This window comes from Brevundimonas sp. S1H14, from assembly GCF_047716865.1.
Classification (GTDB): Bacteria; Pseudomonadota; Alphaproteobacteria; order Caulobacterales; family Caulobacteraceae; genus Brevundimonas; species Brevundimonas naejangsanensis.
Map to the genome: position 1 here is coordinate 2,339,628 of NZ_CP136679.1, position 85,373 is coordinate 2,425,000.

At 63.9% G+C, this 85,373-nt stretch carries 61 protein-coding genes, 1 tRNA gene, 2 rRNA genes, 1 pseudogene and 1 riboswitch (1 of these 66 only partly in view); of the genes and pseudogenes, 35 read left to right on the top strand and 30 right to left on the bottom strand.

The window, feature by feature from the left end; all coding sequences use genetic code 11:
• The 4 genes from RSD66_RS11470 to RSD66_RS11485 form a co-directional block, all read left to right on the top strand.
• A protein-coding gene (locus RSD66_RS11470) for an aromatic/alkene/methane monooxygenase hydroxylase/oxygenase subunit alpha (protein WP_415287859.1) crosses the window boundary here: on the top strand, window positions 1-984 show its 3' portion. The gene continues 543 nt to the left of window position 1, outside the view; the window shows 984 of its 1,527 coding nt (coding positions 544-1,527); its start codon lies beyond the left edge, outside the window; the stop codon is at window positions 982-984.
• Window positions 985-995: 11 nt separating this feature from the next.
• Window positions 996-1,343, top strand: coding sequence for a phenol hydroxylase subunit P4 (locus RSD66_RS11475; protein ID WP_024353880.1), 348 nt, complete (start codon window positions 996-998; stop codon window positions 1,341-1,343).
• A 10-nt stretch (window positions 1,344-1,353) separates the two neighbouring features.
• Entirely contained in the window at window positions 1,354-2,412 is a 1,059-nt protein-coding gene (locus tag RSD66_RS11480; RefSeq protein ID WP_415287861.1) for an NADH:ubiquinone reductase (Na(+)-transporting) subunit F, read from the top strand.
• 102 nt (window positions 2,413-2,514) lie between these two features.
• Window positions 2,515-3,402: a transporter gene (locus RSD66_RS11485; protein WP_415287863.1), complete on the top strand. Its 888-nt coding sequence runs from the start codon at window positions 2,515-2,517 to the stop codon at window positions 3,400-3,402.
• A gap of 55 nt (window positions 3,403-3,457) precedes the next feature.
• Here RSD66_RS11485 and RSD66_RS11490 read toward each other — a convergent pair whose 3' ends face one another.
• Entirely contained in the window at window positions 3,458-4,210 is a 753-nt protein-coding gene (locus tag RSD66_RS11490) for a class I SAM-dependent methyltransferase (RefSeq protein WP_415287865.1), read from the bottom strand.
• The gene (locus tag RSD66_RS11495; protein ID WP_415287867.1) at window positions 4,207-4,488 is read right to left on the bottom strand and encodes a helix-turn-helix domain-containing protein; all 282 of its coding nucleotides are present in this window, start codon (window positions 4,486-4,488) and stop codon (window positions 4,207-4,209) included. Before RSD66_RS11495 ends, RSD66_RS11490 begins: the two co-directional genes overlap by 4 nt.
• A gap of 192 nt (window positions 4,489-4,680) precedes the next feature.
• On the opposite strand from RSD66_RS11495, the gene RSD66_RS11500 reads away from it, so the two are divergent.
• Window positions 4,681-6,621, top strand: a complete 1,941-nt coding sequence (locus RSD66_RS11500; RefSeq protein ID WP_415287869.1) for a TonB-dependent receptor domain-containing protein — start codon at window positions 4,681-4,683, stop codon at window positions 6,619-6,621.
• Between the two features lie 74 nt (window positions 6,622-6,695).
• Window positions 6,696-7,073 (top strand): MerC domain-containing protein, encoded by a 378-nt coding sequence (locus RSD66_RS11505; protein WP_415287870.1) that lies wholly within the window; start codon window positions 6,696-6,698, stop codon window positions 7,071-7,073.
• Between the two features lie 50 nt (window positions 7,074-7,123).
• Here RSD66_RS11505 and RSD66_RS11510 read toward each other — a convergent pair whose 3' ends face one another.
• The 5 genes from RSD66_RS11510 to acnD all read right to left on the bottom strand — a co-directional run bounded on the left by RSD66_RS11510 (window position 7,124) and on the right by acnD (window position 14,910).
• Window positions 7,124-8,152: a methionine synthase gene (locus RSD66_RS11510; protein WP_415287872.1), complete on the bottom strand. Its 1,029-nt coding sequence runs from the start codon at window positions 8,150-8,152 to the stop codon at window positions 7,124-7,126.
• 29 nt (window positions 8,153-8,181) lie between these two features.
• Window positions 8,182-9,168, bottom strand: coding sequence for a DUF1852 domain-containing protein (locus RSD66_RS11515; RefSeq protein ID WP_415287873.1), 987 nt, complete (start codon window positions 9,166-9,168; stop codon window positions 8,182-8,184).
• A 105-nt stretch (window positions 9,169-9,273) separates the two neighbouring features.
• Window positions 9,274-9,478, bottom strand: a riboswitch (cobalamin riboswitch).
• Window positions 9,479-9,553: 75 nt separating this feature from the next.
• A complete protein-coding gene (locus RSD66_RS11520; protein ID WP_024353871.1) occupies window positions 9,554-10,966 on the bottom strand; it encodes a short-chain fatty acyl-CoA regulator family protein in 1,413 nt (470 codons plus the stop codon).
• 116 nt (window positions 10,967-11,082) lie between these two features.
• Window positions 11,083-12,285, bottom strand: coding sequence for a 2-methylaconitate cis-trans isomerase PrpF (gene prpF, locus RSD66_RS11525; protein WP_415287875.1), 1,203 nt, complete (start codon window positions 12,283-12,285; stop codon window positions 11,083-11,085).
• A complete protein-coding gene (acnD, locus tag RSD66_RS11530) occupies window positions 12,286-14,910 on the bottom strand; it encodes a Fe/S-dependent 2-methylisocitrate dehydratase AcnD (RefSeq protein ID WP_415287877.1) in 2,625 nt (874 codons plus the stop codon).
• Window positions 14,911-15,271: 361 nt separating this feature from the next.
• Here acnD and RSD66_RS11535 point away from each other — a divergent pair, with 361 nt between their 5' ends.
• The 3 genes from RSD66_RS11535 to prpB are packed head-to-tail and all read left to right on the top strand — an operon-like array spanning window position 15,272 to window position 17,794.
• The gene (locus RSD66_RS11535; RefSeq protein ID WP_024353868.1) at window positions 15,272-15,676 is read left to right on the top strand and encodes an acyl-CoA thioesterase; all 405 of its coding nucleotides are present in this window, start codon (window positions 15,272-15,274) and stop codon (window positions 15,674-15,676) included.
• Window positions 15,677-15,687: 11 nt separating this feature from the next.
• Window positions 15,688-16,845 carry a 2-methylcitrate synthase gene (prpC, locus tag RSD66_RS11540; RefSeq protein ID WP_415287878.1) on the top strand — a complete coding sequence of 386 codons (1,158 nt, stop codon included), beginning with the start codon at window positions 15,688-15,690 and terminating at the stop codon, window positions 16,843-16,845.
• Window positions 16,846-16,870: 25 nt separating this feature from the next.
• Window positions 16,871-17,794 (top strand): methylisocitrate lyase, encoded by a 924-nt coding sequence (gene prpB, locus RSD66_RS11545; RefSeq protein ID WP_415287879.1) that lies wholly within the window; start codon window positions 16,871-16,873, stop codon window positions 17,792-17,794.
• Window positions 17,795-17,825: 31 nt separating this feature from the next.
• Here the strand turns inward: prpB and RSD66_RS11550 are convergent, their stop codons facing one another.
• From RSD66_RS11550 to RSD66_RS11565, 4 genes are read right to left on the bottom strand one after another with little or no spacing between them, the layout of a single operon-like run.
• The gene (locus RSD66_RS11550) at window positions 17,826-19,049 is read right to left on the bottom strand and encodes an ABC transporter permease (RefSeq protein WP_415287880.1); all 1,224 of its coding nucleotides are present in this window, start codon (window positions 19,047-19,049) and stop codon (window positions 17,826-17,828) included.
• Window positions 19,046-19,735, bottom strand: a complete 690-nt coding sequence (locus RSD66_RS11555) for an ABC transporter ATP-binding protein (protein ID WP_119412459.1) — start codon at window positions 19,733-19,735, stop codon at window positions 19,046-19,048. The genes RSD66_RS11550 and RSD66_RS11555 overlap by 4 nt, the downstream gene beginning before the upstream one ends.
• On the bottom strand, window positions 19,732-20,946 hold the full coding sequence (locus tag RSD66_RS11560) for an efflux RND transporter periplasmic adaptor subunit (protein WP_415287881.1): 1,215 nt from the start codon (window positions 20,944-20,946) through the stop codon (window positions 19,732-19,734). Before RSD66_RS11560 ends, RSD66_RS11555 begins: the two co-directional genes overlap by 4 nt.
• Window positions 20,947-20,950: 4 nt before the next feature.
• A complete protein-coding gene (locus RSD66_RS11565) occupies window positions 20,951-21,679 on the bottom strand; it encodes a hypothetical protein (RefSeq protein WP_415287883.1) in 729 nt (242 codons plus the stop codon).
• A gap of 942 nt (window positions 21,680-22,621) precedes the next feature.
• Between RSD66_RS11565 and RSD66_RS11570 the strand changes: the two genes are divergently transcribed.
• Window positions 22,622-23,260: a hypothetical protein gene (locus RSD66_RS11570; protein WP_415287885.1), complete on the top strand. Its 639-nt coding sequence runs from the start codon at window positions 22,622-22,624 to the stop codon at window positions 23,258-23,260.
• Between the two features lie 28 nt (window positions 23,261-23,288).
• Here RSD66_RS11570 and RSD66_RS11575 read toward each other — a convergent pair whose 3' ends face one another.
• Window positions 23,289-24,728, bottom strand: coding sequence for a peptide MFS transporter (locus RSD66_RS11575; protein WP_415287887.1), 1,440 nt, complete (start codon window positions 24,726-24,728; stop codon window positions 23,289-23,291).
• Between the two features lie 191 nt (window positions 24,729-24,919).
• Here RSD66_RS11575 and RSD66_RS11580 point away from each other — a divergent pair, with 191 nt between their 5' ends.
• Entirely contained in the window at window positions 24,920-25,957 is a 1,038-nt protein-coding gene (locus RSD66_RS11580) for a proline racemase family protein (RefSeq protein WP_415287889.1), read from the top strand.
• A 29-nt stretch (window positions 25,958-25,986) separates the two neighbouring features.
• Window positions 25,987-27,786, top strand: coding sequence for an aminopeptidase P family protein (locus RSD66_RS11585; protein ID WP_415287890.1), 1,800 nt, complete (start codon window positions 25,987-25,989; stop codon window positions 27,784-27,786).
• 536 nt (window positions 27,787-28,322) lie between these two features.
• Here the strand turns inward: RSD66_RS11585 and RSD66_RS11590 are convergent.
• Window positions 28,323-29,267: a GntR family transcriptional regulator gene (locus tag RSD66_RS11590; RefSeq protein ID WP_415287891.1), complete on the bottom strand. Its 945-nt coding sequence runs from the start codon at window positions 29,265-29,267 to the stop codon at window positions 28,323-28,325.
• 101 nt (window positions 29,268-29,368) lie between these two features.
• Here RSD66_RS11590 and RSD66_RS11595 point away from each other — a divergent pair, with 101 nt between their 5' ends.
• Entirely contained in the window at window positions 29,369-31,690 is a 2,322-nt protein-coding gene (locus tag RSD66_RS11595; protein ID WP_415287892.1) for a prolyl oligopeptidase family serine peptidase, read from the top strand.
• 126 nt (window positions 31,691-31,816) lie between these two features.
• On the opposite strand, the gene RSD66_RS11600 is transcribed toward RSD66_RS11595, so the two are convergent.
• Window positions 31,817-34,711 carry a TonB-dependent receptor plug domain-containing protein gene (locus RSD66_RS11600; protein ID WP_415287893.1) on the bottom strand — a complete coding sequence of 965 codons (2,895 nt, stop codon included), beginning with the start codon at window positions 34,709-34,711 and terminating at the stop codon, window positions 31,817-31,819.
• 469 nt (window positions 34,712-35,180) lie between these two features.
• Between RSD66_RS11600 and RSD66_RS11605 the strand changes: the two genes are divergently transcribed.
• On the top strand, window positions 35,181-35,972 hold the full coding sequence (locus tag RSD66_RS11605) for a recombinase zinc beta ribbon domain-containing protein (protein WP_415287894.1): 792 nt from the start codon (window positions 35,181-35,183) through the stop codon (window positions 35,970-35,972).
• A gap of 92 nt (window positions 35,973-36,064) precedes the next feature.
• Here RSD66_RS11605 and RSD66_RS11610 read toward each other — a convergent pair whose 3' ends face one another.
• From RSD66_RS11610 to RSD66_RS11635, 6 genes are all read right to left on the bottom strand, one after another.
• Window positions 36,065-36,817: an energy transducer TonB family protein gene (locus RSD66_RS11610; protein ID WP_415287896.1), complete on the bottom strand. Its 753-nt coding sequence runs from the start codon at window positions 36,815-36,817 to the stop codon at window positions 36,065-36,067.
• Window positions 36,807-37,229 carry a YbaN family protein gene (locus tag RSD66_RS11615; RefSeq protein WP_415287898.1) on the bottom strand — a complete coding sequence of 141 codons (423 nt, stop codon included), beginning with the start codon at window positions 37,227-37,229 and terminating at the stop codon, window positions 36,807-36,809. The genes RSD66_RS11610 and RSD66_RS11615 overlap by 11 nt, the downstream gene beginning before the upstream one ends.
• Window positions 37,213-37,803: a biliverdin-producing heme oxygenase gene (locus RSD66_RS11620; protein ID WP_415287899.1), complete on the bottom strand. Its 591-nt coding sequence runs from the start codon at window positions 37,801-37,803 to the stop codon at window positions 37,213-37,215. Before RSD66_RS11620 ends, RSD66_RS11615 begins: the two co-directional genes overlap by 17 nt.
• Window positions 37,804-37,829: 26 nt before the next feature.
• Window positions 37,830-41,384: a TonB-dependent receptor domain-containing protein gene (locus RSD66_RS11625; protein ID WP_415287901.1), complete on the bottom strand. Its 3,555-nt coding sequence runs from the start codon at window positions 41,382-41,384 to the stop codon at window positions 37,830-37,832.
• 198 nt (window positions 41,385-41,582) lie between these two features.
• Window positions 41,583-42,338 carry a FecR family protein gene (locus tag RSD66_RS11630; RefSeq protein WP_415287902.1) on the bottom strand — a complete coding sequence of 252 codons (756 nt, stop codon included), beginning with the start codon at window positions 42,336-42,338 and terminating at the stop codon, window positions 41,583-41,585.
• Window positions 42,339-42,755: 417 nt separating this feature from the next.
• Complete coding sequence (locus tag RSD66_RS11635; RefSeq protein WP_199683695.1) at window positions 42,756-43,352, bottom strand: sigma-70 family RNA polymerase sigma factor; 597 nt, start codon at window positions 43,350-43,352, stop codon at window positions 42,756-42,758.
• Between the two features lie 825 nt (window positions 43,353-44,177).
• On the opposite strand from RSD66_RS11635, the gene RSD66_RS11640 reads away from it, so the two are divergent.
• Complete coding sequence (locus tag RSD66_RS11640; RefSeq protein WP_415287904.1) at window positions 44,178-46,688, top strand: TonB-dependent receptor; 2,511 nt, start codon at window positions 44,178-44,180, stop codon at window positions 46,686-46,688.
• Between the two features lie 27 nt (window positions 46,689-46,715).
• The gene (locus tag RSD66_RS11645) at window positions 46,716-49,325 is read left to right on the top strand and encodes a M14 family zinc carboxypeptidase (RefSeq protein WP_415287905.1); all 2,610 of its coding nucleotides are present in this window, start codon (window positions 46,716-46,718) and stop codon (window positions 49,323-49,325) included.
• 127 nt (window positions 49,326-49,452) lie between these two features.
• Here RSD66_RS11645 and RSD66_RS11650 read toward each other — a convergent pair whose 3' ends face one another.
• Window positions 49,453-49,878: a hypothetical protein gene (locus RSD66_RS11650; RefSeq protein WP_415287906.1), complete on the bottom strand. Its 426-nt coding sequence runs from the start codon at window positions 49,876-49,878 to the stop codon at window positions 49,453-49,455.
• An 885-nt stretch (window positions 49,879-50,763) separates the two neighbouring features.
• Here RSD66_RS11650 and RSD66_RS11655 point away from each other — a divergent pair.
• A complete protein-coding gene (locus tag RSD66_RS11655; RefSeq protein WP_415287908.1) occupies window positions 50,764-51,927 on the top strand; it encodes a tyrosine-type recombinase/integrase in 1,164 nt (387 codons plus the stop codon).
• Window positions 51,928-52,127: 200 nt separating this feature from the next.
• Here RSD66_RS11655 and RSD66_RS11660 read toward each other — a convergent pair whose 3' ends face one another.
• Together RSD66_RS11660 and RSD66_RS11665 are read right to left on the bottom strand one after the other, a co-directional pair.
• On the bottom strand, window positions 52,128-53,564 hold the full coding sequence (locus RSD66_RS11660; protein ID WP_415287909.1) for an RES domain-containing protein: 1,437 nt from the start codon (window positions 53,562-53,564) through the stop codon (window positions 52,128-52,130).
• Complete coding sequence (locus RSD66_RS11665; protein WP_415287911.1) at window positions 53,565-54,689, bottom strand: hypothetical protein; 1,125 nt, start codon at window positions 54,687-54,689, stop codon at window positions 53,565-53,567. It lies immediately after the preceding gene.
• 145 nt (window positions 54,690-54,834) lie between these two features.
• Here RSD66_RS11665 and RSD66_RS11670 point away from each other — a divergent pair, with 145 nt between their 5' ends.
• The 16 genes and pseudogenes from RSD66_RS11670 (at window position 54,835) to RSD66_RS11745 (ending at window position 76,014) form a co-directional block, all read left to right on the top strand.
• Window positions 54,835-59,151 (top strand): hypothetical protein, encoded by a 4,317-nt coding sequence (locus RSD66_RS11670; protein ID WP_415287913.1) that lies wholly within the window; start codon window positions 54,835-54,837, stop codon window positions 59,149-59,151.
• A gap of 141 nt (window positions 59,152-59,292) precedes the next feature.
• A complete protein-coding gene (locus RSD66_RS11675; RefSeq protein WP_415287915.1) occupies window positions 59,293-59,829 on the top strand; it encodes a UvrB domain 3-containing protein in 537 nt (178 codons plus the stop codon).
• Between the two features lie 142 nt (window positions 59,830-59,971).
• Window positions 59,972-60,880, top strand: a complete 909-nt coding sequence (locus tag RSD66_RS11680) for a DUF3883 domain-containing protein (protein WP_415287917.1) — start codon at window positions 59,972-59,974, stop codon at window positions 60,878-60,880.
• Between the two features lie 49 nt (window positions 60,881-60,929).
• Window positions 60,930-62,312 (top strand): AAA family ATPase, encoded by a 1,383-nt coding sequence (locus RSD66_RS11685; RefSeq protein ID WP_415287919.1) that lies wholly within the window; start codon window positions 60,930-60,932, stop codon window positions 62,310-62,312.
• On the top strand, window positions 62,309-62,953 hold the full coding sequence (locus RSD66_RS11690; protein ID WP_415287921.1) for a retron system putative HNH endonuclease: 645 nt from the start codon (window positions 62,309-62,311) through the stop codon (window positions 62,951-62,953). The genes RSD66_RS11685 and RSD66_RS11690 overlap by 4 nt, the downstream gene beginning before the upstream one ends.
• 192 nt (window positions 62,954-63,145) lie before the next feature.
• Complete coding sequence (locus RSD66_RS11695) at window positions 63,146-63,481, top strand: ArsR/SmtB family transcription factor (protein WP_003163806.1); 336 nt, start codon at window positions 63,146-63,148, stop codon at window positions 63,479-63,481.
• Between the two features lie 7 nt (window positions 63,482-63,488).
• Window positions 63,489-63,911 carry an arsenate reductase (glutaredoxin) gene (arsC, locus tag RSD66_RS11700; protein WP_003163807.1) on the top strand — a complete coding sequence of 141 codons (423 nt, stop codon included), beginning with the start codon at window positions 63,489-63,491 and terminating at the stop codon, window positions 63,909-63,911.
• The gene (gene arsB, locus RSD66_RS11705) at window positions 63,911-64,996 is read left to right on the top strand and encodes an ACR3 family arsenite efflux transporter (protein ID WP_003163808.1); all 1,086 of its coding nucleotides are present in this window, start codon (window positions 63,911-63,913) and stop codon (window positions 64,994-64,996) included. The genes arsC and arsB overlap by 1 nt, the downstream gene beginning before the upstream one ends.
• Window positions 64,996-65,436 (top strand): arsenic resistance N-acetyltransferase ArsN2, encoded by a 441-nt coding sequence (arsN2, locus tag RSD66_RS11710; protein ID WP_003163809.1) that lies wholly within the window; start codon window positions 64,996-64,998, stop codon window positions 65,434-65,436. The genes arsB and arsN2 overlap by 1 nt, the downstream gene beginning before the upstream one ends.
• Window positions 65,433-66,179, top strand: coding sequence for an arsenical resistance protein ArsH (arsH, locus tag RSD66_RS11715; protein ID WP_003163810.1), 747 nt, complete (start codon window positions 65,433-65,435; stop codon window positions 66,177-66,179). The genes arsN2 and arsH overlap by 4 nt, the downstream gene beginning before the upstream one ends.
• A 22-nt stretch (window positions 66,180-66,201) precedes the next feature.
• Window positions 66,202-67,443 carry a chromate efflux transporter gene (chrA, locus tag RSD66_RS11720; protein ID WP_003163811.1) on the top strand — a complete coding sequence of 414 codons (1,242 nt, stop codon included), beginning with the start codon at window positions 66,202-66,204 and terminating at the stop codon, window positions 67,441-67,443.
• Between the two features lie 605 nt (window positions 67,444-68,048).
• Complete coding sequence (locus RSD66_RS11725) at window positions 68,049-71,465, top strand: P-loop NTPase fold protein (protein WP_415287925.1); 3,417 nt, start codon at window positions 68,049-68,051, stop codon at window positions 71,463-71,465.
• A 211-nt stretch (window positions 71,466-71,676) separates the two neighbouring features.
• Complete coding sequence (locus RSD66_RS11730; RefSeq protein WP_415287927.1) at window positions 71,677-72,042, top strand: hypothetical protein; 366 nt, start codon at window positions 71,677-71,679, stop codon at window positions 72,040-72,042.
• Between the two features lie 224 nt (window positions 72,043-72,266).
• Window positions 72,267-72,533 (top strand): IS3 family transposase, encoded by a 267-nt coding sequence (locus RSD66_RS11735; RefSeq protein WP_003170335.1) that lies wholly within the window; start codon window positions 72,267-72,269, stop codon window positions 72,531-72,533.
• Window positions 72,518-73,453 (top strand): annotated as a pseudogene (locus RSD66_RS11740) (IS3 family transposase); the annotation flags it as partial. The gene RSD66_RS11735 and the pseudogene RSD66_RS11740, both read left to right, overlap by 16 nt.
• Window positions 73,454-73,608: 155 nt before the next feature.
• Entirely contained in the window at window positions 73,609-76,014 is a 2,406-nt protein-coding gene (locus RSD66_RS11745) for a DUF4062 domain-containing protein (RefSeq protein WP_415287930.1), read from the top strand.
• Window positions 76,015-76,335: 321 nt separating this feature from the next.
• Here RSD66_RS11745 and RSD66_RS11750 read toward each other — a convergent pair whose 3' ends face one another.
• Genes RSD66_RS11750 through RSD66_RS11760 form a run of 3 tightly spaced genes read right to left on the bottom strand, consistent with a single transcriptional unit; the run spans window position 76,336 to window position 77,401 of the window.
• On the bottom strand, window positions 76,336-76,587 hold the full coding sequence (locus RSD66_RS11750; protein ID WP_415287932.1) for a sigma factor-like helix-turn-helix DNA-binding protein: 252 nt from the start codon (window positions 76,585-76,587) through the stop codon (window positions 76,336-76,338).
• Entirely contained in the window at window positions 76,584-76,991 is a 408-nt protein-coding gene (locus RSD66_RS11755; RefSeq protein ID WP_415287934.1) for a hypothetical protein, read from the bottom strand. Before RSD66_RS11755 ends, RSD66_RS11750 begins: the two co-directional genes overlap by 4 nt.
• Window positions 76,992-77,020: 29 nt before the next feature.
• Entirely contained in the window at window positions 77,021-77,401 is a 381-nt protein-coding gene (locus tag RSD66_RS11760) for a hypothetical protein (RefSeq protein ID WP_415287936.1), read from the bottom strand.
• 131 nt (window positions 77,402-77,532) lie between these two features.
• Between RSD66_RS11760 and RSD66_RS11765 the strand changes: the two genes are divergently transcribed.
• Window positions 77,533-77,769, top strand: coding sequence for a helix-turn-helix domain-containing protein (locus tag RSD66_RS11765; protein ID WP_415287937.1), 237 nt, complete (start codon window positions 77,533-77,535; stop codon window positions 77,767-77,769).
• A gap of 616 nt (window positions 77,770-78,385) precedes the next feature.
• On the opposite strand, the gene RSD66_RS11770 is transcribed toward RSD66_RS11765, so the two are convergent.
• Entirely contained in the window at window positions 78,386-79,414 is a 1,029-nt protein-coding gene (locus RSD66_RS11770; protein WP_415287939.1) for an IS110 family transposase, read from the bottom strand.
• Window positions 79,415-79,729: 315 nt separating this feature from the next.
• Here RSD66_RS11770 and RSD66_RS11775 point away from each other — a divergent pair, with 315 nt between their 5' ends.
• Window positions 79,730-81,922: a P-loop NTPase fold protein gene (locus RSD66_RS11775; RefSeq protein WP_415287940.1), complete on the top strand. Its 2,193-nt coding sequence runs from the start codon at window positions 79,730-79,732 to the stop codon at window positions 81,920-81,922.
• Window positions 81,923-82,186: 264 nt separating this feature from the next.
• Here RSD66_RS11775 and RSD66_RS11780 read toward each other — a convergent pair.
• The 3 genes from RSD66_RS11780 to RSD66_RS11790 form a co-directional block, all read right to left on the bottom strand.
• Window positions 82,187-82,263, bottom strand: a tRNA-Met gene (locus RSD66_RS11780).
• A 57-nt stretch (window positions 82,264-82,320) separates the two neighbouring features.
• Window positions 82,321-82,435 (bottom strand): 5S ribosomal RNA (rrf, locus tag RSD66_RS11785).
• 76 nt (window positions 82,436-82,511) lie between these two features.
• A 23S ribosomal RNA gene (locus tag RSD66_RS11790) occupies window positions 82,512-85,292 on the bottom strand.
• Window positions 85,293-85,373: the final 81 nt, after the last annotated feature.

Below are 85,373 nucleotides of genomic sequence, written 5' to 3' on the forward strand. Positions count from 1 at the left end.
AGCGCCGGGCCGTTCGAGTTCCTGACCTCGATCAGCTTCGCCTTCGAATATGTCCTGACCAATCTGCTGTTCGTGCCCTTCATGTCGGGCGCGGCCTACAACGGCGACATGGCGACGGTGACGTTCGGCTTCTCGGCCCAGTCGGACGAGAGCCGCCACATGACGCTGGGCCTCGAGGCCGTCCGCTTCCTGCTGGAGCAGGACGAGGCCAATGTGCCGATCGTCCAGGGCTGGATCGACAAGTGGTTCTGGCGCGGATACCGCCTGCTGTCGCTGGTCGGCATGATGATGGACTACATGCTGCCCAAGAAGGTCATGTCCTGGGGCGAGGCGTGGGAGACCTATTATGAGCAGGCGGGCGGCGCCCTGTTCGCCGACCTGGCCCGCTATGGCATCCGCGAACCGAAATACGCCGACGTCGCCAAGGCCGAGAAGGGCCACATGACGCACCAGGCGTGGGGCATCTTCTACAACTACACCCACGCCGCCGCCATGCACACCTGGGACATCGACGAGGCCCACATGGCCTGGCTGCGCGAGAAATATCCCGACACCTTCGCCCAGCACTATGAGCCGCGCTATCGCAAGTGGCGTGAACAGGCCGAGGAAGGAAAACGCTTCTACAACAACGGCCTGCCGCAGCTCTGTCAGGTCTGCCAAATCCCGATGGCCTTCACCGAGGTCGGCGATCCGAACACCATCAGCTTCCGCGTCTCCGAACACGGCGGCGACCGGTTCCACACCTGCTCGGACGGCTGCAAGGACATCTTCGACCACGAGCCGGAGAAGTACGCCCAGGCCTGGCTGCCGGTGCACCAGATCTTCCAGGGCAACTGCGGTGGCGCGACCCTGCCAGAGGTGTTGGACTGGTATCACATCCACCAGGGGGCCGATAACATGGACTACGCCGGGTCCCCCGAAGAAGAGCAGTGGAACCGCTGGATGGAGGGGCGTCGCCCTGTCGTCCCGGTCGCCGCGGAATAGGAGGACAGACCATGGCCACCGCAAGCCTGCACCCCGGCTATACCGGCCCCGTCCGCGACCGGGTCGAGAATTTCAACGGCGCCCAGCTGGTCTATGTCCACTGGGAGGAGCATCTGAACTTCTGCTCGGCAATCACCCTGCCGCTGCCGCCGCAGACGCCCTTCGCCGCCCTGACCGGCGAGATCCTGCCGTCCCTCTATGCGGTGGATCCGGAATGGGCCGAGGTCGACCTGTCCAAGGCCCGCTGGATGCTGGACGGCGCCGACTGGACGCCCGATCCGGCCCGGTCGCTGGCCGATCAGGGCGTCGGCCACAAGTCGCTGATCCGCTTCTGGACCGGCCCGTCCGCCACGGCCTGAGGATAAGCCGATGCCGACCCTGACCATCGAACCGATCGGCGAGACCATCGAGGTCGCGCCCGGTCAGACCCTGCTGGACGCCTGCCTTCGGGCTGGCGTCTGGCTGCCCCACGCCTGCGGCCACGGCCTGTGCGGCACCTGTAAGGTCGAGGTGCTGGAAGGCGAAGTCGATCACGGCGGCGCCTCCCCCTTCGCCCTGATGGATTTCGAACGCGACGACGGCAAGATCCTGGCCTGCAGCGCCATGCTGCTGAGCGACACGGTCATCGAGGCCGACGTCGATGAGGACGAAGACGCCCGCCGCATCGCCGTCGACGATTATGTCGGCCGGGTCGAGCGCCGCGAAATGATCACGCCGGACATCCTGGGCCTGTGGCTGCGGCTGGACGGCGCGGGGCTGGATTTTCAGGCTGGCCAGTACGTCAACCTGCGCCTGCCCGGCATCGAAGGCACCCGCGCCTTCTCCATCGCCAGCAGTCCGACCGAACCGAACCTGATCGAGTTGCACGTCCGTCGCGTTCCCGGCGGCGTCGGCACCGCCTGGCTGCATGACGAGTTGAAGGAGGGCGACAGCCTCGACTTCACCGGCCCGCTGGGTCGCTTCTACGTCCGGCGTTCGGCCGAAAAGCCGCTGATCTTCCTGGCGGGCGGCTCGGGCCTGTCCAGTCCCAAGGGCATGATCCTGGACCTGCTGGAACAGGGCTATTCCGAGCCGATCACCCTGCTGCACGGCGGGCGTCGCCCCTGCGACCTGCACTTCGGCGACCTGTTCCGCCAACTGGAGGCCGAGCACGACAACTTCCGCTACGTCCCCGCCGTCTCCCAACCCGAGGCCGACGACGTCTGGGACGGCGAAACCGGCTATGTTCACGAAGCGGCCGAACGCCTGTTCGAGGGGCGGTTCAGCGGTTGTCAGGCCTATCTGTGCGGGCCGCCGCCGATGATCGAGGCGGGCGTCGTCGCCCTGATGAAGGGCCGCCTGTTCGAGCGGGACATCTTCATGGAGCGGTTCCTGACAGCCGGCGACGCCGAGGCCACCGCCCGCTCGCCCCTATTCCGCAAGATCTGACCGGTCGCCCCGAACCGGGGCTCAACAACAACGAGTGAGGCTTGCCGTCGGCGCTTTCGCGCCGGACGGCGGCCTGCGCCCGAAACTCAGGGAGAGACGACCATGAAAAGACTGCTGATCGCCACGGCTGCGCTGGCTGCCGGTATGGCGGGCGCAGCCCATGCAGGGGAAACGCGCGGCACGGCCTATGCCGACGGCGCGGAATCCATCGGCGTGGCGCAACTGCCGCCGCCGGGAACCTATCTGCTGACCTACACCAACTACTACGCTGCCGACCGCCTGAACGACGGCAACGGCGACAGTCTGGTCCCCGACTTCTCGCTCAACGCCTTCGCCAACATCGCCCGCGTGGTTCACGTCAGCGACAAGACCTTTCTGGGCGCCACGGTCGCCGCCCACGCCCTGATCCCGATCGTCAATCTGGACGTGAAGGCGGGCGGTCAGAGCCAGAGCAGCTTCGGCCTGGGCGACATCATCGTCAGCCCCCTGGTGCTGGGCTGGAAGAAAGGCGACTGGAACCTGGTGGCCACCGTCGACACCTTCATCCCGACCGGGGACTACAAGGCGGGCGACCTGGCCAACATCGGCCGCAACTACTGGACCTTCGAGCCGGTCTTCGCCGCCACCTACGTCCAGCCAGGCGGCGGATGGGAAGCGTCCGCCAAGATGATGTACGACTTCAACACCACCAACGACGACACCGATTACAAGTCGGGTCAAAGCCTGCACACCGACGCGGCCGTGGCCTACACCACCGGCAAGCTGACGCTGGGCCTGACCGGCTACTATTACCGCCAGACCACCGACGACAAGATCGCCGGCGCCCGCGTCGGCCCCGACGGCGTGCGCGGAGAGGCCTTCGCCATTGGTCCCCTTGTCCGCTACGTCGTCGGTCAGGTGCCGATCACCGCCCAGTGGCAGCATGAGTTCCACGCCGAGAACCGCCCGCAAGGCGACAAGCTCTGGGTCAAGGCCGCCTTCCGCTTCTGATGGGCTTACAAACGGAGCATTGGCCTGGCACGAACTCCGAAAATGCTGTGGCAGGCTAGGTCACCGGCTCGCAGGCGATGACATAATCTGCTCCATGCCTCAGCCCGCGTCGCGCTTCGCAAAGCTCCAGCGCCTGCTTGCGGATGACTTCTGCCGTCTCTCGAAAATTCTGCGCCAGGGTTTGATCGGCCAGATGGGGTAAACGCCGCAACGTCATGTCCAACTGTCCATTCACCCATTTCGCCTTGTAGCGATTGGGAAATCTACGTGCCGAGAGAATTTTGAAGCCACCGCCGGCCAGCGCATTCAGCGCCCATTCCGCCGGATATTCACGGTAAGGCGTTTCGTCCGCCAGCATCAGCACGGCGTCGCGAAATCTGCCGATCCGTCTGACCATCCGCGCTTCATCAGTCTCAGCAGGCCCTACCACGTACGGATCCAGGCCGATGACATAGAGGCGGCGTCCCGTCATGGGGCGCAGGCGGCGTAGCAGCGACTGCTGGAAATAGGGTGCAAAGCCTTCCACGGCGCCGATCAGATAATCGGCCACGACTGTATCGTGAACCTCGCCCTGCAGAAGGTTCGGGTCCGTCCAGTTGCCGAGGACCAGACGATCCTGCGGCCGAAAACGCGAGCCCACAACCTTTCGCACCTGATCCGCATGCCCCGGAGCGGCCGTCACCCCCGTCCAGGATTCGGTGGTCAGGCCGGTGCTCCAGAGACTTGAGTTCACGCCTGTGCCGGCGTCCAGGAATCGTCCCCACGGCCTATCGCGCTGCAGCATTTCCACATGATCGAACAGGCTCATTGCACAATCGCCGGCTCAACGACCCCGGTCGCACGGCGCACCAGTCGCACATCGACATCATAGTCCATTGCATCCGCCAGACGCACCGCAGCCTTCAGCGTCATCCGTTCCCGATCACGCAGCCACAGACAGACCTGGCCTCGGGGAACGCCCAGCCTCCTCGCCAGCCGGGATTGGTTGAGACCGTCCTTCCGGCGCTTCTCGTAAACCTGACCGATCAAACGCCATAGTTGGCGCTGCACCCGCTCCGCTTTTTCAGCCGCTCCCACGCCCCTCATTTCCATCTCCGCTCAGGTCCGCTTGATGAATGTTATGATATAACATAATAGCGACTTTCTTCATGAACGGGGAACGCCATGCACTCAAGATCAATCCTTCTCGCCGCCGCGAGTTTTTCAGCAATTTCGACGGCTGCCTGGGCTGACGCCCTGCCCCAGTCCGGCCCAGCGACCACGCGCGTCGATGACGTAGTGGTCACTGCTGACGCCTTGGGGCGCTCGGGCAGCGAGGTCGTCTCGAGTGTGGCGGTTCTGCGCGGCGACGAGTTGATCCAGCGTCGGCAATCAACGCTGGGCGAGACGTTGACGGGCTTGCCGGGCGTCAACTCGGACACCTTCGGCGGCGGGGCCAGCCGTCCTGTCATCAGAGGTCAGACCGCGCCGCGCGTGAAGGTGCTGACCGACGGCTCGGCCCTGATGGACGCTTCCGAAGTCTCGCCCGACCACGCCGTGTCCGGCGAGCCTCTGCTGCTGGAAGGCGTCGAGATCCTGCGCGGGCCGTCCGCCCTGCTCTACGGCGGAGGCGCCATCGGCGGAGCGGTCAATCTGATCGACAAGAAGATTCCGACGCGCATCCCTGAGAACGGCGGCGAAGGCGTCGCCGAGTTCCGGCTGGGCACTGCGGACAATGAACAGGCGGGCGTGGTCGGCCTGACCGCCGGCGCAGGGGCCTTCGCCATCCGGGTCGAGGCCGCCGGGCGCCGCACCGACGACTACGAAGTCCCCGATTTCGATGAAGCCACGCTGGACGGATCGTTCAACCGCAGTTCGACCGCAACCCTGGGCCTGTCCTGGATCGGTTCGCGCGGCTATCTGGGCGCCGCCTATACGGAGCAACGCAGCGAATACGGACTGCCAGGGCATACGCATGAGTATGAATCCTGCCACCCGCACGGATCCAGTCTGCATTGCGGCGGTCATGACCACGGCGATGACGACCATGACCACGATCATGATCACGACCACGATCATGACCATGTCCCGATCGTCGACCTGATCAGCAAGCGGGTGGACGTGCGCGGCGAGATCGAGAATCCGTTCGCCGGGATCGAACGCATCCGCTTCCGCGGCGGCTACACCGACTATCGCCATGACGAGATCGACGACGGCGAGATCGCCACCACCTTCACCAATGAAGGCTATGACGCCCGCGTCGAGGTGCAGCACGCCGCCATCGGCGGGGTGCGCGGCGTGGTCGGCGCCCAGACCTCGCGCAGCGATTTCGCCGCCGTCGGCGCCGAATCCTTCATTCCCGAAAGCCGCACCGAGAACCACGCCCTGTTCCTGGTCGAGGAATACGTCGCGGGCGACTGGCGCTTCGAAGGCGCCCTGCGGCAGGAGTGGCAGGAGGCCCGCGCACAGGGACGCCCCGACGTCGACCACAAGCCCTTCTCTATCTCCGGCGCCGCCAGTTGGACCTTCACGCCCGGCTATATGATCAGCCTGACCCTGGCCCGATCGCAACGCGCGCCGACCGCGCAGGAACTGTATGCCCGCGGCGTTCACCTGGCCACCAACACCTATGAGATCGGCGACGCCGACCTGGACGTCGAGACGGCCGTGTCGGTCGAGCTGGGCCTGAAGAAGACGGAGGGCGCCACCATCTTCGCCGCCAGCCTGTATCACTACGACTACGACGGCTATGTCTATGCGCGGACGCTGGATCAGTTCGAGGACTTCCGCCTGATCCGTTACAGTCAAAACGATGCCCGTTTCACCGGCATCGAGGGGCAGATCACCCACGATTTCCGTCCCGGCCTTTCGGCCACGGTGTTCGGCGACTATGTCCGCGCAGAATTGAAAGGCGGAGGCGGCGACCTGCCGCGCATTCCCGCCGGTCGTCTGGGCGCGCGCGGCGACTTCTATCAGGGCGCCTGGTCCGGCAACATGGAATATGTCCACGTCTTCGAGCAGGATCGTATCGCAGCCTTCGAGCGCAAGACGCCCGGCTACGACATGATCAACGCCACCTTGGCCTATGACGTCCCGACGATCGCCGACATCAACGGCCAGATCTTCGTGCGCGGGACCAATCTTTTCGACGAGAAGGCGCTGAATCACGCCTCCTTCATCAGCCATCTGGCTCCGCTGCGCGGCCGCAATTTCGTGCTCGGCTTCCGCGCCCGCTTCTGATCCTTCCCCTCCTCCCCCCGCCTGACCGCGGCGTCCCATGACGTCGCGGCCGACTTTTCCCTGAAAGGATCGCCATGAACGCTCGTGTCCAGACCTGGGGCGACGCCGCCGCCGTCGGCCTGTCCTGCCTGTGCATGATCCACTGCTTCGCCCTGCCGCTCGCTGCAGGAATGCTGCCGATGCTGGGTTTGTTCGTCGAGGCGCCCTGGGTGCATTGGGCCTTCGCCGCGACGGCGGCTCCCATCGCAGCCTGGAGCCTGACGCGACCGGACGCCAGCGGACGCCGCGCCTGGCCGCTGATCAGCCTGGGAGCCCTCGGCGTCGCCATGCTGTTCCTAGCGGCCGCCGAGTGGCCATCCCACGAAATGGAGACGCCGATCACAGTCATCGGCGGCCTGATGCTCAGCGCAGCTCATGTGATGAACTGGCGACGCAGACCGCATGTCCGCTAAGCCTGCCGGCGCCCGCCTTCAGGCGACGGGCGCGTCGAGCATTCACGGCGCTAGGCCGACAGTTCTTTCCGGATGATCTCGGCCCCGGCGCTCAGGGCTTCCAGTTTGCCTTGGGCCACACGGCGAGACAGGGGCGCCATGCCGCAATTGGTGGCGGGATAGAGTTTGTCGGCGTCCACGAACTGAAGCGCCTTGCGCAGGGTGTCGGCGACCTCCTCCGGCGTCTCGATCGCGTCGGTCGCCACATCGATGGCCCCGACCATCACCTTCTTGCCCCGGATCAGTTCGATCAGATCCATCGGCACGCGCGCGTTCTGGGCCTCAAGCGAAATGATATCGATGCTGGACGTCCGCAGCTTGGGGAAGGCCTCCTCATACTGCCGCCATTCGGAACCAAGCGTCTTCTTCCACTCGGTATTGGCTTTGATGCCGTAGCCGTAGCAGATGTGGACGGCGGTCTCGCAACGAAGCCCCTCGGCCGCCTTCTCCAGCGTCGCCACGCCCCAGTCGTTGACCTCGTCGAAGAAGACGTTGAAGGCCGGCTCGTCGAACTGCACGATGTGGACGCCCGCCGCCTCCAGCTCTCTGGCCTCCTCATTGAGGATTTTTGCGAATTCCCAGGCCAGTTTTTCACGGCTGCCGTAGTGGTCGTCATAGAGGGTGTCGATCATCGTCATCGGCCCCGGCAGGGCCCATTTGATCGGCTGGTCGGTTAACCCGCGAAGGTATCTGGCATCCTCGACGAAGACCGACTTCGGTCGGCTGACGGCGCCCACGACCACCGGCACGCTGGCGTCATAACGATTGCGGATACGCATGGTCTTGCGGTTCGCGAAGTCTACGCCGTCCAGGTGTTCGATGAAGGTGGTGACGAAATGCTGGCGGGTCTGTTCGCCGTCGCTGACGATGTCGATGCCGGCGCGGCGCTGATCATCCAGCGACAGCCGCAGCGCGTCCCGCTTGGCTTCGATCAGGTCCTCCCCTTCCAGTTTCCAGGGCGACCAGAGGGTTTCAGGTTCGGCCAGCCAGACAGGTTTGGGCAGACTGCCGGCGGTCGAGGTGGGCAACAGGGTTTTCATGATGGATGACTTTGGAATGCTGGGCTGGATCAAACGGCGAAGCTGGCGGACCATTGGTCGAGGACGTCGCGGTACGGCTTGATGAAGCGTTCTTCCACGAACCTGCCCTGTTCGACGGCCAGCCGGCTGCGCTCGTCACGGTCGTAGACGATGCGGGTCAGGGAATAGTCCTGATATTTCAGGCTGGGCTGATAGTGTTCGGTCGCCGGCGAGTTGGCGTTGTAGATCTCGGGACGGTAGATCTTCTGGAAGGTCTCCATGGTGCTGATCGTGCTGACCAGCTCCAGGTCGGTGTAGTCCGCCGTCAGGTCGCCCACGTGATAGAAGGCGAACGGCGCCACGCTGCCCTTGGGCATGAAGTAACGGACCTTCATCCCCATCTTCGCAAAATACTGGTCGGTCGGCGAGAACTCGTCATTCTCATATTCGAAGCCGAGCACGGGATGCTCATTCCCGTTCCGATGATAGGTCTTGTTGCTCGACACGCTCAGGCAGATGACCGGCGGCTTTCGGAAATTTTCCCTATAGGCGCTTGACGTCAGGAAGTGCCTGAACAGCTTTCCATGCAGATCGCCGAACCCTTCCGGAACCCCGGCGCCAGGGTGGCTCTTCATATGCTCCGGCAGAACCACGCTGAAGTCGTAGTCGCGGACGTAGGAGGAGAAGTTGTTCCCCACGATCCCGTCGATCCGCTCGCCGGTCTGCTGATCGACAATCGTCGTCTGAAGAATTTCGATCAGCGGGAAACTGTCCGCCCCCTCACCCGGGGCGACGCTCATCTCGACGGAGACGATCTGGAGTTCAACCGCGTAGCGATCGCCCTTCGGATTGTCCGTGTGCGCCAGCGAGTTGAACCGGTTGTCGATCATCCTCAGCGTGTTGCGCAGATTCTCCTGACGGCTCTCCCCTCGCGCCAGATTCGCGAAGTTGGTGGTGATGCGCGTGTTTTCGGCAGGAACATAGTCCTCGTCGAGCGGGGTCCGCTTGATGCTGAAAGTGAATTCGCTGCTGAGCATGGTCTCTGCCGTTATGCTGTGACGGGACAGCGGACAGGGACGCGCGACCGCCCGCGCGGAATCGCCCCGTCGCGGCGCTCATGCGGCCTGACCGACACCCCGTCGGAGGACGTTATCTGTCGCGGCAGGTCTCCTGGCTCACGGGTCATCGCCTCCGGTCCGGCCTTCCCGAAGGCGAACCTCCAGTGACGCGAAATGGACCTTCGACTCGCCGCTCACAGTTGCGGGGGCAGCGCCGGCATCGACCGCAGTCTCACCGGCTTCCCTCTTAGCTCCGCACAATCCGAAGACCGCGCGCAGAACCACGACGACGCGAAAATGCCACGGCCGTCGCCAAAGTCAATAACGATATAAGGATATCTTTATATCGTTATTGTTGCCTGTTTCAGGTCGCCGCCGCCGTCGGATAGGGCGTAGAGACGCTGCGATCCATGTCGATCTGCAGAGCGCGACCGATGAAGGGGAAGGCGCGCTGCGGGCATGTCGGGCGCTCGCAGATCTTGCACCCGGCGCCGATGGGGGTGGCGGCGGCCTGATCGGACAGGTTCAACCCCTGCGAATAGACCAGCCGCTCTGCGTGACGGATGTCGCAGCCCAGTCCAATCGCGAACGTCTTGCCCGGCGCGCCGTACACTGGCCCCGGACTGCCGACTGTGCGGGCGATCCACAGGTAGGTGCGGCCGTCCGGCATCTGAGCCATCTGGGTCAGCACCCGCCCCGGCTGGACGAAGGCCTCATAGACGTTCCACAGCGGGCACGAGCCGCCGACGCGCGAGAAGTGAAAGTCCGTGGCCGACTGGCGCTTGGAGATGTTCCCGGCGCGGTCCACGCGGATGAAGAAGAAGGGCACGCCAAGGGCGCCGGGTCTCTGCAGGGTCGACAGGCGGTGGCAGACCGTCTCGAACCCGACGCCGAAATGCCGCCCCAGCCGGTCGATGTCATAACCGTAAACCTCGGCCTGCCGCAGGAAGTCGCCATAGGGCAGGAGCAGCGCCCCGGCGAAGTACTGGGCCAGGCCGATGCGCAACAGGTCGCGGGTTTCGCGCTCTTCCAGCACAGCGGCGTCGATCAGGCTTTCGATCAGGTCGCCCGCCTCCAGAAAGGCCAGTTGCAGCGCCATCTGAAAGGCCTGCTGACCCTGCTTGATAAAGGCCGAGACATACAGCGTCCGGCTCGGCCCGTCGTAGCGGCGCTGGGCCTCGTCCGTCTCGTCGAAGACGACGCGGACGCCGTGCTTCTCGGCCAGCCATGCGATCAGTCCGGGCCGCACCTGGCGCGGCGACAGCCCCGCCGCCGCATAAAGACGCTCGGCCGCCTCATCCAATTCAGCGACATGATTGCGGCGCGAATAGAAGAAGTCGCGCACCTGCTCGAACGGCATCCGCGCGGGGGCCTCTCCCGCCACGTCTTCACCCAGCCTCAAAGCCATGGCCTCGGCGCGTTCAGCGCTCTGACGCGTCTTGCGGTGCAGGGCGACGAGGGCGCGCCCCACGGCGGGCATGTTGAGCGCCAGTTCTCTTAGCTCGACGGTCGAGATCGGCTCATCGCCGCCGTCCGCCAGCGCGTCGCGCACATCCGAGATCAGCCGCCCCTCTTCATCCTCCGAAAAGAACTGCACGTCGACGCCGAAGACGGCGTTCAGCTTCAGCAGCAGAGGCACCGTCAGGGGGCGCTGGTTCTGCTCGATCTGGCTCAGATAGGAGTTGGAGATATCCAACGCCCGCGCGACCGCCGTCTGGGTCAGGCCGCGCTCCTCGCGCAGCCGACGCAGCCGTACCCCCATGAAGGTCTTGCTCATGTATTTTGCAACTTTTACAGATCGAGCTGGCGATATTGACAATATTTGCGCGATAAATCGCGAACAATCAGCACTTTATGTGAATATTGCAAATATCCTGGCCGCGCAAGAACGGCTCAGTTCCCCGCGTCGAACGACCCGGCCGGGACCAGAATGCGCCCCTCCATCAGGCGACGTGCGCTGCGGCTCATGATCGCCCTTTCCACAGTCCAGACGCCCTCGGTCTGACGCGCCTCGGCCCCGACCGTCAGTGCGCCCGACGGATGGCCGAAGCGAACCGAGCGACGCTCGCCGCCCCCGGCCGCCAGATTGACCAGAGTGCCCGGCACGGCCGCCGCCGCGCCGATGGCCACCGCCGCCGTCCCCATCATGGCGTGATGAAGCCTGCCCATCGACAGGGCGCGGACCAGCAGGTCGATCTGGTCCGCTGCAATCACCTTGCCGCTGGACGTCACATGATCCGCCGGCGGAGCGACAAAGGCGATCTTGGGCGTGTGCTGGCGCCGCGCCGCCTCACCGACGGAACCGATCAACCCCATGCGCACGGCGCCGATGGCGCGCAGGTCCTCAAGCCGCTTCAAAGCCGCCGGATCGTCGTTGATCGCCCCCTGCAACTCCGCCCCCGAATAGCCGAGGTCCGCCGCATTGATGAAGATCGTCGGAATGCCGGCGTTGATCAGGGTGACCTTCAGCTTGCCGCCGGCGACCAGCGCCTCCGGCACGTCCAGTTCGTCGATCAGATTGCCGGTCGGGAACATGGCGCCGCCATCCTCGCCCTCATCAGCGGGGTCGGGGAACTCCAGCACGATCTCGGCCGCGGGGAAGGTCACGCCGTCCAGTTCAAAGTCGCCCGTCTCCTGCACCCGGCCGTCCGCGACCGGCACATGGGCGATGATGGTCTTGCCGATATTGGCCTGCCAGATGCGCACGGCGCGCACCCCGTCCGGCCCGACCGGGACATAGCCCGCGTGGATGGCGAAGGCTCCCGCCGCCGTCGACAGGTTGCCGCAGTTGCCTGACCAGTCGACGAAGTCCGTGTCGATCGACACCTGCCCATACAGATAGTCGACGTCGTGATCGGGCCGCGCGCTGGGCGAGATGATCACGCATTTGCTGGTGCTGGACGTGGCCCCGCCCATGCCGTCGGTGTGCTTGCCATAGGGATCGGGGCTGCCGATCACGCGCTGGAACAGGCGGTCGCGGTCGCGGCCCGGAACGCGACACGCCTCAGGCAGGTCTTCCAGCCGGAAGAAGACCCCCTTGGACGTGCCGCCGCGCATATAGGTGGCGGGGATGGCGATCTGGGCCAGGCGCGACATTCAGGCGGCCTCCGACTTTGCGGCGAGGAAGTCCTGCGCGAACCGCTGCAGCACGCCGCCCGCCTCATAGATCAGTACCTCTTCGGCCGTGTCCAGACGACAGGTGACGGGCAGTTCGACCGTCTCGCCGGTCGCGCGATGGATCCTCAGCATCAGGTCGGCGCCGGGGCGGCGCTCGCCCGTGACATCGAAGGCCTCCGTCCCGTCCAGCCCCAGCGTCAGGCGCGTCACGCCCGATTTGAACTCCAGCGGCAGCACGCCCATGCCGATCAGATTGGTGCGGTGGATGCGCTCGAACCCCTCCGCGACAATGACCTCAACCCCGGCCAGACGTACGCCCTTGGCCGCCCAGTCGCGCGACGAACCCTGCCCATAATCGGCGCCCGCGACGATGATCAACGGCTGGCGGCGGTCCAGATAGGTCTCGATCGCCTCCCACATCCGCATGACCTTTCCGTCCGGTTCGACGCGTGTCAGGGAGCCCTTCTTCACCGCCCCGTCCACAACGGCCATCTCATTGACCAGTTGCGGATTGGCGAAGGTGGCGCGCATGGCGGTCAGGTGGTCGCCCCGGTGGGTGGCGTAGGAGTTGTAGTCCTCCTCCGGCACGCCCATCCGCGTCAGGTATTCCCCCGCCGCCGACGCAGGCAGGATGGCGTTGGACGGCGACAGGTGGTCGGTAGTGATGTTGTCCGGCAGGATCGCCAGCGGCCGCATCCCCGTCAGTGTGCGCGGATTGGCGGCCAGGGCGCCGACCCCTTCGGTGTCCCAATAGGGCGGGCGGCGGATATAGGTCGACTGGGGGCGCCAGTCATACAGGGGGCTGGCGCTGACCCCGCCGCCGCGGCGCGCCCCGAACATCGGCTCATAGACCGCGCGGAACTGCTCCGGCTTGACCGAAGCGGCGACCACGGCGTCGATTTCCTCGTCCGAGGGCCACAGGTCCTTCAGGCGGATTTCGCGGCCGCCGACCACGCCCAGCACGTCCTGCTCGATATCGAAGCGCACCGTCCCGGCCAGCGCATAGGCCACCACCAGCGGCGGCGAGGCGAGGAAGGCCTGTTTGGCATAGGGGTGGATGCGGCCGTCGAAATTGCGGTTCCCCGACAGGACGGCGGTGGAATAGAGGTCGCGGTCGATGATCTCCTGCTGGATGACCGGATCAAGAGCGCCGGACATGCCGTTGCAGGTGGTGCAGGCGAAGGCGACGATGCCGAATCCCAGCGCCTCCAGCTCCGACAACAGGCCAGCCTCTTCCAGATACAGCCGCGCCACCTTCGACCCCGGCGCGAAGGATGACTTGACCCACGGCTTGCGCGTCAGGCCCAGCGCGTTGGCCTTCTGGGCCAGCAGGCCCGCCGCCACGACGTTGCGCGGATTGGAGGTGTTGGTGCAACTGGTGATGGCGGCGATGATGACAGCGCCGTCGGGCAGCAGGCCATCGCGCTCTTCGGCCTGCGCCTCGGCCAGGCCCACGGCGACGCCGCGCTCTTTCAGGGCGGATGTGGGCAGGCGCCGGTGCGGGTTGGATGGCCCGGCCAGATTGCGCTCGACGCTGGACAGGTCGAACGTCAGCACCCGCTCATATTCGGCGGTTTTCAGCGCCTCGCCCCACAGGCCGGTGGTGCGGGCGTAAGTCTCGACCAGCGCCACCTGATCCGGCTCGCGCCCCGTCAGCTTCAGATAATCGAGCGTCTGCTGGTCGATGTAGAACATCGCCGCCGTGGCCCCGTATTCCGGGCACATGTTGGAGATGGTCGCCCGGTCGCCGATCGACAGGCTGTCGGCGCCCTCGCCGAAGAACTCCAGCCATGCGCCGACCACCTTCTGCCCGCGCAGGAACTCGGTCAGGGCCAGGACGATGTCGGTCGCCGTAATCCCCGGCGCGCGCCGCCCGGTCAGCTTGACGCCAACGATGTCCGGCAGCCGCATCATCGAAGCGCGGCCCAGCATGACCGTCTCGGCCTCCAGCCCGCCGACGCCGACGGCGATGACGCCCAGGGCGTCGACGTGCGGCGTGTGGCTGTCGGTGCCCACGCAGGTGTCAGGAAAGGCCACGCCGTCGCGCACCTGAACCACCGGCGACATCTTCTCCAGATTGATCTGGTGCATGATGCCGTTGCCCGCCGGGATAACGTCGACGTTCTCGAAGGCGCGCTTGCTCCATTCGATGAAGTGGAAGCGGTCCTCGTTGCGGCGATCCTCGACCGCGCGGTTCTTTTCAAAGGCGTCAGGGTCGAAGCCGCCATGTTCGACCGCCAGCGAGTGGTCGACGATCAACTGGGTCGGCACCACCGGATTTACCTTGGCCGGATCGCCGCCCTGCGCCGCGATGGCGTCGCGCAGACCCGCCAGATCGACCAGCGCCGTCTGGCCCAGAATGTCGTGACAGACCACGCGCGCCGGATACCAGGGAAAGTCCAGATCCCGACGCCCTTCAACGATCTGGGTCAGGGCGTCGGTCAGTTGCTCGGGATCGCAGCGGCGCACCAGCTGCTCGGCCAGCACCCGCGACACATAGGGCAGTCGGTCATAGGCGCCCGGCTGGATGGCGTGGACGGCGGCGCGCGTGTCGAAATAGTCGAAGGGCGTGCCCAGCAGCCGCCTGCGGTAATCGGTATTCATCAGCGCGGATGTCCCTGCTTGCATGAGGCCGCGCCGGGCGGCGTTCGGCGCCGGATCAAACCGGCAGCCGCATCCCATGCGCAGACGTGCGTCCCTTATCCGACCCTGCCGCCTTCAGGTGAACGGCTGAAAAGGCGGAGACTTGTGAATGCCGCCATGTAAATCTGCAAATGCTGCAAAACTACCGGCCAGCAGATCAAGGCTGCCTGTCACTTGTTGCTCACGACACCCGACCGCGTTTTGCAGCTTTTACAGGTTTGCATCTTCCGCTTGGCTGTTTTCCGCTTTTTCAGTCCTTAAGCATCGAGCGAAAGCGTGAATATTTCAGGGCGACGCGGATCCACCGCCGCCCTGAGGCCCCATGTCGCCGCCGACTCTGCTGCCCAATGAAGAGACCCGCTTTGCGGAGATGGTCTTCCCGGACCAGGCCAACCACTACGGCGCCCTGTTCGCAGGCGCAGGGCTGGCCCTGCTGTCCAAGGCCGCCTTCGTCGCCGCCAGCCGCAGGGCGCGCGGCGACGTCGTCATGGCCCGCTCCGAGGCGACCGACTTCCACACCCCGGTCCGCGTCGGCGAACTGCTGGACCTGTCGGCGCGCGTCGTCCGGGTCGGCCGCTCGTCCCTAACCGTGCTGGTCGAGGGGGTCGCCGAGACGCTGTCCACCGGCGTCCGGCGCCCGGCCCTCAGCGGCCGCTTTGAAATGGTCGCCGTCGACGCCGACGGCCGTCCTGTCCCCATCGCATCCCGTTCCGATCTTCACTGCTGAAGAGGCATCCCATGACCGAACCCGTTCTCGCACAAGGCGTGAAGCCGAAGAAGTCCGTCGCCCTGTCCGGCGTGCTGGCGGGCAACACCAGCCTGTGCACCGTCGGTCGCTCGGGCAACGACCTGCACTATCGCGGCTATGACATCATGGACTTCGCCGAGACCAGCGAGTTCGAGGAAATCGCCCACCTGCTGATCCACGGATCTCTGCCGAACGCGGCCCAGTTGAAGGCCTACAAGGCCAAGCTGAAGGCCCTGCGCGGCCTGCCTGCGGCGGTGAAGTCGGCGCTGGAGACGGTGCCCGCCGCCGCCCACCCGATGGACGTCATGCGCACCGGCGTCTCGGCGCTGGGCTGCGCCCTGCCCGAGGCCCACGACCACAACCACCCGGCCGCGCGCGACATCGCCGATCGCCTGCTGGCCTCGCTGGGCTCCATGCTGCTGTACTGGCACCACTTCAGCCAGAACGGCCGCCGCATCGAGGTCGAGACGGACGACGATTCCATCGGCGGCCACTTCCTGCACCTGCTGCACGGAACGCCGCCATCCGACGGCTGGGTGCAGGCCATGCACACTTCGCTAATCCTCTATGCCGAGCATGAGTTCAACGCCTCGACCTTCACCGCGCGCGTCATCGCCGGGACCGGGTCGGACATGTTCTCCTGCATCGCCGGGGCCATCGGCGCCCTGCGCGGACCCAAGCACGGCGGCGCCAATGAGGTCGCCTTCGAGATCCAGAAGCGCTACGCCGACGCCGACGCGGCCGAGGCCGACATCCGTCGCCGCATGGAGGCCAAGGAGGTCATCATCGGCTTCGGCCACCCGGTCTATACGATCTCGGACCCGCGCAACGTGGTCATCAAGCGCGTGGCGAAACAGCTGTCGGAAGAAGCCGGTTCGATGAAGATGTACGACATCGCCGAACGCATCGAGACCGTCATGATGGACGCCAAGAAGATGTTCCCGAACCTCGATTGGTTCTCGGCCGTCTCCTATCACATGATGGGCGTGCCCACGGCCATGTTCACCCCCCTGTTCGTGATCTCGCGCACCACCGGCTGGTCCGCCCACGTGATCGAACAGCGCATCGACAACAAAATCATCCGCCCTTCGGCCAACTATGACGGCCCCGAGAACCTGAAGTTCGCGCCCCTGGCCGAACGCGCCTGAATCCCGAATTCTGAAGAGAGTCCCCATGCCCTATCTCGTCGCCGACGACCTGCCGACCGAATCCGCCGGGAAGCGCTTCCGCGCGGCGCTGGCTCGCCCCGGCATCTGGCAACTGCCGGGCGCCCACAACGGTCAGGCGGCGAAGCAGGCCAAGCTGGCGGGCTTTGACGGCCTGTATCTGTCGGGCGCGGCGATGACCGCCTCCATGGGCCTGCCCGATCTCGGTATCATCACTGTGGACGAGGTCGCCTTCTTCATCCGCCAGATCGCGCGCTCCAGCGGCCTGCCCCTGCTGGTGGACGGCGACACGGGCTATGGCGAGGTGCTGAACGTCATGCACATGGTCCGCACCTTCGAGGACGCGGGTGCGGGCGCGGTCCATCTGGAAGACCAGATCCTGCCCAAGAAGTGCGGGCATCTAAACGGCAAGAACCTGGTCCCGGCGCTGGACATGGCCGCCAAGGTCGCCGCCGCGAAAAAGGCCAGCCGCGACATCGTCATCATGGCGCGCACCGACGCCGCCGGGGTCGAGGGCTTCGACGCCGCCGTCGACCGGGCCAAGATGTATGTAGACGCCGGGGCCGACGCCATCTTCCCCGAAGCCCTGAACACCCGCGAGATGTTCGAGAAGTTCGCCAGGGTCCTGCCGAATGTGCCGCTGCTGGCCAACATGACCGAGTTCGGCAAGACGCCCTTCTACACCGCGAAGGAATTCGAGGAGATGGGCTACAAGATGGTGATCTGGCCGGTGTCTTCGCTGCGCGCCGCCAACAAGGCGCAGGCCGAACTCTACGCCTCGATCGCCGACAACGGCGGCACGCACAAATACGTCGACCGGATGCAGACCCGTCAGGAACTCTACGACGTCATCGGCCTGCACGACTTCGAGGAACTAGACGCCAGCATCATCAAGACCGTCGTCCCTCAGGGCATGCCGCAGGTCGGTTGAAAGGGCTTGCGGGGCGGCGTCGCATTGGCGCCTAGCCTTTGGCCGCGATAGAGGGCGGCGTGTTGGCTGCGCGCCATGCTGCGAGCACCCCAATCGCGATCCCAAGGCCCCACCCCGTACTCACAGCCAACAAGCCTACCGACAGGTCAAGCCTGACCGGCCAGTCCCAGAGCCGGGACGCAAGCGACGCAGCGCCGAGGCCGACGGAGAATCCGACGGCCGAGGCGACGGCCCCAACCAAGACATGCTCGACGGTGATCTGGGCCAGGATACCGCGCATATCCGCCCCCATCGCAAGCCGCAGCGCAATCTCCCGACGCCGCTGAACCGTCGCCGCCAGGGCGATCCCGCCATATCCGATCAGGCTGGCCACCAACGCCGCACCGGTGATCGTCCACAGCAGACGAGAAAGGGCGCGCCGCTGCCTGACCTGTTCCAGAATATCAGCGTCCGGGTCGTCATAGCTGTAGGGGCTCGCCCGCGACATCGGCACGCCGGCCATGCGTCGCATCAGCCGATCCGCCTGGAACCGGACATCCTGCATATCCACCTCCGGCGCCATGAAGAAACTGAGCCAACTCGCCTCTCGCGGACCGGCCGTTTGGGTTTCAGACTCAGGACGCGCATCGAAGAAGCGGCGGGCTGAGAGAAACGGGGCGACGATGGCGTCGTTGAAACGTCCTGCAGGTCGCGTGTTGGCATAATTCAGAACACCGACCACTTCACACCGAGGCCCCCCTAGCGAGAGTTCCTTGCCTATAAGGCCTGCGCCTCGTCCCTCCTCCTCATCGAGAAAGTCGGCCAAAGTCGCGCCGACCAGACACACCCGCGTCAACCCTCCCAGTTCTTCCTGCGTCAGCCAGCGACCAGCGGCCAGATCAGCGTCCAACTCCCGTCTGTAGTCGCCATAGGCGCCGAAGATACGAACAGCGCGGGTTTCGCTTCGTCCCTGCAACGGCGCTGATGTTTCGACCCAGGCGGCCGAGTTCTCGACATTCTCCAGTTCCTGTAAAAGGCGCGCCTGATCGTCGAGTGACGGTGGACCACGACGCGAAGGGACCAGACCGTTGGCGCGGATCACCAGGGTCGTGGCGTAGCCTCCAAAGGCCAAACGCTCCAATCGTTCAGAAAAACCGCCCAATACCGAAGCCGAAAACACAACACAAGCCACAGCTGAAGCCAGGGACAGGATCAGCGCGAGAGTACGCAACGGGTAAGCGGTCGCGCCCCACAAGGCGAAGCGCAGCATGCTCATGGCGGCCCATCCGCGATGGTCTTTAGTCGTCCGTGAGACAGCTCTATTCGCCTTTGCGCCAGCTCAATGACAATCGGATCATGGCTGGCGCAGACCACCAGCGCGCCTTCCTCAGCGAGTTGCATCAACCTGGCGGCGACAAGACGGCTATTGGCTTCGTCAAGGGAAGCAGTCGGCTCATCACAGATGATCAGGCGCGGGCGTTGCGCCAGGATCCGCGCCAACCCGACTCTCTGGCGTTCCCCCCCGGACAAGGTGTCCGTCAACGCCCTCAACCGATGAGACAAACCAAGCTCACGAAGAGCGGCCTCCGCCGTGGCGCGCCTCTGGCCGCGTGGTACGCCGCGATAAGCCAGCGGCGCCTCCACATTATCAATGGCCCGCATCCTTTCGATCAGGCCCGCATCCTGAAACAGATAACCAATTTCGGCGCGACGCAATCTGGCGCGCCCGCCTTCGCTCAGTTCTTGAACAGGCACGCCGGCGATATTCAGCCGGCCGACCGATGGTCTATCCAGCAGCCCCAACAGGTTGAGCAAGGTAGACTTGCCGCACCCCGACGGCCCCTGAACCACCACGAACTGCCCCCATGTCAGGCTCAGGCTTACATCGACCAAGGCCACTACATCTTCTTCGCGAGAAGAAAAATTTCGGCCCACCCCCCAGGCCTGGACGCCGTCCTTCATACGGCGCCCCGTGCGTCTGCACGGTTCTTGAGAATGACCTGTTCGCCTTCCTTCAGGCCTTCGATGATCTCTATAAAATCATCCGTCTCGCCGCCGATAAGCACCTCGCGACGTTCGGGCGTCCCATTGGCCAGTACGAAAACCACGCGCTTGCCGGTGCGCAGCAGTCGACCGATTTCCAGTCCATCGGCGGCCGCTCGAGCCATACCCATGTCACCTCTGTGCTGGGCCAGCAATTCCTCAAACTTGCCTGGGGGGAGAGGGGGAACGTAACCGTCTGGCGTATAAAAGGTTGCCCGCGCCGGTATCCGCAAGACGTTTCTAGCGTTAGCGCGAATAAGCTGTACTGATGCGGAAAGACCGGGGCGCAGAACACCGAACGAATTGTCATATTCTGCAAGCGCCCGATAGGACACGAAACGCCCCTCACGAATCGGAGAGCGACCAATATTAACAAGGCGCGCCTGCTCCAATACACTCGGCGAAGAATCAACGGTAAAAAGAACCTGACTTTCTAGACTAACTCGGTTCAAATCTGCTTCTGATACCATGATTTCCAGCATCATGGCCCCTTCATCACGCACAGATTGAAACAGAGGGCGTGCATCTTCCGGCGTGACCCGCTGCCCGACACGGACATCGACCAAGGTCACAATTCCGTCCAGAGGCGCTAGGATATCTGAATCCGAGCCCTCAGCCTGCACCAGCCTGACCCGCGCAAGCGCCGCCGTCCGTTCAGCAGTCAGGCGGTCCACTGTAGCGCTTGCGCGATCCACCTGGGCTTGAGCCTGAGCCGTAGCCGCCGCACTTACAAATCCCCGCTCCTGCAAGGTACGGCTGCGCGACAATTGCTCCTGCGCCTGTCGAACGGCGATTTGGGCTTCGCGAATAGCCGCGTCTGATGCCGCGGCCCCCGCACCAGCCACGTCTCTAGACGGCGCACGCATGGGCGCCGCCAGCGTAGCCAGAACCTGACCCGCGCGCACCCTGTCGCCTTCCTTGACATTCACTGCACTCACCACGCCCGCTCGCGGCGCCCTGATCTCAGCCATGCCTGCGGCGAGAAGCGTTCCGGTCGCCGGCACGATGTCGCGAACATCGCCTATTTCGGCAGTCGCTGTCTGATAAGCGCTTTCCTTGGCCGGCCCTGAACAGGAAGCCGCCAGCAATGCCCCTAACCCTATTAGAAAGCGCAAGCCTTCCGAAAGCATGGCGTTAGCTCGTTACGGATGTCAGCACCATCGTGCCGCTCGGTAAGCTTTCCACGGCCGGCCAGCCGTAGCGTTGAGACAGTAAGATCTCTAGGCGAGTGACCTCGGTCATTTGCCCAGGAGTCTGGGCCGTGGAATGCGGCATCGTCAGGCGATACACTCGCACAGCCTCGTCGGGTGCGCCGGTGACAGTCGGCTGCGTTACGCCGCAACCCACAAACTCTACAACAGCCTCGCCTTTGGCGGGCATCTTATCAGATGGTGAAAGCGTCTCGGTCATCGGAATTCTAGCCGTCTGGCCTGGTTGCAACGCCTTGATGGCGGCCTCAGCGCCTTCATAATGGACAGACCGACCCGTAGAGGCTGTCAGAAGCAGGCCGAAACGCGCCTGGCGCGCTTCGGGCGGCGATGACATCTCGCCCATACCCAGCACCTCGTCATAACTCACTAGGTCCCCAGAAACGCTGCGGACAGTCTGGATCCGCGTCATGAGAGGCTGGTTGCTGTCTTTATCGGCCATAGCATACTTAAAAACGCGCCCTATTATAGGAGGACTGCTGGCGACAACTTCATCGCATGGCTCAGCGCGGTAGAATGCCGACGCGGAAGCGGGCTGCTCACTCTTCGTGATAGCAGCCAACTCCGCATCGGCCTTTTCAGGCTCCGATTGGTGACACCCGGCCACAAATAAAGTCACCACAAGAGCGGCCGGACGTAAGAAGACATTACCCATCGGAACCTCCCTATTTTAGCAGCCGCAGCAGGCGGACACGCACTGGAAACGTTTCCCAAAGTCGCTGGGGTGCTTTTCTGCACAAGGTAGCCAGCATTCTGCAGGACTACATTCAACCTACTCCTGCTGCTGCGCTGCAACACCAGAACCAATTAACACTAAAACAGAGAATGCAGCACCGACACTGGCCTTACGCATTACAACCTCCTATTTTCCTGCAGCTAAATCTGCGCCCCAAAAAACAAACGCCGCTCGTCGAGTCAAGTTATCTAAAGAGCATTCTTTACCGGGATTTCGACGCGTCCGAAGCCTCCCGCAAGCGTCGTTCAACGTCAGACTCGACGGAGCGCGCGGCCCTCCGTCGCCGGCGACCGCGTGAGGCGGGAGCAAACCGCAGCGTCCGCTACTAGCGGCGATCTCGCCACTAATTCGAAATATGCAGCTCACTTGCCTTGAACTTTCGACGCGATGATTGAAGCCCGCTCAAACGCCGCAGGGTTCGATCTGGAGCGAGTGCGGGCTGCGGCGCGACGCGCGCTCGTTCCCCTGCAGCCGACAAACGCCCAGACAACGGCGCCGAGAAATTTCTTCTTCAGCGCCAAACGCCTTGCTTCGTCGGACGCGCTGCCGCCGTACTACCTCGTGCGCTTTTTTGCTGATCGACCTGCTGGGCTTTCGGGACAGTGGCCGGTTCGACAAGGTCGCTTGGTCGGTGCCGATTGATCTCGACGGCCGGGCCTTCCTAATCGAGCACCGCAAGTTCGGACTCGGAGTCTTCGGCGGCAGCACGCCGGAAGACCTTGAGGGGGCGAAGGCGGTGGCGCGCCTGCTCCATCGAGGGGTCAAGGCCTCAAAGGCCTACTTCACCTGGTTGGCCGAAGAGGCCGGCAAGGCCTCAGCACTGAATGCGTCAATCGGGCGCCATCACTGTTCGGGGGGTTCATGTTCTTCGCGGACCTGTACGACGCCAGGTCATCGGAGGCCGAGGCGCGCAAGAAGGAGAGCATCCGTACTGACACGGGTCCGAATTCGTGGACCGTCCATCGGCCGGCACGCGAGTTGCGAGAGGAGGCAGGGCACTATGCCCTGTCCGCGATCGAAAGCTTTTTCAGCTGGACGGAACACGTCTTCATCCTGATCGCGATCCTGCGGGGTGCCTACACAACGGGAGAGGCGGTCCGGGATCTGGCGCGGGCAGACTGGAAAACGAAATTCAAGGCCGCGCTCGACATCAATGTTCCTGCGGACAAAGCGTATTTCGACAAGCTGCTTGAGGTACGGCGGCAAGTCCGCAACTTCGTCGCCCACGGCTCCTTCGGGAAGGACGGTGAGGCCTTCAGTTTCCACTCCACGGCAGGTGCGGTTCCCCTGCGAATTCTGGATCAGAAAGGCGGGGGCCCGCTTCGGTCTCGGAGCTGGCGCATCCTATCGCGATCAACAAACCCTCCAGCTTCTGCGGGATTTCGTCGCCCACCTCTGGTCGGGCGTGCGTTAGCCGGTTCAGCTCTACATCATACTGACGTACGCCCAAGACGGCCGGTACGCGCAGGCCATGACAAGGGGGCAGCCTCCCTCGGATAACGAACCGGCATCTTGTTCAATTGCTGTTCTACGAGGACTTGCGCGGAGGCTGCCTGGCAGATTCTTCCAATACACGTTTGATTGGGCCCCGTAGCGCGAGCAGAATCAGGGCGCTGAAGCCCACGACGAGAGCGTGCAGCAGCCAGAAGCGCTCCGCGCTCATGGTCTCCAGTCGCGTGCCGATCCAACCCACCAAATTGTTCGCCACAAACAGGTGGAGATAGAAGATGCCGACGATGGTCGCTCCGATGGCTTGTGGCGCTATACGGACATAGAGGGCCAGCGCGACCGGGACGAGGTGCGCGAAGCCGATGCTGTTGATCAGGTGGAAGGCAACCGCCCACCATAGGCTGACCTTGCCTGCGCCGGCCGATTGCGCCGCCGCCGCCAGCAGCATGAAGGCGAACCCGGTCACCACGGCGCCGATGACCAACTTAGTGATCTCCACCGGCTCAGCGAAACGGCGCGACCATAGCCTCCAGAACAAAACCGACAGGGCCAGCATGATCACCGAGGCTGCGGCGTCGAAGGTGATCAGCCAGCTGGTCGGCATGGTCCGGCCGAACAGGGTGAAGTCGTAACTAGCCTGAGCCCAGACCATATAAGCATTGAAAATCTGCTGGTTGCCCAGCAAGGCTAGGGCCAGCACCGGCAGCAGCACCAGCAATAGCGCCATTACCCGCCGGTCTGCCGCCGACAAGCGCTTACGTTGTTCCTTCTTGAGCACGGCGATCTTCGGCTCGGCCGGAAGATGACGCCCACCCGCCAGGTAAATGGCGAGACCCACAGTCATGCCGACCCCCGCCGCCGCGAACCCGTAATGCCAGCCGAAGACCTCCCCTAAGGTGCCGCAAATAAGAGGCGAGACGATCACGCCTGCGCTGATGCCGAGGTAGAAGATCTGAAAGGCGTCGGCGCGGGCGTTATCTTCAGGCGCGTAGAGGGCGCCGACCTGAACCGCGATGTTGCCCTTGAAACAGCCGGTGCCGATCGCCAGGCACAGCAACGCCCCCAAGAAGGACACGTCGAAAGCCATCAGGAAATGGCCGACGGTCATCAGCGTCCCGCCCAATAGGATCGTTTTGGTTCGGCCCAGCCGGCGATCGGCGATCAGTCCACCCAACACCGGAGTCAGATAGACAAGCCCCGTGTAGATGCCGAAGACCGCCGAAGCGAGAGCCTGGATAGACAGGGGGCCGTACACGGCCTCCAACGCAGCACGGAATCCGGCGAAACCGGCGACATGCTCGATATGGCCCGGCTGGAGCAGCTGGTCGACCATATAGAGAACCAGCAGCGTCTGCATGCCGTAATAGGAAAAGCGCTCCCACGCCTCAGTGAAAGCCAAATACCAAAGTCCCGCCGGATGGCCGAACAAGCGCCGCCCGGATCCTCCGACGATCGCAGGCGATGAAACCGGCGCCGCCGCCGACTCGGCCGCAAGACGCATGTCGACGTCGTCGGTCATGATGCGACCGCGGGCGCAACTCCGGCGTGGACATTCTGATGCTTCATTATCCCCTCCAGAATAACTCAGACTGACGGGCTCCAAGCCGCCTCCCGTCGACGCGACAGCCCCGTGAAAACACTTTGCGCGAGCATATAGTATACGATATTACGACCTACAACGCCGTGTGTGAGGGAGTTGCATTGGTGAGGATGAGAGATTTGGGACTGAAGGGTGATCGCCTCGCCGTCATCGACATGCATACAGCAGGCGAACCGGTGCGCATTTTCGACGCGACGGAACTTGGCGTCGCCGGCGAGACCATCCTGCAGAAGCGCCGCGCGATGAGCGATCGGTTTGATCACCTGCGCCGCGCCATGATGCTGGAACCGCGTGGCCACGCCGACATGTATGGGGCGATCCTGGTACCACCCAGCGATCCGAGCTGTGATGCGGCTGTTCTGTTCACCCACAACTCCGGCTATTCGACGATGTGCGGCCACGCCACTGTCGCCGTAGGCCGTTTCCTCTATGACTGCGCGCGCCGGCAGGGCGGAACGCAGACCCGCTTCAGCCTGGAATGCCCCTGCGGCCCGGTCGTCATCGAGGTATCGCCGGACCGCGATCACAACGCAGCGCCCGTAGTACAGTTCGAGAATGTTGAGTCTTTCGCCCTCGAGTTGGACGACAGCATCGAGTTGAACGGCTTCGGCCGGGTCTCGTTCGACATCGGCTATGGCGGCGCCTTCTACGCGATCCTGCCCAGCAGCCGCCTGGGTCTCGACTTCTACCAGACGCCGCTGGACCAGTTGATCGGAGCGGCCGGCGAGTTGGTCGCCCAATTGCGCGCCACGCGCAGCTTCCGCCACCCCGAGGAGCCGGATCTGTCCTTCCTCTACGGGGCCATCCTGACCAGCGGCGAGCGTCTAATTCCGGGCAAACTCACGCACAATCTCTGCTGGTTCGGCGAGGCGCAGATCGATCGCAGCCCCACCGGAAGCGGCGTCTCGGCGCGCCTGGCCATCGCCCACGCTAGGGGCGAGGTCTTCCCGGGGAGCGCCTTGCCCTTCGCCGGACCGTCAGGGCAGATCTTCGACGGCGGCGTCGCCCGACCCACCGCTCGCGGTATCATCGCGGCCGTCTCGGGCCGCGCCTATTACACGGCGCGTTCAGAGCTGATTCTGGAGGATCAGGACCCCTTCGCACACGGCTTTGCCCTGCCCAATCGATTCGGCGACTTGCTGCCGTGATCTCCCATTCCAATCCCGATAATGCCCTGATGGACAGACTGCAGATCGCCGCGCGCTGGACGCCGGCACGGCTTGCTAGCCTTCGCGCTGAAATGGCGCGTAGCGGACTGGACGGCTTCATCATTCCGCGCTGGGACGCCCATCAGTCGGAATACGTCTTGGTCGCCGACGAACGACTGGCCTGGGCCACAGGTTTTTCCGGCACTTGGGGCTTGGCGATCGTCACACGGGATCGCGCCGCCATTCTCGTCGACGGCCGCTACACGGTGCAGGCCCGAACCGAGGTCTCGGGCGCACATTTCGAACAGCGCCACCTCTATGAAGAGCCGTTGGACCGCTGGCTCGCCGAACACGCTGAAAAAGGCGAGGTGTACGGCTACGACCCACTGATCCTCAACCCGGCCCTTTACGCCCAGATTGAGCCGACGGTCATCCAGCAGGGGGCGTCGCTGCGCGCCGTTTCGCCAAACCCGATCGATCGGGCTTGGAGCGATCGCCCTGTGAATCCGATCAAGCCGGCTTTCCCCTTCCCCGTTGCGTGCTCGGGAGAAACCTCCGCGTCGAAGCGGCGCCGACTGGCCGAACGGCTGCGCGGCGCGGGCGCTGACCTGCTAGTCGAGACCCAGACCGATAATATCGCCTGGCTGCTCAACTGGCGCGGGGACGACGTTCCCGACAACCCCGTCGTCCAGGCCTTCATGCTAGTCGACGCGACAGGGGGCGTCGACCTGTTTGTCGACCCGCGCAAACTGGGCGACGCCGTTGCGGACTTCGAGTTGGACGGCGTGACCCTGCACCCGCCTTCGGCCTTCCTCGAGCGACTGAGCCAACGTCTCCAAGGCGGCGAGAGGGTCTCTATGGACCCCAGGTTTTCGCCGGTCGGGGCGGCGATGGCGGCGCGCGACGCAAGGGCGACTGTCCAGATCGAAGCCAACCCCCTGACGGCGCTGAAGGCGGTCAAGAATCCGGTCGAACTGGCCGGGCTGCGCGCGGCGTCACGGCGCGACAGCGTGGCCTGGGTCCGATTCCTCGCCTGGCTTGAAGCCGAGGTGGCCGTTCGGCAAGTGTCGGAAATGGAGACCGAGGCACAGATCAGCGCCTATCGCCAAGAACAGGAGCACTACTTCAGCCCCAGCTTCCGCACCATCGCCGGCGCCGACGCCAACGGGGCCATGTGCCACTATAACGCGCCCCCTGAAGGGGGCGCTTTGATCGGGCGCGACAGTCTTTTCCTGATCGATTCAGGAGGACAATATCTGGACGGCACCACCGACACGACCCGCACCGTCTGCTTCAGCGAACCGCCCGCCGTCTGGCGCAAACACTACACACTGGTCCTGAAGGGCCATATCCGTCTGGCGACCTTAAGGTTCCCGGACGGCACGCGCGGATATCAGATCGACGCTTTCGCCCGCGAAGCCTTGTGGGCCTACGGCCTCGACTATGACCACGGCACGGGCCACGGCGTCGGCCACTTCCTGTCGGTGCACGAACACCCGCAGCGGATCGGTAAAGACCCGGTCATGGCCCCGATCACAGCTGGCATGACCATGACAAATGAGCCGGGATATTACGAAGCCGGACGCTACGGCATCCGCATCGAGAACCTGTGCGAGGTCGTCGAGGACGGCCCCGGCTTCATTCGCCTGCGTGACATGACGCTGGTCCCGCTGGATCGCCGGCTGATCGACCTGGACCTGTTGTCCGAGCAAGAACGCGCCTGGGTCGACGCCTATCACGCTCGCGTTCGAGACGAACTGCGCGACCTGATCGCGCATCCATTCGATCTCGGCTGGCTGATCGCCAATACGGAGCCTTTGGTCGGCTGACGCCACGCTCCTGCTCATGTTCTCGGAACGGCGTCGGGCGCCTGGACTTCAGCGCAATCGTACGCTCCCATGAGCGTCATCCAGGTCTGCGCCGGTCGTCCCAGCGCCATCTTAGCCATTCCGCGCCGTCCGGCTTCGAGCATCAGCCCCAGCCGCTGGTGGCCGAACGCGCAACTGCAGCCGCCCATGGCTGAAGTTAGTGCGCCACCGTCGGCTGGGCCCGCCCCCCCGGGTCCCACCGCGCCCAGAAGACCGCGCCTAGGTCGCGCAGATGCGCATCTATGTTGCCCCGCCTTCGCGGATCGGCCGGGCTGGAGCCCGGTCCTCGAAAATGATCCCGGTATCGATCAGAGCCACATCGGCGGACGCGCCGCCTTCGGAAAGGCTGACCGCCGCCCAGGGCATAGGCGGGCCGTCAGCGCGCCCGTCAGGCGCTGGGCGCGCCGGGCCAGCCCCCTATATTAGTCAGCGGCTCCGCGGGCCCCAACCGCAGGGAGCCCCGCGCCTGCTGCGGTCGCAGTTGAACTTAGTCCATTTTACAGCGAGGCTGAACAGATAGGCGCGTTTGCGGATTGACGCTCCAGTTGTTCGACCGTTCCGGCGGCGCTCGTGAACTCGTCGCGCAGGTCGCGCAGCGTGTGTTCCAAGTGGGCTTCCACCAGTCGGCTGACAGTCTTCGCGTCGCGGGCCAGCCAGGCCTGAAAGATGTGATGGTGCTCGGCCTCGGCCGTCACGTGACGATCGCCATGTTCCAGATGCTTGCGCACATAGCGGTCGCCCATAACGTGCAGACGTGCGGTGATTTCAACGGTCAGCACCAGCCCGCCGGGCTGGGTCAGCGCCATATGGAAGGCGCGATTCAACTGGCCGACGCTCGGCAGATGGGCGGCCGCTGCGGCGTCCAATTCGGCCAGCACGCACCGGGCCGCGGCGCGCTGCTCGTCGTTGGCAGCGAGACAGGCCTGAGCAGCCGCCTCCGGCTCGAGCTTGAGACGCAGTTTGAAGATCTCCTCGGCCTCGGTCGCGCTCATGCCGCGCACGAAGTAGCCCCGGTTGGCTTGCGACACTACCAGCCCGTCTTGCTCCAGCCGCACCAGCGCTTCTCGCAGGGGAATCTTGGAAACGTTCAGGCGCGCCGCCAACGCGTCCTGCCGGATCGGCACGTCCGGCGCGATCGCGCCGGACAGTATCATGTCCCGCACCACCTCCATCAGGCGGTCGGACAGGGTGCGGACTTCAAGCGGAGATACGGCCATGCGGTTGATCGAGTCGAAAAGCCGGGCTGGTCGCCCATCCCAGCCTACTGCGCGCAGAACGCAATTACGACGCGCAAGTCCGTCAGATGACCTTGAAGCTCGCTCGAAGGCATCTGTCTGAGCCCGCGATGTCGAGGCCGTCACTAGCTCGGCCTGGAGAAATGACGGCATTGCCTCCTCGGTGATCAACAGCGCGACCGTTTTCGGGCTTTGAAAAACGCTCACACTGGAGGCCCGACGCCGACCGATCGCGGCGCTTGACGTCGACGGAGATCAGCTTCACAAATGCTAAAATCGAATACTATATCCGATATTGGGGGAACTTTATGAAGCGCCTACCCGCCCTAGCCGTGCTGCTGATGAGCAGCGCCGCGCCGCTGGCCGTCGCCCCGGTCTTCGCCACCCCGGCTCTCGCCGGCGTCGAAGCAGCCGCGCCCGCCGCCATGTCGCCCGCCGTCTACGCCCGCGCCGAGGCGGTGCTGCCTCAGCACGTCGACGATCTGATCTACGGCCTCAACGTGCGGCCGCAATGGATCGGCGAGGGCGCCGAATTCTGGTTCGAGCGCCGGACGCCGGAAGGCCGCGACTATGTGCTGGTCGACCCGACCTCGGGCCGGACCCGCCCCCTGTTCGATCACGATGCCCTGACAGCGGCCCTGGCCGCCGCCTCGGGCAAGCCTCTGGCGCGTAAGGACCTGCGGCTCAGGGGGCTGAAGCTCGACGACAAGACCCGAAAGCTGACGTTCGCCTACGACGGCCGCAGCTGGCGCTTCGACCCCACGACCGGCGCGGTCGAGGCGGCGGCCGAGGCGGCCAAGGGCGTGGTCTCGCCCGACGGTCGCTGGCGCGCCGAAGTGAAGGACGGAGACCTGGTCATCGTCTCGACGGCCGACGGAGCCGAGCGGCGGCTGACCCAGGACGGCGCGGCTTCGCCCTACGCCACGCCGCTGATCAACCTGAAGGACATGGCCGCTCAAGGCACGTCGCAGCCGACCACGGCTCCGACGATCCGCTGGTCGCCGGATTCCCGCTACATCGCCACCTATCGCATCAATCGCGACGGCGCCCGACGGTTGTCGCTGGTCCAGTCCGTGCCCAAGGACGGCGGCCCTCCGCGGGTGCTGGACTATCTCTATCCCCTGACCGGCGACGCCGATGTCCCGACCGCCGAGGGCGTCTTCTTCGAGGTCGAGAGCGGGCGGCGCATCCCCATGGCGACCCCGGCTAGGCCGGTCCTCTACTACGGCGGCCCCTGGTACGAATGGAGCGCCGACAGCCGCGCGGTGTTCGAACGCGTCCCGACGCGCGGCTACGGCGCCCTGCAGTTGAACCGCATCGAGGCGGCGACCGGCGAGGCCCGGCTGCTGACCGAGGACAAGTCCGACACCTATGTCGACTTCTACGGCCACTTCTGGTCCTACGACGAGAAGACGAACACCCACTTCTGGACCGCCGACCCTGACGGCTACGCCCATCTCTACGCCGTCGACGCCATGACGGGCGCGCGGCGTCAGCTGACCTCGGGCGATTGGCGCGCCCGGACCGTGGCGGGACAAGACCACAAGGCGAAGCGCATCCTGGTGGTCGGCTCGGGCCGCGAGGCGGGCCGGGATCCTTATCTGCGTCACCTTTATTCGGTGCCCTCGACCGGCGGGCCGCCGCGCCTGCTGACGCCCGAGGTCATGGATCACGACGTCTCGGTCTCTCCCGACGGCCGCTTCTTCGTCGACAACATGTCGACCATCGATCAGCCGACCCGCTCTGTCCTGCGTCGCTCCAGCGACGGCCGCATCGTCATGGAGTTGGGGCGCGCGGACATCAGCGCCTATCTGGCGGCGGGCTATCGTCTGCCCGAGCCGTTCCAGACCGTCGCCGCCGACGGCGTGACCCCTATCTACGGCGCCCTGTTCAAGCCCGCCGACTTCGACCCGGCCAAGCGCTATCCCATCATCGAGGACATCTACACCGGACCGCATTATGTGATGACGCCCAAGTCCTTCGAGGCGGCGATGACCGGGCGCAACGCCAATTCCATCGCCCAACTGGGGGTCATTGCCGTGACCATCGACGGTCGCGGCACCTGGGGTCGTTCGCGCGCCTTCCAGCAGGTCGCCTACAAGAACCTGCACGCCGTGGGACTCGAGGACCACATCGCCGGCATCCGCGCCGTCGCGGCCCGCAACCCCTGGATGGATCCGGAGCGGGTCGGAATCTACGGCTTCTCGGCCGGGGGCTATGACGTGGTGCGGGCCATGACCCGCCACCCGGAGTTCTACAAGGTCGGCGTCACCGCCTCAGGCAACCACGACAACCGGCTCGACAAGGCGACCTGGAACGAACAGTGGATGGGCAGCGAACTGGGCCCGCTCTACGACGAGAACTCCAACATCACCTGGGCTCCCAAGCTGAAGGGCCGCCTGCTGATCGCCCACGGCGAACTGGACGAGAACGTGCCGCCGCTCGCCTCGCTGCGCCTGGTCGACGCCCTGATCAAGGCCAACAAGGACTTCGATTTCCTGATGGTGCCGAACGCCGACCACTTTCTGGACGCCGTGCCCTACTACCAGCGCCGTCGATGGGACTTTTTCGTGCGCGAACTGCTGCACGAGACCCCGCCTCCGGCCTATCAGATGCGCGCCTTCGACTGAGGAATTCGCGCGCCGATGAATAGCAAAGGCGGGTCGATCGACCCGCCTTTTTCATGTCTGGAGCCCTTGAAGCATAGAGAAAGGGGCGGCTGACGACTCGCCCCTTTCCCGGCGCCTGGGTTGCGCCTACTGTCCGCCGAAACGCCATTTGGCGCCCAGGAAGAAGAAGCGACCGATCAGGTCGTCCATCCCCAGGTTGCCGCGCGCCGTCGAGGGGTGATCGCGCGGCCCTTCGTCGAACAGATTACGGATCCCGGCGGTAAAGCGGACGTCCATCGGCGTGTCCACTGCGACGGATAGGTCGTGATACCAGACCGATGGGATATTGTAGTAGCTGCCGATGTCCTCAGCCGGGTTCGGCAGCCGATTGTTGGTCACCGTCTCATCGACGAAGCGGCTGGACCAGTTCACCTGGATCGGTCCGCGATAATAGGTGGCGTTCAGCATGGCGCGCCACTGAGGATTGGCCGCCTCCCCGGCATAGTCGAAGGCGGTCTCATCGCCCGTCGCCACATCTCGGTCGATGAAGATGTTGTGCTTCAGATAGGAGGCCACGCCCTGCAGGCTGATCCGACCGAAGTCGCCGTCGCGTCGCAACAGGTCCGACACCTCGGCGTGGTAGGTGGCCTCGAAATCGACTCCCTCGACCTCGAATGAGGCGACGTTGATGTAGCTGTCGAGCACCTCATACAGATTGCCGTCCGACCTGCGGGTCAGCATGCCGCAGAACTGATTGTCCAGCGACGGCAGGTCGACGCAGTTGTCGACCGTCTGCTGCGCGCCGATCCGAGAAATGCCGCCGTCCAGCTTGATCTTGTAGTAGTCGGTCGAGAAGGCGAAACCCGGCAGGAAGCGCGGGCGCACCACCGCCCCGACCGTCATGGTGTCGGCTTCCTCGACGCCCAGGTCGGGGTTGCCCGTGCTGAAGACCAGGGTGGTCATGCGACGAGTGTTCGGATCCCACGTCACCGGATCGAAGCCCAGGGCCAGGCAGTTCTTGCGGCGGTTTTCCGTGCCGCTATCCAGCATGTTGGGATCGCAGGGGTCGCTCAGGCCCGCGGCGCCCCGGCTGCCGGGATTGAACATCTCGCCCAGCGACGGCGCGCGCACGGCGGTTGCCTTGGTCAGGCGGAAACGGATGTCCGGGATCGGCGCCCATGACCCCGCCAGCTTCCAGGAATTGACGCTGCCAGCGCGCTCATAATCCGACACGCGATAGGCGCCTTCGATCTCCAACGAATGAACGAACGGTTTGTCGCGGACCAGCGGGACCAGAATCTCGGCGAAAGCCTCGCGAACGTCGTTGCTCTCCTTGATCGGCGAGAACTGGCTGGCGAAGAAGCCGAGCGCGTGCTCCCAGACATAGGAGGGGCGGAAGTCGATCTCATCCTTGCGGTATTCAGCGCCCGCCGACACCTTCACCGCCCCGGCGGGCAGTTGGAACAGATCGCCCGCGATCAGCCCCTGGATCAGGGTCTGGCTGGTGTCCGTGGTCGAGGAGTGGTCAGCGCGGACATAGTCCACCGCCTCGGGTGAGATCGTACCCTGGCCGAAGATGTTCACCGGCACACAGCCCCGTGCCCGCGCCTCGACGCTGCGGCAGACCGCATCGCCGGTGGACGGATCGCGAATGGCGTCCAAGGCCTCGAACCAACGCTCGTCGATGCGATCATTCAGGTTGCGGTTGGTCGTCTGCGACTTGCCGTACTCAAAGACGGTCGACCACTTCCAGGTTTCTCCGAATTCGCCCTCCAGGCCCGCGGCAAGGCTGTAGTATTTGCGGTTCATGTCGGTGCCACGCATACCGAACTCGTCGTGCGAGCGGGCGTACTGCATCGAATTCTCGCCCGCTGCGATCAGACCGTCGCGCACAGCCGTCGGCATGAAGGGATTGTCGATCGAGACCGCCCCGCTCCAGGAATCGAACACCGCGCTGATGCGGTCGCGGGCGGTGATGTCGGCGAAGACGGCTTCGGTGAAGACCTTCAGTTTGTCGGACAGGCGATAGTCGGCCTTGGCGTAGAGATTGGTGCGTTCCAGCGGCGCGACCAGGGTGTCGGCGTCCTGATTACCGCCCTCGTCCGTGGAGTAGGAGCCGTCGATCACTCCGCGCTCTCCGGCCCTCAGCGGGCGGAAGGTCTCGGTGGCGGAATCGAAGATAACATCCGTCCAGGCGCCGTTCTCGCCGAACGGCAGATAACCCGTCGGCGTGCCCAGGGCGAAATAGGCGTAACGTAGGTCCCGCATCGGGATCCGCGCCGGGATGCCGTCGTCGCCCGTTTTGTTGGCCGGGTTTGATACGAAGCTGTAGGCCGTGCCAAGGTCTCGGTCGCCGCGCGTCAGACCGCCGCTTTCGGTACGGCTGACATGCAGAACCGCGTTGCCCCGATCATAGTTTACCCCAGCGGTCAGGCCGTAGGTCAGCGTGTCGTAATCGCCCCCTTCGTCCGATCCATATTGGACGTTGGCTTCAAGGCCGTCGAAATCATCCTTGAGGATCAGATTGACCACGCCTGCCACGGCGTCGGCGCCGTACACGGCCGAGGTGCCGCCGGTCTGGACCTCCACGCGCTTCACCAGGGCGGCGGGAATATTGCTCAGATCGAACGCCAGAAAGTTGGAATCGTCGGGCGTGCCGGCCCTGCGACGGCCGTTCACCATCGTCAGCGTGCGGCGGACGCCCAGGTTGCGCAGATTAACCTGGTTCAGACCGATGTTGCCGAAACTATAGCTGGTGTTGGCGTTCGACAGGCCGGTGGCTACCTGCGGCATCTCATTGAGGATATCGGCGATGTTGGTGATCCCCTTGGCCTCGATCGTTTCGGCCGTCATGGCCATGGTCGGCGTCGGCGCATCCAATCCGCTGCGTTGCAAACGCGAGCCGGTCACCACGACCTCATCGACCCGTGAGGCCTCGCCCTCAGGCGCCGTTGTCGTCTGGGCGTTGGCCGCCAACGGCGCAGCCAGCGCCCCCAAGCTCACCCCTGCGGTCAGAAGACCCCTACGCAGCCCGCGCTGCATCTCCCCTTTTCTCCTCAGCCTCATGATTATCCCTCCGTTGGGCTTTAGTAAGAGATATACCGTATACGATATACCATAGATGTCTAGCTAGGACGCATCCGGGCTGGTTGTTCGGATGGTTCACAACGACAACTCTCCCCGGACTTCAACAGTAGGGACCACTCCGTCCTGCCCGGCGGAGCGAACCATTTGGAATTGATCAATATTCAACCCATAGCGCCTGCAAATCCCCCGATGATGCTTTCAAACTGATCATTAGGCAGGCGCGGTTCGCACGACGGACGAGCAGACATCGAGGCCAGGAAACTCCCCGATGGCCTTCTCCTGCGGTTTGCTGTCATGAGACAGAAGTTCGAGGATAAAGGACCGGCAGACCGGCACGCGTCGCGCTCGCACCGGCGAAGCGGCGAACATCATCCGCACTGAGGCGCCCCACCTGCGGATAGTGCCAGAGGCGCTGTGGATTCAGGTGCGAGAACGCTACGCCGAGAACAAATTGGGACCCAACAAGCCCTCCTCCCTCGCTTCCGTCCGCCCCAGGCACCTCCTGAGCGGCAAGATGTCCTGCGGCGTCTGCGGCGAGCCCATGATCCGCAGCGGGGCGGACCAACGCTTCGTTTGCTCCTGGCGGAGGGAGCGCGGCGCGTCGATCTGCAGCAATGGCCGCGGCGCAAAAGGCGCAGAGATCGAGAAGAGGGTGCTGGCAGCGATCAAGACGCGACTTCTGTCGCCCGAACGCGTCGCCCTGGCCGTCGACGAAGCGCGCAAGGCCCTGGAGCACGAATCGCAACGAACGACACAGGAGCGCTCAAACCAGGAAAGCCGCCTGGCGGAAGTTAAGCGACAGGCCAACCGGCTCATCGATCAGGTGGCCGACGGCGTTCTGAGCGGCGCAGCCGTAAAGGAAAGGCTGACCGCCCTGGAGGAGGAGCGAGCAGCGCTTGAGACTCAGCTCGCGCAGACAGACAAAAAGCCTGTGATCGCCCTTCATCCGCGACTGGCGGATCAGTATCGACAGGTCGTCGCCTCGCTGGAGGACGCCCTGCATCGTAGCGACAGCGAGGCGTCGGCTGAAATCAGGAACCTTGTGCGCCGGCTGACCGAAACCGTCGCGGTGTCGCCGCTGTCGGAACGCGGCAAGTTTGCGCTGATGGTGAAAGGCAAAATCGCCGCCCTGGTGAACCAGGACGGCGATGATACTGCAGTATTGGGTGTAGGAGCAGGATTTGGCGCTACTTCTCACCTACAATACGCTTCATGACGCAGCTGTCTCGACGGCGCTCAAAGCCCGCAACGCGCCAGGAACGGTCATTGGCCTCATCGCCGAAAGCTCACATTCTGCGTTTCAAGCCATCATCGCCCTCGCGTGAAGAAGTCGACAGGGACGGTCAGGGTGATGCGTTCGCCCGGCGTCTCGGCGGGCGGTGTGGGCAGGGGTTGGGCGCGCTGTAGCAAGGCCAGGGCTTCGCGATCCAGGGCGGGATGACCCGAACTGCGTTCCAGTTTGGAGGAAAGCACCCTACCCTGACGGTCCATGATGAAATTGACATAGGCCACCCCCTGAAGGCGCCGTGCACGCGCTTCGGCCGGATAGCGTTTGCGACTTTCCAGATGAGCCAGAATTCGGCCTTCCCATGTCTGGGCGGCAGAGGATGCAGAGGCGGCGGGCGGAGCGTCACGGCTGGGCGGCGCCATGGCTTCTGTTGACGGTTGGGTCTGGGCCGCGCTCTCAATGCGAGGCGTCGTTTGGGGCGCCGTCAGCGGTTCGACGTCAACTGCGGCGGCGACCTGAAGGCGAGGTTGTATCCGAGGCTTGGGAGAAGACTGCTGGGCAGCCGCCTCGGCCTGCATCGGACCGGGCGGGCGCTCGGACAGCGGGCGCGGCGGCGCCTGGAAGCGCACCAGCTCAACCTCAAACACCTGCTCAGGCGGCAGGACCACGGGCGGACGCGCAGCCCATAGCCCGCCCGCCACGACCAGAGGCGTAACGTGCAGCAAGACCGAGGCCGCAACGCCCACGCCCCACCGCCGCCGGCGACGAGATCGGGCGCCGCTTCGAACCTCGGCGCCGCAGGGCGCTGCAGCAGTCGTCAGGTCAAACGCCATCCTGGCCTCCCGGCGACGGGCGTGAAGCCACGAAGACCGCGCAGGCCGTCATAGCGACCGCCACCGTCAGACCCAGCCAGAGACCGGGTCGAACCACCAGCCAGAACAGACCAAAACCCACCGCCATGCCCAGACAGGCGGCGATCTTGGCCCGGCGCGGCACAGCGCCCTCGGCTCGCCATGCGCGCAGGGTCGGCCCGAACCGAGGGTGGTTCAGAAGCCAGGCCTCCAGCCGTGGCGACGATCGCGTAAAGCAGGCGGCGGCCAGGATCAGGAAGATGGTCGTCGGCATCAGCGGAACGAAAGCTCCGATGAAGCCCAGCCCGACAAACAACAGACCAAGGGCCAGCCACCCCGCTCGCATGGGTCGCCAGCGCCCCGGCATGGTCGTGACCTCAGCTAAGCGCGGCATTGGCCAGGGACTGAACGCGCGCGAAAGCGGCGTTGGCGCCGGCGACGGCGCGATCCTCCTCTTGCGCAGACAGTTTGGCGGCGTCCAGCGCTGCGGTGAAGGCGCGCCAGTGAGCCGCCGGGCCATCGCCGGACGGCGCCAGATGCCGGGCGCCGTGGTCGTCGGACAGCCCCAGCTTGGCGGCCTCCTTGCGCAGCAGCGCCGCGCCGAGGTTCGAACCTTCTGCCACGTAGAGCCAGCCCAGCGCCGTGGCTGCGTCCACCGGCTGACCGGGCTGGAACACCGGCGGCGTCACGACCGGCGGCGTGTCCCGTCCCAGATCCGCCAGGTCGGCCGCGATCAGCGCCAGACGCCGACGCTCGGGCAGGCCCGGCAACAATGCAATCAGGCCTGCGTCGTCATAGAGGGCGTCGATGTCGCGGTGAAACGTCCACTGCACCCCGGCGAACCGGCCATACCCCTCAAGGCTGTCGAAAGACGACGCCTCCATGATCGACTTGTCCAGCCGGTCATGAACCTCATGAGTCAGGGCCTTCAGCCGCTTGGACCGGGGCAGATCAATCGTATCGGTCATGGATTAAACTCCTACTGGGGTGCGGGTCAGAAGCGGTAGCTGAGGCCGATGCGGACCGTGTGCAGATCCGCGTCCGAACGGACCTTGCGGCCCTCGACGATGTTGATTGTGCCGGGACCGGATTTTGAAACGCGCACGCGCTCTCCGGTCACAGGGTCGCGGACAAAGCCATCGAACGAATAGGCCAGACCCACGCCAGCGCGTGCATCCTCATATTCAAACGTCTCGCGCCCGAAGTTGGCGTAGTTGTATTCGGCGCGCAGCGACCAGCGGTCGTTGAGGGCCCGCTCGGCCCCAACGCCAAGCACGGCGCCGGTTCGGACATGGCGGTCCTGCTCGGTGAAATAGTGTTCGAGTGGCAGGCCGCCGGGCGAATAGCTGCTGATGCCGAAATCAGTTCGGCTTGTGGGCGGCGTCGAGCGGTACTGGCGACGAGTCTGGGTTTCGTTCATCCAGCCCACGCCTGCGGTCCCGTAGACCAGGTTCTGCCCGAACGCGTAGCCCAGCTTGCCGTGCAGCGTGACCAGCCGATCCCACTTGTATCGGGTGTCCGATTCCAGGATGCCCGCCGCACGAAGGGACGCCACGCTGGGGCTTTCGCCCGAAGTGGATGAGACAACCACCCCGGACCAGGCCGCCAGATCGCCCGTCGATATGTCGCTACCCACACCCACGACGATATTGTTGGCCAACTGGTAGTTATAGCCCGCGCGCACGCCGCCGATGAAGTTACGGATCTTCTCGTCAACGCGGCTGCCGTTGTCGATATCAGCGGGCTTGCCGGCCGTATCGGTCACGCTGCCCTGGGTGCGGCCGGAGCCGTAGCCGAAGTCCAGTCCGACATAGGGGCCGGTCCAGTCGACAGTCTCGGCATCGCCTGCATCGCTGAACCAGTCGCTGATCGACAGGCCGCCACGCGAGCCGAAGGTCTGGGACAGGCCGATGCGGAATGTGCGGCCGGGCGCCGGAATGAAGCCCAGACTCATCGGCTCCGTATAATAACGGTCCGTCAGATTATCGACGCTCCAGTTGATCGACAGGCCGTCATCCACCTTGAAGCTGCCGGTCAGGTCGACCAGCGTATAGGGATGCCATTCGACAGCGGTGATCAGGGGCAGATAGCCGGTTGTCGGCTTCTCGGCGCCGATGGAGCGTTCGCCCATGTAGGTCACGCGCGCGCCGATCGTCGCCCGATCATTCAAGAACTTCTGATTGACCGACAGATTGGCCGACCAGTCGGGCGGGATGTAGTTGGTGGCGTAGTCCGAGGCCAGCGAACTGGCGATGCAGCTTTCGCCCGGACGACAGAAGCGGATGCTGTCGTAATAGGTGACCCCGGCCTCCAGGCTGAAACCGCCCGACTTGTAGCTGAGATTGCCTTCCAACCCCCGGAACTGCGCCCGGTCGATGTTGTACATCTGCATCGAGCCGAGCTGCAGGATGTAGCGACGCGAAATATAGCTGTCGATGTCGTTGTCGAACCAGACCAGCTTCAGCCCCAGCTCGTCGTCAGGCTTCAGAACATCATAACGGATGTAGTTGGCGCCGATCTCCCAATTGCTCGCCGTTTCCTTATGCAGGTCGGGATTGGCCACCATGAAGAAGTTGGTGGTCGCCTCCAGCAGCGAGGGCAGACGGGCCGCGTGCTTGTAGTTGGCGAACAACTGCAGACCGTCCAACGGCGTCGCCACCGCGCCGAGCGACCAGTTGAAGGCGTCCTCGTCGCGCTTCAGGCGGGCGCCGTGGTGGACCGTGCCGGACTGGCGATCTTCCAGCGTGTAGTTCTGATATCGCATGCCTGCGGTCAGGCGCAGCCATGACGTCGGATCCAGCGCCGTATCCGCGAACAGGCTGTACTCGCTGCGGACGCCTTCGCGCCCCGGCGGAATGGCCGTTCCGGCAGCCCATTCCCCGTCAGGCCCCGCCTTCTCATGCAGGTAGGAGACGCCGTAGTCCGCAGAGAGCTGGCCGATGGGCGTCGTCAATCTGGAGGCATTGCCAATGTCCGCGCCCCAGCTGTCGACATAACGGCGCGCCGGATCGGAGTTGTAGAATGAAGGCGCGCTTTCCTTCAGCCTGGATACCCAGCCGTTCAGCTTCAGATCAATCAGGTCGCTGTCCGGGTTCCAGCGGTGCCTCGCTGTGAAGCGATCCAGGTCCGTCTTGGAGAAGATCGTGTTCTGGAACACCGCCCCCGTCGTGCTGGCGAGCGTCCCCGGATAGTTTTCGCCGAAGGTGCTGCGATAGCCGCCATAGCCCAGTTCCAGCACATGGTCCGGAGCCGGACGGATCACCGCCTTCAGCAGCACGGACTCTGTCTCGCTGGAGGTGTTGTAGACTTCTTCGCCGCCTACGAACGGCGTCGAGCCGTGCATGTCGTAGAAGGCGACCGCGCGTTCGCAGAGCTGGCGCAGCACTGTCTCGTTCGTGCCTGCCGCGCAGAAAGGCGAAGGCGTCCCGGTCGCCTTGGGCGCGTATTTGCCGCTCGCGCCGGCAAAATAGTTGCCGGTGTTGCGGTAGGAATAGCCTGCAAGCAGGTCCACCCTGTCGCTCTTGCGCGCCAACACCAGGCTGGCCGAACCGCCGCCGGGCAGCAGGAAGCCGGGCCTTTCACGGCCGCGCGTCGCGGCAAGCGGATCGCCGTAGAAGCTGAGCGGCTCAAGAATATTGCGCGTCATGTTCGAGTTGGGCGTCGTGTTGTTGCCCGAGAGGGACGCCATCAACCGGATACCCATGACGTCGCCCTCGGGCACGATGTCATCGACGCCGAGGGTCTTCATCGAAACCGATCCGCCGATCCCGCCCGCGATCGCATTGCCCATCGACGGGCCCTTTTCGATGGCGATATGGCTGATGAAATCCGGGTCGACGAAGCTGCGGTTGCTGGTCCCCTGATAGCCGCGATAGACGGTCGTTCCGTTGATCGCCCCATCAACCGTCACCGGCACCCGGCCCTGGCCCTGCATGCCGCGAATATTGACGTCCAGGCCGCCGCTGCTGCGCGCCTCGCCTGAAATAATGCCGGTGGCCCCGCGCAGCATGTCGGCCGGAGCCTGCGCCGGATAGGCTTCCAGCTGGTCGCGGTTGATCACGCTGACCGATCCCGGCGTCACATAGACGGAATCGCCCGCTCCATCCCAGCCCGCAGCGCGCCCGTTGCCGGCTCCAGATCCGGTGTCGGCGCCTCCGCCCTCGACCCGCACCGCGCCCAGCTGGATTATGCCCGGCTGCGCCTGTGGCGCGCGCTCGAGGGTGACGACGTTCCCGCTGATGCGATAGGTCAGACCTGTGCCGACCAGCAAACGGCCAAGGGCCTCTCGGGGGGTCATGACGCCTGCCGCCGATGCAGAAGCACGACCGCTCGCCAGGGTTGCAGGCACGCTGACCTGCAGGTTCGCCTGACGGCCGAAGACCGCCAACGCAGAGGACAGCGACTGGGCCGGAATATCGAAGCTGCGCTGTTCATCGCGCGCTTGGGCCGCAACAGGATCGGTCCAGGCCACGCCGGAGATCGTCGTCGTCGCCAGCAATGCGCTCACCCACAGCGCGCGCCGCTTGGCTTGGCCCCCATCGGTCATCATCAATCGTCCTTCCGTCAAAATCACTCGATGAGGGCGCGATCGACCGATTTGCAAACGCGATGCAAATGCAGATGCCCTCACCTCATATCGACAGGCGGAGCGAGGATTTTTTCGCCAAATAATGAACCCCGCTCAGAGCGACAGCCATATTTGTCATATTTTACAGAGCGTTGATGGAAGAAAATTTTTCGGGGCCACTCAGCCGTCCGACAGAATCAGCAACCAGGGCGTGATCTGAGTGACGCGGCCGCCATGGGCCTTGGTCAAGGCGCCCATGGCCCCGGCCGTATCCTGCAAATCATAGATGCCCGTGACGCGCCGCCCGGCAAGCGCGCCGGGGCGCACCAGAATTATGCCGCGATGCCAGGGACGCAACGCGTCCACGACTTCGCTCACTGACCGATCCTGGACCGCAAGCCGTCCGTCGCGCCAGGCCCCGATCAGTTCGGGCGGCGCCGTCCCGCGCAAGGCCCTCCCTGCTGGATCGACTGAGACATTCTGACCGGCGACGAGCCGTTCCGAGATGGTGCGGCCGGTCCTTGCGTCGTCGACCCGGACAATCCCGTGTCCGACCGCGACGCGGGTGGCGCCGTCGGTCAGCCCGACCTCGAAAGCCGTTCCGATGTCGGTCGTCTCGACATTGCGTGCGATGACCCGAAATGGCCTTGGGTCATCCTGCACATCGAACCATGCCTGACCTCGAAGCAGGCCTATCCGCCGCTCCGCCGAGGAATAGTCGATGCTGACGGCAGAGCCTGGCGACAGGCTGATGTGGCTTCCATCCGCCAGCGTCATCGTACGCAGTTCGCCGGTCCCGGCGATCGCGTCGGCCTGCCAACGCAGAACGGCTTCGGGCGCGGCGAGGACAACGACGAGCGCCGCCGCGACCGCAGACAGGGCCGCCGCGACAGGCGCCCGGCCCTTGCCTGGGGCTCGGCGCGCCTTGGCTCTCATTCCATACGCCGGCCGGGGTCTACGTGCGCCAGGGATCGAAGAGATCGGAGCGGCTTCGAGCCTTTCGCCTAACCTCGCCCAATACTCGGAATGGAGCGGGTCTGCCTGGCCTATCCCGGCATAAATCCTGGCGCTCTCTTCCCAGGCCACGGCCCTGATCGGCTCCGTAGCGCGCCATTGATCGAAACGCGCCCGCGTCTCCAGATCCTCCGGCGCCTCCCGCAGGGCAATGATCCAGTCCAGAGCTTCAGCGTCGGCGCGCATCCGGTCCGAGTCAGAAGCTTCAGTCATCCCAGTCTCCTCCCCCGGCTCGCGTCAAAACAGATATCCCTGTCGCCCGGACTTCACGGGCGCCCCTTGATATTGACTGTCTAGCCGTCGCTTTTTTCGGATAATCCGCCCAGACATCAATACGGGTCACCGCAGCCGCGAACGGCAGTGGGCGATGCCTGTCACGACCAGTTCATGCGCGACCGTAACGGACACGCCCAGTTCGACGGCGATCTCCCGCAGTTTCGCTCCCCCGAACCGGTGCATTTCAACCGCGATCCGGACGCGTTCGGGCAACTCGGCAAGGGCGGCCTCCAGCCGCATCAATTCATTTCGCGAAAGGACGACCTGTTCCGGCGTGGGCTGGACGGCGGCCATTTCGTCCAGAGCGGCCTGACCATCCGGAGCAAAAACCTCGCCGTCCCGGCGCGACCGCCATAGCCGATCTATCGCCAGATTGCGGACGATCCGCGAAAGATAGCCGCCCGGGCTCGCCAGATGCTGCTTCCTGGCCATCTCGCCAAGGCGCAGATAGGCTTCCTGCACCACGTCTTCCGCATGATCCCGGTTACCCGTGATCCGACTCGCATAGCGAATAAGGTTGCGGCGCTGCTCTTCAAACTCTGCGTATTGAAGCTTGGTCCGCCCCACCTGAATCGCCTTGCGTGCGGCGCCCTTCTCCAGGGCGACGCCTAAACCGACACCCGCCACAATTGCGAATGATTTGCAATCGATAGACGTCAAGCTGGGCCAGTGCAAGGGCTTGCCACATCGCCCGCCAGCACCGGACGATGTGCGACGCTGTAGAATGCTGACCTTCAGATCAGAGACCGGTTTCCTATGTCGCGGAAGCGCCAGTGGAGGCCCTTGGCTTCATGGCCCAAACCCGACGCTGGGCGCCCCTCTGCGTCTCAGGGCGGCAAAGCCTTTCTGAGACTGACCGTCAGCCCTTCATCGGGTCCCAGAAGCGGTTTCGGTGGCGACGCCTCGGTCAAACCCAGCATGTTCGCCGCAGCATACATAAGTCGAAAACTTCCGTGCACGCGGAACAGATCCCACAAACCGACGAAGGCGGGTCGCATCGGTCCGCTTCCTCGCGATTGCCTCTGACAGCCGCTGCCGCGAGCGCAGCGGCCTGTTCTGGAAATAGCCCGTCTGCCACGCTGTACCTGCAGTCGGCGCTGGCCAGCAGCGCTGCCTTGCCGCCCCAGTCGCCGCTGTAGCCGATGGACGGGCCCGGCGCCGCCTGTGGGAAAGCCGCCAGGTCGACGGCGATGTCGCCGGGCGCAATGACCTCGCCTTCGCGACGTCATTCGTTTTCATGACCCTGCCAAGCTTTCTATACGTCGATTTAGTATTTCTACATTAGAGCCGCTGCTCCTCCATGCCTTATTGCGCGCCCAATTGTGACATTTATTGCGGTGCAGCATCCCCATGATCAGGCCCTCCCTGACCGTTCTCGCCTTTCTTTCGGCCTCAGGCGCGTGCGGCGCCGCACAAGCCCGAAGCGATGAAAATCTAACAGATCAGGCCCAGGTTGCGGCGGCTCATTCGGTCGCGGACGTCGTGGTGACCGGGTCCAACATCCGCCGCGCCAACACCGAAGGCTTCAACCCGGTGCAGGTGATCGGGCGCGAGGAGCTGGAAAGCTCGGGCAAGTCGACGACGGCGGACCTGCTGCGCTCGATCTCGGCCAATACCGGCAACGGCTCGAACGAGACGCAGAACAGCGGCTGGTCGTCCGGCGCGGCGGGCATCGGCCTGCGCGGTCTGTCGCAGAAAAACACCCTGGTGCTGCTGAACGGACGCCGCGTAGCCAACTACGGCTTCCCCGGCGGCGGGCTGTCGGACACCTTCGTCAACCTGAACGCCCTGCCGATGGTGGCGACCCAGCGGCTAGAGGTGCTGAAGGACGGCGCCTCGGCCGTCTACGGCTCGGATGCGGTGGCGGGCGTGACCAACATCATCACCCGCCAGAATTTCCAGGGTCTTGAGTTCGGCGCCAGCTACGGTCTCGCCGATCAGGGCGGGCTGGAGACCTCGACCGCCAAACTGGTCGCGGGCCACGGCGATCTGGAGACGGACGGCTACAACATCCTGCTGTCGCTGGAGGCCTATACCCGCAATCGGCTGGATCAGGACCAGCGCGACCTGACCAGGTCGGGCATCTACACCGACCTGCCCGGCGGCCGCTGGAACGGCTGGTCGGCCAAGGGGGCGCGCTTCCTGGTCGACGGCAAGTCCGTGCCCTTCCTCAATGCCCAGGGCCAGTGCCCCGAAGGCATGGTGCTGACCGCCAGCGCCCCGATCGACGGCCTGGCCGGCGACACCTGCGCCATCAACCTGGCGCCGCACACGACGCTGATCCCCTCGACCGACCGCTATCAGGCCTATCTGTTCGGCACGAAGCGCCTGACGCCGCAGATCGAGGCCTTCGGCGAGGTGCTCTATTCCTATGTCGAGGGGGCCTCGCTGTTCGGCTCCAGCCCCTTCTTCACGCTGGAGGGCGGGCGGTTCGCGCTGAACGCCCAAACCGGGCTGGCCGAGCCGGTGTCGAACCTGCTGCCCGCCAATAATCCCTACAATCCTTACGGCGTCGCCACGCCGATCGAATACACCTTCTTCGACCTGGGCCGGACGCTGAAGACCAATGAGTCCAAGTCCTATCGCGCCCTCGCCGGGGTGCGCGGTCGTCATGACCGCTTCGACTGGGAAGCCGCCGTCTTCGCCTCAGGCAGCGACGAGCGCGAGACGGTGTCGGGCGGCTTCGCTCATCGCTGGAACCTGGCCGACGCCCTGGCTGACGGCACGCTGAACCTGCACGAGCCGGGCGCCACGCCGCAGGCCGTGCTGGACGGCATCCGTCTGTCGACCCTGCGTCCGGCGGAGTCGCGTCTCTATGGGGCCGACTTCAAGATTTCGGGCGAGCTGTTCAACCTTCCCGCCGGTCAGATCGGCTACGCCGCCGGGGTCGAGTTCCGGCATGAGAGCCTGGTCTCCAGCAATCCGTGGCAGATCGACGCCGGGCTTCAGATCCGCCCCGCCATCGCCGCAGTCGACGGCGAGCGCGACGTCTGGGCCGCCTATGCCGAATTCAACATCCCCGTCCTGAGCAATCTGGACATCCAGGTCGCGGCGCGGGCGGACGAATACAGCGACTTCGGCAGCGCCTTCTCGCCCAAGGCGGGCGTGCGGTGGAAGCCGCTGGACTGGCTGGCGCTGCGCGCCTCGGCCTCACGCGGGTTCCGGGCGCCGTCGCTGTCGGAGAACTCGGCCTCGACCATGATCTCCTACGGCTCGGTCATCGACCCCTATGATCCTGACCTGCCCAACTCGCGCCAGAGCCCGACCTTCTTCACCGTCGGCAACACCGATCTGGAGCCGGAAAAGACCCGTTCCTACAATCTGGGCGTCGTCTTCACCCCGACACGCGACACGGCGCTGAGCATCGACTGGTATCAGATCAAGCTCGACAACCTGATCGGCACGGGCAACACCACCGCCATCGTCCAGAGCAACGACCCCGCCGACGTCGTCCGCGACGAACGCGGCAAACTGCAGGCGGTCTATAATCGCTACCGCAACCTGACAGCGCTGGAGACGTCGGGCTTCGACGTGGACTTCAGCCAGCGCTGGCGCACCGAGGGATGGGGGACGTTCACCGTCTCCAGCGCCTATACGCACCTGCTGGAATACAAGCGACCGAACGCGGCGGGCGGGCCGCTGCTGGACTATGCGGGGTCGAACCGGGGCGCGACCCTGCCGGCGCACAAGGCGACGACGCGGCTGGCCTGGAACCGCGACGTCTTCGACGCCAACCTGACCTGGTACTACACCTCGGGTTATGATCAGGTGCCGGAAGTCGGGGGACAATCGCGCGTGGACGCCTATCACCAGTTCGATCTGTATGCGGCGTGGTCCGGGCTGGAGCGCGTGACGCTCTACGCCAAGATCGAGAACCTGCTGGACGAAGCGCCGCCGCACGACGCCTCCTTCCCCGGCGTGCGCGCCCCCTACGACTTCGGCCAATACGATCTGCGCGGGCGCTATTTCCGCGTCGGCTTCGACGTCCGCTTCTGATCCCTTTTCGCATCGAGACCTGACACCATGAGCGTTCAACACGCCCGTTCATCCCTCCGTCGCATCCTGACCGGCGGCGCAGCGGCGGCGGTCCTGCTGGGCGGCGTCGCCCTGACGGCGCCCGCCCCGGCCCTGGCCCAGAGCGCCTATTTCTTCCCTCAGGCGGCGGCGGGGGATTTCGACCCCGCCATCCCAACGCCCGAAACCTTCCTCGGCTATCCGATCGGAACCCACTACACTCGCCACGACCGCATCGTGGACTATCTGCGCGAACTGGCCCGCCTGTCGGACCGGGTGACGGTCGAGGAGATCGGCCGCAGCTACGAAGAACGGCCCCTGCTGTCCGTGGTCATCACCTCGGGCGCCAATCAGGGTCGGATCGACCAGATCCAGCGCGCCCATATCGCGGCGGGCGATCCCGGCGGCCCGGCGGCGGGCGCCGACGCCCCGGTCGTCGTCGGCCTGTTCTACAGCGTCCACGGCAATGAGACGTCCAGCGGCGAGGCGGCCCTGCTGACCGCCTATTATCTGGCCGCCGGGCGCTCGCCCGAGGTGCTGGACTGGCTGGACAAGGCCGTGATCGTCATCGACCCAGCCCAGAATCCCGACGGCCGCGACCGCGCCGCCAACTGGCACAACGCCTGGAAGAACCAGCCCGCCGTCTCGGACCCTCTGGACAAGGAGCACGTCGAGGCCTGGCCCGCGGGACGCACCAACCACTATTTCACCGACCTGAACCGCGACTGGCTGGCGGTGACGCAGAAAGAGACGCGCGCCAAGCTGGAGGCCTTCCATCGTTGGCGCCCCAACATCCAGATCGACTTCCACGAGATGGGCGCGGGCAGCACCTATTATTTCGAGCCCTCGCCCGCCAGCATGGAAAGTCCGCTGCTGCCGCGCGCCAGCTATGAGTGGAACGTGACGCTGGCCAAGTATCATGCCCAGGCGCTGGATAGCCTCGGCTCGCTCTATTACACGCGCGAAGTCTTCGACAACTTCTCGCCGGTCTACGGCTCGACCTATCCCGACTTCCACGGCGGGGTCGGGGTGACGGTCGAACAGGCCAGTTCCCGCGGCCTGGTGCAGGACACGGCCAACGGCCCGCTGACCTTCCCCTTCACCATCCGCAACCAGACCAATGTCGGCCTCGCCACCATCCGCGGCGCCGTCGCCGAGCGCGCCGGGCTGCAAGCCTTCCAGCGCGACTTCTTCCGTTCGGCCGTCGAACAGGGGCGGCGCCATTCCAGCCAGGCCTTCGTCTTCGGCGACGCGGCCGATCCGGGCCTGACGCGCCAGACGCTGGACCTGCTGCTGACCCACCGCATCCAGGTCCACCCGCTGACCGAGCGGGTGACGCAGAACGGCCGCGTGTATGAGCCGGGCAGCGCCTATGTCGTGCCCTCGGCCCAGCCGCAGTTCCGCCTGGTCCACTCCATCTTCGACCGGACGCCGCCGACCAAGGGCAGCGTCTACGGCAGCACCTCCTACGCCGTCGCCCTGGCCTATGGGTTGAAGAGCGACGGCCTGCGCCGCGTCCCCGCCCACGGGTCCGCCGTGACCGAAGCGCCCGTCGCTACCGGCGGCGTCAGCGGGCCTCAGGACGCCTACGCCTATGTCGTCGACTGGCGTGATCTGAACGCCCCGCGCGTTCTGGCGGCCCTGCTGCGTCAGGACGTGCGCGTCCGCGCCGCGTTCGAGCCGCTGACCGCGCGAACGGCGGCGGGCGACAGCGCCTTCGGGCGCGGCTCCCTGGTCGTGACCACGGCGGGACAATCGCTGGACGCCGCCGCCCTGCGCGCCGCCGTCGACACGGCCGCACGCGAGGCGGGCGTGGTCGCCCACGCCGTCTCGACCGGTCAGAGCGTCGCGGGCGTCGATCTGGGCAGCGACAATGTGAAAGTGGTGCGTGCGCCGCGCATCGCCCTGGTCATGGGCGAGGGCGTCAACGCCACCGAGATCGGTTCGACCTGGTTCGCCCTCAGCGAGCGGCTGAACTATCCGGCGACGCGGCTGGACCCGTCCCAATTGGGCCGCGTGCCGTTGGGAAGCTATGACAGCATCGTCCTGTCCGGCGGGCGGTACGACAACCTGGGCCAGCCGACAGTCGACGCCCTGAAGGCTTGGGTGCGCGCGGGCGGGTCCCTGGTGGTGTTCGGCAACGCCGCGCGCTGGGTCGCCGCCAACGACCTAGCCCCGCAGGCCGCCTCAGAAGACGAGAAAAAGGCTGAGGTCGAGCGTCGCGACTACGCCGACCGCGGCGCCATCCAGGGCGAACAACGGACGGCGGGCAACGCCCTGTCGGCCGACGCCGACATCAGCCATCCCCTCGCCTTCGGCCTGTCGCGCCGCGACCTGTTCGTGAACAAGGAGACCGACGTCGTCCTGGCCCCCGTGGCCGATCCCTTCGCCAACGTCGTGCGGATCGAGACCGACCCGCAGGTCAACGGCTACCTGCCCGAAGCCCTGCGCGCCCGCTCGGCCGGTTCGGTCTGGGCTCAGGTGAACCCGGTCGGCGCGGGCAATGTCGTCCTGTTCGCGGACGATCCGGCTCACCGCAAATATTGGCTCGGCACGGAGCGTCTGCTGATCAACGCCCTGTTCCTGTCCAATCACCTAGCCCCAGCGGGCCGCCGCTGAACTGCGTAGGCCAGCAAGGATTTCGAGTCACTGGTTCAAAGTCCTTGCTGGCCCACGCTCCCTCACGAGCCCTCGCATTGCAGGTCAAAAATGCGCCAGTGGCGGCGACAAAGTCCTGAACTGACCCTTAGCCGACAAAACGCTGCCAGAGCCACATCGCTAGCAGGACGACAGGAACCACAAATAACAATCGGTTCACTCGGATGTCCCAGCGCACGGTCGGCACCTGATGGGGAGGATATTGAAGCGGCCACAGCCTTTTTTCGATGGCCTCGACCAAAATATCTGGGCTGATCGGTATGCGCTGCACACGCCTGTAGGGGGGCGCGAAGAAAAGTCCGCCGAAGTTCGTGCCCTCCTCGCGATGGTGGAAGTACCAGCGATAGTTTTCGCCATCGATCCCAAACCGCGCCCCGAAGCTGTCCATGAAATCGGATGCATCGTCTCCCTCGATGCCGAACCGCTCAAACAGATCGGTATCACGGCTAGCGGGGAGCTTCTCGCCCCAGTACTCCTCGAACCATTCAGCAAGACGAAAACGCGCATCACTCATGCACCCTTGGTATGCCAGTGCTGCGCGATCGGAAAGCGCACTAAAGTACGTTTCCCACCCATAGGAGACAATCAACTGCTGTGACCGGGCCCACGTTCAGGCCCGGTCACGAGTCACAAATCTCAACGGGCCGCGCGTACTGACGAGGCCCAATGTGCTGACCTGGCCGGCTGCGGCTCGGAAACAGCCAGTCATCGTCGCGCTTTCCTTAGCCGCGCCAGACAAGTGGCGATGGCGTCGCGCGCAGGCTCCGTGATCTCGAAGGGAACAGGCCTTCCGGTCTTCTACTGGATGACAATCGAGCGCTGGCGAAGCACGCCGCTAGGCGCCACATCGCTAACCCGGAGCCGAATCAGGCCACAGGCCCGCAGCTTGGAGTCCAGGGCGCAGTTGAAGGTCAAGGTCGCGCCCCGTCCTTGCGACCTTCAACTGCTGTCGAATAGCTCAGATGCGCTTTGGCTTGGGCGGCGTCTTGGAGCCAATCAGTCGGCCGGCTGAACGCGTGGACTTCATCCCATAGGAAGGCTTGGAAAGTTCGACCTGAGGGTCCACGGCGACCTAGCCGTCTTGTTGGGCCTGGGCGGCACATCAAAAGCGGAAACCCCACAGGGGGAACCTGTGGGGTATCACTGGGTGCGGGAGCAGGATTTGAACCTGCGACCTTCAGGTTATGAGAACGATTTATACTGTTTTCGTATTTATCGATTGCGCATCTTATTGAACCCTAACTCCCTACTACGCCTGACTTTCTGTTGACGATCCGGCCATTCTGAATCACCGTTTCTGCGATCTATTTCGCCCTGCTTTTCCGCCAAACGCTTCCGTCTTGCTTCCACGGATCGAGCGGCTCGAACGGCGGCGATTTCGCTGGGAAAGGACTTGGAGATGGCTGGCGAGAAGTTGAGCAAGCGCGTTGTGGAGCGGCTTGAGGTGCGCGCCAAAGACTACATCGTATTCGATGGCGAACTGCCGGGGTTCGGCGTCCGCGTGATGCCGAACGGCAAACGATTCTATCTGATCCAGTATCGAAGGCATGGCCGCACCCGTCGCATGGCGCTCGGTCAGCACGGTGTGGTGACGCCCGAGATCGCGCGACGCGAGGCCAATCGTATGTTGGGAGCCGTGCGTGGCGGCGGAGATGACCCGGCGACGCTGCGCGACATGGAGCGCCAGGCGGCGACGGTGCAGGAACTAGGTGCGCGGTTCTTAAAGGAGCACGTCGCTGTCCGCTGCAAGCCGACCACCGAGTACGAGTACAAGCGCGCCGTTCAGTTCTTTATCAATCCGTTCTTCGGGAAGCAGCGAGTGCGGACAGTGACCCCGGCCGACGTAGCGGAGTTGCATGGGAAGTATGCGCATACGCCCTATCAATCGAACCGGGTCCTGGGTGTGCTCTCCAAGATGATGAACCTGGCCGAGGTCTGGGGCATGAGGGACAAGCGCACCAACCCTTGCGACGACGTGAAGGCCTTCCCCGAACGCAAGCGTGAGCGATTCCTGTCGCCCGACGAGATCGAGCGCCTGGGCGCGGCCCTCCAGGAGGCCGAGCGCACAGGCGCGGAAAGCCGCTTCGCCGTTGCTGCCTTCAGGCTGCTGCTGCTCACCGGCTGCCGCCTGCGCGAAATCCAGACTTTGAAATGGAGCTACATCGACTTCAGGGCTGGCCGCTTCCGGCTGCCGGACAGCAAGACCGGGCCGAAGACGGTCTACCTGGGCGATGCCGTGGTCGATCTGTTGCGCAAGCTGCCGGAAGTGGATGGCAACCCCTATGTCATCGTCGGCAAGCTGGAAGGCAGTCACCTCACCGATCTCCAGCATCCATGGCGGCGCATCCGGAAGACCGCTCGCCTGGACGATGTCCGCATCCATGATTTGCGCCACACCTATGCATCGGACGGCGTCTTGGCAGGTGAAGGCTTGCCAATGATCGGCAAGCTGCTGGGGCATACGCAGGTTCAGACCACCGCCCGATACGCGCACTTGGCAGATCATCCCGTCAGAGAGGCGGCGACGCGGATCGCTGGACGGTTGGCTTCGGCGCTTGGGTGATTGTGGGCAGCGAGCGCAATGCACGGCCCGCTCACGTCGTAGATGCGCCAAGAGCCGACATCTCCTCCCCACCCGCGAGCTGACATTCTACCTCGGCAAAAACCTGGGATGGTTGTCGGGTCCTGACCTTCATCATCGAAATCGACGGTTTCACGGACAGCGATCTTCCGCTCATGGTCAGATGTGGTGGGGCGGCCAGCTCAGAACGGCTCGTCGGGACCGTAGGATTGGAACCGGAACCGGCTGACTGTGTGGATGTCGGCGGTGTAGTTGACGGCTTTGATCGCGTGAACTTGCAGACTTCCCTTGACGATCCGCAAGGCCGGATCGCGGTCGGGCGGCTCGTCGATCTCCAGGTCCATCGGCCAAGGCGGCCTGTCGGCCTTGTCTTCCGGCGGCGGCGTCATCTCCAGAACCTCGAAGTCCGCCTCGAAGCCTTCGTCCTCCCACCGGCCGGATCGCGCCGAGATCCGCGTACCCTTCGGCAGGTCGATCGGTTCGAGCCCGGCCGCCTTGTGGAAGAGGACGACGTTCATCACCGTCCCCGCCGTCTGCACCGACGGGAAGATGATGCCATCCAGATCGAGGTCCGGATCGGTGGCCAGATAATCGGCGATGGCCTGCGTCGCCAGATAGTCGAAAGGCTCGTCGTCCGGCATCACCGGCCGCGCGATGCGCGTGCTCAAGGACGCCAGGAACATGGCCCTGGACATGCGCTCGGCGGTGCCGGGATCGAACACGCTGCCCGAGGCGGCCACCGCCGCCAGGGTTGTCAGATCCAGCAGGCGGAGCGGTCGAATGATCTCGAATTGCCCGACGAGAACCCAGGCGCCGACAGGAGGCTGAACCTCCGCGACGGCGGCGCGAGCTTCGCTGGCGCCGTAGAAGACGGAAACGCCGAGCGCGTTCATCCGGCCGGGGGTCGCCAAGGCCATGGGAGGCGGACCGAGGTGGAGATCCGGACGCCCCATCGCCTCATGCAGCTTCGCTTCGGCCTGGAAGGCGCGTCCGCGGAACAAGCGTGCGATCGGCTGGCCCGGCCCCGCGGTGACGATGATGTCGCGGCCATCCCGGGTCTGAAGCGTGCCCAGGCCGTCGAAAATCGACGCCAGGATGGCGAGGGCTTCACGACTGAAGTATCGAGCTTGCCGCTTCAGCCCGGTCTCGAACTCGGACCAGGTCACCTGCCATGCGGCGTCGCTGGCGTCCCGCTCCTCATAGTGCACCTCGGCGTCGAATTCGTCCTCCTCGCCGACGTAGTCGGATCCCACAGCCGCGTGTCGGCCGGAGAGCACCTCTTGAATGTCGTCCGCCGCCTCTTCGGGGATATCGGCCGCATTCATGATGACCTGGGCCGTGGGCTCCCCCTCACGCTCCCAGACGTATTCGGACTCGCGGTCGTTCAGCAGGGTGATCTGCCACCCGTCGGCACTGTCGGCGGTTCTGACGAAATGCTCCTCGAAGGCCCGCTCGACGTGGTCGGCAACTTCCTCGATCAGAAGCGTGGGCCCGGACGTGTCGCAGTAGGCGCAGGTCCGCGTCTCACCAACGGACGCGATGGCCTCGCTGAGATAGGCCTCTCCGACACACGCGCAACAGAGGGGCCGCGCCCCGACTTCATCGTCCTCTCCCGGCATTCAGATCTCGCCCCGCGCCGCGAGCGCCGCCCTGAGAGCCGAGGCCGTCTCGAGGGTCTTGCCGTCCACGAGGTCCTTGTTCTCCGTGGTGGAGAGGCTGACCAGAAGGCGGGCCGCCGCGTCCATGGTTCTGGCCAGCTGATGAGCGCGGAAGTCGTTCGGATCGACATCCTCAAAGTCGATGTCGTCAATGCTGGCGGCGAAGATCCGGAGCCACGGCGTCTTCGCCTCATCCAGGAGCGTCTCGAACGCCTGATAGCCGATGAGCTTGTATCGGCGCTCGGCGTCCGGATCCGGCGTGAGCATGGCGTCGCCTAGGGCGTCCTGCCAGTCACGGTAGACGAGGGCCTCCCGGAAGGTCAGACACCGCACCGCCTGCGCAACCGTCGCCTTCAGTCGCGTCTGGGTCAGCGCCGTCCCGCCGAGGCGGTCTGTCAGGAACGCCGCCAACACCGCGCAGACCTTGACCTTGCGCGCCGGCGTCAAGGCGTCCAGGGCGATGTCGTCGGACCCGGCCTCCGCAGTCAGGGCCCGATGCATTGCGACCTCGAACCTCATCGCCGTTGTTTTGACGTCGGTATCTGACAGGGGTGTGAGATCGAGCCCCCACAGGGCGCTGATGCTTTTTAGACGATGGATCTCGACGTGCGGCCCGTCCGCGAGGGCCGACTGGAACGCCTTGATGTCCTCGGCGATCGGTGAGGCGAACGCCGCGCCGGTCCGGGTCAGGGCCGCCAGCTCGATGTTCATAGCGCGAACCCAGCCGATCAGAGCGGCGACCCTGTAGAGGGTGCTGCGCCTCTTGTAGGCATTGAAGTCGAGCGGCCGTGTCGTCGTCTTGAGGTAGGCATGCCGTTCGTCGACGAAGATCTCGTTGGCGCGCCAAACGAGCTTGGTGCAGGCATCCGCCAGAGGCGCGAGGTATCGCCTGTAGATCAGGGCCTCCGACCGCTTCGTGGCCCGCGATTCATTCAATCGCGCCAGCACCACGTCCTTCAGGACGAAGAGAGCCAGGGCGACGACGGCCGCGATGGATGCGGACCAGAGAGCCGCCGTCGCCGGGCTCAATCCGCCGGCAGGCGCAGCGGCGGCCGGCGCGGCGATAATGACCCTCAACTGGTCCACGATAGGCGTCATCGATGTTCGTCCGGCGGCGGCGCGATTCTGCCGTCATACGGCTCAGTTTTCATACCACCGGTGGGCGTTCGCCCCTACAACAACCGAAACTCGAAAAGAGGTGAGAATCAGGCCTCGCGACCCAGGACTGCCCATGACCACCGCACCCAGACCCGACCTGCATCGCAGCTTCATCGAGGCCTCGCCCGATGGTGAAGAGAGCCACGAGCTCCTGCGCGCCTTGCGTCGGCGGACGGGCAAGGTGGATAACTGGGACTGGTTGCTCGCATCTCGGATCGCCGTCGTGCTGAACGAAGCTGGCGCCGGCAAGACCATCGAACTGATGGACCAGGCGCAGCGACTTCGAGGCGACCGAGAAGGCTTCTTTCTCCGGATCGAGCGCTTGTGCGGTCAGGAATTCAAGACAGCGTTCGAGTCCGCCGACGACTACCTGCGATTCGAACGCTGGTGCCGGTCGCCGCGCGAGGGCGTCTTCTTCCTCGACTCGGTCGATGAAGCCAAGCTTCCCCGGGATCTGATCGGCAACCCGTTGAGCGTGGCGATCCAGCGTGTCGAACAGGCCCTGACAGGACTGACGCGCCGGGCGCGCTTCGTCATCTCCTCCCGCCCGTCGGCCTGGACCCCGGAGATGGAACTCGCCGAAGTGAACCGGCTGGCCGAGACCTTCCGGACCCGAGGCGTGACCACCGGCGACGGCGAGGCCCCTCTGACGCGGTTCGTCACCCTCGCCCCGCTCGACGCGGACCAACGCCAGACCCTCGCCGCCTGGGCTGAGGCGCCGGAGGGCTTTCTTGACGCACTCTACAGCTCGGGCAGCGCCGACTTCGCCAGCACGCCTCTGGACCTGCTGGATTTCGTGGAGGCCTATGCAGAGGAGATCGACGCCGGTCGTCCGGGCGAGGCCGTCTTCAGCAGCCTGACCACCATGACGGATCGCGCCATCGCACGGCGCATCAACGAGATCGGCGCGGAGCGGCCACGCAACCATCTCCCCTTTGCGCGAACCCGCGAAGGGGCCCGTCGGATCGCCGCGGCCTGCGTCCTCGGACAGCAGCTAACGGTGCGGCTCCCGGGAAGCCGCGGTCAGGGCATCGATGCGATCGCCGCCCTGGAAGGTGCGGGCGAGGCCTGGTCCCGTCCGGAAATCGACCAGCTCCTCGCGTGCGGCCTCTTCACGGCGGCCTGGGAAGGAACGGTCCGCTTCCATCACCGTCGCACCATGGAGCGGCTGGCGGCCGAAGCCTTCGACGCCCTCCACCACGCCGGCATGGCGCTCGAAAGCATTGTGGAGGTCCTGACCCCAAAGGCGTTCGACCAGGTGACCACGCCCACGCCGTTCGTTCAGACCCTGGGGTGGCTGGCGAGCCTGAACCCGGCTTTCCGCCACCACCTCGTGCTCCACGCCCCCCAGCATTTGCTCGACACCGGAGATCCCGCCAGCCATCCACTGAACGTCCGCGAACAGGCGCTTCGGGGTAATGCCGCGCGCTACGCGGGCGGAATCTCGCTCAGTGAATGGTTCGACTACGCCCTTCTGAAGCGCTTCCTCGACCCTTCGCTCGAGGTCGTCGTTCGCGAGCTGATGGCTTCCGCCCCCGGCGACGACCCGCGCCGCCTCATGCTCGACCTCGCCGAGCTCGGCCGATTCCACGGTTGCGCGCCCGAAGCCCTGCGCATCGTGGAGGACACCTCGGCCGAGGTGGACCTACGGACGCGCGCCCTGACCACCCTCGCCTCGATCGGCCGCCCCGTAGAGCTGGCGCAGGCGGCGCGGGCAGTGCGCCGTTTCCGCCCGCCTGTTTCCAAGGACGGCCATCAACGTCACGCGAACAACCGACTGCGCCTTTATGGCGTTGGAACGTGTCGGCCCGACGCCATGAGCCTGTCCCAGGCGCTCGGCGTCCTGATGCGGATCGAACCGCGGCACCGGCAGTATTCCTCTTCCCGCGACTATGGCCTGGTCGAGGCGTTGGCGCTTCCCTGTCCGAGGGAGCGCCTGCCCTTCCTTCTGCGCTGGCTCAGCCGCATGTGCTGGGCCGATAGGCCGCGCACCTTCGGCGACTACGACGCGCCACGATGGACGGACGCCGGATACTATCTCCTCCCCGTTCTGCAGGCCGTTGTCGCCCGCGTGATCAACGAGCGGCCGGACCTGCATGGATCGGCCCTGCTGGTCGATCAGATAGACAGGTTGTTCGCCACTCGATCAGTGCCCTTCGGCCCGCTTCGAAGCGACAGCGACGACGAAGACGAGCCCGACGCTCTGCTTGTCGCGGTTCAGGGCGCAGCGGCGCTTCGCCAGGCCGTCTTCTCTACGGCGGCCGCCATACCCTCGGGTCGTCGCGCCGATGAACCGGGCGCGGTGCTCGATCGGCTCGCGACCAACGGGCTATTGTCCGACGGTGAGGTCGCGCCGGAGGATCTCGACTGGATGGCGGAGGCCTTCGCCAATGGCCCGGATGAGAGGCAGCGAAAGGCGCTCATCGACGCCATCCGATACCGCCTTCACGTCCTGAGGGGCCAAGACCGGGCGCGTCAGGTCAAACGTTTCAAACGGCTTGCGAACGCGCGCGGCGATCTCGAAGCGGCCGGGGAGTTCGACAAGGCCCGCAATCGTCCCGTCAGAAATCTGCAGTGGTCGATGGAGCGCGCCTGGAAGCGCCGGCGGTGGAAGCGCAAGGGACGGCGCCCCTCCACAGCAGTGTCGGAATGGAAGATCGCGATCGAACTGCTCTGGCGTCGCCGCCAGGTCCGATCGGGCGAACAGATCGGTCTCATCTGGAAAGCAGCCTTCGGCCCAAGCTTTCCCGATGAACCCCTCGCTGAGGCCGCCAAGCGATACGGCGCCCGCGCGGCCGAGGACCTGGCCTCGGGCATCAAGGCCTTCGCCCGGACCTTCGACGACACCCCCGACTTCCGGCGCCGCTCGGCGCGCAGCCATGTCGCCATCACAGGCTGGGTGCAGATCGCCACGGACGATCCGGCAGCGCTCCTCGCCCTCTCTCCTGCCGAAGCCCGTCGCGCCCTCCAGGCAGCGGTCAACAGCAACAGCTTCCCGGACTGGGGCGCCGCGCTCGCCGATCGGCATCCCGAGGTCTTCCAGGCTCTCATGGCTCCTTCCGTCGCGATGGAGCTGTCCTGGAAAGGCGGCGAGCTTCGTTATGCGGCCGCGCTGTCTCTGGTCTCACGCCAATCGGCGGCGCTACAGCGCCGGATGGCGAGAGAGGTCCTGGACGGCCTGCGGGCGGGTGAGCCCGACCTAGCAGTGATCCTTCCGGCGACCACGATCACCCGCTCGGACGACCAGACGCGTCCAGAGCTCGTTAGCCTCGCCGCCCGCCGCTTCCGCTCTCATATAGCGGAAGGACATGCTGAGCCCGCCGCCGCATGGCTGGCAGCCTGGCTCGATCTCGAGCCGCGTGCAGCCTGGGAGGCTCTTCACGCCCACGATCGGGCCTATTGCCCGCGAAGCGACGGACTGATTCGCGAGATTCTCGGCTACATGGGCGAGGGCGCGCCTTTCAAGAACGCCCCGCCCGACGTCCTGGCCACCGCCGCGGTGCGCTATCTCGAATTGTTGCCACCCGAACTGGATGATGACGAGAGCGGGGACATCACGCGCAGGCACACCGCCGAGAGGATGCGGGGTCGCATCCCCGGTCTGATCGCCGAACAGCCCAGCACCGAAGCGCACCAGACCCTGTTAGACCTTGGTCAGCATCCGGTGTTTGCCGCCTATCCATCTTGGATCGCACGGATGTTGAGGGAACAGGCGCTCGTGGCGGCGACGCCGCGTCCCTGGTCAGCGTCGAGCACCGCCGAATTTATGGCGACCTTCCTGAAGCGTCCCGCGAACGCCGAGGAGTTCCGCCGCCTGATCGAGCGCCAGATCGAAGCGATCGTGATCGACTTAGCGAGCTCGGAGTTCGACCGGCGCGGCCTTCTGCGCGATGTGATCGAGCGCGACGTCAGGGCCTTCTTCGCCGATGCGCTTCAAAGCCGGTCTCAGGGTTGGTTCAGCGTGACCCAGGAAACGGTGACCTCCGGCGAGAAGCGGACGGACCTGCGGATCGAGGGGCGGTCCCAGGCGGGGGAGATCGTAATTGTCGAGCTGAAGCTCGCCGGTGGAAGCTGGCGTGGCGACCAGTTGGTCGATCATCTTGAGACCCAGCTCGTCGACCAGTATCTGATCTCCCGCCGGGTCCGACACGGCATCTATCTCGTGGTCAATCTCGGGACCCAAAAATCGTGGGAGATGACCGACGGAACGATCGAAACCTTCGAAGGTCTGATCACCCGAATGAACGCGCGGATCCCGGACCTCCTGACCCGACCCACAGTCGCTTCGGTAACGGTTCTACCCCTTCGGATTGAGGTGCCTCCTAGAGAAACCAGAAAGCGAAAACCTGGACAGGCAGACTGCAACATCGATGCGACGGGCCAACCCTGATCCCGTCAGCGCTCTCACGTAGCCGACTCAAATTCGGAAACGCCTTCGAGCGAACATTGAGTCTGCATCGGCTTATGGCGCGGCATGTCACAGGTACGCCAGAAGCGGTCTTTGGCTGGCTTCCGGGAAGTAGACATTTGGTTGGCGTCGCCAGACCTTGTCCAGCATCTCGAAGCACGTCCTGAAGCCCTGGACGGCGAGGTCATGGTCGTCTTCATGAGCCGCCGCATCTGCGTCGAGCATGATGAGGCGGTCGTCGCTCTGCGCCCGGACTGGCATGCCGACGACGATGCCGAGGGCGCGATCAAGATCGTCATAACAGGAGCAGCGTCCGACCCGCTCTCATGGCTGAAGCACATCGGCAACAAGCGGCGTCGGGACCTGCTGGCCAAGCGGACGCGCGATCCGGCAGACCCTCTGAAGCTCGTCATCGTCGGCGACATGTGGCTGACCGGCTTCGACGCGCCGTGCGTGAATACCATGTACGTGCACAAGCCCATGCGGGGGCACGGCCTTATGCAGGCGGGGGTGGCCGAGCGGGGACAGGTTTGCCGTGCCGCTTCTCGGCCCAATAACCCCGCGGAGGCGTCGGCACGCCCGCGGCGCGGCAGGCTTTGGCCAGGCCCACGCCGGAGACGCCGAGTTCGGCGGCGATGGTCCGCATCGGCTCGGACCTGACGCGCTCATAGAGCGCCTGACGAGCGAAGACGTGGCGCGGCATCTAAGCTCTCCGTGGACGCAGGCGAAGGTTGTGATACGGTCACGGTTGGGGAGGGCGCTCAAGCGCCGCAATCGGCGCAAGGCGCCGCGAAAGGCGCGCATGCCGCTGGTGCTCGTACACAATGAGGTGGTCGCCAATCCCGATCATCAGTGGGACGACGTCGAGGGGGTACACTACCACTACCCAGCAAAGTATCGTGGCAAGGTCCAAACGGGCGAGCCGTTCGTCTACTACCGCGGCGTGCACCGAATGGGCGGCAAGCGTGGGCCGGCCGAATATGTGGGCTCGGGGCGCATCGGGAAGATCTGGCCGGATCCCGCGCGCAAGAATGCCTGGTATTGCGCCGTCGTAGACTACGTGCGCTTTCTCGCGCCGGTGGCGGCCAAAGTGAACGGGCAGAACCGCGAAGACATTCCCTCAAACATGTGGCGCGACGGCGTGCGGGCGCTCGACCCGCAGGTCTACGCGCAGATCATGGCGGAGGGTGGAGGAAGCGTCTCGACCGCGACTCCCACGCCAAAGGCCGACCAGGCGAAGGTCGTTGCGGCGGACGATCTTGTCCTGCCGCCCGAGCTAGCTAAACACCAGGTGCCGAAGAGCGGCCACGGTCGCAGCCGTCGGGCGAAGGCAATCGGCGATTGGGCCGAACAGGCGGCGCTGAAGTACATCAAAGAGCAGATCGCCGGCTGCTCCGACTGCGTGCATCGCGCGGGCATCGGCGAAGCGCCAGGCTGGGACATCGACTACCGCGACGCTCGGGGCGACCTGCAGCGGATTGAGGTCAAAGGCACTATCGCGGCCGCGTTCACGGGCATCGAGCTGACCGCCAATGAGATGCGGGCGGCCAGCGCTCACGGACCGAACTACTGGCTGTGCCTGGTGGCCCGCTGCGAAAGCGAGAAGGCGAGAGTGCAACTGGTCCAAGATCCCGCTGCCAAGCTGGCCGTGGGCGACTGGGGAGCGAAGCCCACGCTGTTCTCTGTCAGATTCTCAACTCCCGAAGCATGACCAAGAAATGAGTAGGCAGGCCACTGACGGGAAGCCGGCATTCCGACTGTTGGAATGCACGCTGCAAGCTGACGACCAAACCAACGTTCCCATCACTTTCGTTGCGGACGACGATCTCAAGGCGACGCACATTACACTCCTGATGGGCGGTAACGGGACCAGCAAAAGCCGCTTGCTGGCAGCCTGTATCGATCACTTCTTGGGCACCTACGAGGGGCCCTCGAGTAGGAAGCGATCCGGCTCGACGTTCTCCTGCGCGACGCTTCGCTCGGTGGGCCCCGGCACGGACGGAGGTCCTGCGAAAATGCTCGCGCTGTCCAACCTCGTGCGAGATCGGTTCCCATATTTTCGCAATGATGAAGCAGACGAATTCTACAGCTACCTAGGGGTTCGGCAAGGAACCAATCTCACGACGACCGGCGCGCTCGACCAAAGTGTGGGCGAAGCTGTTATCTCAACCGTGGGTGACAGCTCAAAGCTGGCCCGATTGCGACGATGGCTCCACATATTTTTTCCTGGAGCCGAAATCGGCATAGCGTTCCCGCGGATTACCTTAGCTCAGATGAAATCTTATGCCTCAGCAGACGATGGGCGCATGCGGCTAGAGCGCAGGCTTGCCGGGGCGGGACGACCATTCAGACCTCCACTGTTCGACGATATCCCGGGCGGCCTAGCGGCGCTCGCGGATCGTGCGCAGTCGCTCTTCAGGCTCATGCTGGACCACCCGAATGCCGAAACGGTGTCAGACGCCGCTGGTCGCGAAGTAGCATTGGTCAGCCTGGAGGGCTCCAAGCCGCTGGCCGAGCTTACGAGAATCTATGATGGAGTACGATACAGCGAGGCTGCGCGATTAGGCATCCGGCCATCGCTTTACATATATCAAGACCGATGGATGGGATTCGACCAACTGAGCTCAGGTGAGCAAAACCTGTTTTCCGTCGGGGCAAAGCTAATAGCGCACGCAGTTCCTCAGTCCTTCATCCTTATTGACGAACCTGAGGTAAGTTTAAACGTGTCCTGGCAGCAGAGGTACGTTGATTTGATCCGCGAATCTTTGACAGACGCCCCAGGCTGTCATGTCTTGATAGCTACGCATTCCCCCCACTTTGTCTCAGGTCTAGGCGAAGGTCAGGGCTCCATTTTGCTGGTGAAGAAAGAAGGCCAACGGCTTGTGTACGAGACCCGCTCGGCTGCTTATGAAGCCTGGGGCTCCGAGGCTGTGCTGTATGATGTCTTGGACGTCCCGTCTGCATCCAGCTTTGCCTTCAACAGAGAGGTCGTCAACATTCTCACGGAAATTCAGAACAACACACGCGACATAGGGTTGATTGACGCGTTTCTCGGAAAGACCGAAAGGTTGATATTCAGCGATAGCGAACCTCTGGGAAAAGTTGTTTCGGAAATAAGAAAATATCGGCAGCGAATTCAATGAGGAAGCTCAAGCCGGCGGCGGTATCATTTGCTGTCTCAAGGAAGTTGAGGAAGCTAACCCCAGCGGACCAGGCAGCTGCGTGGGCGACTGGAGGGCACGGGGCCAAAAAGTTTAAGGCAGAGATTTCAAAGCATCTAAAAAAATCACAGAACAACAGATGCGCATATTGCGGTACTAGATTTCATGGATCAAAGCCCCATAGAGACCATATTGCGCCAAAGGGGGTAACGTTACACCCCGAATGGACGTTTCATTGCAGGAATTTGGTCCTGGCCTGCTACGACTGCAATTCTGATCGGAAAGGCGAGTTTGATACCGTAGTTACGAAATCCTCCTTTTACAGACAGATAAAGTTCAACATCGTACACCCCTACCTAGATGAGCCGAGCGATCATTTGGCATTTACGGGTTACAGGATTTCAGTCCTCGTCCACCCGGTAAATGGATCCCAGAAGGGCGCTAAGACCATCGAACTATTTCACCTGGATGATCCGCTTCGAACAAAAGAGCGCGCCAAGGACGCATTGCTGGACGAAGATGTTGAGCATCTACAGGGGAAGTGGAAGCGCTTAGCTGAAATGTTCATATATGCGCCGATGCCACAGCGAATGGTGTTGAAGATTCGTGGTGCCTCAACCTGAGCCGCTGACCGTCGCGCCCTTCGCGGGAGGCATCGCATGCGCGTTTCCGCGAAGGCAGCGGGAACGGACGAACTCGGAGGGCGCTCTGCGCCAGGAGCAGTCATTGGCTTCTCGACGGACAGCTGACATTCCATCCTTGCTTAGCGTTCCCGGCTTGGTTGACGACACCATTAATTCCATTATTTTGGAATCATGGAATCCGAAGCCGCCATCCTCGCTCTTGCCGCCCTAGCCCAACCGACACGCCTTGAGGCCTTCCGTCTGCTGGTGCGGCACGAACCCGAAGGCCTACCCGCCGGCGAGATCGCGGATGCCCTGGCGGTGCCCGCCAACACCATGTCGGCGCACCTCGGGGTTCTGTCCCGCGCCGGCCTGGTCAATTCGGAGCGCCACAGCCGGTCGATCATCTACCGGGCGGACCTGGATCGCCTCCAGGCGCTGGTCCTGTTCCTGCTGAAGGACTGCTGCCAGGGCCGCGCCGAACTGTGCGAGCCGCTACTGGCCGAACTCTCGCTCTGCCGCGCATGAGGACACCATGGACGTCGTCATCTATCACAACCCTGCCTGCGGCACGTCGCGCAACGCCCTGGCCCTGATCCGACACGTCGGGATCGAGCCGCAAGTCATCGAGTATCTGAAGACGCCGCCCAACCGCGCCATGATCCAGGCGCTGGTCGAACGGATGGGCGTCCCCCTGCGCGGCCTTCTGCGCGAGAAGGGCACCCCCTTCACCGAACTGGTCCTCGGAGACCCTGATTTGACCGATGACCAGATTCTGGACGCCATCGAAGCACACCCGATTCTGCTGAACCGTCCGATCGTGGTCGCGCCGCTAGGCGTGAAGCTATGTCGCCCGTCCGAAGCGGTCCTCGACCTTCTGCCTTCAGAAGGACTCAAGCCCTTCACCAAGGAGGACGGCGAAGTCGTCATCGACGCCGGGGGCCGGAGGGTCCGCTGATGGTCAATGCCGTGATTGCTGAACAACCAAGGCGCCACCTGTCCTTCCTCGATCGCTGGCTGACATTGTGGATTTTCGCCGCAATGGCGCTGGGCGTGCTGCTGGGCACAGTCGCGCCCGGGCTTCCCGCCTGGATCGACGGCCTGTCGGTCGGGACGACCAACATCCCCATAGCCATCGGCCTGATCCTGATGATGTATCCGCCGCTAGCGCGGGTGACGTACGAGGAACTTCCCCGCGTCTTCGCCGACAAGCGCGTGCTGCTTCTGTCCCTGTTCCAGAACTGGGTGTTGGGGCCGGTGCTGATGTTCGCGCTGGCGGTGATCTTCCTGCGCGACCAGCCGGAACACATGACCGGCGTCATCCTGATCGGACTAGCCCGCTGCATCGCCATGGTGCTGGTCTGGAACCAGTTGGCGCGCGGCGACAACCAATATGTGGCGGGCCTGGTCGCCTTCAATTCGATCTTCCAGATCGCCTTCTTCAGCCTCTACGCCTGGCTGTTCCTGACCGTACTGCCGCCCCTGTTCGGGCTGGAGGGCAGCGTGGTTGACGTCAGCGTCTGGACCATCGCAAGCGCCGTCCTGGTCTATCTGGGCCTGCCCTTTCTCGGCGGTTTCCTGACCCGGCGCGCGCTGGTCACGCGCAAGGGGAACGACTGGTACGAGGCGCGCTTCCTGCCGCGCATCGCGCCGATCACCCTGATCGCCCTGCTGTTCACCATCGTCGCCATGTTCAGCCTGAAGGGCGGCGAGGTCGTCGCCCTGCCGCTGGACGCCCTGCGCATCGCCATTCCGCTGACGATCTACTTCCTGGTCATGTTCGTGGTCAGCTTCCTGATGGGACGGCTGATCGAGGCGGACTATCCGCGCACCACGGCCCTGGCCTTCACCGCTGCCTCCAACAACTTCGAACTGGCGATCGCCGTCGCCATCGCGGCGTTCGGATTGGCCTCGCCGGTAGCCTTCGCCGCCGTCATCGGTCCGCTGGTCGAGGTCCCTGTGCTGATCCTGCTGGTGTCGGTCGCCCTGTGGCTGGGCCGCCGCTGCTTCCCCGCGACCGCCCCGAAGAAGGGCGCCTGCTGATGGCCTTCAACGCCGTGGAGTTGCCCGAGCCCACTCCCGACCTCATCGCCGCGCTGGAGGCCGCCGGGCTGCCGACGGACGATCTCCACGAGCCCGGTCGGCGCTTCTACCGCTTCGGGGACGATGCCGGACTGATCGGCTACGGCGGGCTGGAGCAGGTCGGGCCCGACGTCTTGATCCGCTCCATCGTCGTCCCTGACAGCCGTCGCGGCGGCGGTCACGGCGGGGCGATCCTGTGCTGGCTCGAAGCCGAAGCCGCCGGACAAGGGGCCGACGGTCTCTATCTGCTCACGACCTCGGCCGCCGCCTTCTTCCAGCGACACGGCTATTCGGTCGCCCTTCGGTCAGCCGCGCCGCCCTCAGTCGCCGCCTCCCGGCAGTTCAGCGGCCTGTGCCCGGCCTCGGCGGCCTTCATGTTCAAGGAACTGCGCGCCCGATGACCCGCCTTCGCGACCTGCCTGATCCCGACCACCTGCCCGCGCTCGACCCAGCTTATCTGTCCAGCCGCCCCGCGCTCGGCCTCGGCCCGCACGATCATCCGCCCCGCATCCTGCTGCTCTACGGCTCACTGCGCGACCGCTCCTATTCCCGGCTATGCGTCGAGGAGGCCGCTCGCCTGCTGCGCTTCATGGGCTGCGAAACGCGCATCTTCGATCCGTCCGACCTGCCGCTGACCGATCAGGTCGACTACGACGATCATCCCGCCGTCCACGAACTGCGCGAGCATGCCCTGTGGTCGGAGGGCATGGTCTGGAGCAGCCCCGAACGCCACGGCCAGATTTCGGGGATCATGAAGCTTCAGATCGATCACCTGCCGCTGAGCATGGGCGGTATGCGCCCGACTCAGGGCCGCACCCTTGCCGTCATGCAGGTCTCCGGCGGCTCGCAGAGTTTCAACGCGGTCAACACCCTGCGCCTGCTCGGCCGCTGGATGCGGATGATCACCATCCCCAACCAGTCCAGCGTCGCCAAGGCCTTCCTGGAGTTCGACGACGACGGCCGCATGAAGCCGTCCAGCTACTACGATCGCATCGTCGATGTGATGGAGGAACTGGTGCGCTTCACCGTCTTGACGCGGTGGCACGCAGGTCAGTTGGTGGATCGCTATTCCGAGCGAAAGGCGTCGGGCGTGCCGATCGATGCGGCCAATGACCTGTCAGCGATCGCGATCAGGTCTGCGTAGCATCAGACTGGATTGCTGGAGAATGGCCACGGAAATCAGCGGCGAATCCAAAGCAGCCCACAGACGCCTGAGCGCGCCCCTGACCGGCTCGCCGGCAGAGGTCTTCGCGGTCTTCCTCAAACTCGGCCTCACGTCGTTCGGCGGCCCCGTCGCGCACCTCGGCTATTTCCGGAACGAGTTGGTCGCTCGACGCCGTTGGATCGATGAAGCCGGATACGCCGACCTGGTCGCCATGTGCCAATTCCTGCCAGGGCCGGCCTCCAGCCAAGTGGGCTACGCCTTGGGCTTGTGGCGCGCCGGCCCATTGGGTGGCGTTGCGGCATGGTGCGCCTTCACGCTGCCGTCCGCCGCGCTTCTGGTCTTGTTCGCCATGGGCGCAGCCTCGCTCCACGGGCCAGTTGGAATGGGCCTGCTTCATGGACTGAAGCTGGTGGCCGTGGCTGTGGTCGCTCAGGCGGTCTGGGGGATGGCCCGCACCCTGACCCCTGATTGGCAAAGAGCAGTCATCGGCCTAGCCGCTGTTGTAATCCTGATGTTGCTCGGCGGAGCGACAGGCCAGATCGTCGCTATCGTCCTCGGCGGTCTGGCGGGGCTGCGCCTTTGCCGCACGACGACCGCCGCGCCAGGGGCGACTGCAAGCTTCCCGATTTCACGGCGCGCCGGCGCAGGGGCCCTGGTCCTGTTCCTTCTGCTTCTGGCGGGCCTACCGCTCGCCTCCATGGCGACAGGGTTCCACGGCGTCGCCTTGCTGGACGTCTTCTATCGAGCCGGCGCCTTCGTTTTCGGAGGCGGTCACGTCGTTCTGCCCCTGCTCGAAGAAGGCGTGGTGCAGCCCGGCTGGATCGATTCCAATGGCTTTCTTGCGGGCTATGGCGCAGCCCAAGCCGTCCCGGGGCCGCTTTTCACCTTCGCCGCCTATCTGGGCGCCGTGATGGAGCCTTCTCCGAATGGACTCGCTGGGGCCGCCCTTTGTCTCGTGGCGATCTTCGCGCCGGGATTGCTGCTGGTGACAGGCGTGCTGCCGTTCTGGAGCCTGCTGCGCGCCCGACCGGCGGCCCAGGCGGCGATGCGCGGTGCGAACGCGGCGGTCGTCGGCATTCTCGCTTTCGCCCTCTATACCCCTGTAGGAACCAGCGCGATCCTGAGTCCGATCGACTTCCTCGTGGCGCTGGCCGGCTTCGTTCTGTTGACGGTGTGGAAGTGCACACCATGGATAGTCGTTGCCCTGACCGCCGCAAGCGGGGTCGCCTTCGCACTGATCTGAGCCGAGCCCGCGCCCGTCGCGATGTATCCAGGACTCCTGCATGGTGAACAAGGCAGACCTTGCACTCCGAGTGCTCGTAGCGGCATGGATGCCGATGGGGTATCATGACAAGAGCCATCTTCCCGTCGGGCGGTCGCATTGATGAGTCCTCCCAAGAGGGTTCGTCATTCTTGCCCCACCGGAGGGGCTTCGTCGGCTTATGGTCAGGTGTCCTCGCCTATTCGCGCTGATGTCGGCGACGCGCCAACTGCAGACCTTGGCGCTGATGCGGAAAGCAGACATTCCCCAGTGCGGCCCAACTTGGCCTGGCACTGATTATGTGAACGGGCGAACAGATTGAGTCTCGCTAGAGACCGCCGACGGAGCTCGATGCTCGGTCGCGGCAGCTCTGAACCCGTCCATAGCGGAAACGCACGGATCGCCTGATCGGCGACTCGGCCTCTAGCCCGCGCTCAGGACTAAGGACGCCGAGCGGCCCGCTCGTCGCCGCCTACCCGGGGTTGTCGAACCGCCCGGACGCCCGTAGCTTCGTCGAACTGACCAACTCAGTTTCAGCTAGCCGGCGAAGGTCAGGACGGGCGGCTTGGCAACGTTTCGGGGGAAACGTGAGGGGCAACGAAAAGGCGGGCACGCCCGCGGCGCGGTTGCGCTTCATTCCGGACGTTCCGGCGGAAGACGACTTTTTCCGCAGCCACACCCGCATTGCACAGGCCATCGTCTCGGCGATCGAGGATAATCCGGAGATTAAGGTCATCGGCCTGCTCGGTCGCTGGGGTAGCGGCAAGTCGACCGTCGCGGAGAAGGTGATCGAGACCCTAGAGACCCGAGAAGGCGAGGTCTTCAGGGTGTTTCTCTACGACGCCTGGATGCACCAAAGCGATCCGCTGCGACGTTCCTTCCTCGAAGAGATGATCCTTCGGCTTTGGCGGCGGGGCGTGCTGACACAACGATGGGTTCGCCGCCTCAAGAGGCTCAGCACACCAATCGAGGACACCCGCACGATCGAGACGCCGGAACTGTCTAAGGACGCCAAATGGGTCGGCCTTTCTCTCCTGCCCGTGCCGATCGGCCTCGGCCTGATCGGCTATGACACCCTGGAAGCCGCATTTGGGATGGAGGCGTCGCCACTCGGGCGCTGGAGCCTCGGTCTCGGCGTTTTCCTGACGGCCATGCCGGCGCTCTCCGCTGTCTGCGTTTATCTATGGCGCCGCCCTTGGCGGACGGCGTTCGCGCCGGGCCTGTTACGTTGGGAGTTCTGGCGAGATCTCGATGAGGACGGGGAGCCTCGCGAGACTTTCCAGCTCTTCACCAACGCCCAGTCGCGCTCGAGCCGAACTCAGACATTCCGGTCGGTCGAACCAACCTCGCTGGAGTTCGGTCGGGAGTTCCAGCGGGCTATGCGCGCGGTCCAGGAAGCCGGGCATCGCCTCGTCATTGTCATCGACAACCTCGATCGCGTCGCCGAGGACGAAGCCTTGGCCATGTGGGCCACCATCCGCAGCTTCTTCCACACAGCGGACGATACCGAGCACGGGCGGCATGAGCCGGTCCACCCGACCGTCATCCTTCCGATCGACCGGCACGCCGTCGAGGCGCTGTTCAGTGGGACCGACGAGGCCAGCAAAGCCTTGGGCAAGGAACGGGCGCGATCCTTTATGGACAAGACCTTCGACGTCACCTTCGAGGTGACGGAACCGGTCCGTTCCGACTGGCGGGATTTCCTGCAGGCCCAGATGAAATGGATGTTCAAGGAGGCTTATCAGGACAGTTGGGGCTTCTGGACGCGCCGTCTGTTCGAGAGCCGGCTGGAGCGCCTCCAGGCCGCGGCTGGCGAGACGGCACTCAGACCGTCGGCGGTTACTCCGAGAGAGATCAACAAACTACTTAACCGGGTCGGTGCCCTCTATCTCCAGTGGTCACACTCCAGCATCCCCGTCGAGGTCATGGCCCTCTATGTGATCCGGCGTGACGAGATCGACGGAGGGCTTCTGGAGTTCCTTCAATCGGCCGACGCCGAAATCGAGGACGTGGCCCCGGACTGGGCGCGCCAGTTGGCGGCTCTCTACTACGGCGTCGAGCCGGAGGTGGCGGGCCAGGTCTTGCTGGGCGAGCCGATCAGGAAGGCGATCCTGCGTCGCGATGAGGCCGTCGTGACCGGCCTCGCAGCCGTGCCCGGGTTCGGCGAGACTTTGGAGTTCATCACGGGTGCCCTGCCCGAACCGACGACGACGGGAACGCCCTTCACTGTTCTCAGCCATGCCGTCTTCATTCTTGCCGCCGCGAAGCCGGGCGAACAGCAGTGGGCGGTCAATGCCTGGCGAAATCTTATTGCTCGGTTCATCGTTCTTGCTCCATCGGCGAACCCGCCGGCCAAGCTGCTGCCAGCGGTTGACCTGCTGAGCTCCCATGTCGAGGCGGAGGCGAGACAGGCCTTCATGGACGCCGCGACGTCCCTGTTCGAGCGGCAACTGACGCAAACCCCGACCACTGCCGCCGAGGCGACCCTCATCCGGACCGGGGCGGAGGCACTCATAGGCTTCGCCGAGCGCAACAAGGTGCCCCTTCCAACTTTCGCCCTCGCCTTGGACCCTGAACCCTTCCTAAAACGTCTGAGCGCCCTGTCTGGCAGCCGGGTCTGGCGTCGATTGCGGACCGAGATCGAGGGTGCCGCGCTGGGCCCGGCGATCGTCACCATGCTGGCCACGAACGACGCCCAAGAGCTGATCCCGCCGGTGGTACGACTCTTCACCCTGACCGGCGGCGCGGATTTATACGAGGGGGAGATCGACTTCGACGTGATCGCCGAGACCGCTGAGCGTCTGGTTCGGGACCCGGGCTCCATGGGCGGGGACATGATGTCGGGTCTAAGGGTGCTGGCGGACCTGTCCTTCGGCGGCTTCACCCAGGGTGAGGCGCGCCTAATGGCGCTCGCCGACGAGGGTGTGCTCAACGCTCGGCTGGACGAGGCCATCTCTGCAGAGGCTTGGGACAATGCGGCGCTCGTGGCCGCCCTGCTGGTACAGCGGGGCGAGGTGATAAAGACACCAAGTATAGGCTGGCGGGAGTATGCGAGGCGTGATCCCTCCCATCCGCGCCGAGTCGTGGCGGCCCTGAGATACTATTTCGCTGACGATCTCGTGCCCCTACTGTGGGGCTCGCACGGTGCCGCCTATTCGAACCAGACCTTCGTCGAGCCCCTGATTGCCAGCGCGGTCGAGGCTGACATGCTAGGGGAATTTGACCCGGAGCCGGTGTTCGCGCGGCTGCTCCAGTACAAGCTCGCCGTTCCATACAAGCTGCGCGAGACCTTCCTCGACCAGCTCCACAAGCGGGCCGACCTCTTGGCGTCGATCGAAAGCGCGCCGCTCGGCGAACCCATGGCGGAAGCGGTCGCCTATCTGACCCGGCGCGGCGGCGACGACGCCGTGAAGGCCGCCCAAATGATGCGGGAGCGGGTCCGGAAGGCGACGACGGAACAATGGACCGAAGCTATCCGGCTCGGCCGTGAACCTCTCGACCTCGGCCGCAAGTTGATCGACGACCCGAGCTTCCGCTTCGACGGCAAGTCGCCGCTTCAGGAGGCGCTGAAGATTACGACCCTGCTTCTCGCCCAAGAGGGGGGGCGCGAGATGCGGAACCACTGGTTCGACCTGCTTGGCTTGCTCGGGTCTCGGCAATCGAAGGCGCTCCAGGTCGAATTGGGAGAAGCTTTGGAAGGCAAAGATCCCAAACAGGTTATCAAGATTGTCATGCGCGGCGGCAGGGACTTCCTAAAGGCGGCCGGTTTTTCCAAGGCGCCCGATCGCGCCGTCCGTACTCTGATCCTACCACTGCTCGATCAGAAGACCGGTCGGGACTGGCTCAGGGACAATCAGGACCATGCCGCAAGCTGGGTCGCCCGCGCTAGTCTAGCCGCCCTCGAGGACCTGACTGCAGGTTTGAAAGCCCTGAAGAAATCCAAGGTCGATGAGCGGCGCTACACCGCGACGTTCCTGGCCGAACGCTGGAGCCTCTCGATCTAGGACGGTGCGGTAGTTGGCAGCAGGGCCGGAGGCTTCAATGAAGCCGATTAGGGGGTATTTCATATCGGGGAAACTGGCCTCGACAGGGCTGAAATGATCGGCCGGCGAGCGCCACAAGCGGACATCCCTACATCGCCAGAAGGTTGACCTTTGGCCAGCGCCACTTGATCCCTCACACTGGATAAACGACGGTGGTCTTTGGGGGGATGGCATGAAATTCGTCGTCGGTATCATGATGATCGCGTTGACTGTGCCACAACAGTCAGCCGGTAGGTTCGATCTGGTGTGCGTAGGAACACAGAAAACGACCACCACCCCATCTCGCCGTTGGGAGGATAGGATCAGGGTGGACCTTGGAGCGAACGTCTATTGCTGGAAGAACTGCACCGTTCGGTCAGAAATCTACAAAGTCACCGAGGGCGAGATCATCTTTGAAAACGCAGCCGGCGTGACCTCTGTAAATCGAGTGACAGGCCAGTTTCGCAGTATTTCTCCAGCGCCAGGGGAAGGATACCGTGAAATAGACGGTCGCTGCGAGCGCGCGGAGTTCACGCCGCTAACGCCCCGCGCGTTCTGACCGAGTAGCCGCTGCCCTAGCGCCGTGACAGCCCAAGCGATTCACACACCACAAGTCGCCTAGGAGACAATCACGGTGATGCCGCTTGGCGCCAGATGCAGAGATTCGGACCTGTTCGGAAGTGGACATTTGAGCGCCCTTCAGGCGTTTCACTCGCATGTGACGTGCCCCTGAGAATTTCCTCCACGTGGAGCTAGAGTCCGGCCCTTGAAAGGACGGACGGAATGAAACGAGCGAGATTCACGGAAGAGCAGATCATCGGGATCCTGCGGGAGAACGAGGCCGGCGCCAAAGCGGGCGAGCTGGCGCGCAAGCACGGCGTGTCGGAGGGCACGATCTACGCCTGGAAGGCCAAGTTCGGCGGGATGAGCGTGTCGGACGCCCAGCGCCTCCGGGCCCTGGAAGACGAGAACGGAAAGCTGAAGCGCCTGCTGGCCGACGCCATGCTCGACAAAGCCGCGTTGAACGATCTGCTGTCAAAAAAGTGGTAGGGCCCGCGGCGCTGCGCCAGGCCGTCGCCCATCTGAAGGCGGCGTTCGGCGTCAGCGAGCGACGGGCCTGCTCCATCATCAAGGCGGACCGTAAGTCGGTGCGCTATCGCTCCTGCCGACAGCCGGACACGGCGCTGCGGGAGCGGCTGCGCGCCCTGGCTGTCGAGCGGCGACGGTTCGGCTATCGGCGGCTGTTCGTGCTGCTGCGGCGTGAGGGAGAGCCCTCGGGCAAGAACCGGATCTACCGGCTCTATCGCGAGGAAGGCCTGACGGTGCGCAAGCGCCGCTCACGTCGTCGCGCCATGGGCACGCGCGCGCCGATCCTGGTCGAGGCCAGGCCGAACGCCCGCTGGTCGCTGGACTTTGTGCACGACCAGTTCGCCACGGGCCGCCGCTTCCGCATTCTCAACGTGGTCGACGACGTCACCCGCGAGTGCCTGGCGGCGATCCCCGACACCTCGATCTCGGGACGCCGCGTCGCGCGAGAGCTGACAGCGCTGATCGCTCGGCGGGGCCGTCCCGCCATGATCGTCAGCGACAACGGCACGGAGTTCACGTCCACCGCCATCCTGGCCTGGGCGCAGGATCATGGCGTCGACTGGCACTACATCGCGCCGGGCAAGCCGACCCAGAACGGGTTTGTGGAATCCTTCAACGGCCGGATGCGCGACGAACTGCTCAACGAGAGCCTGTTCTTCAGCCTGGATCACGCCCGCCAGAAGGTCGCCGCCTGGGCGCTGGACTACAACACCCGCCGGCCGCACTCGTCGATCGGCTACCTCACCCCGGAGGCTTTTGCCGCCAGTCTGACCGCAACAGGCCGACCCGCTGCGCAGGATGAAAGCTGCGCGGCCCGGCCTGTTGCTCACCCCACGCTGCGAGGCGTAACTAACCCAAGGACTCTGGTCGCCGCTGGATGAAAACTCAGGGGCACGTCACATGGTCTGAAACAACCCGCCGGCACCGTTACCGTCGCCACCCGTTGGGGCTTTGTGGGCTATGAGACTCAGCTCATCCTCCATGCTGCGCGCCGTGGGGCGGCTGGGTGGCGAGACGCTTGAAGTTCAGACGGACATTGACGGTCTTCATTGGCTCCCCTGGCGGACTCGCTGAGGAGCGAAACGCCGTCCAAGCGACTGTCGAGGAGATGAATCGGCTCTTCGCTCATCGGGCTGGCTATCACTTAGACGTAGTGCGCTACGAAGACAGCGTTCCTGGGTTCGGCAACCCCCAGGAGAGGCTCAATCAGGAGCTGGATCGATCGGACCTGTTCATCGGCATGTTGAACCGGTCGTGGGGCTCGCCGCCGGCAGGGGCCAGCAACGCCACCTCCGGCTTCGAGGAAGAATACCGTCGATCCCTGAAGCGTCGTCAGGCTTCAGGTGCCCCGGAGATGATGGTTTTCTTCCAAACCGTCCCGGACGACATCCTCCGAGACGCCGGGCCGGACCTGCAGAAGGTCGTCGCATTCCGCCAAGAACTCGATAGCGAGAAGCCCGTCTTCTATAAGATCTTCGACGGCGTCGGCGATCTACAGCAGCAGCTGCGCGCCTACCTCGCGGCATGGATTCACGGTGTCGCGGAGGCGGACAACCGCACGACCCGTGAAGACGTGGCAGAGCCCGTCACTACGCCATCCCCGGCCCACGAAGGCCACCAGCGTGTCTTCTCGGAGCCCGGCGCTGCGTTTTTGGCCGCCGTCGCCAGCGCCACCCGAGAGAATGGCAGACTGTCTGCTGCGGAGGTAGCGCGCCTTCGCTTGCTGGGTCTTCTCTCTCACACCAGTAGTAACGATGCGCGGGCACTCGGCGTGCACGACGCCAATGTCCTGTACAGCGACTGCCCGACTTCCCTCTTCGGCGAGGATGAGATCGACGGCTTGATTGCGGCCGGTCTGGATCACTACGGATCGAAGACGGCTCCGCTCTGGACCTGGCTGATGCGCGGCGCTGAGGCACCCGCTAGCCAACTAACGAACGCAGCGGTGCTCAGGTCCCGTTCGACCGAACAAGTCGGAGCGATTTCCGCTCTCCAGCTCATTGGCGGTGACCTGGAGAGCCCGTTGTTTTCGCGCGACGCGGTGGTCGAGAATCTCCTTGACGGCTCTGAGGCCCGCGACGTCCGAACGGCGATGTTTCGCTATTTGACGGAGCATGGCTTGGCGGTCGATCTGCCCGCCCTTTGGGCCGCCCAAGCCAACACGGCCGCCGGCCAGATCGATGAGGCAGGGGCGGCGATCTTAGCCATTCTCGCCCGGGTGGACCGGGTGAAGGCATTCAGGGCCCTGATCGACCTCGCTCCTTCCGCACCCCCTGGAGCTCTCGTCTCTCAAATCTTCACGGTCTCCGGCGCGGTCGATCCGGACTGGATTGTCGAAGCCCTCGGCCATCGCGCGCCGGCCGTGCGGCTTGCGGCGCTCGGGGAATTGACCCGTCTGCCGGAGAGCGGTCTAGACTGGGCGCGCGCCCTGACCCGGGATGCAGATCCAGACGTCCGAGCAGCCGCGATCTCCGCGCTAGAAAGCGCCGGTGAAACGCTCTCACCAGACGACGTCAGGAACATCTTGGTGCGCCCTGCCAGGAATGCCCTTTTCGGACTGGGTATGCCGGTCAGTCTATCGGGCTCGGCGCAGTGGGCCTTTTATCGTCGACGCTCGCTTCAGAAATGGACAGAGGAGCAACAACGTCTTGCGGTCGAGCGCGATAAGGACGCGGCGGCTGTCCTCACACTAAGTGGTGTGGTCGAGAAACCAGGACTTCTGCGAGCGGTGGTCGATCTTAAGGGCCACATCGATTTGAAGGTCTTACAGCCCGATTACGAACAACATTCTGAACCGAGGACGGAAGATGACGCGCTTGCAATGTATGTGCAGGCGCTCGCCTCCCTCGCGGCGCGACGAGAGCCCGAAGACCTTGACCGTATTCGGGCTGCTTTTGCAGACGCGAGGGTCGAACTCCCTGAAGCCGCTTATGCTTATCTCGGCGTGGTCGGCGACTGGAGCGACGCTGCTCGGATAGTCCAGGCGACCCAAGAACGTCGCGGCGCACCGCCCCCCACCCTTCTTTCGATCAACGACCGCCGTGCAGAGTATAGTTGGGCGGCCGAGGCTTTAATCGCCTTGGCCAAAGGGGCTTGGCTCCAGCTCTTGGCGATCGAGCCAGCTCCGGCTGTCCAAACTCGGTTAATCTTGGAGACGCCGCAAAAGACGTGGGCAAAGGTCGGCAACACCCTGCTCTTGCAACTGTTCGCCAGTGCGGATGACAGCGTCAGGGAGGCAACGGCCTTGAGATGTGTTCGGGATCTTCCCGTGAAAAGGATCAAGGCGGTGTTCGACCACTTCCAGGCCAATGCGGAGAGCCGCTACTATTCGGTCATCCACTGGCTTGATTTTGGAATGGCGGTCCCACGCTCGGTGAGCGTGCCGGCCGCTCGACGAAAGCTAGAGGGCCTTCGCCAGCCAGGCGGGCTTGGTCGATTTTAGGGCTTTGCCGCCAAAGCGGCCGGCCACTACCGGGATCTGTCGCACACCGACAGCGCCAATACAGGCCAGCCGGATCGAGTTTGCCGCCCGTCGCCGGTCCGGCCGAGAGGTCAACTAGGCCGGACTGAAGGATAGGAACTGACAGCGCATTTGAATAACCGGCCGGAGAATGGACGACGCCAATGATTGTCGATCAGCGCGTCCCGACAAGCAGACGGTTCGAACCGCCGCTTTGAGTCAAAGAACGTCCTTTGCCATACATTGACGTCGGTGATTTAGCGGACAGGCTGCCAGCAAGGATCGGCTAGCCCCTGCCCAACGTCAGACATCATCAGCGGGTGCCGCGCGAACTATCCGCGCCAAGGCTTCCGCCAGATAGGCCTGAACCACGGTGCGCTCGATGCCGAGTTGTTGGCCGATCGCTTCAAAGGACAGTCCCGCGATCCGGTACAGCAGGAATACGTCCCGCAGATCGGCCGGGAGTTCCAGGATCGCCCTGGCGAGGGCGCGCTTCTGATCAGGGACTGCCGAGCGCTTTAAACAGCATCGTGACGAGGCCTTCTGGCGGTTCATGTGTCTGCCTGCTCGTTGTCATCCATGGCGGTTGCAACAGCCGATAGAAGGCCGCCGACAACCTCATCGGCGGCTTCCGGCGTCATCAGGAGCACGGGCCTGCCTTGGCCAAATGACAACGCCCCAGAAGCATACAGCGGGCTGAGGGCGGTGATCAGGTGAGGAAGTGCATCCGGCAGATGGCGCAGGCCTGCCATACGAGCGCATCTCATCGCCTTGTGTAGATCATGTCGCAGATGAATGCGGTTCCAGTCGTCCGTGATCCCGCACTGGAGAAGATAGGCCTTCAGAGCCAGCTCAATGGCGATAGCCAGATAGTAGGCGCGGAACCCGTCGATCTCCGAGTTTCCGGCTTGCGCTATTTCCCTGAAAGCCCGGGCGTTCCCCGCAAGCACCTGGGCCAAACGTCTATCGGGGCGCCGACGAGCGCGGGTCACGACGTATGCTTCAGGCGTGAGAGGTCGCGGGCAGCGCGGACGATCAGCCCATGCACGATGCGATTTTCCTCCGGCGCCAGCAGGCGTTCGGCGACCTGGAGATTCGCAACGACACCCTCGACATCCCGAGCCGGTGTCTTGGGCAGGAAGCGCAACCAGCGACGCAAGCGGCGGTCTATCAGCCGTAGACGAGTGCTGAGGTCAGTAAGCCCGCTGGCCCGTTCCGCCTCGTCGCGATCCGCGTCTGACTTGGCAAACCAACCCGGCTCGCGCTCAAGGCGCGCCAAGGCCACCGCCCAAGTGTCTAGCTGTCGGACGTAGGCGTCGTTGAGCGCCAGCCATTGCTGATGCCAGGATGGAACCTGATCGGCAGACATGCGGGGTCCTTCCGTGAAGACGGCACGGCAAGCGAGCGGCGGCCGCCCGCTAGTATTTCAGCACGATGTACGCGAAGATGATCACACCGACCCGACATTGTCAATACGGTGTATTCACATAGGAGCACACCGTGCCGACTATCACACCTCTTCAGGTCAAACTGGCGCGCACCGCTGTAGGGCTGGGCGTAAGAGAACTGGCACAGGAAGCTGGCGTTGCTCCCTCAACGATCCAGAGATTCGAGTCCGGACGCGGCGACATGCAATCTCGCACTCTGGATAAGGTGCAGCAGGCCCTCGAAGAATCCGGCGTGATCTTCATACCCGCAGACGCCTCAGGCGGGCCTGGCGTTCGGATGAAAGCCTGACCTCACCAACGTCGCCATGGCGGACCAACGCCGGGCCGTGGGAGGACTGTCAGGGGTGAGCGCGGCACGCGCTCATCGCCCCGCGACGGCGCAGCCGCCCTTGACCGGCCGAAAGCGGTCCGGCCCTCTCCGATAGCCGCGACGCAAAGAAAAGGCGCGATTTACCGCGTCGTTTCAAAGAGATGGGTGCCGATTCAAGGTGCGCGCTCGGCGCACACCTTATCTTATCATCTTGTAATGTAACGAATAATATTCACCCCACCCCCAACCGCACCTTGCGGCTTTTATCCTGCCATACTAATCGTAGGCTTCCAGGGTGGTGTATTCCTGACATCATAGCACTACTCCTTTCTGCGCAAAATACGCGCGTATCTATCCTGATGCTCGACAGCGCTGCGTGACGGTCCATGCAATACTACGAGCTCGGCACAGAGGTCGGCTCAGGCTGGTCTCAGAGGGATCTGGGGACGGCCAAGCACTCTACGCGTGCTCGCTGGGCGGCACAGGCAAGATAGCGATCGTCGTCCCCGACCCGCGGCCCCGTCACGGGCGTTGTTCCGCCGAAGCGGATCCGGGTGAACTGGTTCAGAGGGTCATGCGCACATCCTTTTGCGGGTCAGACGGCGGCCGGGCGGAAGTCGGTCCCGTCCAGCCACATGCGATGAAGAAGGGTGGCGAGCTTGCGGGCGACGGCGACTAGAGCCTTGTTGTGGCCCCGCCGTTTCACCAGGCTGAGCCCCCAGCTCCGCAGTTCCGAGGACGTCTTACAGCGCACGAGCAGGCTGCTGGCGGCCTCGTAGAGAGCTGTTCGGACCTCGCCGTCTCCGCACTTGGAGATGCGCCCGTCGTAGTCGATCGTGCCGGACTGGAACTTGCGCGGTGTGAGACCGAAGTGGGCGCCGACGGTGCGGGATCGACTGAACCGGTGCGGGTCATCGACGGCGGTCCGGAAGGTCAGCGCGACAACCGGACCGACACCAGGGACTGTCATGAAGCGTCGGCAGACAGGGTCATCGCGCACCGTCCGGACGAGCAATGCGTGCAGCTTCAGGCACTCGTCCCAGAGCATCCGGCGGACCCTCAGCATGCTGATCACCATGCCTCGCAACGTTGGGTCGGCGCCGTCGAGGAGCTCAGTGGTACGGGCTTCGAAGCGTCCCCGACTGACCTTGCCGATCCTGATCCCGAAGGCCTTCAGGGTGCCGCGCAGCTCGTTCTCGACGTCCAGGAACTTGCGCTTCAACAGACGCCGGTTCGACAGCAGAACACGCAGCTGCATGCTGTCGTGGCTCTTCACGTGCACCCGGCGGAACCAGCCCATACGCATCATCTGGGCGATTCCGCGTGCGTCGTTCTTGTCGGTCTTGTTGCGCTGAGCCCGCAGCGCCGCCTTCATATGCTGCGTCTCAACGACGATCACCGGAAGGCCCAGCGCCCGCAGTTCGGTGTAGAGCCAGGGTGACAAGGACTGAGCTTCGAGCCCCACGCGGGCGACGTCGTCGGCGTAGATGGAGATCGCCTGGGCGATGTCCGTCGGCTCGGTGGCCGCCTTGCATTCCTTCAGAACCTTGCCGTCCTGATCGACGACACAGACGCTCGTCTCGTCCAGCGAGACGTCAAGCCCAACGTGGTACTCCGCCATCATGCTCTCCCGTGCGCGTTCACGGGCGCGGTCGTGGCCCGCGTCAGCCACTGTCGCGCAAGACGCTCCAGAAGGCGAACAGGGGCATGGCGGCTGGCCCGATTACAGGGAAGCCCTCCTAATCGGTGACGCACCGGGGCTCTCCAAACACCTCGCACCGTCTTAGCGGTGCTCGAATGCGCCATGGTCGCGCTCGTCACCCAAGAGCGTCACGCCTGCGTCCGAAGGCAACTTGCGTTTTCCGCAAGCTGAGCCGCACTCTACTTCTTGGGGAGCGGCGTTATAAGCTCCAAACAATCGAGCCGAGCCAACCGCCGCATGTCGAAATTTCAGTTTTCAGATGATTGGCCCGGGACTGATCCTTGGTCTGACGACGCCTATGGCTACCGGCCCTTCGCAAAGCATCTAGCCGAAGTGCTTCTGCAACTGGAGGCACCCCGGGGCTATGTTTTGGGGCTCCACGGCTCGTGGGGATCAGGAAAAACCACTGCCCTTAATTTCGTTCGGCATTTTGTACGGGAGGCGAACAAGGACACCGACACGCCCCTGGAGCTTGTCGATTTCCAGCCCTGGATGGTCTCCGGTCACGACGATCTGATCGCCACTTTCTTTCGGGTCCTAGCAGATAAAATAAAGGAACCCGCCGACCAGTTGAAGCGCGCCAAGAGGTTTTCTGGCAGGGCCGCAAAAATGGTCGTCGACCCACTGGTTAAAGCCGCCGTCACGGTCGCGGTCGCGTCCAACCCCGGGGACAGGATCGCCATCGACGCCGGCGGAGAGATTGCAAAGCAGGCGATGAACCAGACCGTCAACGCCTGGCTCAAGGAGCCAACTCTTCAAGCCGCTCACGCCGATTTGGTCCGACGTATTTTCAAGAGCCGTCGCCGGTTTTTGATCTTTATCGACGACATTGACCGGCTGGAGAGTTCTGAGATCCGGACCATTATGCAGATGGTGAAATCGGTCGGCCAACTACCGAACGTCATCCACTTTCTGGCCTACGACCGTCGGATCGTCTGGCGGGCCTTAGAAGAGGCCGACGCGAAGCGCGACGGCGAGCCGACGTTTGCGGAAAAGATCGTTCAACATGAGGTCGAGTTGCCTCACGCCACAGGTAGAGCGCTTCTGCGCAAGCTGGAACGCGAGACGCAGTTTATCCTACAGTCAATCCGGCCAGGCTATCGTTGGAATGCGATCATCGAGTCGGGACTTCAACGATGGATTCAGCACCCCCGCGACGTTATCCGCTTCAGTAACGCTTTGCGGTTCGCATGGCCGCCGTTGGAGGGTGAGATAGATCCAGCGGACGTCCTTGCTCTCGAGGGATTGAGGCTCTTCGAACCCGGTGTTTTCGACTGGATTCGCGCCAATCAATCGATGATTGTCGACGAACGAGGCTATATCTCTGACGATGAAAAAAAGGCGTGGGCAGCACGCTTTAGGGAGAGCGTTCCGGCTGCCCGTCGCGATGCCGTAGTTGATCTGATGTGCACGCTTTTTCCGCAGCGAAGCACGATACTCCGTGATCGGGCGCACTACGGCTTTTCGGAAAGCTGGGCCGAGACCGTCAATCGCAAAGGCGTCGCCGAGCCGCGCGGTTTGAACGCCTACTTTTCTCTCTTTCCCTCTCCGCACGAGCTTCCCCGCGCTGTCGTCGATGCGGCCGTCAGCGCGCCCGGCGATCAGGAGGTGCAGAACCGCGCGATCCGCGATGCCCTTGCGTCGGTAGACGAAACTGGTGCCTCCCTCGTCGGAGACTATCTCAATGCTCTCCAGTTTCGACTGTCCGGACAAGAGGCATTTAGTCCGGAGTTGGCGATGCTACTTGCCCTAGTGCAAAGCGCCGACGCCATCCATCGTCACGACCGCGCGGAGAGACCCGCGATGATGGTCGTTCATCCTCACGCCCAGTACCATTTCTTGGTCCGCCGGATGTTGGAGATTTGGGGCGTCGAGGAGGCTAGCCGCGCTATGACCCAGGCGATGATGGCCACCGAGTCGGCCGCCACCATCGCTGGTCTGTTCGTTTGGCGTGCGCGCGAGGCCGGCCAGCTTCCGGCCGAAGGCATGCGAACGGGCCCGCTGATCACCTCCGAGGCGCTGGACGTGTTGGGTCGGCGTGCCTTGAGCCTCATCCAGGCAGAGGCCGAAAGCGGCGCACTAGCCAATGCGCCCTCATATTTCGAGATTACTTCGGCTTGGGCGCTCCTTGAGGACGCCGTAGTGGTTCGGGAATGGTTGATGGACCAAGCCGAAGCCGATCCTAAAGCCTTGGCCAAGATCGCAAGCGGGTTCCTGGCCGTCTCAAACGGTGAGACGGGTTTAGTATATTCGTTCCACAGCCGTCCTGCCGATGACGGGTTGTACGATCTGGAGCGGCTTCTTAGGGCGAGCGAAGCCTACGCCGATGATACCGCCGTGGCCGCAGAGGATGCGGTCAAGATCAAGGTACTCAGAGACGGACTGCGCTTGCGTGCGGGACGCGCCGACTCGACCGGCGGCGACGATTAAATGTCGAAGTCACCCAATCTTGCCGTCCCGGAGGAGGAATTCCGGAGCTAGGCGGTTGAGACTTTGCGCTGCTAGACCTCTGCTGGCGTCAGCACGGCGGCGGGCGCGCGCGTATTTGCCGTCTCTCGAAGACGTGATGCGCCATCCCTCCCCGCCTGGATTTGCGCGCCAAGCGCTTCCACGTGGCTTCCACGGTCGGATTTGCGGCGTTGGATTTCGGGCAGCAAAAAGCCGCTAGACGATTGATCTAGCGGCTTAAATGTTTGGGTGCGGGAGCAGGATTTGAACCTGCGACCTTCAGGTTATGAGCCTGACGAGCTACCGGGCTGCTCCATCCCGCGGCAAGGCGGTGAGTAAAGGAAGAAGGGTTCGAGATATCATTCATGTGTGTCGGGTAGACCCGGCGACGACCTACTCTCCCGCGCCTTAAGACGAAGTACCATCGGCTCTGGAGGGCTTAACGACCGAGTTCGGAATGGGATCGGGTGGGGAACCTCCGACAGAGCCACCGGGTCAACCCGACACACATGAATGAGAAGATATTGTCTTTGATTTCGGCAAGTAAAAACCGAATGAGTTTTGCTGAGAAACGATCAAGCCGATCGGATTATTAGTACCAGTAAGCTTCACACGTCACCGCGCTTCCACACCTGGCCTATCAACGTGGTAGTCTTCCACGATCCTCAGCGAAGCCTTGTTTTGAGGTTAGTTTCCCGCTTAGATGCTTTCAGCGGTTATCTATTCCATACTTAGCTACCCTGCTGCACGGCTGGCGCCATGACAGGTCCACCAGAGGTATGTCCATCCCGGTCCTCTCGTACTAGGGACAGATCCTCTCAAGCTTCGAACACCCACGGCAGATAGGGACCAAACTGTCTCACGACGTTCTGAACCCAGCTCACGTACCACTTTAAACGGCGAACAGCCGTACCCTTGGGACCTGCTCCAGCCCCAGGATGTGATGAGCCGACATCGAGGTGCCAAACTTTGCCGTCGATATGGACTCTTGGGCAAAATCAGCCTGTTATCCCTAGAGTACCTTTTATCCGTTGAGCGATGGCCCTTCCACGCGGGACCACCGGATCACTATGGCCGACTTTCGTCTCTGCTCGACTTGTCAGTCTCGCAGTCAGGCTAGCTTATGCCATTGCACTCGACGACCGATTTCCGACCGGTCTGAGCTAACCATCGCGCGCCTCCGTTACACTTTGGGAGGCGACCGCCCCAGTCAAACTACCCACCACGCCATGTCCCGGGACCGGATAACGGCCCTCGGTTAGACGTCAACGACAGTAAGGGTGGTATTTCAAGGATGGCTCCACCAGAGCTGGCGCCCCGGTTTCATAGCCTCCCACCTATCCTACACATACGGTCGCTAACGCCAAGGCGAAGCTATAGTAAAGGTTCATAGGGTCTTTCCGTCTGACCGCGGGAACCCCGCATCTTCACGGGGAATTCAATTTCACTGAGCCTGTGCTGGAGACAGTGGGGAAGTCGTTACGCCATTCGTGCAGGTCGGAACTTACCCGACAAGGAATTTCGCTACCTTAGGACCGTTATAGTTACGGCCGCCGTTTACCTGGGCTTCAGTTCGGAGCTTTCACTCCTCCCTTTAACCTTCAGGCACCGGGCAGGCGTCAGACCCTATACGTCGCATTGATGCTTCGCAGAGCCCTATGTTTTTGCTAAACAGTCGCTACCCCCTGGCTTGTGCCACTCAGTCCTGGTTGCCCAGGGTGAGTCACGCTTATTCCGAAGTTACGCGTGCAATTTGCCGAGTTCCTTCAGCACAGTTCTCTCAAGCGCCTTGGTATACTCTACCTGACCACCTGTGTCGGTTTCGGGTACGGTCTCTGCTGGAGTTATTTCCAGGGACAACGCCACCGCCGGGAACAATCCAATAAGCCCCGACGACTTATGCCATCCGTCACTTCCAGCTGGTGCAGGAATATTTACCTGCTTCCCATCGACTACGCTTTTCAGCCTCGCCTTAGGGGCCGACTAACCCTGCGCAGATTAGCTTTACGCAGGAACCCTTGGTCTTTCGGCGACAGTGTTTCTCACACTGTTTATCGTTACTCATGTCAGCATTCTCACTTCCGATACCTCCAGCCAACCTCACGGTTGACCTTCACAGGCTTACGGAACGCTCCGCTACCGCTTGCAGTAAACTGCAAACCCATATCTTCGGCGCATGGCTTTAGCCCCGTTACATTTTCCGCGCAGGATCGCTTGATCAGTGAGCTGTTACGCTTTCTTTAAAGGATGGCTGCTTCTAAGCCAACCTCCTGATTGTCAAAGCAATCCCACATCGTTTCCCACTTAGCCATGACTTGGGGGCCTTAGATGATGGTTAGGGTTGTTTCCCTTTTCACGACGGACGTTAGCACCCGCCGTGTGTCTGCCCGATAGTACTCTTGGGTATTCGGAGTTTGGTTAGTATTGGTACCGCTCGCGCAGCCCGCAACCATCCAGTGCTCTACCCCCCAAGGTATTCGTCGGACGCTCTACCTAAATAGATTTCGCGGAGAACCAGCTATGTCCAGGTTTGATTGGCCTTTCACCCCTATCCACAAGTCATCCCAGAATTTTTCAACATTCACGGGTTCGGACCTCCAGTAAGTGTTACCTTACCTTCATCCTGCTCATGGATAGATCACCTGGTTTCGGGTCGTCATACGTCGAACTTAGCGCCCTATTCAGACTCGCTTTCGCTGCGCCTACACCTAACGACTTAAGCTTGCTCGACATATGAAGTCGCTGACCCATTATACAAAAGGTACGCCGTCACCGCGCTTGGCGGCTCCGACTGCTTGTAGGCTTCCGATTTCAGGATCTGTTTCACTCCCCTTGTCGGGGTGCTTTTCACCTTTCCCTCACGGTACTTGTTCACTATCGGTCGTAGAGGAGTACTTAGGCTTGGAGGGTGGTCCCCCCATGTTCAGACAGGATTTCACGTGTCCCGCCCTACTCGAGTCTCTTGCTGTTTGACGTCTACGGGGCTGTCACCCGCTATGGCCGGACTTTCCATTCCGTTCGACTTTATTTCACAAGAGCACTGGCCTGGTCCCGGTTCGCTCGCCACTACTACGGGAGTCTCGGTTGATGTCCTTTCCTCCGGGTACTGAGATGTTTCAGTTCCCCGGGTTCGCTCAATGAACCCTATGTATTCAGGTCATTGTACCTTTTAGCGATCCACCAATCGCTGCTCCGAAAAGCAGAGTTGGAAGACCGCAAAGGTGGGTTTCCCCATTCGGAAATAACCGGATCAAAGGGTGCTAGCGCCTCCCCGGTTCTTATCGCAGCTTGCCACGTCCTTCATCGCCTCTCTACGCCAAGGCATCCGTCAGAAGCCCTTCAACGCTTGATCGTTTCTCAGCAAAACTCATACGCAGGCTTATCCGGGGGATGGAAAGAGGTATCCGCCGGACCTACGTCTGATTTTTACTTT

Coding starts and splice junctions, on each gene's coding strand:
- RSD66_RS11475 (WP_024353880.1), top strand. CDS start 996: ATGGCCACCGCAAGCCTGCACCCCGGCTATACCGGCCCCGTCCGCGAC.
- RSD66_RS11480 (WP_415287861.1), top strand. CDS start 1,354: ATGCCGACCCTGACCATCGAACCGATCGGCGAGACCATCGAGGTCGCG.
- RSD66_RS11485 (WP_415287863.1), top strand. CDS start 2,515: ATGAAAAGACTGCTGATCGCCACGGCTGCGCTGGCTGCCGGTATGGCG.
- RSD66_RS11490 (WP_415287865.1), bottom strand. CDS start 4,210: ATGAGCCTGTTCGATCATGTGGAAATGCTGCAGCGCGATAGGCCGTGG.
- RSD66_RS11495 (WP_415287867.1), bottom strand. CDS start 4,488: ATGAGGGGCGTGGGAGCGGCTGAAAAAGCGGAGCGGGTGCAGCGCCAA.
- RSD66_RS11505 (WP_415287870.1), top strand. CDS start 6,696: ATGAACGCTCGTGTCCAGACCTGGGGCGACGCCGCCGCCGTCGGCCTG.
- RSD66_RS11510 (WP_415287872.1), bottom strand. CDS start 8,152: ATGAAAACCCTGTTGCCCACCTCGACCGCCGGCAGTCTGCCCAAACCT.
- RSD66_RS11515 (WP_415287873.1), bottom strand. CDS start 9,168: ATGCTCAGCAGCGAATTCACTTTCAGCATCAAGCGGACCCCGCTCGAC.
- RSD66_RS11520 (WP_024353871.1), bottom strand. CDS start 10,966: ATGAGCAAGACCTTCATGGGGGTACGGCTGCGTCGGCTGCGCGAGGAG.
- prpF (WP_415287875.1), bottom strand. CDS start 12,285: ATGTCGCGCCTGGCCCAGATCGCCATCCCCGCCACCTATATGCGCGGC.
- acnD (WP_415287877.1), bottom strand. CDS start 14,910: ATGAATACCGATTACCGCAGGCGGCTGCTGGGCACGCCCTTCGACTAT.
- RSD66_RS11535 (WP_024353868.1), top strand. CDS start 15,272: ATGTCGCCGCCGACTCTGCTGCCCAATGAAGAGACCCGCTTTGCGGAG.
- prpC (WP_415287878.1), top strand. CDS start 15,688: ATGACCGAACCCGTTCTCGCACAAGGCGTGAAGCCGAAGAAGTCCGTC.
- prpB (WP_415287879.1), top strand. CDS start 16,871: ATGCCCTATCTCGTCGCCGACGACCTGCCGACCGAATCCGCCGGGAAG.
- RSD66_RS11550 (WP_415287880.1), bottom strand. CDS start 19,049: ATGAGCATGCTGCGCTTCGCCTTGTGGGGCGCGACCGCTTACCCGTTG.
- RSD66_RS11555 (WP_119412459.1), bottom strand. CDS start 19,735: ATGAAGGACGGCGTCCAGGCCTGGGGGGTGGGCCGAAATTTTTCTTCT.
- RSD66_RS11560 (WP_415287881.1), bottom strand. CDS start 20,946: ATGCTTTCGGAAGGCTTGCGCTTTCTAATAGGGTTAGGGGCATTGCTG.
- RSD66_RS11565 (WP_415287883.1), bottom strand. CDS start 21,679: ATGGGTAATGTCTTCTTACGTCCGGCCGCTCTTGTGGTGACTTTATTT.
- RSD66_RS11570 (WP_415287885.1), top strand. CDS start 22,622: ATGTTCTTCGCGGACCTGTACGACGCCAGGTCATCGGAGGCCGAGGCG.
- RSD66_RS11575 (WP_415287887.1), bottom strand. CDS start 24,728: ATGACCGACGACGTCGACATGCGTCTTGCGGCCGAGTCGGCGGCGGCG.
- RSD66_RS11580 (WP_415287889.1), top strand. CDS start 24,920: ATGAGAGATTTGGGACTGAAGGGTGATCGCCTCGCCGTCATCGACATG.
- RSD66_RS11585 (WP_415287890.1), top strand. CDS start 25,987: ATGGACAGACTGCAGATCGCCGCGCGCTGGACGCCGGCACGGCTTGCT.
- RSD66_RS11595 (WP_415287892.1), top strand. CDS start 29,369: ATGAAGCGCCTACCCGCCCTAGCCGTGCTGCTGATGAGCAGCGCCGCG.
- RSD66_RS11600 (WP_415287893.1), bottom strand. CDS start 34,711: ATGCAGCGCGGGCTGCGTAGGGGTCTTCTGACCGCAGGGGTGAGCTTG.
- RSD66_RS11610 (WP_415287896.1), bottom strand. CDS start 36,817: ATGGCGTTTGACCTGACGACTGCTGCAGCGCCCTGCGGCGCCGAGGTT.
- RSD66_RS11615 (WP_415287898.1), bottom strand. CDS start 37,229: ATGCCGCGCTTAGCTGAGGTCACGACCATGCCGGGGCGCTGGCGACCC.
- RSD66_RS11620 (WP_415287899.1), bottom strand. CDS start 37,803: ATGACCGATACGATTGATCTGCCCCGGTCCAAGCGGCTGAAGGCCCTG.
- RSD66_RS11625 (WP_415287901.1), bottom strand. CDS start 41,384: ATGATGACCGATGGGGGCCAAGCCAAGCGGCGCGCGCTGTGGGTGAGC.
- RSD66_RS11630 (WP_415287902.1), bottom strand. CDS start 42,338: ATGAGAGCCAAGGCGCGCCGAGCCCCAGGCAAGGGCCGGGCGCCTGTC.
- RSD66_RS11645 (WP_415287905.1), top strand. CDS start 46,716: ATGAGCGTTCAACACGCCCGTTCATCCCTCCGTCGCATCCTGACCGGC.
- RSD66_RS11650 (WP_415287906.1), bottom strand. CDS start 49,878: ATGAGTGATGCGCGTTTTCGTCTTGCTGAATGGTTCGAGGAGTACTGG.
- RSD66_RS11655 (WP_415287908.1), top strand. CDS start 50,764: ATGGCTGGCGAGAAGTTGAGCAAGCGCGTTGTGGAGCGGCTTGAGGTG.
- RSD66_RS11660 (WP_415287909.1), bottom strand. CDS start 53,564: ATGCCGGGAGAGGACGATGAAGTCGGGGCGCGGCCCCTCTGTTGCGCG.
- RSD66_RS11670 (WP_415287913.1), top strand. CDS start 54,835: ATGACCACCGCACCCAGACCCGACCTGCATCGCAGCTTCATCGAGGCC.
- RSD66_RS11680 (WP_415287917.1), top strand. CDS start 59,972: ATGCCGCTGGTGCTCGTACACAATGAGGTGGTCGCCAATCCCGATCAT.
- RSD66_RS11690 (WP_415287921.1), top strand. CDS start 62,309: ATGAGGAAGCTCAAGCCGGCGGCGGTATCATTTGCTGTCTCAAGGAAG.
- RSD66_RS11695 (WP_003163806.1), top strand. CDS start 63,146: ATGGAATCCGAAGCCGCCATCCTCGCTCTTGCCGCCCTAGCCCAACCG.
- arsC (WP_003163807.1), top strand. CDS start 63,489: ATGGACGTCGTCATCTATCACAACCCTGCCTGCGGCACGTCGCGCAAC.
- arsB (WP_003163808.1), top strand. CDS start 63,911: ATGGTCAATGCCGTGATTGCTGAACAACCAAGGCGCCACCTGTCCTTC.
- arsN2 (WP_003163809.1), top strand. CDS start 64,996: ATGGCCTTCAACGCCGTGGAGTTGCCCGAGCCCACTCCCGACCTCATC.
- arsH (WP_003163810.1), top strand. CDS start 65,433: ATGACCCGCCTTCGCGACCTGCCTGATCCCGACCACCTGCCCGCGCTC.
- chrA (WP_003163811.1), top strand. CDS start 66,202: ATGGCCACGGAAATCAGCGGCGAATCCAAAGCAGCCCACAGACGCCTG.
- RSD66_RS11730 (WP_415287927.1), top strand. CDS start 71,677: ATGAAATTCGTCGTCGGTATCATGATGATCGCGTTGACTGTGCCACAA.
- RSD66_RS11735 (WP_003170335.1), top strand. CDS start 72,267: ATGAAACGAGCGAGATTCACGGAAGAGCAGATCATCGGGATCCTGCGG.
- RSD66_RS11750 (WP_415287932.1), bottom strand. CDS start 76,587: ATGAACCGCCAGAAGGCCTCGTCACGATGCTGTTTAAAGCGCTCGGCA.
- RSD66_RS11760 (WP_415287936.1), bottom strand. CDS start 77,401: ATGTCTGCCGATCAGGTTCCATCCTGGCATCAGCAATGGCTGGCGCTC.
- RSD66_RS11770 (WP_415287939.1), bottom strand. CDS start 79,414: ATGATGGCGGAGTACCACGTTGGGCTTGACGTCTCGCTGGACGAGACG.
- RSD66_RS11775 (WP_415287940.1), top strand. CDS start 79,730: ATGTCGAAATTTCAGTTTTCAGATGATTGGCCCGGGACTGATCCTTGG.